102 protein-coding genes and 1 tRNA gene (1 of these 103 running past the window's edge) are annotated in these 115,343 nt (G+C 40.2%); 53 read left to right on the top strand and 50 right to left on the bottom strand.

All coding sequences use genetic code 11. The features are described 5' to 3' along the window. The 13 genes from BN1609_RS08910 to arcA all read right to left on the bottom strand — a co-directional run. Positions 1-1,070: the 5' portion of an adenylosuccinate synthase gene (locus BN1609_RS08910; RefSeq protein WP_088810143.1), read on the bottom strand. It extends 223 nt beyond the left edge of the window; 1,070 of the gene's 1,293 nt are visible here — the first part of the coding sequence; it begins with the start codon at positions 1,068-1,070; the stop codon falls past the left edge of the window. 175 nt (positions 1,071-1,245) lie between these two features. Beyond that, the gene (locus tag BN1609_RS08905; RefSeq protein ID WP_088839039.1) at positions 1,246-1,701 is read right to left on the bottom strand and encodes a universal stress protein; all 456 of its coding nucleotides are present in this window, start codon (positions 1,699-1,701) and stop codon (positions 1,246-1,248) included. Positions 1,702-1,779: 78 nt separating this feature from the next. Then, on the bottom strand, positions 1,780-3,126 hold the full coding sequence (dnaB, locus tag BN1609_RS08900) for a replicative DNA helicase (RefSeq protein ID WP_088810141.1): 1,347 nt from the start codon (positions 3,124-3,126) through the stop codon (positions 1,780-1,782). A 37-nt stretch (positions 3,127-3,163) separates the two neighbouring features. Next, positions 3,164-3,610: a 50S ribosomal protein L9 gene (rplI, locus tag BN1609_RS08895; RefSeq protein WP_088810140.1), complete on the bottom strand. Its 447-nt coding sequence runs from the start codon at positions 3,608-3,610 to the stop codon at positions 3,164-3,166. A 1-nt stretch (position 3,611) separates the two neighbouring features. Next, positions 3,612-5,585 (bottom strand): DHH family phosphoesterase, encoded by a 1,974-nt coding sequence (locus tag BN1609_RS08890; protein ID WP_088810184.1) that lies wholly within the window; start codon positions 5,583-5,585, stop codon positions 3,612-3,614. A gap of 130 nt (positions 5,586-5,715) precedes the next feature. After that, the gene (locus BN1609_RS08885; RefSeq protein ID WP_088810139.1) at positions 5,716-6,444 is read right to left on the bottom strand and encodes a LytTR family DNA-binding domain-containing protein; all 729 of its coding nucleotides are present in this window, start codon (positions 6,442-6,444) and stop codon (positions 5,716-5,718) included. A gap of 15 nt (positions 6,445-6,459) precedes the next feature. Beyond that, positions 6,460-7,752 carry a sensor histidine kinase gene (locus tag BN1609_RS08880; protein ID WP_088825753.1) on the bottom strand — a complete coding sequence of 431 codons (1,293 nt, stop codon included), beginning with the start codon at positions 7,750-7,752 and terminating at the stop codon, positions 6,460-6,462. A 67-nt stretch (positions 7,753-7,819) separates the two neighbouring features. Then, the gene (locus tag BN1609_RS08875; RefSeq protein WP_088825754.1) at positions 7,820-7,975 is read right to left on the bottom strand and encodes an AgrD family cyclic lactone autoinducer peptide; all 156 of its coding nucleotides are present in this window, start codon (positions 7,973-7,975) and stop codon (positions 7,820-7,822) included. Further along, positions 7,959-8,573: an accessory gene regulator B family protein gene (locus tag BN1609_RS08870; RefSeq protein ID WP_088825755.1), complete on the bottom strand. Its 615-nt coding sequence runs from the start codon at positions 8,571-8,573 to the stop codon at positions 7,959-7,961. Before BN1609_RS08870 ends, BN1609_RS08875 begins: the two co-directional genes overlap by 17 nt. A 433-nt stretch (positions 8,574-9,006) precedes the next feature. Continuing rightward, a complete protein-coding gene (rpsR, locus tag BN1609_RS08865; RefSeq protein ID WP_036097540.1) occupies positions 9,007-9,246 on the bottom strand; it encodes a 30S ribosomal protein S18 in 240 nt (79 codons plus the stop codon). 54 nt (positions 9,247-9,300) lie between these two features. Further along, complete coding sequence (gene ssb, locus BN1609_RS08860; protein WP_088840769.1) at positions 9,301-9,825, bottom strand: single-stranded DNA-binding protein; 525 nt, start codon at positions 9,823-9,825, stop codon at positions 9,301-9,303. 53 nt (positions 9,826-9,878) lie between these two features. After that, positions 9,879-10,172: a 30S ribosomal protein S6 gene (gene rpsF / locus BN1609_RS08855; RefSeq protein ID WP_088810134.1), complete on the bottom strand. Its 294-nt coding sequence runs from the start codon at positions 10,170-10,172 to the stop codon at positions 9,879-9,881. Between the two features lie 168 nt (positions 10,173-10,340). Continuing rightward, the gene (arcA, locus tag BN1609_RS08850; protein ID WP_255377352.1) at positions 10,341-11,558 is read right to left on the bottom strand and encodes an arginine deiminase; all 1,218 of its coding nucleotides are present in this window, start codon (positions 11,556-11,558) and stop codon (positions 10,341-10,343) included. A gap of 228 nt (positions 11,559-11,786) precedes the next feature. On the opposite strand from arcA, the gene BN1609_RS08845 reads away from it, so the two are divergent. Further along, positions 11,787-12,302: a hypothetical protein gene (locus BN1609_RS08845; RefSeq protein WP_088810132.1), complete on the top strand. Its 516-nt coding sequence runs from the start codon at positions 11,787-11,789 to the stop codon at positions 12,300-12,302. Positions 12,303-12,363: 61 nt separating this feature from the next. On the opposite strand, the gene BN1609_RS08840 is transcribed toward BN1609_RS08845, so the two are convergent. The 24 genes from BN1609_RS08840 to dnaA form a co-directional block, all read right to left on the bottom strand. Continuing rightward, the gene (locus tag BN1609_RS08840; protein WP_088810183.1) at positions 12,364-13,023 is read right to left on the bottom strand and encodes a DedA family protein; all 660 of its coding nucleotides are present in this window, start codon (positions 13,021-13,023) and stop codon (positions 12,364-12,366) included. A 323-nt stretch (positions 13,024-13,346) separates the two neighbouring features. Continuing rightward, complete coding sequence (locus tag BN1609_RS08835; protein ID WP_088810131.1) at positions 13,347-13,682, bottom strand: DUF4064 domain-containing protein; 336 nt, start codon at positions 13,680-13,682, stop codon at positions 13,347-13,349. A gap of 70 nt (positions 13,683-13,752) precedes the next feature. Continuing rightward, complete coding sequence (locus BN1609_RS08830; RefSeq protein ID WP_088815995.1) at positions 13,753-14,592, bottom strand: LD-carboxypeptidase; 840 nt, start codon at positions 14,590-14,592, stop codon at positions 13,753-13,755. 85 nt (positions 14,593-14,677) lie between these two features. After that, positions 14,678-15,478 carry a histidine phosphatase family protein gene (locus BN1609_RS08825; RefSeq protein ID WP_088810129.1) on the bottom strand — a complete coding sequence of 267 codons (801 nt, stop codon included), beginning with the start codon at positions 15,476-15,478 and terminating at the stop codon, positions 14,678-14,680. 40 nt (positions 15,479-15,518) lie between these two features. After that, positions 15,519-17,426, bottom strand: coding sequence for a beta-glucoside-specific PTS transporter subunit IIABC (locus BN1609_RS08820; RefSeq protein WP_088810128.1), 1,908 nt, complete (start codon positions 17,424-17,426; stop codon positions 15,519-15,521). Positions 17,427-17,662: 236 nt separating this feature from the next. Beyond that, complete coding sequence (locus BN1609_RS08815) at positions 17,663-19,096, bottom strand: 6-phospho-beta-glucosidase (RefSeq protein WP_088815997.1); 1,434 nt, start codon at positions 19,094-19,096, stop codon at positions 17,663-17,665. Between the two features lie 135 nt (positions 19,097-19,231). After that, complete coding sequence (locus BN1609_RS08810) at positions 19,232-19,555, bottom strand: arsenic metallochaperone ArsD family protein (protein WP_088840767.1); 324 nt, start codon at positions 19,553-19,555, stop codon at positions 19,232-19,234. 76 nt (positions 19,556-19,631) lie between these two features. Continuing rightward, complete coding sequence (locus BN1609_RS08805) at positions 19,632-20,531, bottom strand: tyrosine-protein phosphatase (protein WP_088810125.1); 900 nt, start codon at positions 20,529-20,531, stop codon at positions 19,632-19,634. Positions 20,532-20,678: 147 nt separating this feature from the next. Further along, complete coding sequence (gene qoxD, locus BN1609_RS08800; protein WP_088810124.1) at positions 20,679-21,011, bottom strand: cytochrome aa3 quinol oxidase subunit IV; 333 nt, start codon at positions 21,009-21,011, stop codon at positions 20,679-20,681. A gap of 1 nt (position 21,012) precedes the next feature. Then, positions 21,013-21,624, bottom strand: coding sequence for a cytochrome aa3 quinol oxidase subunit III (qoxC, locus tag BN1609_RS08795; protein WP_088810123.1), 612 nt, complete (start codon positions 21,622-21,624; stop codon positions 21,013-21,015). Beyond that, the gene (qoxB, locus tag BN1609_RS08790) at positions 21,612-23,591 is read right to left on the bottom strand and encodes a cytochrome aa3 quinol oxidase subunit I (RefSeq protein WP_088810122.1); all 1,980 of its coding nucleotides are present in this window, start codon (positions 23,589-23,591) and stop codon (positions 21,612-21,614) included. The genes qoxC and qoxB overlap by 13 nt, the downstream gene beginning before the upstream one ends. An 18-nt stretch (positions 23,592-23,609) precedes the next feature. Next, a complete protein-coding gene (gene qoxA / locus BN1609_RS08785; RefSeq protein WP_088810182.1) occupies positions 23,610-24,713 on the bottom strand; it encodes a cytochrome aa3 quinol oxidase subunit II in 1,104 nt (367 codons plus the stop codon). A 270-nt stretch (positions 24,714-24,983) separates the two neighbouring features. After that, positions 24,984-26,057 carry a phosphomevalonate kinase gene (locus BN1609_RS08780; RefSeq protein WP_088815999.1) on the bottom strand — a complete coding sequence of 358 codons (1,074 nt, stop codon included), beginning with the start codon at positions 26,055-26,057 and terminating at the stop codon, positions 24,984-24,986. After that, complete coding sequence (mvaD, locus tag BN1609_RS08775) at positions 26,050-27,018, bottom strand: diphosphomevalonate decarboxylase (RefSeq protein WP_088816000.1); 969 nt, start codon at positions 27,016-27,018, stop codon at positions 26,050-26,052. The genes BN1609_RS08780 and mvaD overlap by 8 nt, the downstream gene beginning before the upstream one ends. After that, positions 26,975-27,943 carry a mevalonate kinase gene (mvk, locus tag BN1609_RS08770; protein ID WP_088840766.1) on the bottom strand — a complete coding sequence of 323 codons (969 nt, stop codon included), beginning with the start codon at positions 27,941-27,943 and terminating at the stop codon, positions 26,975-26,977. The genes mvaD and mvk overlap by 44 nt, the downstream gene beginning before the upstream one ends. 21 nt (positions 27,944-27,964) lie before the next feature. Then, positions 27,965-29,317: a tripartite tricarboxylate transporter permease gene (locus BN1609_RS08765; protein ID WP_088810118.1), complete on the bottom strand. Its 1,353-nt coding sequence runs from the start codon at positions 29,315-29,317 to the stop codon at positions 27,965-27,967. Continuing rightward, positions 29,314-29,568: a hypothetical protein gene (locus tag BN1609_RS08760; protein ID WP_088810117.1), complete on the bottom strand. Its 255-nt coding sequence runs from the start codon at positions 29,566-29,568 to the stop codon at positions 29,314-29,316. Before BN1609_RS08760 ends, BN1609_RS08765 begins: the two co-directional genes overlap by 4 nt. Positions 29,569-29,703: 135 nt before the next feature. Beyond that, on the bottom strand, positions 29,704-32,229 hold the full coding sequence (gene gyrA / locus BN1609_RS08755; RefSeq protein WP_088816001.1) for a DNA gyrase subunit A: 2,526 nt from the start codon (positions 32,227-32,229) through the stop codon (positions 29,704-29,706). 62 nt (positions 32,230-32,291) lie between these two features. After that, positions 32,292-34,229, bottom strand: coding sequence for a DNA topoisomerase (ATP-hydrolyzing) subunit B (gene gyrB / locus BN1609_RS08750; protein ID WP_088810115.1), 1,938 nt, complete (start codon positions 34,227-34,229; stop codon positions 32,292-32,294). A gap of 50 nt (positions 34,230-34,279) precedes the next feature. Continuing rightward, positions 34,280-35,386 (bottom strand): DNA replication/repair protein RecF, encoded by a 1,107-nt coding sequence (gene recF, locus BN1609_RS08745; protein WP_088840765.1) that lies wholly within the window; start codon positions 35,384-35,386, stop codon positions 34,280-34,282. A 12-nt stretch (positions 35,387-35,398) separates the two neighbouring features. After that, the gene (locus tag BN1609_RS08740) at positions 35,399-35,563 is read right to left on the bottom strand and encodes an RNA-binding S4 domain-containing protein (protein ID WP_369821470.1); all 165 of its coding nucleotides are present in this window, start codon (positions 35,561-35,563) and stop codon (positions 35,399-35,401) included. Between the two features lie 234 nt (positions 35,564-35,797). Further along, on the bottom strand, positions 35,798-37,141 hold the full coding sequence (locus tag BN1609_RS08735) for an MATE family efflux transporter (RefSeq protein WP_088840764.1): 1,344 nt from the start codon (positions 37,139-37,141) through the stop codon (positions 35,798-35,800). A 52-nt stretch (positions 37,142-37,193) separates the two neighbouring features. After that, the gene (gene dnaN, locus BN1609_RS08730; RefSeq protein WP_088810111.1) at positions 37,194-38,339 is read right to left on the bottom strand and encodes a DNA polymerase III subunit beta; all 1,146 of its coding nucleotides are present in this window, start codon (positions 38,337-38,339) and stop codon (positions 37,194-37,196) included. A gap of 181 nt (positions 38,340-38,520) precedes the next feature. After that, positions 38,521-39,870 carry a chromosomal replication initiator protein DnaA gene (gene dnaA, locus BN1609_RS08725; RefSeq protein WP_088810110.1) on the bottom strand — a complete coding sequence of 450 codons (1,350 nt, stop codon included), beginning with the start codon at positions 39,868-39,870 and terminating at the stop codon, positions 38,521-38,523. Positions 39,871-40,307: 437 nt separating this feature from the next. Here dnaA and BN1609_RS08720 point away from each other — a divergent pair, with 437 nt between their 5' ends. From BN1609_RS08720 to jag, 5 genes are all read left to right on the top strand, one after another. Further along, entirely contained in the window at positions 40,308-40,775 is a 468-nt protein-coding gene (locus BN1609_RS08720) for a hypothetical protein (RefSeq protein WP_088810109.1), read from the top strand. A gap of 147 nt (positions 40,776-40,922) precedes the next feature. Beyond that, the gene (gene rpmH / locus BN1609_RS08715; RefSeq protein ID WP_007548627.1) at positions 40,923-41,057 is read left to right on the top strand and encodes a 50S ribosomal protein L34; all 135 of its coding nucleotides are present in this window, start codon (positions 40,923-40,925) and stop codon (positions 41,055-41,057) included. An 83-nt stretch (positions 41,058-41,140) separates the two neighbouring features. Further along, on the top strand, positions 41,141-41,503 hold the full coding sequence (rnpA, locus tag BN1609_RS08710; RefSeq protein WP_088810108.1) for a ribonuclease P protein component: 363 nt from the start codon (positions 41,141-41,143) through the stop codon (positions 41,501-41,503). Positions 41,504-41,543: 40 nt separating this feature from the next. Beyond that, positions 41,544-42,407, top strand: coding sequence for a membrane protein insertase YidC (gene yidC, locus BN1609_RS08705; protein ID WP_088810107.1), 864 nt, complete (start codon positions 41,544-41,546; stop codon positions 42,405-42,407). Further along, positions 42,404-43,024, top strand: coding sequence for an RNA-binding cell elongation regulator Jag/EloR (gene jag / locus BN1609_RS08700; RefSeq protein WP_088810106.1), 621 nt, complete (start codon positions 42,404-42,406; stop codon positions 43,022-43,024). Before yidC ends, jag begins: the two co-directional genes overlap by 4 nt. Before the next feature lie 130 nt (positions 43,025-43,154). Here the strand turns inward: jag and BN1609_RS08695 are convergent, their stop codons facing one another. The 6 genes from BN1609_RS08695 to BN1609_RS08670 all read right to left on the bottom strand — a co-directional run bounded on the left by BN1609_RS08695 (position 43,155) and on the right by BN1609_RS08670 (position 47,807). Further along, the gene (locus tag BN1609_RS08695) at positions 43,155-44,321 is read right to left on the bottom strand and encodes a metallophosphoesterase (protein ID WP_088840763.1); all 1,167 of its coding nucleotides are present in this window, start codon (positions 44,319-44,321) and stop codon (positions 43,155-43,157) included. Between the two features lie 100 nt (positions 44,322-44,421). Continuing rightward, positions 44,422-44,494: transfer RNA gene (locus BN1609_RS08690), tRNA-Val, on the bottom strand. A gap of 95 nt (positions 44,495-44,589) precedes the next feature. Further along, positions 44,590-45,681, bottom strand: a complete 1,092-nt coding sequence (locus tag BN1609_RS08685) for a DUF4097 family beta strand repeat-containing protein (protein ID WP_088840762.1) — start codon at positions 45,679-45,681, stop codon at positions 44,590-44,592. 1 nt (position 45,682) lies between these two features. After that, the gene (locus BN1609_RS08680) at positions 45,683-46,270 is read right to left on the bottom strand and encodes an HAAS domain-containing protein (protein ID WP_088810103.1); all 588 of its coding nucleotides are present in this window, start codon (positions 46,268-46,270) and stop codon (positions 45,683-45,685) included. Further along, positions 46,263-46,595, bottom strand: coding sequence for a PadR family transcriptional regulator (locus BN1609_RS08675; RefSeq protein ID WP_088810102.1), 333 nt, complete (start codon positions 46,593-46,595; stop codon positions 46,263-46,265). The genes BN1609_RS08680 and BN1609_RS08675 overlap by 8 nt, the downstream gene beginning before the upstream one ends. A 192-nt stretch (positions 46,596-46,787) precedes the next feature. Continuing rightward, complete coding sequence (locus BN1609_RS08670; protein WP_088810101.1) at positions 46,788-47,807, bottom strand: LacI family DNA-binding transcriptional regulator; 1,020 nt, start codon at positions 47,805-47,807, stop codon at positions 46,788-46,790. Between the two features lie 209 nt (positions 47,808-48,016). On the opposite strand from BN1609_RS08670, the gene BN1609_RS08660 reads away from it, so the two are divergent. The 13 genes from BN1609_RS08660 (at position 48,017) to BN1609_RS08600 (ending at position 68,240) form a co-directional block, all read left to right on the top strand. After that, complete coding sequence (locus BN1609_RS08660) at positions 48,017-49,708, top strand: alpha-amylase family glycosyl hydrolase (RefSeq protein ID WP_088840761.1); 1,692 nt, start codon at positions 48,017-48,019, stop codon at positions 49,706-49,708. After that, positions 49,705-51,009: an ABC transporter substrate-binding protein gene (locus BN1609_RS08655; protein ID WP_088840760.1), complete on the top strand. Its 1,305-nt coding sequence runs from the start codon at positions 49,705-49,707 to the stop codon at positions 51,007-51,009. The genes BN1609_RS08660 and BN1609_RS08655 overlap by 4 nt, the downstream gene beginning before the upstream one ends. A 93-nt stretch (positions 51,010-51,102) precedes the next feature. Continuing rightward, entirely contained in the window at positions 51,103-51,984 is an 882-nt protein-coding gene (locus tag BN1609_RS08650) for a carbohydrate ABC transporter permease (RefSeq protein ID WP_088810098.1), read from the top strand. Further along, positions 51,971-52,822 carry a carbohydrate ABC transporter permease gene (locus tag BN1609_RS08645; RefSeq protein ID WP_088840759.1) on the top strand — a complete coding sequence of 284 codons (852 nt, stop codon included), beginning with the start codon at positions 51,971-51,973 and terminating at the stop codon, positions 52,820-52,822. The genes BN1609_RS08650 and BN1609_RS08645 overlap by 14 nt, the downstream gene beginning before the upstream one ends. 71 nt (positions 52,823-52,893) lie before the next feature. Then, positions 52,894-53,946 carry a zinc-binding alcohol dehydrogenase gene (locus BN1609_RS08640; protein WP_088810096.1) on the top strand — a complete coding sequence of 351 codons (1,053 nt, stop codon included), beginning with the start codon at positions 52,894-52,896 and terminating at the stop codon, positions 53,944-53,946. Positions 53,947-53,958: 12 nt separating this feature from the next. Then, on the top strand, positions 53,959-54,750 hold the full coding sequence (locus BN1609_RS08635) for a sugar phosphate isomerase/epimerase (RefSeq protein WP_088810095.1): 792 nt from the start codon (positions 53,959-53,961) through the stop codon (positions 54,748-54,750). A gap of 15 nt (positions 54,751-54,765) precedes the next feature. Further along, the gene (locus BN1609_RS08630; RefSeq protein ID WP_088840758.1) at positions 54,766-55,794 is read left to right on the top strand and encodes a Gfo/Idh/MocA family protein; all 1,029 of its coding nucleotides are present in this window, start codon (positions 54,766-54,768) and stop codon (positions 55,792-55,794) included. Beyond that, positions 55,791-57,935 carry a glycoside hydrolase family 65 protein gene (locus BN1609_RS08625; protein ID WP_088840757.1) on the top strand — a complete coding sequence of 715 codons (2,145 nt, stop codon included), beginning with the start codon at positions 55,791-55,793 and terminating at the stop codon, positions 57,933-57,935. Before BN1609_RS08630 ends, BN1609_RS08625 begins: the two co-directional genes overlap by 4 nt. An 11-nt stretch (positions 57,936-57,946) precedes the next feature. After that, entirely contained in the window at positions 57,947-59,059 is a 1,113-nt protein-coding gene (locus BN1609_RS08620; RefSeq protein WP_088840756.1) for a glycerate kinase, read from the top strand. Positions 59,060-59,675: 616 nt separating this feature from the next. Further along, positions 59,676-66,626 carry an isopeptide-forming domain-containing fimbrial protein gene (locus tag BN1609_RS08615; RefSeq protein ID WP_088840755.1) on the top strand — a complete coding sequence of 2,317 codons (6,951 nt, stop codon included), beginning with the start codon at positions 59,676-59,678 and terminating at the stop codon, positions 66,624-66,626. A gap of 59 nt (positions 66,627-66,685) precedes the next feature. Next, positions 66,686-66,910, top strand: coding sequence for a hypothetical protein (locus tag BN1609_RS08610; RefSeq protein ID WP_088816008.1), 225 nt, complete (start codon positions 66,686-66,688; stop codon positions 66,908-66,910). Then, on the top strand, positions 66,907-67,419 hold the full coding sequence (locus BN1609_RS08605; RefSeq protein ID WP_088810089.1) for a DUF4352 domain-containing protein: 513 nt from the start codon (positions 66,907-66,909) through the stop codon (positions 67,417-67,419). The genes BN1609_RS08610 and BN1609_RS08605 overlap by 4 nt, the downstream gene beginning before the upstream one ends. Positions 67,420-67,448: 29 nt before the next feature. Continuing rightward, positions 67,449-68,240, top strand: a complete 792-nt coding sequence (locus BN1609_RS08600; protein ID WP_088810088.1) for a class A sortase — start codon at positions 67,449-67,451, stop codon at positions 68,238-68,240. 143 nt (positions 68,241-68,383) lie between these two features. On the opposite strand, the gene BN1609_RS08595 is transcribed toward BN1609_RS08600, so the two are convergent. After that, positions 68,384-68,767, bottom strand: coding sequence for a VOC family protein (locus tag BN1609_RS08595; protein WP_220387119.1), 384 nt, complete (start codon positions 68,765-68,767; stop codon positions 68,384-68,386). Positions 68,768-68,879: 112 nt separating this feature from the next. Here BN1609_RS08595 and BN1609_RS08590 point away from each other — a divergent pair, with 112 nt between their 5' ends. Next, positions 68,880-70,229, top strand: a complete 1,350-nt coding sequence (locus BN1609_RS08590; RefSeq protein ID WP_088839026.1) for a hypothetical protein — start codon at positions 68,880-68,882, stop codon at positions 70,227-70,229. Between the two features lie 65 nt (positions 70,230-70,294). Continuing rightward, a complete protein-coding gene (locus tag BN1609_RS08585) occupies positions 70,295-70,612 on the top strand; it encodes a co-chaperone YbbN (protein WP_088810085.1) in 318 nt (105 codons plus the stop codon). A gap of 38 nt (positions 70,613-70,650) precedes the next feature. Here the strand turns inward: BN1609_RS08585 and BN1609_RS08580 are convergent, their stop codons facing one another. Beyond that, positions 70,651-71,250: a nitroreductase family protein gene (locus BN1609_RS08580; RefSeq protein WP_088825766.1), complete on the bottom strand. Its 600-nt coding sequence runs from the start codon at positions 71,248-71,250 to the stop codon at positions 70,651-70,653. A gap of 203 nt (positions 71,251-71,453) precedes the next feature. Between BN1609_RS08580 and BN1609_RS08575 the strand changes: the two genes are divergently transcribed. The 15 genes from BN1609_RS08575 to ychF all read left to right on the top strand — a co-directional run bounded on the left by BN1609_RS08575 (position 71,454) and on the right by ychF (position 86,915). Beyond that, a complete protein-coding gene (locus BN1609_RS08575) occupies positions 71,454-71,807 on the top strand; it encodes a hypothetical protein (protein ID WP_088810083.1) in 354 nt (117 codons plus the stop codon). A 273-nt stretch (positions 71,808-72,080) separates the two neighbouring features. Further along, positions 72,081-73,175 carry a 3-phosphoserine/phosphohydroxythreonine transaminase gene (gene serC, locus BN1609_RS08570; protein ID WP_088840754.1) on the top strand — a complete coding sequence of 365 codons (1,095 nt, stop codon included), beginning with the start codon at positions 72,081-72,083 and terminating at the stop codon, positions 73,173-73,175. Continuing rightward, positions 73,168-74,352 carry a 3-phosphoglycerate dehydrogenase family protein gene (locus tag BN1609_RS08565; protein ID WP_088810081.1) on the top strand — a complete coding sequence of 395 codons (1,185 nt, stop codon included), beginning with the start codon at positions 73,168-73,170 and terminating at the stop codon, positions 74,350-74,352. The genes serC and BN1609_RS08565 overlap by 8 nt, the downstream gene beginning before the upstream one ends. A 69-nt stretch (positions 74,353-74,421) precedes the next feature. Beyond that, positions 74,422-75,669: a DUF1015 domain-containing protein gene (locus BN1609_RS08560; RefSeq protein WP_088840753.1), complete on the top strand. Its 1,248-nt coding sequence runs from the start codon at positions 74,422-74,424 to the stop codon at positions 75,667-75,669. 191 nt (positions 75,670-75,860) lie between these two features. Then, entirely contained in the window at positions 75,861-77,234 is a 1,374-nt protein-coding gene (gene mnmE / locus BN1609_RS08555; protein WP_088816014.1) for a tRNA uridine-5-carboxymethylaminomethyl(34) synthesis GTPase MnmE, read from the top strand. A gap of 12 nt (positions 77,235-77,246) precedes the next feature. Continuing rightward, the gene (gene mnmG, locus BN1609_RS08550; RefSeq protein WP_088839022.1) at positions 77,247-79,133 is read left to right on the top strand and encodes a tRNA uridine-5-carboxymethylaminomethyl(34) synthesis enzyme MnmG; all 1,887 of its coding nucleotides are present in this window, start codon (positions 77,247-77,249) and stop codon (positions 79,131-79,133) included. 132 nt (positions 79,134-79,265) lie between these two features. After that, positions 79,266-79,982 carry a 16S rRNA (guanine(527)-N(7))-methyltransferase RsmG gene (gene rsmG, locus BN1609_RS08545; RefSeq protein WP_088816016.1) on the top strand — a complete coding sequence of 239 codons (717 nt, stop codon included), beginning with the start codon at positions 79,266-79,268 and terminating at the stop codon, positions 79,980-79,982. Positions 79,983-80,053: 71 nt separating this feature from the next. Then, the gene (gene noc, locus BN1609_RS08540; RefSeq protein WP_088816017.1) at positions 80,054-80,908 is read left to right on the top strand and encodes a nucleoid occlusion protein; all 855 of its coding nucleotides are present in this window, start codon (positions 80,054-80,056) and stop codon (positions 80,906-80,908) included. Positions 80,909-80,921: 13 nt separating this feature from the next. Then, positions 80,922-81,227, top strand: a complete 306-nt coding sequence (locus BN1609_RS08535) for a hypothetical protein (RefSeq protein WP_088810075.1) — start codon at positions 80,922-80,924, stop codon at positions 81,225-81,227. 106 nt (positions 81,228-81,333) lie between these two features. Beyond that, on the top strand, positions 81,334-82,071 hold the full coding sequence (locus tag BN1609_RS08530; RefSeq protein ID WP_088840752.1) for a transcriptional regulator: 738 nt from the start codon (positions 81,334-81,336) through the stop codon (positions 82,069-82,071). Positions 82,072-82,259: 188 nt separating this feature from the next. Next, positions 82,260-83,021, top strand: coding sequence for a ParA family protein (locus tag BN1609_RS08525; protein ID WP_088810073.1), 762 nt, complete (start codon positions 82,260-82,262; stop codon positions 83,019-83,021). Continuing rightward, complete coding sequence (locus BN1609_RS08520; RefSeq protein WP_088810072.1) at positions 83,014-83,859, top strand: ParB/RepB/Spo0J family partition protein; 846 nt, start codon at positions 83,014-83,016, stop codon at positions 83,857-83,859. Before BN1609_RS08525 ends, BN1609_RS08520 begins: the two co-directional genes overlap by 8 nt. 26 nt (positions 83,860-83,885) lie before the next feature. After that, positions 83,886-84,092: a DUF951 domain-containing protein gene (locus BN1609_RS08515; RefSeq protein ID WP_369821892.1), complete on the top strand. Its 207-nt coding sequence runs from the start codon at positions 83,886-83,888 to the stop codon at positions 84,090-84,092. A 107-nt stretch (positions 84,093-84,199) separates the two neighbouring features. Further along, entirely contained in the window at positions 84,200-85,666 is a 1,467-nt protein-coding gene (locus BN1609_RS08510) for a catalase (RefSeq protein WP_088810070.1), read from the top strand. A gap of 148 nt (positions 85,667-85,814) precedes the next feature. Next, entirely contained in the window at positions 85,815-86,915 is a 1,101-nt protein-coding gene (ychF, locus tag BN1609_RS08505; RefSeq protein ID WP_088825770.1) for a redox-regulated ATPase YchF, read from the top strand. A gap of 176 nt (positions 86,916-87,091) precedes the next feature. Here the strand turns inward: ychF and BN1609_RS08500 are convergent, their stop codons facing one another. After that, positions 87,092-87,649: a hypothetical protein gene (locus BN1609_RS08500; protein ID WP_088810068.1), complete on the bottom strand. Its 558-nt coding sequence runs from the start codon at positions 87,647-87,649 to the stop codon at positions 87,092-87,094. Positions 87,650-87,918: 269 nt separating this feature from the next. Next, complete coding sequence (gene gshAB / locus BN1609_RS08495) at positions 87,919-90,252, bottom strand: bifunctional glutamate--cysteine ligase GshA/glutathione synthetase GshB (protein WP_088840750.1); 2,334 nt, start codon at positions 90,250-90,252, stop codon at positions 87,919-87,921. Positions 90,253-90,402: 150 nt separating this feature from the next. Between gshAB and BN1609_RS08490 the strand changes: the two genes are divergently transcribed. From BN1609_RS08490 to BN1609_RS08475, 4 genes are all read left to right on the top strand, one after another. Then, positions 90,403-91,290, top strand: a complete 888-nt coding sequence (locus tag BN1609_RS08490) for an ABC transporter ATP-binding protein (RefSeq protein ID WP_088810066.1) — start codon at positions 90,403-90,405, stop codon at positions 91,288-91,290. A gap of 12 nt (positions 91,291-91,302) precedes the next feature. Then, the gene (locus BN1609_RS08485) at positions 91,303-92,436 is read left to right on the top strand and encodes a hypothetical protein (RefSeq protein ID WP_088810065.1); all 1,134 of its coding nucleotides are present in this window, start codon (positions 91,303-91,305) and stop codon (positions 92,434-92,436) included. Positions 92,437-92,522: 86 nt separating this feature from the next. Next, entirely contained in the window at positions 92,523-93,179 is a 657-nt protein-coding gene (locus BN1609_RS08480) for a DUF1129 family protein (protein ID WP_088816024.1), read from the top strand. Positions 93,180-93,262: 83 nt separating this feature from the next. Further along, on the top strand, positions 93,263-93,991 hold the full coding sequence (locus BN1609_RS08475) for a MurR/RpiR family transcriptional regulator (RefSeq protein ID WP_088810063.1): 729 nt from the start codon (positions 93,263-93,265) through the stop codon (positions 93,989-93,991). A 52-nt stretch (positions 93,992-94,043) separates the two neighbouring features. Here the strand turns inward: BN1609_RS08475 and BN1609_RS08470 are convergent, their stop codons facing one another. From BN1609_RS08470 to BN1609_RS08460, 3 genes are read right to left on the bottom strand one after another with little or no spacing between them, the layout of a single operon-like run. After that, a complete protein-coding gene (locus tag BN1609_RS08470) occupies positions 94,044-95,420 on the bottom strand; it encodes a PTS sugar transporter subunit IIC (protein WP_088816025.1) in 1,377 nt (458 codons plus the stop codon). Between the two features lie 35 nt (positions 95,421-95,455). Then, complete coding sequence (locus BN1609_RS08465; protein WP_088810061.1) at positions 95,456-95,758, bottom strand: PTS sugar transporter subunit IIB; 303 nt, start codon at positions 95,756-95,758, stop codon at positions 95,456-95,458. 52 nt (positions 95,759-95,810) lie between these two features. Then, positions 95,811-97,265 carry a glycoside hydrolase family 1 protein gene (locus tag BN1609_RS08460; protein ID WP_088810060.1) on the bottom strand — a complete coding sequence of 485 codons (1,455 nt, stop codon included), beginning with the start codon at positions 97,263-97,265 and terminating at the stop codon, positions 95,811-95,813. A 453-nt stretch (positions 97,266-97,718) separates the two neighbouring features. On the opposite strand from BN1609_RS08460, the gene abc-f reads away from it, so the two are divergent. From abc-f to BN1609_RS08395, 13 genes are all read left to right on the top strand, one after another. Continuing rightward, positions 97,719-99,332: a ribosomal protection-like ABC-F family protein gene (gene abc-f / locus BN1609_RS08455; protein WP_088840749.1), complete on the top strand. Its 1,614-nt coding sequence runs from the start codon at positions 97,719-97,721 to the stop codon at positions 99,330-99,332. Between the two features lie 137 nt (positions 99,333-99,469). Further along, positions 99,470-100,153 (top strand): Crp/Fnr family transcriptional regulator, encoded by a 684-nt coding sequence (locus BN1609_RS08450; protein ID WP_088840748.1) that lies wholly within the window; start codon positions 99,470-99,472, stop codon positions 100,151-100,153. A 53-nt stretch (positions 100,154-100,206) separates the two neighbouring features. Then, a complete protein-coding gene (locus BN1609_RS08445) occupies positions 100,207-100,743 on the top strand; it encodes an O-acetyl-ADP-ribose deacetylase (RefSeq protein WP_088810057.1) in 537 nt (178 codons plus the stop codon). Positions 100,744-100,987: 244 nt separating this feature from the next. Then, positions 100,988-102,136 carry an ArgE/DapE family deacylase gene (locus BN1609_RS08440; protein WP_088810056.1) on the top strand — a complete coding sequence of 383 codons (1,149 nt, stop codon included), beginning with the start codon at positions 100,988-100,990 and terminating at the stop codon, positions 102,134-102,136. An 802-nt stretch (positions 102,137-102,938) separates the two neighbouring features. Continuing rightward, a complete protein-coding gene (gene recQ, locus BN1609_RS08435; protein WP_088810181.1) occupies positions 102,939-104,723 on the top strand; it encodes a DNA helicase RecQ in 1,785 nt (594 codons plus the stop codon). Beyond that, positions 104,720-106,879 carry a DNA topoisomerase III gene (locus tag BN1609_RS08430; RefSeq protein WP_088810055.1) on the top strand — a complete coding sequence of 720 codons (2,160 nt, stop codon included), beginning with the start codon at positions 104,720-104,722 and terminating at the stop codon, positions 106,877-106,879. The genes recQ and BN1609_RS08430 overlap by 4 nt, the downstream gene beginning before the upstream one ends. Positions 106,880-107,001: 122 nt before the next feature. Next, positions 107,002-107,358, top strand: coding sequence for a hypothetical protein (locus tag BN1609_RS08425; RefSeq protein ID WP_088810054.1), 357 nt, complete (start codon positions 107,002-107,004; stop codon positions 107,356-107,358). A 91-nt stretch (positions 107,359-107,449) separates the two neighbouring features. Next, positions 107,450-108,577 carry a GGDEF domain-containing protein gene (locus tag BN1609_RS08420; protein WP_159458297.1) on the top strand — a complete coding sequence of 376 codons (1,128 nt, stop codon included), beginning with the start codon at positions 107,450-107,452 and terminating at the stop codon, positions 108,575-108,577. 123 nt (positions 108,578-108,700) lie between these two features. Next, positions 108,701-108,970, top strand: coding sequence for a YiaA/YiaB family inner membrane protein (locus BN1609_RS08415; protein WP_088810052.1), 270 nt, complete (start codon positions 108,701-108,703; stop codon positions 108,968-108,970). Between the two features lie 237 nt (positions 108,971-109,207). Further along, a complete protein-coding gene (locus BN1609_RS08410) occupies positions 109,208-111,598 on the top strand; it encodes an immunoglobulin-like domain-containing protein (RefSeq protein ID WP_088840747.1) in 2,391 nt (796 codons plus the stop codon). Between the two features lie 100 nt (positions 111,599-111,698). After that, positions 111,699-113,390, top strand: a complete 1,692-nt coding sequence (locus tag BN1609_RS08405) for a CocE/NonD family hydrolase (RefSeq protein WP_088840746.1) — start codon at positions 111,699-111,701, stop codon at positions 113,388-113,390. A 114-nt stretch (positions 113,391-113,504) separates the two neighbouring features. Next, positions 113,505-114,845, top strand: coding sequence for a D-alanyl-D-alanine carboxypeptidase PBPD1 (gene pbpD1, locus BN1609_RS08400; RefSeq protein ID WP_088816030.1), 1,341 nt, complete (start codon positions 113,505-113,507; stop codon positions 114,843-114,845). A gap of 272 nt (positions 114,846-115,117) precedes the next feature. Beyond that, positions 115,118-115,343: hypothetical protein (locus tag BN1609_RS08395; protein WP_369821891.1), on the top strand; the 226-nt coding region annotated here is incomplete at its 3' end.

Genomic DNA, 115,343 nt, shown 5'->3' with positions numbered 1-115,343 from the left:
GGGAATTCTGTAATTGTTTTGCCGTCAAGTTTATAAGCGACACAGATTTTCAGCGTTTCAATGCCGGTAAGTACATCAAGAAGCGTTAACGAAAGATCTGTTAGCCCGCTGACACGTCTTGCATGACGCACGACAACACTATCAAACCAGCCTACTCGGCGTGGGCGTCCAGTCGTTGTTCCGTATTCTCGGCCAACTTCGCGAATGTTATCGCCAATTTCATCAAACAGCTCTGTTGGGAACGGGCCATCGCCAACGCGCGTCGTATAGGCTTTCGCAACACCGACAACGTGATTGATTTTCGACGGGCCAACACCACTTCCGATAGTTACTCCGCCAGCAATTGGGTTGCTTGATGTGACGAACGGGTATGTCCCCTGATCGATGTCTAGCATGACGCCTTGCGCGCCTTCAAATAGGACGCGTTTTCCTTCGTCCAGTGCATCATTTAAGACGACCGACGTATCGCACACGTATTCCTTGAATTGTTGGCCGTACTCATAATATTCATCTAAAATTTCATCTAAAGTAAACCCTTCTAATTCATAAAAGCGCTCCAAAAGACGATTCTTTTCTTTTAAATTTTGTTCTAGTTTTTCTTTAAATGTTTCTTTGTCTAAGAGGTCTACAATTCGGATGCCGACACGCGCAGCTTTATCCATGTAAGCAGGTCCAATGCCTTTTTTGGTCGTCCCGATTTTATTTGCGCCCTTGCGCTCCTCGTCCGCTTCGTCAATGCGAATATGATACGGTAAAATCACGTGCGCCCGGTTTGAAATACGTAAATTCGCCGTATTTACACCTTTTTCATGTAAGTACGTTAATTCTTCCACTAGCGCTTTTGGATCTACTACCATTCCATTTCCAATAACACTGATTTTCTCTTTGTAAAAAATACCAGATGGAATTAGATGCAATTTATACGTGACGCCGTCAAACTTAATTGTGTGCCCCGCATTGTTACCACCTTGATAACGTGCAATTGCTTCTGCATTCTCCGAAAGAAAATCTGTAATTTTTCCTTTACCCTCATCGCCCCACTGTGTTCCAACAACAACAACTGAAGACATGTAAACACCTCATTTTTTGGTCTTTAGCTAACCATTCGCGTTAGCTATTATTTCCATTATTCATTTTACCGTTTCTCCTATCATTCGTCAACGGATATCACGAACGATTTTTTTAATACTAAAAAAATCGTTCGTTTTTACTTTTAAAAAAATAATAGACCATGAGCAGGTGCGCTCATAGTCTATCTGTCAGGCTTGTTCGCTCCACTAAAACATCGCACGGTGCGTGAAGTGTGACGTATCCAGCTACGCTCCCGAGTAAAATGCGGCTTAGCCTCGACGTGCCGACCGCCCCAACAACGATTAAATCTGCGTGGAACTTTTCATCGGCAATTTCCACGATGGTCGCTTTTGGCGGACCATAATCTAAAATCGTTTCCACGCTTTCTACGCCTAATTCTTTCGCGCGCTTTTCATAATCCGCCAACAACTTTTCTGCATTTTCCGTAAATTGATTGACCGTTTGCCCACCATCAAGCGCCGTCAAATTCGCAAAGTAGAGTGTATCGATAATTGTCGTAATTCCAAGATGCGAGCCGTTGCGCTTTGCCGCTCCTGCCGCTTTTAAAAAGGCCGCTTCCGCAGAGGGTGATCCGTCAATTGCAACTAAAATCCGTTTGTAATTTTCCATGTCAACCACTCCTTTTCACAAAACCTTACCCCTTTTTTTAGCAAAAAAAACAGAGCGATTTATTCGCCCTGCCTAATTTTAAGCCATCTCATCATATCTTACTTCAAGGTTAACAAATTTATTGTACTCCTTCACAAAAGCGAGCTTGACGTCCCCAACAGGACCATTACGCTGCTTCGCAATGAGAATCTCAATCGTTCCATCATTTTCGCCTTCACGGTCATAGTAGTCTTCACGATATAAGAATGCCACAATATCCGCATCTTGCTCAATTGAACCCGATTCCCGAATATCCGACATCATCGGACGCTTATCTTGGCGTTGTTCCACGCTACGCGACAACTGCGACAGCGCAATGACCGGCACCTCAAGTTCACGCGCAAGTGCTTTAAGTGAACGGGAAATTTCCGATACTTCTTGTTGGCGGTTTTCGCCGCCTCGGCCACTCCCTTGAATCAGTTGCAAATAGTCAATGACAATCATACCAAGCCCCGACTCTTGTTTTAAACGTCGACATTTCGAACGAATCTCATTAACGCGAACGCCTGGCGTATCATCAATGAAAATCCCCGAATTGGATAGCGTCCCCATCGCAATCGTAAGCTTCTGCCAATCATCTGACGTCAGCGAACCCGTACGCAAATTTTGCGCATTGATATTGCCTTCCGCACAAAGCATCCGCATAACAAGTTGCTCGGCGCCCATTTCAAGGCTAAATATCGCCACATTTTCATCCGTTTTTGTCGCCACATTTTGTGCAATATTAAGCGCAAATGCTGTTTTACCAACTGATGGACGAGCCGCAACGATAATTAAATCATTGCGCTGAAAACCAGCCGTCATCTTATCGAGCTCTTTAAAGCCCGTAGGAATACCAGTTATATCGCCTTTTCGGTTGTGTAAAATCTCAATGTCATCATATGTTTTAACCAAAACGTCCTTAATGTTTTTAAAAGCACCCACGTTTTTGCGCCCGGAAACTTCTAAAATGCTTTTTTCAGCTTCGTCCATGAGCGCGTCCAGCTCGTCCTCACGCGAATAACTATCCGTCGCAATTTGAGTCGCCGTCCGAATTAAGCGCCTAAGAAGCGCCTTATCTTCAATAATGTGCGCATAATATTCTAAGTTGGCCGCTGTCGGAACCGCACCCGAAAGCTCCGTTAAGTATGGTAAACCACCCGCATCCTCAATCCGACCACCAGCAGCAAGCGCCTCATAAACTGTCAGCACATCTACCGCTTTCCCGTGGTCATTCAAATCAAGCATCGTCTCAAAAATCAGCTGATGCGCCTGCCGGTAAAAATCGTCCGGCATAAGTATTTCAGAAGCCGTAATCAGCGCATTCGGTTCAAGAAATACAGCCCCTAAGACGGCCTGCTCAGCTTCAATATTTTGCGGTGGCGTTCTATCTTGAAAAGTATCCACTGCCCTTAGCTCCTTTTTTTAAAAGTTAGTTTTTCCTTTATTCTTCTGTTACGTGTACTTTCATTGTAGCGTTAACCTCGTGATGTAGCTTAATCGGTACATTCGTGTACCCAAGCGAACGAATCGCATCTGGAAGATCCATTTTCCGCTTATCAATTTTAATCCCAAAATCCTTTTGCAAGGCTTGCGCAATTTGTTTTGTCGTAATCGAACCAAACAAACGCCCACCTTCGCCTGATTTCGCCTTCAGTTCAACCGTCAAGCTCTCCAATTTTTCCTTCAGCGCTTTCGCTTCAGCAAGCTCTTCTTGCGCATCTTTTTCCGCACGTTTTTCTTGCCCGCGCAGCGCGCTCATATTTTTCGCATTCGCTTCCACAGCGTTCCCATTTTTTATCAAAAAGTTTTTCGCGTAACCGTCCGCCACGTCTTTCACTTCACCTTTTTTACCCGAACCTTTTACATCTTTTAGAAAAATGACTTTCATATTATGTTTCTCCCTTCCAATACGCGTCAATCGCGTCTAATAAAGCTTTTTCCGCCTCAGCAATCGTCACACCTTTAAGCTGCGTCGCCGCATTAGACAAATGGCCGCCTCCGCCTAGTTTCTCCATAATAACCTGCACATTAATTTCGCCCAGAGAGCGAGCACTAATCCCAATCATCTTATCAGGACGAAGCGTAACGACAAATGAAGCCTGCACATTTTCCATCGAAAGCATCGTATCCGCCGCCTGAGCCGCAATAACCGTCCCGAAAACTTCATTTTCATGACCTTTTGCAACCGCCAACCCGTCGTGATAAATCTCAAGCGATTCCACAAGTTTACTACGCTGCGTAAAAGTCGCTAAATCTTCTTTAAGAAAATTTTGTACCAAGATGGTGTCCGCCCCAAGCGACCGCAAATAACTTGCTGCGTCAAACGTGCGTGACCCCGTACGTAGCGTAAAGTTCTTCGTATCCACCACAATCCCAGAAAGTAACGCCGTCGCTTCAATTTTGCCCACCTGTTCCAAATCTGGCTGGTATTCAAAAAGCTCCGTCACAAGTTCCGCCGTTGAAGATGCATACGGTTCAATATAAACAAGTACCGGATTTTCCACAAACTCTTCCGAACGACGATGATGGTCAATGACAACCACATGCGAAGCCGATTCCAGCAACTCGCGATTCATCACCATCGAAGGCTTATGCGTATCCACCACCACAAGCAAACTCTTATTGGTAATATTTTCATTAGCCACTTGCGGCGTCACAATATTTTTAATCACATTCGGATACTCTTCAATTTCGGTCATCAGGCGTTCTACGTCCGGACTCATTTTACCCGGTTCAACCACAACATACGCATCACGATCATTCATCTCCGCAATACGCATCACGCCAAGGCTTGAGCCGATAACGTCCATATCTGGATAGCGATGTCCCATAACAAAAACTTGGTCGCTTTGAGTGATCAACTCTTGAAGCGCCTGAGAGATTACCCTGGCACGCACACGCGTCCGCTTTTCCATCGGATTGGTTTTTCCCCCGTAAAAGCGCACTTGACCTTCCGGCTGCTTAATCACAACCTGATCCCCGCCGCGCCCAAGCGCAAGGTCCAGCCCCGACTGCGCAAGATCCGCTAAACTAATCAGATCATCTTCATTGTAGCCAATCCCAATACTTAGGGTTAAAGGAATATTTTGTTTAGACGTACGCTCGCGAATACGATCTAACAACGAAAACTTTTCCTCTTCCAAACGTTCTAACATGGCCTCATTTAGAAATCCCATAAACCGGTCCGAACTAATTCGCTTCAAATAAATTCGGTGCTCACGCGCCCAGTTCGTGAGCATAGACGTCACCAAATTGTTTAACGCGCTCCGGCGTCTATCATCCATGCCCTGCGCCCATTCATCGTAATTATCAAGAAAAATAATCGCAAAAACAGACTTCTCCGCCTTATATTTCTCATTTAGCTCATAATATTCCGTGCGATCATACAGATATAAAATCCGCTCTTCACGTTTAACAATTGTATCAAAACGGTATTCACGCCATTTAATAGACTGTATACCCTCTTGTTCCTCACCTTTAATAACAGCCAGAAATTCTGGCCCGACATCAATTAGCGGCTCTCCAATTAGCTTGTGATTATCAAAATACTTCGCCATGAATGGATTTAACCACTGAATCTTATAATCGTCATCATACAGCATAATTCCCATAGGCATCTCAACAAGTGCATCTTCTTCGCTGCGTTTTATACGATACGTTAAATTAGAAACATATTCTTGCACCTCTTGATTTAAACGATGCTCAAAATAAAACATCGCTGTAATCAGTGCAACGCCTGCAACAAATATAATAACAGCGAGCCACCACTCATAGAAGAAAGTAATGACACACAAAATTATCGTTGCCGCAACTAAGCCATATAATGGATATTTAAGCATTCTTTTCTCAAAAAAGCCTTGCATTTCCATTCAGCTCCTAAACAAAAAATGATAATCCCTGTAAAATGTAGTCGTCCACTCTATATTTTACCTTTTATCGAACAGACTTTCAAATCAAAAAAGGTCAATCCGACTTTTCATACGGATTTGACCTCTATAGTTTCATTCCTCTTATTAACTTACTTGATGCCATACAAATTTCGCCATTAGTCATTGTCAGCTCGCCTGTAGCTTTATCCACTTCATTAATATTATTTTTATTAACTAAAAATGAGCGGTGGCAACGATAAAACGGTTCATCTAATATTTTCTCGACATCTTTCATCTTGGCATAAAACTCGATTTGCCGATTTTTGCCATGCAAAACAATTTTATGGCTTTTCGTAGACGTTTCAAAAAATAAAATATCATCTTGCTTCTCGTGAATTACTTTTTTATCCGTTAATCTAAAAGTAAAATATTTGTCTGGCTCACGCTCATCTAACATCCGCTGTTGCACACTCCGCAAACATTCATGAACACGTTCCTGAACTTCTTTCACATTATCTTTAATGATATAATCTAACGCTTCCACTTTATAAGTAAAAGTTAGATAGGTTAGTTCTGCATGCGTTGTGATAAAAATAATAAACCCACGTGCATCTTTTTCTCTAATTTTCTTTGCTAATTCAAAACCATTTAAATCGGGTTGTTGCAAATCAATATCTAAAAAATAAAGTCCCATCCCTGCAGATTTTTCAATCTCTTCCAAAACTTCATAAGGATTACCAGAAGAAAAAACAATTTCCATATCAAAATGTTCTAGCATAATAAAATCTTCTATATACTTCGTTAGTCGTTCCCGCTGAATTCTATTATCTTCACATATAAAGATTGGTAACATATATATCCCCTTTTCCTATATGATTTCTAACTCTTGAATAAACTCTCTATCCATCAGTTTTGTAGCTAATGTGACGTTTGAATATTTTTGAATTGTTTCTCTTAAACTGGCTAAACCTAATCCTCGAGCATCACCTTTAGTTGAAAAGCCTTCTTCAAATATTTTATACACAGGTGGCATGTTTTCCGGTATGCTATTGGCAAAAACAATTAATACAGAGTCTTCCCGTTTCACAACAGCCAAACGAATGAAAGGATCTTTACTTTCGGCAGCAGCCTCTACGGCATTATCTAGCAAAATCCCAACAATTTTACATAAATCGATACTCGGCATATTAATCTTATCAATTTCTTCTACTACTTCAACAATCGCATCAATTTTAAGTTCTTGCGCTCTTATTAGTTTAATGGCAATAAGCCCTTTTAGCTCCATTACATGAATGTTTTGAAGTAATGATATTTTATGGTTATTTGATTCCATCGTTTGATTGATAGGAATAATATTGTTCTCAAAGAATTTTTTCAAACCAGCCATATCATTTTCTTCCATATAGCCCGCCATACTTGATAAAATATTGACATAGTCATGTCTAAAAACACGCATTTCTTTATGTAAAGATTCAAGCGTCGACGTATATTCCTTCAATTCTTCAAAAAGTTGCTTTTGATTCTTCCCCTCTGTATCTTGAATAGCTGTTTTAATTACTATTGAAAATATAATTAATAATACAACTAAATAAAATGTGAACAAGACTATGTTAAATCTTAGTATAACTTTATCAAAACCAGCAAGTGATGAAAGAAAAATATTTGCATAAAAGATACCTAACGTAAGCACAAAAATAGCAAGAATCAAAATAGCATATTTAGTTTGTTTCACGATAGTATCAAATTTAATTTTCACAAGTGCAATTCGCAGTATGTAAGCTAACGCAAACTCTATAATAATCATTGTGACTAAATAAGAAATCGCAACCGAAGGAATTTTGTAAATCTCTACAAGTTCATAACCAAGAAACTGGACGTAAAGAAGACTACTTAAATAGTCACTTATTATCATTAGCAAAGTTGCAGCTATTGGAATAATGAAAGCATAGTTAATGGGATACTTTCTCCAAATTAGAGCAACAGCAAATATAGTAACATTCAGTAGCGAAACACCATATGAGATAAAAGGAAATAGAAGGGTTGAAGTAACCGCTAAAATTAAGGCTACTGACCCTTCTTTCCAATTTAATATTTTCCCAATAAGAATTTGAATTACAAAAAACAAACTGATTGTTTGAATAATAGTTACTATATCAAGCATGATATTCCTCCAGGTAGTATGTACTTTATAACTATTATTTTAACATATCTCTAATCAATAGAGATAATTATTTATTTTTTTCCATCATTTTCACAAGTGGGCTTTTTGGCTCATAGCTTAGGCCAAAGCAAGATTTTTTCATTGAAGAATCTGCAATTTTTAACGCTTTATCCTCTAGTTTACGTCCAATAAAGTTACCCATTTTTTTACTCATAGTTTTCATAATTGTTGTACCTCCTGTTTAATAGTTTATACATTAATGGATGAATCGAGATGACTTGATAGACTGACCCTAACATGATTAGTGTTTTCATTTCTGCAGATGGTATAAATAATGTTATTAAAAACAACACTATCGTGCATCCCACCGCTTTTCTTTTTAATTTTTGTCTTTCTTTCGTACCAATAAGGGGCAGACTTTCCGTGTCAGACGGAGCGTATTGAAACATATTGAATAGGACAAAAGCAAAAACAAGTATGACAATTAAATTAGTTGATGGCAATAATTGGAATAAAGCTGGGCCTATAACAAACATCGCCACACTTATAATCGTGCAGTTCAAGCTTTTTAATGCATGTAGACCAAAGGAATATCTACGTAACGTTAAATAAGCTAGATGTGTAATTAAGGTTTCCCAAAACACCCCAATCAGTAAAGCAAGTATGTAGACAAAAGAAATTTTAAATACGTTGATTAAAATAACTTCTACGCCGTACTTCACTTTCAAATACGTTTCTTCATCATTTTGAAAACGCTCTTTTGAAATTAGTTTATCTGCTAATTTTTCTGTCAGTGTAATTTGTTCTGTTGCACTACTCAATATTTTCACCTCCGTCTATTATTTTACCTCTAAATTAATAGTCAAAACGAAAAATGCCCTGAAATGTCCGTTTTTAGTCCTAAATAACCAAAATCAAGTTTTTTTCTCCATTTTTTGTGTAATTGACAGAATTTTAAAATGGGCATTATGACATTATTATGGGGTTTTTAGGCTTAATTAATCTGAAAAATATAAGTTTAATCACCTATAAAAAAGCCCCTTTAAAAAGGGGCTCAGACGGATGACAAACAGCAATCTTCGTTGTTAAAGCCTCCGTTCCGCTCCTCACGTACTCAAGTACGCTCTGGTGCGGTACTCGGCTTTGCCTAGAATCTCACCATTTGTCATCCGTCTGAATATAGTGGGATTACGTTTTGTTTTGTGTTTTTCTATAAGCTAAAAGCCCCTTTAAAAAGGGGCTTTTAGTTATAATTTATTTTTCTTCTGCAACAAATGGTAGTAATGCCATTTGACGAGCGCGTTTGATAGCAACAGTTAATTTACGTTGATATTTAGCGCTTGTTCCAGTTACACGACGAGGTAAGATTTTACCACGTTCAGAGATGAATTTTTTTAGTAATTCTACATCTTTATAGTCAATGTGCGTAATGCCGTTAGCCGTAAAATAACATACTTTTTTACGACGACGTCCGCCTCTGCGTCCTCCAGCCATAATTTCTCCTCCTATTCTCTATCCAAGTGTTTTGGTTAAGCAAGCAAATCCGGTTTAGAACGGCAAATCGTCATCCGAAATGTCGATTGGTTTTCCGTCGCTAGCAAAAGGATCATTGTTTGTTTGCTGATAACCTTGAGATTGAGATTGCTGATTCTGATTGTAACCACCGCCAGCAGGTTCCTGATTATAGCTGTTAGCATTGTTATTACCACCACCGTTATTACTTTGGTAGCCATTTCCACCGCCACTATTTGCATTACGTGGCTCTAAGAATTGGACACTTTCAGCAACGACTTCGGTTACATAGACACGTTTTCCATCTTGGCCTTCATAATTACGTGTTTGAACGCGACCGTCAACACCAGCAAGACTTCCTTTTTTCAGGAAATTTGCTACGTTTTCAGCGGGTTTTCTCCAAACAACACAATTGATGAAATCTGCTTCACGTTCCCCTTGTTGGTTTGTAAATGTGCGATTTACAGCAAGTGTAAAAGTCGCAACGGCAACACCAGAAGGAGTGTAGCGAAGTTCAGGATCTTTAGTTAAACGTCCTACTAAAATGACACGGTTCATCATCTAGAAAAAGCCTCCTCTCATTTAATAAATCAAGAAATTTCTTGAATTAGCTTTTATTCTTCTTCTTTAACGATAATATGACGAATGATATCATCAGAAATTTTTACTAAACGATCAAATTCATTGATAGAATCAGCGTTTTCAGCAGAAATTTTGACGATGTGGTAAAATCCATCACGGAAGTCTTGGATTTCATAAGCCAAGCGACGTTTACCCCATTCTTTTGATTCGATGATCTCCGCACCATTGCTTGTTAAGATTCCGTCAAAACGTTCTACTAACGCTTTCTTTTCATCTTCTTCAATGTTCGGACGAATGATGTAGTTAATTTCGTATTTTCTAGCCATCTTTTTACACCTCCTTGTGGTCTTAGCGGCTCTAATAAGACAAATTGTCCTATCTCTAAATAGCAAATGCATTTAGAAACGAGCAAGGAATAATTTATAATTACTCACAATAAAGTATTATACCATAGTGCGAAACTTGCATCAATAAATTTATGCAAAATCGTTTTCCTATGTCCGGTAAAGTGGCATTGTCATACATCTCGGGCCACCGCGACCACGCGAAAGCTCAGAACTGATAATTTCATGAACTTTAATACCGTGGCGCTTCAAAAGTTCATTGGAAACTTGGTTGCGGTTATATGTAACAACTTCCCCCGGTTTTATTGCAAGCGTGTTGGCCCCGTCGTTCCACTGCTCGCGGTCAGAGTTGATGGGATCACTTCCGCCGCAAGGAATCAAGTCAATTTCAGGTTCGTTTAATGCTTCGCTCAAAACGGCTTTTATATTGCTAGATGTTGTAATTTTAATGTCTGCTAGGCGTTTGTCCCATTCCATGATGAACAACTTGAGTTCACTTGAAATGACGCTTGGATGGACGATGAATTGGTTTTTCGCGACCATTGTAAATACGGTGTCTAGATGCATGAAGGCGCGCTCTTTGGGGAGTTCAAACGCGATGACTTGCCGGATGCCTTGATGTTTCTGAAATAAATTTGTCGCGAGCATTTGAATAGCTCGCGGATCTGTTCGCTCGGAAATTCCCACCGCAAGCGCTTTTTCAGACAGCACAATTTCATCGCCGCCCTCAAGTGCATAGCGGTTATCACGGTCAAACCAAATAGGGGCGTTTTTTTTTAAAAAAGCGGGGTGATGTGTGGCGATGAACTTCATAAAATAGGATTCCCGCTTTCTTGCGGGCTGACTCATTTGGTTTATGGAAAGACCATTGCCAATTACAGCTGCCGGATCGCGCGTAAAATAAAGGTTCGGCAGCGGTGCCAAATAAAAAGGATCCCGATGTTCAAGCATTTCGTCAAGCCGCGCTAGGCGCCGTTTTGGAACCTCCGTTTTCCTAAGCCCCGTCATCACTTTTTGAATAAGTTCTGCAGTCTCAAAATCATTCAAAAAGGATTCAAGATGTTGGGCATTTTCGCCAAACTGTCCGGCTTCTTTAACAGTGTCGCGAATAAAAATTGCGCGCGTATCGCTCGCCAAAATCGCTTCCTCTAGCAAATTTTCTAAGTAAAAAACTTCCGCGCCATTTTCCCGCAACACGTTGACAAAAAAGTCATGTTCTTTTTGTATCGCAGGCAAAAAAGGAATATCATCAAACAATAATTCATGTAAAAATTGCGGCGTTAAATTTTCCAGTTCCCGCCCAGGCCGTTTGACCACCACTTGTTTAAGAGTCCCAATTTCCGAATTGATTCCTAGTTTCATCTTTATCACATCCTCCTTCTATTCATACCCTCTTCCCTAAAATGTGAACACTTTATGTCGATTTTATGCATAAAATTTAACTTTTTTATAAGAAAAATGCATGAAATATCAATTTAACAACTGGTACAAAGCGTTTTTCGATATACATTACTTTATTTAATTTTTTAAAAAGAAAGCGTCGTCTTTGTTATTTTATGATAAAATTTAACATAGACCTTTTTAGGAGGCCATATGTTGAAAAATAAGTACTTAATTACTCTTTTATTATGCATCTATGTTTTATGCGCTGTTGTTATTTTAATTCCATCTTCTACGACTAAAAAACAAACCTATTCCATCGAGAAAATCGCACAATTGCTTTCAAAAGATCATATTGATATTCATTCGGCTCAAGCGGAATTCAAACAGTCCGAGTTGAAAATTTGTTTACCGATGTCACTCAGCCCGATTTTAAACAAACAGCTTAAAAATGTTGAGAATTTTAGTTTATCGGTTGCTTTTGAGGACCAATTTCGCGATGTGATGAGCCTGCCGACAAATGTTATTCCGATTGCAAACAATCAAGTGGCTTACACGGATCTGTACTCATTCGAAATTTCATTTACGGTTCCGACGAATGCGCGTACTACTGATATTTCTCGTTTTTTGGAAAATACGCACCCTTCTTTGGAACTCCATTTTAAAAATAAAAATAATGAAACAGTCGCTTCACTTACTGATATTCCACTAACGATCCACTTAAATACTTAAACAAAAAAGCGAAAACAAGAAAAGCCTCTAGACTAAAGGACTTCAATTGTTTTCGCTTTTTTTAATTACTCTTTTTCTTGCCAAATTTCGCTTGAAAAAATGATACGAACATTGGAATGACCGATACGAAAATGATACCTAAAACAACGATAGAGAAATTCTCTTTGACGATTGGGATGTTCCCAAAGAAATAACCGGCAAGTGTACACAGAAGTACCCAAACGGTTGCGCCTAGTAGGTTATAATTTAAGAAATAACGGTAATTCATTCGGCTGGCACCTGCTACAAATGGTGCGAACGTGCGGATAAATGGCATAAAACGAGCAATGAAAATTGTTTTTCCGCCGTGTTTATTAAAAAATGCTTCGGCTTTTTCCATTTTCTCCCGATTAATGATTTTTCCAAACCAACTATCTTCTGGTATACTCGTTCCAATTTTTCTACCAATATGGTAATTGACGGTATCCCCAAGTACTGCTGCGACCCATAAAACTATAATAAGCGGAACAATCTTTAAAATTGATCCGTCTAAAACCGCTAGCGCGCCGCCAGCAAATAAGAGAGAATCTCCCGGTAAGAACGGAAAAATAACCAGTCCAGTTTCAATAAATACGATGAGGAATAAGATTACGTACGTCCAAATTCCAAACGTATTAATAATTTCAACTAAATGTTCATCAATATGTAGAATAAAATCAAATAACCACGAGATAAAATCCACCAAGCATTCACTTCCTTTATAAAAATATCTTATTCATTGTATCACAGATTTAACACTCATTTATCCAACTTACGATTGATTTAACAAAACTTTAACAAAAAAATTCCCACAAAAATGTCATTAAATTCGTCAAATTGTCAAAAAATGGCTACATCTTTCATAAAAGAACTATGTTATGTTATACATGTACCAGCGGAAACTGGTCACTGTAAAAATTTCTCATAATTTAAAATAACGTCTTCAGGCACAAGACGTTATTTTTTCGCATAAAAATAGACTGATGGCAGATGGTGTGATTCTTTACCATTTGCCATCAGTCTATTTCATGCTTCCGCTGAAGCTTCTTCATAATTAATAAGTGCGATTAAACCGCCCAGCGCTAAAAGCATGATAGGCACTAGGAACATCATCGAAACGGACATGGTGCCACCAATTGCTGCTGCAATCATCATAACGCCGCCCATGCGCGGTTTATGCGCCACAACGAATGAACCAACTAAACCGATAGCAGACAATACTAATGCCCCGCTAGTCAGTATATAAAAAGCCACAGATTCTTCTTCAAGCGCTTGTGAAATCCCTGGAATGGTCAAAACCATTAAACTAAAAGCGATACCAAGTGCTGCCCCCAAAAAGCCAAGCAATCCTTCTACTTTCATTATGTCACTCTCCTTTTTATGCTTTTTCTTAATGTTACCACCTTCCTAGGCGGTTCGCAATAAAACGCCTTCATTTTCCAATAAAAATTTCGGCGCCTATCGGAATTGGGACGGCATCACTCGAATGACCAATTTGATTTGTTTTGAAAACGGGGATGCCATATTTTTCGCCCACTTCAATGAATAGGCGGTCAATTTGCGGACGGAAGCCTTGTTCTTCAGCTTCTGTGAACTGCCCTAGCAAAAGACCTTTACACTGAGAAAAAGCGCCCAGTTGCTCGTACTGGGCAATATACGTGGCCATTTTCGCCTCATTGCCGCTAAGTGCTTCAAACAAAATGATTTTTTGCTTAAAATCGGGCATAAATTTGGTGCCAGCAAGCTTCAAAAAACAGCGGATATTGCCGCCAATCAAAGTCCCCGCAAGGTTCGGCGCCCCCGCAATGAAATCCCCAACCAAACCAGACGGCTCACCCTCCATAAAACAACGCTCAAACTGGCTTAAATCATGGTTCAGATGGAATAGCACTCCCGGTTGCCCCGCCACTGCATAAATACCATTTAAAATGGTCGTTAAATCGCTGTAGCCAACAAATGGCTTTGGATTTTCAGACAGCAATTTAAAATCTAAAAAAGGCAGTATTTGATTCGCAACGTCACCGCCTGAAATATCAAAAATCATTTCAATTTCTTTGTTCAAATAAAGTTTATGAAGTTCATTTGCGCGTTCCTCTGCACTTCCACTGTAAATCGAATTCGCGTGAGCGTAAATTGTATCTGCTTGCACCACTTCCAAACCATATTTTCCTGCTAATTTTTTGTACAACTCTTCCCATTCCAGTCGGCTACTAGACAACCGTCCGTTCGAACAGGCAATCACGCCAATTTTACTTCCGCGTTTTAAAATCATCGAAACGCCCCCTATACGAGCTATTTTATCCAAAAAAAAGCAGAAACGCACGTTTTATTTGCACGTTTCCACTTTTAAATTTTAGCTATTTTTTCTTACCGGCCTCAACGTAACTCATATCGCCTATGGAATCGACTGTAAATTTACCTTTATCATACGTGATTTTTGTGACGCTGGCGTTTTCAAGTTCTTTCTCTTTGTAGTTTTCAGTCATATCCGAAATCATCGCACCGATAGCCATTCCGTGGCTTACAACTAGCACGTTTCCACCACCATTTTTTGCATTTTCTTCCGCGATAGTTTTAAGTTCTTGTTGCATGCGCTTTTTCACAACATCATAGCTTTCTGCGCTACCAGTTTTATCTAATTTAACGACTTCTGCTAAACTTTGATCTAAATTTACTTTGCCAGCTGCAAAATCTTGCATCATCGTTTCCTGTGAGGGATAACCTAAATTTTTAGCAATATCTGTCCACATATTTTCATTTAAATCGCCCTCATAGCTACCATAACAAACTTCTCGTAATTTAGGACTTTCCTGCACATTTAGCTTTTTCTGTCCTTTTGTATCAAGAACTATTCTTGCAGTTTCTCTAGCTCTTCCAGAATCACTTGAATAGGCTGCTTTAAAATCAATATCTGATACGCCCGAACCGAGTTGTTCGGCAACTTCAACGCCGGGTTCTGTGAGGGGAGTATCCGACCAACCTTGAACGCGGTGAGCTGTATTAAACATTGTTTTTCCGTGACGGGTTACATAAAGTGTAACTGGGCCATCTGCTTTTTCAGCACTTTCTTTTTTCGAAGTTTCATCTTTTGTGCCACAACCTGCGAGCAACAGTATGCTTAAGCTAACAAACAACAGTTTCCAAATGTGCTTTTTCATTCCACATTACTCCTTTTTGTTTTTGATTAAGTAGCAAGTTCTAGATGACTAATGTGATTAAACGATCGCCAACTTTGACTGTTTTATCATCAACGACAAGGATATCTAAATATTTTTCTGAGTTTGTCACAATGATTGGTGTTGTAATATCATAGCCTGCCGCTACAATTTTAGCAATATCAAATTCTGTTAGAAGTTGTCCTTTTTCAACACGATCGCCTTGTTTCACGTGTGTTGTAAAATGCTCACCATTTAATTGTACGGTGTCCATACCAACATGCATTAATACTTCGCCACCATCATCTGTTGTAATTCCAACTGCATGTCCTGTAGGGAAAATCGTTGTTATAGTTCCACTTGCTGGTGCGTATAATTTACCTTCTGTAGGAACAACTGCTGCACCTTTTCCAAGTGCACCAGATGAAAATGCTTCATCTTTTACTTCTGCAAGAGTGATAACATCGCCTTCAATTGGGCTAACTAGAACTTCACGTTCAATCAATGTTTCTGTTTCACGTGGAACATTTTCAGTTGTTGCTTCTGCATTTGCAGGATCTTTAAAACCAAATACATACGTTAAGATAAAGCCTAAGATGAATGCTACAACGACTGCGATAATTGCCGCAAGCATTGTACTATCAACAGGAGATCCTGGTTTAATAAAGTTCGGGAATCCGAAAATTCCAAGTCCACCCATAATGTATGATTTAACTTCTGAGAAGCCAATGATTGCACCACCGACTGCACCACCGATACAGCTCATGATGAAAGGTTTTTTAAGTGGTAACGTAACCCCATAAATCGCTGGCTCTGTTACACCAAAAATTCCTGAAATAAATGCTGGAACACTTAGTGATTTAAGTTTTTGATTTTTAGTTTTAATCATAACTGCAAGTACGGCACCAATTTGTGCGAAAGATGCACCAAATGACATTGCTAACACTGGGTCATAGTGTAATTGTGTTAAGTTGTTGATTGCGATTGGAATAAGTCCCCAGTGAAGTCCGAAGATAACAAAAACTTGCCAGAATCCACCTAGGATAAGTCCTGCAATTACTGGACTTAAATCGTAAATCCAAATGGTACCTGCACCTAGCAATTTACCTGCCCATGTTGCAATTGGTCCAATGACCATGAATGTAAGTGGGACAACAATTAGTAGTGTGACAAATGGTACGATGAATGTTTTAATAACATCTGGAATAATTTTCTTCGCCACTTTTTCAACTTTAGAAGCGAACCATGTTGCAATAATAATTGGAATAACAGACGAAGCATAGCTCATCAAGATAACTGGGATACCTAAGAATGTTACATGAATTGGGGATTCAAAAATTGTTCCCGCAAATAACACATATTCTGGTTTTCCAGTTAAGATACCTGCTAATGTTGGATAAACAAGGGCAGCCCCGACGGCCATACCGATGAATATATTTCCACCAAATTTCTTACTCGCTGTGTAACCTAGGAAGATTGGGAAGAAGTAGAATAGACAATCTCCAATAGCATATAAAATCTGGTATGTTCCAGAATCTGCTGTCAACCAACCGAAGGCTAAGAATGCAGCGGCGAAACCTTTAATCATACCTGTTGCAGCTAATACGCCTAGTACTGGTGTAAATACACCCGAAATCATATCGATAAAGCGGTTAAAAATGTTACCTCCGCCACCAGAATCTGCTTCACTAGAACCTTCTGGGTTAATACCGCCTACTTCAAGTACTGCTTTATAAACGTCTGGCACATGGTTTCCGATAACCACTTGATATTGTCCGCCACTTTGAATAACGGAAACAACGCCATCTAACGATTTAATTTTTTCAGTATTGGCAATTTTCTCATCTTTCAATTTAAATCTTAGACGTGTAATACAATGAAACACGCTATTAATGTTTTCTGTACCCCCGACATTTTCGAGAATATCTTTGGCTAACTGTTCATATTTCATAGCCGACCCCTTCTTTCTTCAAATAGTTTTGGGCAAAAAGAAAAACCTAAACTCATTTGAGGATTTTGCGCACAAATTGTACGTATCCTTCAAATCAGCTTAGGTTTTGCCCAACGAATTGGTAACAATCCTTTGTGATGAGTTAAATATATCATACATAGAAAGCGTTTGCAATACCTTTTTTAAAATTTTTTGACAGGCCTAAACAAAGCGTGTTTAGACCCGTCAAAACAACGTTAAGCTAAATCAGTTCCGTTCGTTTCAATCACTTTTTTATACCAGTCAAAAGACTTTTTCTTCGAGCGGTTTAAAGTGCCTTTTCCTTCATTGTCGCGATCAACGTAGATGAAGCCGTAGCGTTTTTTCATTTCCCCGGAACCTGCACTGACTAAGTCGATACAGCCCCAAGGTGTGTAGCCTAGAAGTTCTACGCCGTCTTCCATCGCTTCGCCCATTTCGCGAACGTGTTCACGTAAGTAATCGATACGATAATCGTCGTTAATTGAACCGTCTGCTTCCACTTTATCGACAGCACCAAGACCATTTTCTACGATAAATAATGGTTTTTGGTAGCGGTCATAGATGGCATTCATCGTAATGCGTAGACCAAGCGGATCAATTTGCCAGCCCCATTCGCTTGCTTTCAAGTATGGGTTTTTAAGTGTCGCAAACACGTTACCTTCAGTTTCTTTATTCACTTCCGGGTCAGCGCTTGTTAGGCGGGAAGAATAATAGCTAAACGCTACGTAGTCAACTGTATGGTCGCGCATTACTTCCAAATCGCCATCTTCCATTTTCAACTGAATATTCTTTTGTTTAAATAATCGCTTGCTGTAGCTCGGATAATAGCCACGTGCCTGCACGTCAACAAAGAAGTAGCCTTCACGGTCAGCTTCCATCGCTTTCCAAATATCGTTTGGATTTGGCGTGTTCGGGTAAGTTGTACCTGCCGCAAGCATACAGCCTATCATGTTTTCTGGATTGATTTCGTGACCTAATTTTGTCGCCATAGCAGAAGCAACAAGTTGGTGATGAATCGCTTGATATTTCATTTCTTCAGGATTTTCAGCGTTTGTAATGTCCATGCCGCCGCCAAACATTGGAATGTGTAGAATCATATTGATTTCGTTAAATGTCATCCAATATTTCACTTGGTCTTTATAGCGTTTGAAAATCGTTTCACAGAAATTTAAATAGAAATCAATCGTTTTGCGGTTTGCCCAGCCATTATAGTCTTTCATTAGGCCTACTGGCGTATCGAAATGATTAATTGTGACAACTGGTTCAATTCCGTATTTATGACACTCGGCAAAAACTTTATCATAAAATTCGAGTCCTTTTTCATTTGGCGCCGTTTCGTCCCCATTCGGGAAAATTCGCGGCCAGCTAATGGACAGCCGGAAACATTTAAAGCCCATTTCGGCGAATAATTTAATATCTTCTTTGTAGCGGTGATAAAAATCAATTGATTCATGGCTCGGATAATAATTGTACTTTGTAGCGAGTGTTTTTTGCGGGTCAACAAGTGCGTCCCAACGACCTTCTTCAACAGAAGGAAGTAAATCCACAAGCGATAAGCCTTTACCATCTTCTAAGTAAGCGCCTTCACATTGGTTCGCAGCAACTGCCCCGCCCCATAAAAAGTTATCTGGAAATTTAAAATTTGTCATGTTGAAGCTCCTCTCAAAATTCATTTGCATCTTCACTATAAAATATGTAATGCATTACAGAGCAAGCTTTTTTTATAAAAAATTTTTCAAATAAATAAAAAACTACCACGTAATGCTGTGGTAGCCTACATTTTATTATTCCTCGGATTGTATAGATAATCCATTTCCTAGATATTCTGGTAATATTTTTACTAAAGCAAAATGTTCTTTGGCAACAAGCTTATTGTTAACAATTAGTATGGGTAAGCTTTTAATACCATGCAATTTCAATTCTGTATACACTTTCTTATTTTCCACAAAAGGCTCTATAGAGTCTTCCATAGCAAATAGTTTCATATCTACTTTCTTTCCATAAAATTTCAAATACTCTTCTTGAAAATCTGTATTCATGAAACTCTTCATTACTTCAACATTTTCATTTTGTTCATTCATAAGACAAAAATATGTTATTTCAATCATCTACCTAATGTCACGCCTCCTGCACTAATTGAATCATTTTTACCATATATAACTAAATTTGTAAATCATTATTATACTAATTAAGATACATACTTTTCAATTTTGTGATGTCTTCTTTAGTTAGCCCGAGACCATCTTTTAAAAACGCGTCCATTGAGCCGTATGTTTTGTCGATTTCATCAAACGCAGCGTTTAAGTAGCTTTCGCGCACATCCATGACGGCTTTCATTCCGTCTGCGGCTTGCTGGTTTTTTGTTTCTGCAAGGACAGCTTGAACGGCTTTTTCATTTTCGTCCGCGCGATATTTGTTGGATAATAAATAGTCCTCCATCACCGTATCTTTTGGCACACCTAGGGCGGATAAAACGAGGGCGGTTCCAAATCCTGCTCTGTCTTTTCCAGCGGTACAGTGCCATAAAACGGCGCCTTTTTCATTTTCGAGCAAAATATCAAAGAACTCTTTGTACGCTTTTCGTGAATTTTCGTCCGTCACGAAGCTTTTATTTGCCTCGATTAAAAAGCTTTCTGGATTGTCCATTGTGCTTAGGCTCTTAATTAAATCTTCCGTGCTTGTGGATGCACCGTTATCCTTCATGACAGAATCGTGTGTATTTTTCACGTTTTGAATGGGTGGATCTGGCTTTTTCTCCACTTCACTATTTGTTCTAAAATCAACAATTTGTTTTAAGTCGTACGTTTTTTTCAGCTTATCAATATCATTTCCGGTCACGGTATAGAGTTCTGCCGAGCGAATTAAACGGTGTGGTTTTATGGTTTTTCCGTCCTCCGTCTTGTATCCCCCGAGGTCTCGCACATTAATAGCGCCTTCGAGTGCAATTTGCTTGCCGGGTACTATTTTTTTCTCCGAAATAGCGTTTTTACTGTCTGCCTTTGCATTTTCATTCGCCTGACACCCTGCGAGTATCAAACTTGCTGAAACAACTGAAATCCCAGTAACTTTCATCCATTTTTTCATATGTAAAATCCCCTCCTAATGCCTATTATAAAGTGCTTTTTTTAGGCTTCGATAAAGGAGAGGTAAATTTCGTGTGAATAATTATGAATTTTATGTGTTTTCTCAAAAAAAACGTACTTTCCTGAAATAGGAAAGCACGTTTTTACTTTACATTAAATGATTCATGTGCCCAATTTCCATGACCCAATATGAGCCGAGCACAACTACGATTGCGATGAAAGCTGCAAAGAGAATGTTGCCGACTTGAATTTTGCCGTCGCGACCTTCTGTCATGTGCATGAACATGAGCAGTTGCAGTGCCGCTTGGATAAAGGCAAAGATGAAGATGATGACGACTTTTACACTGTAGTCGAGCGTGGAGTAAAGTGCTACCCAAACCGCTACAAGTGTAAGGACGATGGATAAAATAAAGCCAATGATATGCTTCCACGGAACTCCCGTTTCCACATGTGCGCTATTTGTATTTTTATTTTCTGCCATTTTAGTTCACCATCCCTAACAGGTAGACACCCGTGAAGATGAAAATCCAGACAACATCAAGGAAATGCCAATATAGGCTCGAAATGAATACTTTTGATGCTGCACGTGGCGTCAAACCGCGCATTTTTATTTGAATCAAAATAAATGAAATCCAAAACAGACCAATTGTTACGTGAAGTCCGTGAGTCCCAAGTAGAACGAAGAATGCCGACCAGTAAGAACCGACTTTCATCGTCACACCTTCCATCACGTAATGCGCAAACTCATAAATTTCAAAGCCGACAAAACCTGCGCCAAGCAGAAGTGTAATAATCGAATAGACCATTAACATCTTCGTATTGCCTTTACGCATCTCGCCGATTGCAAGACCACACGTGAAACTACTCGTAAGAAGCAAGAACGTCATGATTAAAACGAGGTGTAGCTCAAACATTTCGGACGGTGGATGCCCGGCATTAGAACCAGCTTTAAACATAACGAAATAGGTTGCGAATAGCGTTGCAAACAGTGCTATTTCGGCGCCAAGGAAAATCCAAAAACCTAAAATGTTTAGTCTGCCTTGCTCCGATTGATATTCTAATGGAAGCGAAGAATTCGTTTTTACAGATTCCATGGGTTACCCTCCTTTATGCCCGTTTCACGTTCGCGTGCATTATGTTCTTCCGTTGCAATAATTTCATCTACTTCAACGTGATAGCCATCGTCTTTTTGGAACGAACGATAAACCATACAGCCAAGAACACCTAATCCGCCGAGAATTCCTAGCCAGTACCAGTAAAACACGAGACCAAACGCTGCGATAAAGAAGAACACAGACATGATAAAGCCTAGCATTGTATTACTTGGCATATGAATCGGCTTATAATTTTTATTATCTAAGTAAGATTTTCCTTTTTGTTTCATGTTGTAGAAATCGTCTAAATCATTCCACTCTGGTAGAATCGCGAAATTGTATTTTGGTGGAACTGAAGAGCTTGTCGCCCATTCGAGCGTGCGAGCGTCCCACGGATCACCAGTAACTTCCCGCTTAGAGTGTTTGTAACTGTAAACGATATTCCAGCAAAGAATAAGAAACGCAGCCCCCATCAGGAATGCCCCGATTGTGGAAATAAAGTTTAACGTCGTCCAACCATCACCTTGCACGTATGTGTAAAGGCGGCGCGGCATACCGTCAAGACCTAAGAAATATTGTGGGAAGAAACATACGTTAAATCCTACTACGAAAACCCAGAAGAACCATTTTCCGATTTTCTCGTTTAGTCTGTACCCGACCATTTTTGGATACCAGTAAATCAAACCTGCAAAACAGGAGAATACCGTACCCGCAATTAATACGTAGTGGAAGTGAGAAACTAGGAAATACGTATTGTGATACTGATAATCGGCCGCTGCCATCGCAAGCATAACCCCAGTTACCCCGCCGACAACGAAGTTTGGAATGAACGCAAGCGACCAAAGCATTGGCGTGTCAAAACGTATTTGACCTTTATACATCGTAAAGAGCCAGTTAAATATCTTAATACCCGTTGGAATGGCAATCATCATCGTTGTAATCGAGAAGAACGAGTTAACGAGTGCGCCTGAACCCATTGTAAAGAAGTGATGGACCCAAACGAGGAAACTCAAGACGGATATAACGACAACCGCCGCAACCATCGCTGGATAGCCGAATAGTTTTTTGCGCGAGAATGTCGAAATAACTTCTGAAAATATCCCGAATGCCGGCAAAATTACGATGTAAACTTCCGGATGCCCCCAAACCCAGAACAGGTTCGCCCACATCATTGGAAGTCCGCCGTTTGCCAGCGTGAAAAAGGCTGTGCCGAATAGGCGGTCAAAGGACATTAGTGCTAATGCCACCGTTAAAACTGGGAAAGCAAAGATAATAATCAAACTCGTGATTAAAATTGTCCAAGTGAACATTGGCATTTTCATTAGCGTCATGCCTTTTGTTCGCATTCGCATAATCGTGACGAAGAAGTTAATCCCCGTCATTAGCGTACCGATACCCGCGATTTGTACCCCGAGTAAATAAAAATTAATCCCGTAACCGGCACTAAATTCTTCAGCAAGCGGCGCATAGTTTGTCCAACCGGCGTCTGGTGAGCCACCAATAACGAAAGACAAATTGAACAGCATTGCGCCCATAAAGAACGTCCAAAAACTCAAATTGTTTAGGAACGGGAAGGCCACATCACGCGCCCCGATTTGAAGCGGCACAGCAATGTTCATAAGCCCGATAACGAACGGCATTGCCATGAATAAAATCATAATTGTTCCGTGCGTTGTGAAAACTTCATTGTAGTGCTGTGCATCTAAAAATTCCATACCTGGTAAGGCGAGTTGTGTACGCATCATAAGCGCATCTACGCCGCCCCGGAAAAACATTAATACAGCTGCCAGTAGATACATAATTCCGATTCGTTTATGGTCTACTGATGAAATCCACTCTTTAAAGAGCCATTTCCATTTTTTTGTATACGTAAGTAACACGACAATCCCGATGCTGACGAGTGCAATTGAAACTTGTGCACCTAAAATCAGAGGGTCGCCAGTGATGATAAACTCATTCCATTTCATGTTCAAAAGCCCCCTTTTTTATTCGCCCGCGTCATCCGATTCTTTTTTATTAAATTCATTCGTTTGAATATCGTCTTCCATTTTCTTCATTTCGTCATCATAATGCTTATCTTTATGATAACCTGAACCGTTTTTAATAATCATCGGTTCCATATTGTGCCGTTCAAATTGTGGGTTCGTCACCGTCACCGGACGCGCCGGTAATAATGGTGTATCTGAAACAGTCACTTTTACATTTGGATTATGTGGATTTGTTAGCTCAAAGCCAAAACGTTTATACGCGTAGAAAACGTATTCTGGATCGGCCGCTGGATCAACAAAATCATAATGTGTTCCAGAGAATGTTTTTTCTTTTGAACCGCCTGGAATTAAAAGCTTATCGTAAACATCTTGCGTCAGCTTCGGTGACTGCTGCGCTTTTTTAGTCCAAGCCGCAAAATCCTCATCCGATTGTGCAATCACATTAAAGCGTTGCTCGTGGAAACCTTCACCGTTAAAGTTTGAATTTCTCCCTTTAAACGTTCCTTCTTCATCTGCTTGCAGATAAAGATTCATCGTCATACCTGTCATCGCGTATTTCTGACCACCAAGTTGCGGCACCCAGAAACTCGTCATTGTATCAACAGACGTTAGTTTAAATAAAACGGGACGATCAGTTGGAATATGTACGTAGTTTACCGTTTCGATACTTTCCTCTGGATAACTAAAGAGCCATTTCCAGTCAACGCTTGTCGCATAAATAACAACAGGATCTTTATGAGAAGTAACTTTTGGTGCTTCCTCACCCGCATAAATTGTTTTTACAGTCGGAATAGCTAGCGCAATAACAATGACAACTGGAATTAACGTCCATAAAATCTCCAATTTTCTGCTACCGTGCATATCCGGCTCATAATTTTTTGGGTTTTTACGTTCACGATATTTAAAAAGAATAATCGTAAACAATACAAAAATTGTCAAAACGATAATAAGCATAAAAATAATGGAATACAAAATCAAATCGCTTTGACCTTTTGCTACAGGCCCTTTTGGATCTAGTACTGTTAAATCACCACAACCGCCAAGTACGCCAACAGCAGCAACTAGCGTGGTTAGTAGGAATGATTTTAGTAACTTCGACACCCGAATCCCCTCTTTTCCATTTGATGTGTGTTTTTTGTGTGTATTTTTGCGCAAAAATACAACTTCTAAAAAATTGTTTTCAAATCCCTTTTTAAGTTTCACATTCTAAATATATCACAAACTTTTAAAGTAATTAAAAAACTTTAAATCCATACTCGCTTTACATTATAGCTGATTTTTCTTGTTTGTTCAAAAACTTGGCATATGATTTTTTTCACAAACTACAAAAAAAGAGACTTGCTACTAGGATATTCCCTAAAACAAGTCTACTTATTCCACACTTTTAATCTGAACTTCGCCAACTTGAAATGGCAGAGGCTTTATACCTACTTCCACCCAATTTGCAGTCACTTCTGCTGCTAAATCTTGATTTGGAATGAGCGCAATCCCGCAATCGCCGCCACCTGAACCAGAAGATTTTCCTACACCCGAAAAACTTTCCGCCACATTAGCAAGCTCCGAAAGCAAGCTCGTTTCAATGCTAACACCTGCGCTATTACCAAGTTTCTGCAAAATCTCGCGGTTTTTTCGAAGCGCCGCAAACATTATTTTCACGTCTTGCTCTTTAATACCCAATAAAAACTTTTGAACAGCTTCTTCGGATTGAAATAGGAAATCAGCATATTTTTCGGGTTGCTCTTCTTTGAAAAGTTGGATTTCCGCAACTAAACGGCCGGTGCTGACTGGATTTCCCGTCCAACCTACTAAAAATGGCATTTCAAAATTAGGTAGTCTTTCAATTTTTAATTTCGGCCATGGATTTGCCAAAAACCAAGCGAGTGATTTGTACGGCAAATGCATTTTGACCCACTCCTGATCAAATGTCGTGTACGCAATTAATCCACCGTATAAACACGATGCAATGTCACCACAAGAACCATTTCCTTGAACAACAAGGTGCGACAAGGCAGCCATTTTAAACTTGGTCAACATTTCCGTATCAGGCGCAAATTTTTCCATTAAAGCGGTTATTATCGCCGTTGTAACAGCGGCACTAGAACCTAAGCCAAATTTAACACCATCATCATTCACAAGTTCCGTTTCAATTGTAATTTTAATCGGTGAAAGAGCGATTTTACGGATTTTCAAATAAGCCGTCGCCGTATTAATTGCCAGTGCTGTAAAAGCAAAATGATCACCCTCCGCTTTGAGTTCCCCGCCTAGAGGCCACGAAACCGCATCATTGTAATGTGGAATAATCAGCTGGTTTTTTGCAGCATCTTCAATCGTCAGCGTAATATATTTATCAACAGCCGTTAAAACCGCCGTGTGACCTGATTCCACAACCGCATATTCACCCGCAATATAAAGTTTTCCTGGAACTTTCACTTGAATTTTAGTCAACTCGAATCACCTTTGCTCCCTCTCCAGCGTGACAAATATGAGCGTCTTTAACAAATTTTCGCATACGCTCTGCTACTAAATTTTCATTTTCTCGCAAACAAATTACCTTTACATTGGGCCCAGCATCCATCGTAAAATAAGCGGGTATGCCTTCTGCACGAAGTTTTCGAACTTCCTCCATGACAGAAATTGAAACAGAGCTGAAATATGTGAAAGGTGGCTTTGCGCCTAAAGTTGTCGCATGCATCTTCATTGCATTATGTTCGAGAATTTCGCCAACTTCTACAAAATTTTCGGATAAAAACGCGTTTTTAATGTTGCGTAAATCTTCTTCCGCCGTCTGAATCCATTCACCAAAAAATGGCGAGGTCAAAACGGTGGACTTCATTCCATCGCGGCTTGAAATAGCTTTCTCTTCGTCAGATACAACCGCCACCACAACGGCAATTTTTTCCGTTAAATTGCTATGAAATGGGACTGCGAACGAGTCGCGGCCGTCTGAACGTGTGCCTTTTTGCCAAATCGCAAGGCCGCCAAATAATGAGCGGGTCGCTGAACCCGAACCGCGCCTAGCGAGCCGAGATAAATTTGCCATGTCATCTTTTCGACCAAGCGCTGCTGAACTCGCTACTGCGAGAGCGGCAAATGCAGATGCGGATGAGGCGAGTCCGGCGGCGGTTGGAACGTGATTAACCGAATCAATTTTTGCAAAGTAAGGCACATCAAATTCAGCACGGAGCACATTTAAAAATTGCGCCACTTTCGCGTCTTGTTTCACTTGGCCGTTTAAGCTAAACGAATCGTTTTTTGCGTCCTCTAGCCATTCCACAGTCGTCTCGGTATAAAATTTATCCAAAGTAATCGATAAGCTACTATTCGCGGGTAAAATCAGTTTTTCATCGCGTTTGCCCCAATATTTAATGAGCGCTATATTCGTGTGAGCTATCGCTGTTGCTTTCATGATTACCTTCTCCAATCGTAAAAATCCATTCTTGTGCTGCGCCTGCATTTTTCAGAGCTTGCGCGACTTTTTCCGCCTGTTTTGCGCCCGCAACTAAAGAAATCATGCAACCGCCTCGGCCTCCGCCAGTTAACTTCGCACCTAAAGCTCCGTTTTGTAAAGCGACACGGATTAATTTTTCCAGACTCGAATCACTCACTGTCAGCTGTTCTAGAAGGTTTTGCGCCTTGTTCATCTCCGCCCCAATGATTTTCAAATCAGGATTATTTTCAAGTTGTCCTCTTATTTCCCGGGAAATATTTCCAAGTTCGGCAATAAATGGCCGATATTTTTTTGGATTTTCTTGCAATAAGCGTCCGACATCACTTACGGCAGAGCGCGTTTCACTAGGAATACCAGTATCTGCCACCACTAAATAGATTTTCTTTTCAAAATGAAGTGGCTCGAGCGTCTTGTTTTTTTCAAACCAAATTGGTTTTCCCGTTACAACTGTGACCGCGTCCACGCCACTTGGATTCCCGTGGGCGATTTTTTCTGATTGATTGACCAGTTCGAGCAATTCGCTGTCGGAAATTGTTTGCTCAAAGTAGGCGTACAGTGCGCGAGCGATGCTAGTCGATACGGCCGCGCTTGAGCCGAGTCCTCGGCCGATTGGTACTTCACTTAAAACGCGAATTAAAACAGGGGCCTTGCCTAGTTTGTCCAAAATCGCGACAACCATTTGTTTAATTCCCTCAAGAAAATCGGGCATATTTTTTAAATCACCTGTGTAAAAAGCAGATGAAAATTTCGTTTCTTTTTCAGTTTTTATTACTTCGGTTTGAATGACAGCTTGCGCGAAGGGGATTGAAATTGCTGGTTCCCCGTAAACGACAGCATGTTCACCACATAAAATTAATTTTGCTGTAGCACTTCCAGTCGCCAATCGGCTCCATTCCTTCCTACATTAAAATAACGTTGTAACAATCCACGGCGCTGCGTAAAGCGTCATAAAGAGCACACCAAAATTAATACCAAGTCGGCTTAAAGCTCCTGATACAATTGCTACAAGTAAAACTCCCGCCATATTAATAAAACCGCCGTCCATGTAACTTAACATCATCACGAGTGCAATGAAAAGTCCCAAAATGGCTTCATGAGGAATGTATTTAAATACAAAACGGCAAATTTGTTGGGAATACTTCATGATAACATAATATGTTAGTCCAAGTCCTACTACAGAACCGATAATCGTTGCAACCGTAAATTCCGACATCGATAAAATGTGATACATGTTATGATCGAGCGTAAAGACGGGCGGCGCATTAAACAACGGATTGGCCGGCCCAATTGCAACGGGTGAAAGCGGCACACCGAGCGCAATTAATGGAATTAAAAGACCTGCTAAATAAGTGGAATGCGCCAAACCTTCCATGCTTGCTAACGCAATTTTAGCTTTTTTAATCGGGTCTTTTACACGGCTTACAACACCTTCTCCGAATAAAACGGTCATCCCGACAGGACTCATGAAAAACGTAAAGCACCCAGCGAGCGAAGTCCCAATTGTTGCCCATGATTCTTGCTTTGTTAGAACTTTAAATGGGTTAGGAAAACCTTTTTGCCTCCCGACATTTGCAATCGTAATTTCCCGTTTTGCGTGCTTTGGAAGGGCATCGCGATATTCTTTATTGAGCAGTGAAATGATACTGAAAATCATTGGGCCAATGGTAATTCCAAGGAAAAAGGAAATGGTAACGGTTTTTCCTTCTGGAATGGCGCCAATTCCCCAGTACAAATAACGTAGGCCTTCAATTAGCAAACCGAAGGGTAAGATAGCCAAAATCGAGAGTATTTTATTTTTACTCATAAGCGCTAAGAAAATTGCCCCGACAAAAAAGACGGGCGCGGCATATTTGGTAATAACTTCGGACAGTGGGGCGAGTAGTGTGGCTAGCCCTAAACTAACAGGAACAGCGATAATCGTCCCGATGGCCGCGCCTGAAGCCATTTTTCGAATCCCCACAACCGATTGTCCTGCTTTTTTAAGTGTCAGTCCATATGGAACCATCGGCGAAGCCATGACCCCGCCTGGTGTCCCTGCAACGGCGACAGGAACCGCATCAGTCAAATTGAGTGTTACGACTGCCGAAACAAAAAAAGCGAGCACAACCATCGGCGAAACGCCTAAAAGGACGAGCGCAAGCGTAACAGGCGCCAGAACGGCTGTTTCATCAGTTCCAGGCGCAATGCCGATAATCGTGTAAATACCAGCCGCCAAAACAGACGCTAAAATCATTTCGATGACAAGTTGGACGGTCATTTTTCAACATCCTCCGTTTCATCAATTTCTTTTAGCGTACGCTTCGGTTTAATAATAAAACTCGAAATAATAAAACCTACAATCGCTCCACCTAGGCCGAAAAATAGGGGTAACGGTGCTTCATTAGGCGCGATAAAATAACCGCCCATTGTGAAAACAACACAAATGAATGTCGCTAAAACTAAATCTTTTATGTGAACAAGATCCGCCCAAATTTCAATATTTTGAGCATCATCTTTCTTTTTTGGCATACTTTTTTCCTGCTTTCCAAATGAATTATAAATCAAACCACTATCTGAATATCATAATCATTTATTGATTTTTTTTCAATATCCGCACAGAAAAAGTTCCAAGTAAGTTGAACTCACTTGGAACTTACTGACTTTTTACAAGTCTTCGCTTGGACCGTCTTCAAAGCTCTCATCTGGAACTTCTGTTTTTAACACTTGTGGATCCTCTTCTTCTAAATCTTCTTCCGTTTCATCTTCTTTTGGAACTTTCGCTACTGTGGCTACTTTTTCGTCTTCATCTAAACGAATTAGTTTAACGCCCATAGCGCTCCGTCCTGTTTGAGAAACGGTATCAACTTCAAAACGAATCAATACGCCGCTTACGGTCATAAGCATAATATCTTCTTCGCCAGTTACAGTTTTCATTGCCACTAACCGACCATTTTTCTCTGTAATAGAAACGGTTTTGACACCCATACCACCGCGATTACGTAGTGGATATTGCTCAGCTGCAGTTTGTTTCCCGTAACCATTTTCTGTTACAACAAGCACTTTTTCATCGTCTTCCAAAATTTCCATTCCAATAACTTCATCACCGGAACGAAGACGAATACCACGAACTCCGGCAGCCGTACGTCCCATTACACGAATATTATTTTCTGGGAAATAAATTGATTGACCATCTTTTGTTGCGATAATCATATTCTTTTGGCCATCTGTCATTTGAACAGAAATAAGTTCATCATTTTCACGAAGTTCAACAGCGCGAAGACCACTTTGACGAATTTTAGCAAATTGCGAAAGGGTCGTCCGTTTAACTACACCGTGTTTAGTCGTAAAGAATAGATAGCTATCATCTGTAAACTCGCTTAAATTAATAACCGCATTCACTTGCTCTTGGCTTTCAATTCCAAGTAAGTTAATGATTGGAATCCCTTTTGCCGTACGACCATATTCTGGAATTTCATAACCTTTCGCACGGTAAACTTTTCCTGTATTTGTAAAGAAAAGTAGCGTATCATGTGTGCTCGTCGCCACAAGATGTTCTACAAAATCATCTTCATGCGTAGACATACCTTGGACACCGCGCCCACCGCGCCGCTGACTGCGATACGTAGAAAGTGGCAAACGCTTGATATAGCCGCGTTTTGTTAAGGTCACAGCAACTTCTTCTTCTGGGATTAAATCCTCGTCTTCAATGCTGACAAGGTCACCTGTTAAGATTTCTGTGCGGCGTTTATCAGCATATTTCAATTTAATCTCTTCTAATTCTTCGCGAATAATTTCTAAAATACGTTCTTCATCAGCTAAAATCGCTTTTAATTCATTGATAAGTGCGATTAGATTTTGATATTCTTCTTCAATTTTTTCGCGTTCTAAACCAGTCAGGCGTTGCAAACGCATGTCTAAAATGGCTTGCGCTTGTTTATCAGAAAGACTAAATTGCGTCATTAAACCTTCTTTTGCCGCTTCAGTCGTTTTAGAACTACGAATGAGTTGAATAACTGCATCAATATTATCTAGCGCAATACGTAAACCTTCTAAAATGTGGGCGCGAGCTTCCGCTTTACGGAGTTCAAATTCCGTACGACGGCGAATAACGACCTTTTGATGTTCTAAATAGTAATACAAAATTTCTTTTAAATTTAAAACTTTAGGGTGGTTATCTACGAGCGCTAACATGTTAATGCCGAATGTTGTTTGTAAAGCTGTCATCTTATACAGATTATTAACGATAACACTTGCGCTAATATCGCGACGAACTTCAATAACAATTCGCATACCAGAACGGTCGGACTCGTCATTTAAATCTGTAATTCCGTCAATTTTCTTTTCACGCGCTAATTCCGCAATACGCTCAATCAAGCGGGCTTTATTCACTTGATACGGAAGTTCAGTAATAACAATTGTTTCTTTCCCGTTATTTTTCGTTTCAATATCTACGCGGGCACGAACGGTGATAGAACCGCGACCAGTTTCATAAGCGCGGCGAATACCACTGCGTCCCATAATCATACCAGCAGTAGGGAAGTCTGGTCCTGGAATATGTTCCATTAAATCACGAATTGTAATTTCTGGATCATGACTAAGCGCTAATACGCCGTCAATTACTTCACCAAGATGATGAGTCGGAATATTTGTTGCCATTCCAACCGCAATACCTGAGGAACCATTCACTAATAAGTTTGGGAAACGCGCAGGTAAAATGACTGGTTCTTTTTCAGAGCCATCATAATTATCGACGTAATCAATTGTGTCTTTATTAATATCTCTTAAAAGTTCCATTGAAATTTTGGACATACGTGCTTCTGTATAACGCATTGCCGCAGCCATATCACCATCGACAGATCCAAAGTTCCCGTGACCGTCTACAAGCATGTTACGATAGCTAAAATCTTGTGCCATACGAACCATTGTAAAGTACACAGCTGTATCACCATGCGGGTGATACTTACCAATTACTTCACCGACGATACGTGCCGATTTTTTATACGCTTTATCAGAAGTCATTCCTAAATCGTTCATCGCATATAAAATACGACGATGAACGGGTTTTAACCCGTCTCGAACATCAGGAAGTGCACGTGCCACGATAACACTCATCGCATAGTCGAGAAACGATGTTCGCATTTCTTTATTTAGATTCACTTCAGTTATTCTTTGATTCGGTGTTTCTGCCATTTTAAGCGAAACCTCCCTTTCCGTTTGTCAAGCTTATTCAAAATTATTTCCCGGGAAATAATTTAAATATCTAGATTTTTAACGTATTGTGCATTCTCTTCAATAAACTTACGTCTTGGTTCAACGCGGTCACCCATTAACATTTCAAACGTTTCATCAGCATCAATAGCATCATTAATGCTTACTTGTAGCAACGTCCGATTTTCTGGATTCATCGTTGTTTCCCATAATTGTTCAGGGTTCATTTCCCCAAGACCTTTATAACGCTGAATGCTGTATTTCTCGCCGTCTAAATCTGCCAAGTAGTCTTCTAGTTGTTTATCGGAATAAACATATTCCACTTGCTTCCCGTGCTTTATTTGGAAAAGAGGGGGTTGAGCGATATAAATGTAACCAGCATCAACAAGCGGGCGCATATAGCGGTAGAACAATGTGAGTAGAAGGGTACGAATGTGCGCACCATCTACGTCGGCATCGGTCATAATAATAAGTTTGTGATATCTCGATTTGGATACATCAAAATCACCGCCAAAACCAGTTCCCATCGCTGTAAAAATCGTTCGAATTTCTTCGTTAGCTAAAATTTTATCTAAACGCGCTTTTTCTACGTTTAAAATTTTCCCACGAATCGGTAAAATTGCTTGGAATAAACGATCACGACCTTGTTTTGCAGAACCGCCGGCAGAGTCACCCTCAACGATGTAAAGTTCGCTAATTTCCGGGTTTCTTGATGAGCAGTCGGCCAGTTTACCAGGCAAGCTTGAAATTTCAAGTCCACTCTTCTTACGCGCCACTTCACGAGCACGTTTAGCTGCTAGACGGGCGCGAGCGGCCATTACGCCTTTTTCAACCATTTTTTTACCCACATCAGGGTTTTCCATCATAAATTTGTTAAGTGCTTCTGAAAACAGTTTATCCGTAATCGAACGCGCTTCGGAGTTACCAAGTTTCGTCTTTGTTTGCCCTTCAAATTGTGGATCTGGATGTTTAACGGAAATAATTGCAGTAAGACCTTCGCGGACATCTTCACCAGACAGGTTTTCGTCGCTGTCTTTAAACAGCTTATTTCGTCTCGCATAATCGTTAATAACACGCGTTAATGCGGTTTTAAAGCCGGATTCGTGTGTTCCACCTTCATAGGTGTGAATGTTGTTCGCAAACGAAATAATCGAGCTTGAGAAGCCTGTATTGTACTGCATGGAAACTTCAACCATAATGCCATCACGTTCACCTTCAATGTAAATCGGTTCCTCGTGAATGACTTCTTTTGCGCGGTTTAAATGTTCCACGTAGGATTTAATTCCGCCTTCATAATGATATTCATTTTTCGTTTCATGTTCTGCACGTTTATCTTCAATGGAGATTTTTAAACCGCGATTTAAAAACGCTAATTCGCGCGTACGCGTACGAAGTGTTTCATAATCAAATTCAACAGTTTCAGTGAAAATTTCTGGGTCTGGTGTGAAGTGAACAATTGTTCCACGGTAATCGGTTTTCCCTTGATTTTCCATATCCATCACAACATTCCCACGTTCAAAACGCTGATAGAATTTTTCACCGTCACGATGAACGGAAACTTCTAAACTTGTCGAAAGGGCGTTGACGACTGATGCACCAACACCGTGCAAACCGCCGGAAACTTTATATCCGCCACCGCCGAATTTACCCCCAGCGTGAAGAACAGTGAAAATAACTTCTACCGTAGGACGGCCAACTTTTTCATTAATACCAGTTGGAATACCACGACCATTATCTTTTACTGTAATACTATTGTCGCTTTCAATCGTGATTTCAATTTCTGTACAAAATCCAGCGAGTGCCTCATCAATTGCGTTATCGACAATCTCCCAAACAAGGTGATGCAAACCGCGTTGACTTGTTGAACCGATATACATACCCGGACGCTTTCTAACCGCCTCTAAGCCTTCTAATACTTGAATTTGATCATCACTATAATCAGATGCATTTTCTTGTACATTTGAAATATTTTCTTCTGACATTTAAGTTCCACCGCACTTTCTTTATTTCTAAAATTATATCAACCTAGTAATCAGGATTTTTTAATGTGGCCATTTTCAACCATATACGTTGTAGCTTTCGTAAGTGTTTCATGATTAATTCCGCTGACACTCGTTGTCGTAACAAAAGTTTGAACTTTACCCGCAATCGCATTTAATAAGTGAGATTGCCTAAAATCATCAAGTTCACTTAAAACATCATCCAGCAGGAGTAAAGGGTATTCGTTTGTTTCTTCATGAATCAAATCAATTTCAGCGAGTTTAATCGATAGCGCCGTTGTTCTTTGCTGCCCTTGAGAGCCAAAAACCTGAACATTTTGCCCATTAACATAAAATAGAGAATCATCCCGATGTGGTCCAATAAGCGTTACACCTCGGTCGATTTCTCTCTGCCGAATCGTCTTCATTTTTTCGAGTAAAGCTGAGATGGAATCTCCTTCTTCAACTAGCGATACTGAAGGTTCATAACTAATTTTAAGCGTTTCAAGCCCCCGTGAAATATCATGATGAATGGGTGCCGCATAACTTTCGAGTTTTCGAATAAATGCATTACGCCGTTCAGTTAGGCGAACGGCCACTTCCGCAAATTGCTCTGTTAAAATATCCAACATGACCGCATCGTATTTTTTCTTCATTTGGGCGAGCTTTAAAAATTGATTGCGTTGCTGTAAAATCCGCTGATACACACTTAAATCGTGCAAATAAACGGGTTGCATCTGACCAATTTCCATATTTAAAAATCGACGTCTAACGCCTGGTGCACCTTTTACAAGTGATAAATCTTCTGGTGCAAACATGACCACGTTTAGGTTTCCTACATATTGGCTCAATTTTTTTTGTTCCAAATGATTAACCTTTGCTTTTTTACCTTTTTGGGAAATAGTGAGTTCGAGAGGGACGCTTTGACCGTGCTTCATGATGCGACCTTCAACTTTTGCTGCGTCAGAATCCCATTTAATAAAATCTTTATCGTTCGTTGTTCGATGTGATTTTGCTAACGCTAGAATTAAAATCGCTTCAAGCAAATTCGTTTTTCCTTGCGCATTTTCGCCAAGAAAAACATTAACAGATGGATCAAATTCGAGCATTAACTCTTCATAATTTCGAAAATTTCGTAAGACTATATTTTCTAAATGCATCTTTCTACACCATTACAGCGCCTGTTCAATTTTTACTTTTCCAGTTCCCGGAATAAGTACAACATCGCCATTTCTCAGCTTTCTCCCGCGTCTGTTATCCTGCTCACCATTGATATATATCGGATGTTCGCTTAAAAAAGCTTTTGCCATACCGCCTGTACTTACAACATCAAGCATTTGTAGCAGTTGCCCGAGTGTCACAAATTCACGATCGATTGTTATTACATTAGCCAAATTTTCACACCCAATCTTTTTTATCTCTACCTTTCTATTTTACTAAACTTTAGCCATAATTACAAAGTTTATTTTCATATAACTCAATTATGGCTTTTTTTACTATTTCTAGTGGGGGGATATTATTTTCTTAAAAACTAAAAAAAACGCCTTTCTGTGACGTTTTTTTAATTTTTCCTATTTTTTTCGAATAACAGCCTTTTTTTGCCAAGCACCTGACTTATAGCGCCAAAGTCCAAGCATTGTTGCCGTAACCCAAGCAACTGGAGTCGCCCACCATAATCCTTCATAGCCCATAACTTTAGAAAGTGCAAAACCAATAATAAGCCGTGAAACAAGTTCAAAAATCCCCATCATTAGAGGCACAAGTGCATCGCCAGTACCACGAAGCGTTTCACGTACAACAAACAAAATCCCCACAACAACATAAAACAAAGACACAATAAGCAAATAACTCACACCAATCTCAATCACTTCTTTTTCTTTTCCGTCTACAAAAAGAAGTAAAAACTGTTTCGCGAAAAGCTGCACAATGAGTGTGATAACTAAACTTGTTATGGTGACAACTTTAATACCCGACCAAAAACCTTTCTTTACGCGGTCCAGTTTGCCAGCTCCAACATTTTGTGCGGCAAATGTGGAAGAGGCAGCGCCGAAAGCAATGCCTGGTTGGTAGGTGAGGGAATCAATTCGGCTGGCAGCAGTATAGGCCGCAACAACTGTCGCTCCGAAGCCATTGATTAAACTTTGAATGGCCATATTCCCGATGGAGATGAAAGCCCCTTGAAGCCCTGAAGGCAAACCTATACGAATCATTTCCTGCAAAAGAGGTTTATGTATTTTAAAACGATCTCGCTGAATGCGCATGTAGGGAACATGTTTATAAGCGTAGTAAATGCAAAGTATCGCGGCAATAACTTGTGATAAAACAGTCGCCCAAGCTGCGCCTTGCACACCATAATCCATCCAAACAACAAAAACAAAATCGAGGAAGATGTTCATAAGTGACGAAAAAATAAGAAAGAGGAGTGGGGTAATTGAATTTCCAAGTGCACGTAAAATCGCCGAAACTCCGTTATATAAACTCATTGGCAAGATGCCGATGAACAAGGTAGTTAGAAAAGTATTAGCGTCATTCAATATATTTTCTGGCGTGCGCAGTAGAAGTAGTAATGGTTTCGCGAGTAGCACCCCCACAATGGTGAAGAAAACCCCCGCAACAACGACTGCGATAGAAGCCGTTGCAATGACATCTTTCAATTTATTGTAATCTTGAAACCCAAAATATTGCGCCACAACAACAGCAATTCCACTCATTAAACCGATGATGAGGGAAATCATAAAAAAATTGATAGCGCCGGTTGCACCAACTGCTGCGAGGGCGTCGACGCTAACAAATTTCCCTACAATTACCGCATCAATCATAATGTAGAGTTGCTGAACTAGATTGCCGAGTAGCATTGGCATGGCAAAATAAAAAATTAATTTTGTTGGATTTCCTTTAGTCATATCTTTCATCAAAACGTAAGCACCTCTTCAAAAAGAAAACCCACCAAATCAGGCGGGCTTTTAATTAATACGTACGAACAGGTGTAATAAGTTGTAAAATTTCATTTGGATTTTCTGCATCGCGAGGACGAAGGACGAATGGGCGCATTGTCCCAGCGAAGGAAATTTGAATATCATCACCTTCAAAAGCACGAAGCGCATCCATCATATATTTCCCATTAAACGAAATTTTTAATTCTTCACCTGTAAAACTGTGGCTAAATAGTTTTTCGGAAACATTTCCGACCTCTGGAGAGTTAGAAGAAATTTCAACTTGTCCATTTTCAAGTGTCGTCAATTTAATAACATTATTTCGATTTTCACGCGCCAGTAGGGAAGCACGATCAATTGCTTGTAAGAAAGCTTTCGCATTAATGACTAGCTCTGATTTTGTATCAGTTGGAATTAAGCGCGATGTATCTGGATAGCTTCCTTCCAAAAGACGAGAATAGAAAAGTAAGTCTTTTAATTTAAATAGAATTTGATTGTTTGCGAGAACCATTTCGATGGATTCCGTCGCATCATCTAAAATTTTATTTAATTCAGCTAAACTTTTTCCTGGTATAACAATGTTGTACTCCTCATTAATTTCGGCTTCAAGTGGAATTTCGCGTAACGCAAGTCGGTGGCTATCTGTTGCAACAGCCGTTAGCGTATTGTTTTTAATAATCCAATTGACACCAGTAAGTACAGGTCGCACTTCAATTGCGGAAACCGCAAAAACAGTTTGACGAATAATATTTTTAAGTACGTTGATTGGAATCCGAATTTTTTTACCATCTGAAACTTCTGGTAGTTTCGGATATTCGTAAACATCTAAGCCATTTAAAGTGAAAAAAGCTTGTCCAGAACGAATTGTCGTCTGATTATTTGTTGTGACTTCTATTTCAACATTTTCATCAGGTAAGCGTCGCACAATATCTCCAAAATATTTAGATTGTAAAACGATGCCTCCGAATGATTCTACTTCAACAACGACTTCATCATTTTCAATTAAGGGGATAAATGCCTCGATTGAAATGTCAGAATCGCTACCTGTTAAAGTAACACCTTCATCATTCACCATCATTTTTATCCCTGTTAAAATTGGAATTGTTGTCCGGGAAGAGATAGCACGTGTGACTTCATTTACAGCAAGAACTAGGCGGTCACGTTGAATAACAAATTTCATAAAAATCCCCCATCATCATTTTTTGTAAAACCTTTTAATTAATTAATAAAAAATCGTAGTAATAGTAATAGGCACTGTGGATTTGTGGATAAGTAAGAAAATGACTTCGTATAAAAAGTTTTCCACATGTTAATAAGTTGTGTATAAGTAAGTTCAAGTTTTCCACATGTCCACAATTCAATTAAACATTCTTACGTAAGTTTTTTTCAATTTCAGCGATATCATTTTTTAAAGCTGTATCACTTTTCAAGAGTTGTGTAATTTTTTCGTGAGCATGAATAACCGTTGTATGGTCACGCCCGCCGAATTCATCACCAATTTTTGGAAGTGAAGCGTCTGTAAGTTCACGGGATAGATACATCGCAATTTGTCTAGGAAAAGCAATACTTTTCGTTCGTTTTTTTGCTTTAAAATCTTCTAATTTAACATGGAAATATTCGCCAACTGCTTCTTGAATACTGCTAATCGTTATAACGGTCGATTTTGAGTTCGGAATAATGTCTTTCAAAGCTTCCGCAGCAAGGCCAGCAGTAATATCTTTATTGACTAAAGAGGAGTACGCGACTACACGAATGAGTGCACCTTCAAGTTCCCGAATATTGGAATCAATTTGGTTGGCAATATAAAGCATGACTTCATTTGGAATGTCAAGGCCATCTGCTTTTGCCTTTTTCCGTAAAATAGCAATCCGTGTTTCAAGATCCGGTGGAGTAATGTCTGTAATGAGTCCCCATTCAAAGCGAGAACGAAGTCGGTCCTCTAATGTTGGAATCTCTTTCGGCGGCCGATCACTGGAAATAATAATTTGTTTTTGTTCGTCATAAAGTGTATTGAAAGTATGAAAGAACTCTTCTTGTGTTCCTTCTTTACCAGCTAAAAATTGAATATCATCGATTAATAAAACGTCGACATTCCGATATTTTGTTCGAAATTCTTCGGTCTTATTATCCCTAATAGAACTAATAAATTCATTTGTAAATTTTTCGCTCGATAAATACATAACTTTGGCATTTTCTTTATGTTGCTGTACGTAATGACCTACGGCGTGCATTAAATGGGTTTTTCCAAGTCCTACGCCCCCGTAAATAAATAATGGATTATAGGCTTTTGCAGGCGCTTCGGCAACAGCAAGTGAAGCCGCATGAGCAAATCGATTTCCTGAGCCAATAACAAATGTATCAAAAACGTATCTAGGATTTAACATATGTTTGGCATTGTCTGGATCATTTTCATCCAACATAATTTGGTTAGGTGGGATGGGCTTATAATCAAAGTTTTCATCTTGTTCACCATCAATAAAACGAACTTCAAACAATGTTCCGGTTACTTCTTGCAAAATATTTGCGATAAATTGCGTATAACTTTTTTCTAGCCAATCCCGTACGAAATTATTAGGAGCTGAGATAATAAATGTATTATCTTCTAATGAATGTGCAGTCGTTGATTTCATCCATGTGTCGTAACTTGGTTTACTCATATTTTTTTGGACGATTTGTAGCACATCAGACCAAACATCTTCAATTGGTTGCAAAAAACTCCCCCCTCTTCTTTTTTTATTATTTATCCACAAGCTAGAAAAACAGTGGATAAAGATATCCCGGTACTGTTTAAAAAATATCCACAATGTAAAACGATACTGTGGATAAGTTTAGTTTTCCCCAATTATTTTACTCTTCAACACCTGATATATTATCAAAAAAATGCTTGAATAGCAAGGACTTTCAAAATTGCTCCCCAAACTTATCCACCTGTGAAAAAAAGTTGTCCACAGTATGTGTTATTGTGTATAACTTGTGAGTAGCCATCTGAATAAAATTTAAAATCAATTCAAATTATCCACAATAAAAATCGCAATATGTGGATAATTTTAAAAGAACGTTTAAGTTTATCCACATACTAAACAAAAAATATAAAGCTATGGTAGAATGAAAGTACAGTGTAAATTTGACAAAAAGGTTGTGTTCAAGCATGCATTTTCAGAGATTAATCAATAGTAAAGATTTAGAATTTTACCGAGTTGCTGAACAAAGTAATAGAGAAAAAGCGTTTGGTTATTTAGTCATTTATGATAAAAGGGAACCAGCTGTATTAAAAGATTTTACTGTTTTTTATAAAAGTAGCATTGAACCAAAAATATTTGAAGAAAGCCTTAAAAAAAATCATATTTATGTTCTTTTCTTCCATTTCACAGATATAGAAGACGTCGATGAGATGCCAAAATTTTCGAAAGTTATTCATTTTATAGAAGATTTATTGAAATTTAATGAGTCAAGCTATTATATGGATAATTATTTGATTCAAAAAAATTTATATTTTGAATGCCCACTAGAGTATGAAAAAATTGGTGAGTTTCTTCAATATTTAGAGGAAGTCTCCAAACGAAAAATTCCCTATTTTAAAACAGAGAGAAAAAAATATCTGAATTTATCGCAGTAAAGGGGTTTTTTTGATGTTTAAAATATGGTATGATTATGTGCGGAGTTTATCTAGCTCTATTGACAAATAAAGTTAATTTACGTACAATATTTAAGACTGTCTAATAGATTTAATTCGATTGGACCCATTTATGGGAGGTGTAACAAAGTGAAAAGAACATATCAACCAAGTAAACGTAAAAGAAAAAAAGTACATGGTTTCCGTACACGTATGAGTTCTAAAAACGGCCGTAGAGTTTTAGCAGCACGTCGTCGTAAAGGAAGAAAAGTATTATCTGCGTAGACCACTGAAAAGGCTCAGTGGTTTTTTTATTGGAAGGTTTAAAGTATTTTCTTATTTAGGTAGGACATTCCAAAGGAGTCTGTATGAAAAAAGAGTATCGGATCAAAAAAAATGATGATTTTCAGCTTGTTTTTAAGAAAGGGAAGTCATTTGCTAACCGGCAATTTGTCGTGTATAAATTAAAGAGAGAAGATTTACAACATTTTCGAATTGGTTTATCCGTTAGTAAAAAAATTGGAAACGCTGTCTGTCGAAATCGTATTAAACGTTACATACGACAAGCTTTTCATGAATTTGAGAACGAAATTGATTCGCAAAATGATTATATTATTATCGCCAGAAAACCGGCGGCCAACATGGATTTTCACGAAGTAAAGAGTAGTTTAGAGCACGTTTTAAAAATTGCTAAGGCGATGAAACGTTCTAAAAAGAGCTATTCAAAATGAGTGGGAATTTTAAAAAAGGCGGAATGGGAGGTAATACTTTTTGAAAAAGAAAAAGAACCTGAAGAAAAAACTGTTTATTACAAGTTTAGTCGTTTTACTTATGACAGTTCTTTCGGGGTGTGGGTATTCAACTGACCCAATTACAAAAGACTCTACAGGATTTTGGAGTCATTACATCGTTTATCCTCTATCTTGGGTGATTACTTGGTTTGCAGATTTATTCGGTGGCAATTACGCGATGGGAATTATTGTTGTTACAATCTTAATTCGTTTGCTCATTATGCCACTTATGATTAAACAAATTAAGAGTCAAAAAGAAATGATGAATGTTCAGCCAAAATTAAAAGAACTTCAAGCAAAATATGCATCAAAAGACAATGAAACGAAACAAAAACTGCAACAAGAAACAATGCGTTTATACCAAGAGCATAACATCAATCCAATGATGGGTTGTTTGCCACTCTTGATTCAAATGCCTATTCTAATCGGCTTTTATCAAGCAATTAGCCGAACTGCTGAAATTAAAACAGATACATTCTTATGGATGACGCTCGGAAGTCCAGATCCTTATTACATTTTACCAATTGTAGCAGCCCTAACAACATTTGCCTCATCTAAAATTTCAATGATGGGACAAACACAACAAAATAAATCAATGGCGATGATTATTTATATCATGCCAGTTATGATTTTATTCATGGGGATTACGCTACCATCAGCACTGGCTCTTTACTGGATTATCGGTAACGTATTCACCGTATTCCAAACACTTTTAATAAACAATCCTTTTAAAAATAAACGCGAACTAGAAGCGCGTGAAGCGGCAGAAGCAGAGGAAGCAAGACTTCAAAAGAAAGCTGCAAACATGAAAGCTTCGAAAAAAGGAGGTAAGAAAAGAAAGTGAGAGATATAACTGCGCAAGGACAAACTGTAGAAGAAGCTGTTCAAAATGCACTTAAAGAACTAAAACTTGAAAAAAATCAAGTTGATGTCGAGGTTATGGACGAAGGGAAAAAGGGTATTTTCGGATTAGGTTCACGTCTGGCTATGGTTAAAGTAATTGAAAAAGAAAACGGCACGCAAATCGCGACCGACTATATTTTGGATATTGCTGAAAAAATGGGTGCAAAAATCTCAATTGACGTGGAAGAAGAGGGAAAAGACATCAAAATCCAAATTTCTGGAGAAAACCTAGGCGTTTTAATTGGAAAACATGGTCAAACTTTAAACTCGCTTCAATATTTAACACAACTAATTGCTAACAAACAAACCGAACAATTTAAAAACATTATCATTAATGTTGGCGATTATCGTGAAAGACGTTATGAAACACTTTCTGGACTCGCTAAAAAAATGGGTGATAAAGCAATTAAAACACGGCGTGCAGTACATTTGGAACCAATGCCATCATTTGAACGCAAAATCATTCATGCTATTTTAAGCGAAAATACCAAAGTTGAAACACATTCGGAAGGGCGCGACCCGTACCGTTATATTGTAATTAAACCAGCAAAATCATGAAAAAGACTGATGACAAACAGCAATCTTCGTCGTTAAAGCCTCCGTTCCGCTCCTCACGTACTCAAGTACGCTCCGGTGCGGTACTCGGCTTTGCCTAGAATCTCACCATTTGTCATCAGTCTTTTGACGTTTAGAATAAATGTGGTAGTTTTTTAGTTAAAGTCGTGTGATGATGTGAGGGGATGGAGTGAATTTGCACGGTAGTGCCGTCAGTGATTGCGGCTGTAAGCAAATTTGCGTGAACACAGCCAGTATCGAGATGCACTTTGTTGTGGATTCGAAATGCATTCGCGCAGGCGACATGACCGAAAAAATGGAATGGAAGTTCTTCAGAAGCTTCTTTTTTCAAAAATAGCAGCTGATCCTGAATGGGCATATCGCGATTTAAATGGAAATTTCGCATTTTACGTAGCGATTTCTCGTCCATTTTGCCTAAATACTTATTTTTACAAGGCGCATGTGTGGCGATAAAACGCCCTTTTAATTCGTAAAAAGGCTTTGCATTTTTTACAAGCGCGTTAAATTTCGCAAGTAATTCTGCATCGGCCTTCAAAACGGGGATTGAGTCGAAATAGGTGTCGACAATTGTTTGATTGGCCCCTTTAATTTCCCCGCGAATATATTTGTAGACGAAACTTTCGTGGTTTCCGAGAACAAAATAAAAATACTTTTGATTTTCAAAGAGAAATTCGACCATCTGCCGCGTTTGTTTGCCCTTATCAATAAAATCCCCTAAAAAAATAAACGCCTGGTCATCAGGCGGGCAAGCCGCAACCCGGTCAGATTCATCAAATTGGAATCCAAAGTCTTCCAGCATGGTTTTTAGCTCCGCTACACATTCATGCGTATCTCCAATAATGTGATACGTTTTATTTTCTGGCAGCAAACAGGTCGCGTACGCCTCGTAATTGCTTGAAATCGTCAAATTCTCACGATAATCCACACGGTGAACCTTGGCGTCACTGAAATGGTGGAACGCCGATTTCGAATCCCCAAAGTCAAAAATTTCAATCGAATATCGATTCTTCAGCGCATGTCGCTTCAAATAATCCAAAAACTCATCCGCCAAGTGCGGCACGCTAACAAAAACATACTCCGTATTTGCCGGATACTGAATCGCTTCCAACAACTTTTGGTCAAAATCACCCGCGTTTTGTTCCAAATGCACAAATTTGGGTGGTACCTCGCAATCCAAAATCAACTGTGGCAAAATGATTTTCTCTAAAAACACTTCTTTCCCTAAGCGATTTAAACCTACTAAAAGAAAAAAAGTATGAATTGACGTTTTAATTTCCATAACAACCCGTCCTTAATGTTTCACGTGAAACAATCATTAATTTTAGTATAGCATAAATATAAAAACCCATTTTCTAACGAGTAGAAAACAGGCTTCAAAATGGTCCCGACTGGTCTCGAACCAGCGACCCCCACCATGTCAAGGTGATACTCTCCCAACTGAGCTACAGGACCGTATAAACCAATGATACGAATTTTAACAGCAGAAGTCAATAACAAAAAAGCCAACACCTTTATTTTGGTTAAAACAAAGTGTTGGCTTGCTAAATTTAATCGCTTATTTTAATGTCACCAGAAGAGGTGACCGCGTTTATTTCGCTAGATGCATTTTTCGAGTTGTTTGGCATTTTAATGTCACCAGAATCTGAGCGCACATTGTAAATGGCTTTAATTCCCTCTGGCAACGTTACATTTACCTCGCCCGAATTGGAATCTACAGTGACCGTTTTTGGTTCCTGATTGAAGGCTAGTTCAATATCGCCGGAGCTCGTTTTGGCCGAAGCGCTTGCCCCGAGTCCATCTAATTCAATTGAGCCAGAAGAACTGGTTGAGTGAACTTTTCCGTCTAACTGGCTGCCTTCAATATCACCTGAATTTGTTTCAAGCGAAATTTGTTTCGCACTGAAGTTATCAGCAGAAATGCTACCCGAATTGCTCACCAATTTGATGGCGCTGCCTGTTACATTTTCGGCATCAATATCGCCTGAGGTCGTTTCAGTCGTTAAATCGCCATCAATTCGCGCGGCTTCGATTTCCCCGGAAGAAGCTTTCACATTTGTGTCACCAGTGAGGTCAACTAAGCGGGTGTCGCCAGAGTCATTGTTTACGCTGATTTGGTCAGCATTTGTGCGTTCAAGCTGAATTTCACCAGAAGAAGCGCTCACTTTAAGCGTCTGCAAGCTGCCGTCAGAAACCATCATATCCGACGAATTTCCTTCTACAACAAGTTCTTTAAGAGCTTGTTCTTTGTTTAAATAAATCGTAATTTCTTGTTTGCCATATATATTTATCTTCATAAAGTCAACAAACGGTTCTTTGTTTTTAACTTCAAGGTTAAGCGTGGTGCCGTCATTTTGCACCTCTGTCGTTTTAATTTGTTCGATTTCACTTTTTGTGTAGTGACCAGATACTTCTACATAATTTTTGCCATTTTGACTTTCCTTAAAAATAATATTACTGTCGTGTTCCATATTTAATGTAATATTTTCAACCTTGTCATCTGTCAGTGTAAATGTTTTGTTATAAGCTTCGCCTTTTTCAATCACGTTGCCATTAAATGTGAAAGCAAAGCCAATTCCGCCGATGATAAGTAAAGCTAAGCCGGCAAAGAAGACGCGCCAAGTCCATTTTGTATTTCTCATTTTAACGTCCTCCTTTCAGCGTGTAAGTATGCCAAGAAATGACTAGAACACTTAGTTTTTTAACAAGGTTTGTAAACCAAAGAATAACTGGTAATAGCATTAAGCCTAGGCCGGTCATGGCAATGCTTGCAAAGCCTTGATACATTTCGAGTGTTTGTCCAAACATGAGGGAAACGAGTAGTAACACTGGTGATAAAACGAGCGTACCGACTAAAATCCAAAGTGAAATGACAAAACTCCAAATTGAAATGCCGATGGGAATTAAAAGAATTAAATCTAGGAAGATAAGACCGATGAGCAAAATGACTCTTAAGCCTGGTGTGCGTTCTTTTGTGGTCGGCTTTCTTGGAACGTAGTATGTTTCTGGCGGAGTCATAGGGTCTTGAAGTAGTTCTTCGCGTTGTGTGAAGATGTCTTCGGCGATTGATTTTGGCGTGCCGAGGCTTAGGACGATTTCTTCTTCGCTTTTGCCTTCTGCTTCGCCACTTCTAAAGTGTTCGCGGTAATCTTCGAGTAACTCTTCGCGATCAGCTGGATTTAGTGAGGCTAGTCGTTCTTCTAATTCGGTTAAAAATAGTTCTTTATTCATCTCGCACTCCCTCCTTTTCCATTAATTTTGTGACGCTGTTTGTAAAGTTACTCCATTCAAAAATTAATTCATTCAAGTAAATTTCACCCTTTAATGTTAATTGATAATATTTTCGTGAGGGTCCTTCGGTGGACTCTTTCAAATAAGTGGTACAATATTCATCTTTTACAAGTCGTCGTAATACCGGATAAATGGCACCTTCTGCGACTTCAATGTATATGGAAACTTGTTGCGCGAGTTCATAACCGTAGCGGTCCTTGGAACGAATCAAATACAAACAACATAATTCTAGGACGCCTTTCTTAAACTGCGGATTGACTTCCATAAAAAGCCCTCCATTCTTTGCTATATTTATTTTCTCAGTACTGATTATTATTCACTACCCGAATATAGTATACCACTAACTACTGTTCAATGCAAGGTACTAAAATGGAATTGATAGTTTTACTTGGAATTCTAGACATACTTCCTTAAAATAAATCAGACCGAACAAAGTAACTACTTTGTTCGGTCTGATTTAAATCTCTTTAATGGATTCTCTTATAATCATATTGGTGGAGATGATGGTCTCTTTTGGAATGTTTTGTTCTCCTTTTAATATTTGAAAGAGAAGTTTTGTAGCACTTTGTCCCAGACGATTGATGGGAATGTCAATGGATGTTAGTGGGGGGGACAAAAAGGTTGATGCAACTTTGTCGTTGTAGCCGATGACGGATAAATCTTCTGGAATTTTGTATCCGTGATCAGCCGCCATTTTGTAAATGCTCATGACTTTGATATCATCGGTTGCGAAAACGGCGGTTGGTTTATCGTCGCTTGACATTAATTGTACAGCGGCTTTGTAGCTATCTTCAATTTGATAACCGCTATCAATAATCCAGCTTGCACGAATATCTAGTTGATGGTCGAATAGACAGTTTCTGAAGCCGGCTAGGCGGTCAACGGAAACGTGGTAGTCGAGTGGGGCATGGATACAGGCGATTTTTTTATGACCGTTTTGGATAAGAAACTTGGTTAGGGCGTAGCTGTCGCCAAAATTGTCGGTATCGACGGAGTAAATATTTCGGTAAGCGCCTTCAACTTTCCCCGTAACAACGATAGGAATATTATACGCGTCAATTTTATCAAAAAAGGTTTCGTCTGCGGGTGAACTAAGCATGATAATGCCTTTTATCATCTTTTCTTGGATTTTTGTAAGGCATTTCTGGAGCTCATCTTTACTATTTTTGGCTGTTTGCAAAATTAAATCAAAATTTTCCCGTTCTGCTTCTACTGAAATCGAATGAATGATTTCTGAAAAATATGGATTTCCTGATGTTGTTTTCGTGGAGCGATTTGAAATGACCATGATGGCATCAAAACCTGAGGAAGTTAGTGCGCGTGCTAGTTTACTAGGCTGATAATCTAATTCTTTAATGGCGCGGAGCACTTTTTCGCGTGCTTCTTCGGAAATATTCGTTTGTTTGTTGAGTACACGTGAGACCGTTGATTTCGATACACCGGCATGTTTCGCAATATCGTATATCGTGGCAGCCAATTCCATCTTCCTTTCTATTTATGGTATCGGTTTTATGAAAAAAGATTCTAAATGTATCTTACTCAATTTTAATGGAATTGTCCAACACGGCAGAATAGAATACGATATACCAAAGCTTTTCGTAAAAAAATTTAAAAATAAATTGACAGAAAGCGCTTTCTATTTTATAATTCATTTTATGGGAGCGGTACCACGAAAAGGAGGTTATCATGGCAAAATTACAAGAAATTTTGGCGCGCATTTATGATGCAGATGTTGTCCCGAAGCTTGCGGATAGAATTGAAGCGCGTATTTTAGAAACAAAAAAGAAAGCGCTTTATAGTAAAGCGGAGTGGGACGAAAAGGATATTGTTTTAATTACATACGGGGATCAAATTTTCAAGGAGGACGAGGCGAAGCTGGCAACATTTAAGACGTTTTTTGATAAATATTTGAAAAATTCGTTTGAACTGGTGCACATATTGCCGTTTTATCCTTATTCTTCAGATGATGGCTTTTCGGTTATTGATTATAAAAAAGTGAATCCGGAGCTTGGCGATTGGCAGGAAATTCAGGCGCTCGCGGACGAAACGCGACTGATGTTCGACTTCGTGTGCAATCATATTTCAAAGGAAAGCAATTGGTTTAAGGGATATTTGGCGGGAAATCCGGAGTATGAGGCGTTTTTCATTGATTTGCCAGCGGATACAGATTTAAGTCAGGTGACTAGACCGAGAGCGACACCACTTTTAACTCCTTTTTTGAAAAAAGATGGGTCTAAAGTGAATATTTGGACCACTTTTAGCGACGATCAAATTGATTTGAACTTTGAAAATCCAGAAGTGCTTTACAAAATGGTGGACGTCTTGCTGTCTTACTTGGAAGAAGGGGCATCTTATGTGCGGCTTGATGCGGTAGGATTTATGTGGAAGGAGCCGGGGACGACTTCAATTCATTTACCGAAAACGCATGAAATCATTAAATTGTTCCGTTTAATTGCGGATACGGCAAAACCAGGTACGGTTTTAATTACGGAAACAAATGTGCCACACCGCGATAATATTAGTTATTTTGGAAATAACGATGAAGCCCAAATGGTTTATCAATTTCCGTTGCCGCCACTGGTGCTCCATGCGGTTAAAAGCGGGCAGGCGTCAGTGCTTTCGGCATGGGCAAGCGAGATTGAAACGCCGTTTAAACAAACAACGTACTTTAACTTTCTTGCTTCACATGATGGCATTGGTTTAAATCCGATTCGCGGTATTGTACCAGAGGAAGAGATTTTGGCGCTTGTGAAATTGCTTGAAGATGAGGGGGCGCTTGTTTCTTATAAAGAAAATCCGGACGGGTCGAAAAGTCCTTATGAGGTGAACGTGACGTATATGGATGCGCTTAATCATATAAATGATGCGGACGATTTGCGTTTGAAGCGCTTTTTGGTGGCGCACAGCATCTTACTTGCGATTCCAGGCGTGCCGGCGATTTATGTGCAAAGTGTGCTTGGTAGTCGTAATGATTATGATGGCGTAGAGAAAACGAAACATAACCGTTCGATTAATCGTAAAAAATATCATTATGATGAAATTACGTCTGAACTGGCGGATTCGGAAAGTTTACGCCATAAAACGTATGATGCGCTAACAAAACTCGTGACGCTACGCAAAAATGAGCCTTTATTCCACCCAGACGTTACGATGGAAGTTTTAGATGGCGGCGAAGAATTGTTTGCTTTAAAACGTGTGAATGCAACGGGTGAAATGATAGTCATTCATAATTTAGCTAATAAAACGGTACATTTTGATTTAGAGGAAGGGAATTACACCGATATTATTTCGGGTAAATCGTATCGTGGGAGGGGTACCTTAGAATTAGAACCATATGCATTTTACTGGTTAAAACCAAATGAGGAGGAAAAATCATGAAAAGAAAAAGCTTAGTTTTACTTGTTGTTGTGCTTGTTTTGGGCGCGTTACTGACGGCTTGCGGAGGTGGGTCTAAAGCGAGTGATGAGAAGGTTACAATTGAATTTATGCACTCTTCGGTGGAAAAAGATCGCCTAGATGTCATCAACAAATTGATTGCCGATTTTGAAAAAGAACATAAAAACATTAAAGTGAAGCAAATTCCGGTTGAGGAAGATGCGTATAACACAAAAGTGGTGACGCTCGCGCGTTCTGGCAAGCTTCCGGCTGTCATGGAAGTAAGTCAAGATTTCGCGAAAGTTATGGATAAGGATAAATTGATTGACCAAGATGCGGTTAAAAATGTGATGGAAACAGTTGGGGAAGATAGCTACTACGAGGGAGCTCGCAACTTAGTTCGTTCTGAGGACGGCAAAAGCTATATTGCGGCACCAATTAGTGGCTGGGTACAAGGCATTTGGTACGACAAAAAGGCTCTTTCAGACGCTGGTTTTTCGGAACCAAAAAGCTGGGACGATGTTTTGAAAATTGCAGAACACTTTACGGATGCGAAAAATAAAAAGTATGGGATTGCAATGCCAACAGCAGAAAGTACAATGAGTGAGCAAGCCTTCTCTCAGTTTGCTCTTTCTAACAAAGCGAATGTTTTAAATGCTGACGGCGATATTACAATCGATACGAAGCCGATGAATGAGGCGCTCTCTTACTATAAAGAGCTTTCGCAGTACACGATGCCAGGCTCGAACGATGTTACGGAAATTAAAGATGCTTTTATGAATAAAACGACGCCAATGGCGATTTACTCAACTTATATTCTGCCCGCTGTGTTTGAAGACGGCGACGCGAGCAACATCGGTTTTGCGATTCCAGAACAAAAAGAAAAAGCTGTTTATGGTACGGTTTCAGGTTTAACGATTTCGGCAGGGCTTGATGAGGCGCAAAAAGAAGCGGCAAGTACGTTTGTTGAATTCTTATCGGAACCGAAAAATATGGCGTCTTGGGTACTGATGTCACCAGGCGGTGCGCAACCGGTTAATAAGGACGTTTTAAAAGAAGACGCGTACAAAAATAATGAAGTCGTTCAAGCATTTGGCGACCTTTCGAATGAAATTGCAGCTTCGTTTGACGAAATCCAAGTTTTCGGACTTGTTGACGGTAAAAACTTCACGAAGATGGGGGATATTACGAGCTCGGGCATCATCGCTCAAATGGTTAACAATGTAACCGTTGGCGGCGGCAGTCCTTCGAAGGATTTAAAAGAGGCGCAAGCTAAAGCTGAATCAAATGCATCAGGGAAATAAAAAAGGATGGCACTCTTTTGGTCGAAATTTTAGAAAAGAGTGCCGTTCCGCTTCAAGAATAGGCGTAAACCGTTTATTCGGTAGGAGGGAATTATGAAAACAAAAGTTTATAAACGATCCGATTTTAAGCTCGCGATGATTTTGCTGGCTCCAAGTTTTGTTTTGCTTGCGGCGCTCGTACTTTATCCGATGCTATCGAACATTCATATTAGTTTTCTAGATATGCCGCTCAATCCAAATTTGAAATCGACATTTATTGGGTTGACGAATTATTTGGACATTTTAAAGGATCCAGAATTTTATAAGTCGCTTGGCCTGACAGTGGGCTACACGGTTTTAGTTGTGGCGGGCAGTACGGTGCTTGGGCTCGCTGTTGCGATTTTCTTTAACCGTGAATTTAAATTTAGAAAAACGGCGCGGTCGCTCATCATTTTGTCATATGTGACACCGTCGATTTCACTAATTTTTGCTTGGAAATATATGTTTAATAATGGATATGGTATTGTCAACTATTTTACGGTCGATTTACTGCACATTTTTGATTCTGCGCCACTTTGGTTTGATAATCCTGTTTCGAGTTTCTTTTTAGTCGTGCTTTTCGCGATTTGGCGCTATTTCCCGTACGCTTTCATTTCGTTTCTTGCCATTTTACAAACGATTGATAATTCGCTTTACGAAGCGGCGGATATGGACGGCGCGAACTTTTGGCAGAAATTTAAAATTGTTACTTTGCCGGCGATTATGCCTGTTTTAGCAACGGTTGTGACACTTCGGGCGATTTGGATGTTCTATATGTTCACCGATGTGTACTTACTTACGAATAAAGTCAACATTTTAGGGGTCTACTTGTATAAAACGGCGTTTGCCTTTAATGATTTAGGGAAAGCGGCGGCCATTTCAGTTATCCTCTTTGTCATTATTTTCGTGGTTATTATTTTTACAAGAAAGCGGGTGGATTTAAATGGCGGTAAGTAGCAAAAAAGCAAAACGCACGAAAAAAATCGTGTTTTATATTACCATGGTTGCCTTTTTGATAGTTTCCCTTTTCCCATTTTTCATTATGCTTATGACATCGTTCAAAGGGACGAAAGAAGCCATTTCAACGAGCCCAACAATTTTCCCGCGGGATTTTACGTGGCAACATTATATCGATATTTTTAATCCTGATATTTTCCCGTTTTTAACCTACTTTAAAAACAGTTTAATTGTGTCACTCGTTGCGGCTGGGGTCGCTGTGGCTCTTGGGATATTAGGCGCGTATGCATTGTCCAAACTGCGGTTTAAAGGACGCATCACTATAAACGCAAGCTTTTATACCGTGTACATGTTTTCAGGAATTTTGTTAATCGTTCCTTTGTTTAAAATTATTTCAAGTTTAGGCTTGTATGACACAGAAACGTCGCTAATCATTACAATGGTGGTGCAAACCTTGCCGACAGCTGTCTTCATGTTGAAAAGCTATTTTGACACCATACCGGACGATATTGAGGAAGCCGCGATGATGGACGGCCTAAACCGCTTCCAAATTATCTTGCGGATTATTATTCCGCTTGCCGTTTCTGGCATCATTTCCGTGTTCGTGTACTGTTTCATGGTTGCTTGGAACGACTATTTATTCGCCTCGATTTTCCTATCGAGTTCCGAGAAATTCACCCTCCCAATTGGGCTGAACACGCTATTTAGCACGCCTGATTACATTTGGGGTCGAATGATGGCAGCCTCGCTTATTACGGCGCTTCCAGTTGTGATTATGTACGCGTTGTCAGAGCGCTTTATTAAAGGGAATTTAACTGACGGCGGCGTCAAAGGCTAGCAGGCTGAACGGTATTTTTTGCCAAAAAGCGAGGACTTAGTAAAACATTGAATTGAAAGGAAGTTTGTTAGATGAAAAAATTAGTTGCGACAGAGCCGCGTGTGGCGGCGCTTGTGGAATATGAAGAAGTAGCTATTCAGAAAGATGAAGTGAAAATAAAGGTTGAATTTGCTTCGCCAAAACATGGGACGGAAGTGGTTGATTTTAGAGGGATTAGTCCTTTTATTGATGAAGAATTTTCGGCAGAATGGAATATGTTTGTGAAGCGCGACGAGGGGGCGAAACGCGGCATTGAATTCGGCGACTTGCCGCTTGGTAACATGATTTGTGGTGAAATTACGGAGGTTGGGGAAACTGTGACCGAATATGCGGTCGGAGATAAAGTACTCACTTACGGACAAATTCGAGAAACCGTCATTGCAAAAGGCGTGAACAATTATAAGTTGCGTAAAATCCCAGCCGGCGGTAGTTACAAAAATGCTGTTTGCTATGATCCTGCCCAATTTGCTATGAGCGGCGTTCGCGACGCACATGTTCGCGCAGGGGATTTTGTCGTCGTTGTAGGTCTAGGCGCTATCGGACAAATTGCTATCCAGCTTGCCAAAAAAGCGGGTGCAAGTATTGTTATCGGTGTGGACCCAATTGCGCATCGCCTAGAAATTGCTAAAAAACATGGCGCCGATTTCACTTTTGACCCTACAAAAGTCGATGTCGGCCTCGAAATCAAAAAAGTGACGAATAAACTGGGCGCCGATTCGATTATTGAAACAAGCGGCAACTCGGCGGCGCTACAAAGCGCACTGCGCGGCATTGCATACGGTGGGATTATTTCCTACGTGGCTTTCGCCAAACCGTTTCCAGATGGCTTCAATTTAGGACGCGAAGCTCATTTTAATAACGCGAAAATTGTCTTTTCCCGTGCGGCAAGCGAACCAAATCCAGATTATCCACGCTGGGACAGAAAACGCATTGAAGACACGTGTTTTGAGCTTTTGATGAACGGCTATTTGGACTGTGAGGATATCATTGACCCGGTCATTCCATTTTCTGAAAGCGCGGCTGGCTTCATGAAATACGTGGATCAGCACCCAGATGAAAGCATTAAAATGGGCATTAACTTTTAAGGAGAGATTAGGATGAAAATCGGAACGCAAAACCAAGCATTTTTTCCAGAAAATATTCAAGAAAAATTTCAGTATGTGAAAGATTTAGGCTTCGATGGTTTTGAAATCGACGGCAAGCAACTTGTTCAAAATCTAGAAGAAATAAAAGCGGCGATCAAGACGACCGGACTGCCAGTTTCAACCGCGTGTGGCGGCTATGATGGCTGGATTGGCGATTTCATCGAAGAAAGACGTTTGCGAGGTTTGGAAGAGATTAAAGCCATTTTACGCGCTTTAAAGGAGGTTAACGGCAAAGGCATTGTTGTGCCGGCGGCCTGGGGCATGTTCACGTATCGCCTCCCGCCAATGACGTCTCCGCGCTCTACTGAAGGCGATTTTGCAGCGGTCAGCGCTTCGCTAATTGAGCTTGACAAGGTAGCGGGCGAAACGGGTACAACGATTTTTCTTGAGCCGCTCAACCGCTATCAGGACCATATGATTAATACGCTTCAAGATGCCCAAGATTATATTGATAAAAATGAGCTGTCGAATGTGAAAATTATCGCCGATTTTTACCATATGAATATTGAAGAGGACGGTATTTCAGAGGCACTGACGGCGCATCAAAAAGATGTGAAACACATTCACCTTGCCGATAATCATCGGTATCAGCCGGGCAGCGGGGCGCTTGATTTTAAAAAGCATTTCGATACGCTAAAAGAGCTTGGTTACGATGGTTATATGACGTTTGAATGCCGTATTCGCAGTGAGAATGAAGAGCAGGCTTATAAAGAGGCGCTTGCACATATTAAAAGTTGTTTGTAGTTAGGGGTTAATGGGATGAAAAAGAGAGTGGCGATAATTGGGGCAGGGCAAGTGGCAGAAACGGTTCATGCTGAGTATTATAAGACGCGACCGGAGCTTATTCTTGCGGCTGTTTGTGATCCGAATTTAAAGCGTGCGGAGGAATTTGCGGAACAAAACGGCTTTTTAGCAGCATATTCGGATGCTAAATCGCTGTTTTTAAATGAAAAAGTGGATATGGTGAGCATTTGTACGCCGAATCGTTTCCACTTTGAAAATGTGATGTTGGCGCTTCAAAACGGTGCGCACGTCATGTGCGAGAAGCCACCTGCGATGACGCCTGAAGAGGCGCTCGCGATGGCTGAGGAAGCCGCATCAAGAGGGCTCGTACTCGCGTATGATTTTCACCACCGTTTTTCAGATGAAGCGCGGTTTTTAAAACAAGAGAAAAAGCTTTTTGGCGACATTTATATTGCCCGTGCTAGAGCGCTTCGGCGTTCTGGCGTGCCGGGTTGGGGGACGTTTACGAACAAGGAAATTCAAGGCGGAGGGCCGCTGATTGATATTGGCATTCACATGCTCGATACGGCGATGTACGTGCTTGATTTCCCGGAAGTTAAGCGCGTTATGGCAAAAAGTTTCCAAAAAATTGGTACGAAAAAACGGACGGGCTCGTTTGGCAGCTGGGATCCGGAAAAATTCACGGTGGAAGATGCGCTTCTCGGCTGGATTGAGTTTGCGGACGGGAGTGTGCTGGAACTCGAAACGTCTTTTGCTTTGCATATGAAGGAAGAACGGATTTTTGATGTTGCGTTTTTCGGGGATCGGGCGGGCGGAACGCTCTACCCAGCGGAAATTTATACGGATACGGACGGCGAGCTAGAAATGCTCTGGGAACCTCGTTTTAATCAAAAAGATAGTCATCCAGAAAGCATGGCGGCTTTTGTTGAAAAAGTTCTTTCAGGGACGGGTGAAGTCGCTTCCGGCGAGCAAGGGTATGTCATCCAGCGTCTTGTTGCCGCACTTTATGAGTCCGCCGAGAAGGAAGAGTGTGTCTATTTATGAGATGGTCAGAACGCGAATTTAAAATGGAATGTTTAAATAAATATGGCACTCTTTTTACGGTTGGAAATGGAAATCTAGGCGTGCGCGGCGCGTTTGAAGAGGACTACTCCGAGCAGGTGCGCGGCATGTATGTAGCGGGACTTTACAATAAGCCTGCTGGCGGCGTCAGCGCCGAACTCGTCAACTTGCCTGATGTGATGCGGTTTAAAATTACACTGGACGGTGAAATGTTCTCCATGCAGCTAGGAAAGCTCGCTCAATTTGAACTATCCTTAGATTTGGCGACAGGAGAACTCGTCCGCCAAATCGAGTGGCGCAGTCCGAAAAACAAGTCCTATCAATTGGAGTTTCGCCGTTTTGCGTCCAAACAAACGAAGTCGCTTATTGCGAGCCATGTGTCGATTACACCGCTTTCTGGCGATGCTCTAATTACAATTGAAACGGGTATTGATGGGCAGCAAACCAATTTTGGCACACAGCAATTAATTGAGCGGGAACTGCGCGTTTTGGGGGAAACTCGCATGTATGCTTCGTATGAAACAACAGAAAGCCAAGCGAACATGACGATTATTTCAACACTTTCTGAAAAAGCTGTTTTTTTTGCGAAAAATCGCCAATTAACGGGTAAAGTAACGTATCAAGCAGTGAAAAATAAAATGATAACGCTTCAAAAAATGACGCATATTTTCACAGATGCTGAAATCGATATAGCTGCTATTCCAGCAGAAAATTATGATGCTTGTTTGGCAGAATCAGCATCAAAATGGCAGGAATTTTGGCAAGTTGCGGGTATTCAAATTCAAGCGGACGATGCGCATGACCAATTGCTCGTTTCATTTGCGCTGTACCATCTTGAAATTATGACGCCAAATGGGGAGGTGCCTCTTAGTGTCGGCGCGAAAGGGCTGACCGGAGAGGGCTACAAGGGGCACGTTTTTTGGGACACGGAAATCTTTATTTTACCTTTTGTGCTACATAAAAAGCCAAGTGAAGCCAAAAGCCTGCTGCTCTACCGCTATCACCGCCTTGAAAAAGCGCGTGAAAAAGCGCGTAAGAACGGCTACAAAGGAGCTTTATTCCCGTGGGAAAGTGCTTTTAGTGGCGATGAGGAGACGCCTCTTTTTGCGGCGATTAATATTCAAACTGGGAAGCGGCAGAAAATTGCGTCGGCACTTGCGGAGCACCACATTGTGGCGGATATTGCGTTTGCGGTGGTGGCTTATTACGCGGCGACGAAAGACGATGCTTTTATGCGCGCTTGCGGGGCCGAATTGCTCCTCGAAACGGCGAAATTTTGGCTAAGTCGCGCGGAAAAAGCGGGAGACAAGCTCGTTATTCGGGACGTCATTGGGCCTGATGAATACACGGAACACGTTGATAATAACGCCTACACGAACTATATGGCGCACTTTAACGTGCAGGAAGCCGCCAAATGGAACCCAGCGTTTAAACCGCAGGCGGAAAAATTTTTGCAAGGACTTCATTTGCCAAAACCGAACGCGGAGGGTATCATTCCACAAGACGATACTTTTTTACAGAAGCCCGTTATTTCTTTGGAAAAATATAAGAAAAAACAAGGTAGCCAAAGCATTTTGCTAGACTACGCGCGTTCAGAAGTCAACGAAATGCAAATTTTAAAACAGGCCGATGTGGTTATGCTGCTCTATTTATTCCCGGCGCTGTTTCCAAAAAGTGTTATGGCAAAAAATCTAGCGTTTTATGAGGCGCGAACGATTCATGATTCATCGCTTAGTAAAGCCATTCATGCCATTATAGCTCAGTGGTGTGGCAACCGCGAACTTAGTTACCGCTTTTTCAAAGAGGCTTGTCGCATTGATTTTGGCGATAATCCGCACTCGTCAGATGACGGAATTCACGCGGCCTCACTTGGCGCCATTTGGCTCATGGTGATTCACGGTTTTTCTGGCATTCAAATTCGCGACGGCGTCCTATCGGTTAATCCGGATTTACCGGATAGCTGGCATGAATTGCGTTTTCAGTTCTGCTATTTAGGAGAACAATTGGCTTTTGCGCTCACAAAAAGCGCGCTTCGTATCGAAAAACAAACGGATGTGCCGATGCAGCTTTCCGTTTTAGGCAAAAAATATGTGTTAGAACAAACATTAACAATAAAATTTTAGGAGGTAGCGCCATGAAAGTAGTGATTGCGCCCGATTCATTTAAAGAGAGTTTGTCCGCGAAAGAAGTGGCTGCAAGCATTCGCGCAGGTTTTGCGCAGGTTTTCCCACACGCAGAATACGTTTTGCTTCCAGTAGCTGATGGCGGCGAAGGGACGCTCGCGGTGCTTTCTGACGCGTACGAGGCGGAAGTTCAGGAGCTCGAAGTAACTGGCCCTTTGGGAGGAAAGCGGAATGTGTCATACGCTTTTAAAGAGCACACTGCTTTCATTGAAATGGCCGAAGTTTGCGGGCTCGACTTAATCCCGCGTGAAATGCGCAACCCTCTAAAAGTGAGCACATTTGGCGTCGGGGAACTCATTCGCCATGCGATAAATTTGGGCGCCACAGAAATTCTAGTCGGCGTTGGCGGTAGCGCCTCAAATGATGGTGGAATTGGAATGGCAGCAGGTATGGGTTACCGCTTCCTAGACGCTGCGGAAAATGAAGTGGCACCAATTGGTGAAAACCTAACGCGCATCACGCAAATTGATGGCACAGGTGTTCCAAAGGCGCTTGAAAACGTCAAAATTCGCGTCATAAGCGATGTGGCGAGTCCGCTTTGTGGGGATAACGGCGCGACAGCCATTTTTGGACCTCAAAAAGGGTTGCCGCAAGCTGAAATTGCCCGCGTTGACGCCATGCTCGCCGATTTTTATACCCGCCATTTTGGCCGCATTCCAACTGAACCAGGTAGCGGAGCGGGAGGTGGAATGGGTGCCGGACTTGCCGAATTCCTTTCTGCGGAACTGAACGCTGGAATTGAATTCGTCTTAGCTCGCTTAAAGATGCAAAAAGTCTGCCAAGATGCTGATTTTATCATTGTGGGCGAAGGGCGCATGGACGGTCAAACCGCGCAAGGAAAAGCGCCGCTTGGTGTAGCAGAATGTGCCCCCAAAAACGTGCCCGTCATCGCCATCTGTGGTAGTGTGACAGAAGACGTTTCGGAGCTTTATTCAAAAGGTATTACGGCTGTTTTCCCTTCAATAGGTCGTGTAGCTCCGCTTGCTGAAACGCTCTATGACGCGGCTGAAAATATTGAACGGACAGCTCGCAATGTCGCAGCGCTAGTGACAAGAGGCTTCTAAAAGCTGATTTTTTGAGTTCGTTTCAAGATAAATAGATTTAAAAGCATAAATCTAGTAATAAAGCCATTTTGAGGATGGTAGTTACTAGGTTTATGCTTATTTTTGTTTATCATAATGCTGAAGTAGGATATAAGGTAGAACTTTAAAGAATTGCCACAAACAAGATTTGAAATGTGTAAACTACACAAGCGTTTCAAAGTTATCAATTATAATATGATAGGGTGTGATTGAAACAAAAGTTTAAGTTTTTTTATTGCGTTTAAAATTTTATAACATTTTTCTTTTCAGCGATATAAAATAAAGCCAAATATTTTCTGTAATTTTTACGTTGTCCGTGGTTTTATTTTAATCATGGAAAAGTTATTTAGTTAATCATGTGGTGACAATAAAGAACGTTTATTAAAGAGTTGTTTTAGGATAGTGAAAGCAATGGTTTAATAGAGATTGACTAATGTTTTAAAAATAGTCACAAAAATTTTTTTAAATGTGTAAATTACGCATAGGTTTTGAAGTTAGTAATGCTAAAATCTAATGGCATACGGTATTATATGCAACCACATTTCGTAAGAGAAAGGATGTTTATCAAATTAATAGATTACAAAGGAAGGGAAGAAAGATGCCAAATTTCAAAAAAGGATTTGCTGGCATTGCAATTTTGCTATTGATCATTCAAACGCTTGTATCTCCCATTGTTAGTTTAGCTGCAACAAACACTAACTCAGGTACAGAAGATCAAGTGCTTAAATTATCAACGGAAAATCAGAACGTTAAAACGGGCTCTAATTTTGATGTTCATATTTCCCAAACAAGTGGTGATACAGCAACAATTGCAATCCCAAATGATATTTCCTTTGATAAAGTTGCCGACAACAACTTAAAAGCAAACATTAAAACTGCAACTTTTAACCAAGATAAATCAGAAATCACGATTACTTGGAATGAGGATAAAAAAGATAACGCCGCTGATTTAACATTGAAGGCTGAAAAAGCGGGTAATTATGGTCTTATCGGTAAAACAACTATAGATGGTGTGGATCACACATCAAACACATTGCTAATTACGGCAGAAAGCTCGTTAGGAACGCCTTCACTTAAATCTGGGACTGTCAATGCTGATATTGATATTGCTCCAGTGAACGCTTCTGTTCAAGCAGGGCAAGATACTGTTTTTGCTTTGAACTTTAAAGTAACAGGAAGTCAAATAACATATCAAAATGCAAATATTACTATTGATCTTCCAGCGAATGGTTCATTTACGCAGGATTTAAATGAGTTGGCCATTTTCAATGTTGTTCCAAGCTATGATGCTAATGCACATCGTTTAACGTATCATTTTGATACATTAAGTGCTGGGCAAGCAGAGCAAGTAATTATTAAGGTACACACTGAAAATGGTGTCACAACGGATGGAACACAGTTCGTTGCAAAGGCTAGTTTCACAGCTGATAATTTTACTGGAAATGCAACAGATGATGCAACTGTTACAGCAAAAGCTTCATCAAGTGTTTCGGTTTCAAAAGCATATGTAGAAACATTGAAAAATGGTACTGCAAGTAGTGATCCAGCAGTAGAAGGCGATACTGGTGTATGGTCTATCAAAGTTAATGCAGATGCAAAAGACACAGGCTTACTTTACTTTAAAGAAGGAAGTAAAATTAAAGTAGTAGATACGATTCCCGCGGGATTAACTTATGTTAGTGATGATTCTGGCGGAGTGTATGATAGCGCAGCACGAACTGTAACATGGGAATTTGATGCACCTACGATTGATGCACAAAAAGCAGTAGCAAGCGGAGAGTCCTTATTTAATAAAACGATTGAAGTCCGTACGACTTATGATGCGGGCATAACGGAGATAACATCCTATACGAATACCGCTACGGTTTCAGCTGTAGATTACAGTGATCAAGCGATTTCTAAGGATGCAACCGCTAAGACGTATGCGGGTCCATTTGGTGGAGATGTTCCAGCACCATCTGGAACGCTTATTACTCCAGTGCATTATGGTCCTAAGGATGCAGAAGGCGGTGTTGGCGGAGATAGTACTAATCCAAATCCAAGTGTATATGATAGTGCTCGTTTAGGGTTTTCTATCGCGTTAACAAACTACACAACAAATAGTCGTACGATGGATTATGATAAATACGAAGTTAATTATAATATTGATGACGCACTAAATTTAAGTGAGTTTGTGATTAATTCTAGTAACTATAACCCGGATGCTGCTCCCCCTGATGCGGTTTCTGTTGACCCTTCAAAAGAATCGAAAGTGGATATCTATGTCACGATTAATGGGCAAGAACAATTACTAGCACAAGGTGTTGGACCAGGAACATATAAATTACATGATTATGGAATTGCTGATGGGACGCATGTTAGTAAGATTCGATACTCCTATCAATATCGACCAGCAGGATATAACAATTGGATTTATATGTACTATAGTGTGGAGTCTGGATATACAGGTACAATTTCTAATACGGTTTCCTATGATGTTACAGGTTATGATGTAGCAGGAAATCAAGTTTCTTGGAATAATGATGCTGATATAAATGATAGTTCGAAGCTGACAGGTGCAAGAACAGCAACCATTGTGCCAAAACCAGCAGGTTCTATTCCAATTCTTAGTAGCTCTATCAAAATAGTAAATCAAGAAAACGGGATTGTTCAACCAGGAAGAAATTTTGTTCAAGGTCAATTAGCTAATGACACTTCTTCTGTAGAAAAAGCAGGAAGTCCATTAGAAGAGATGTTGTTGCTTCCAAAAGGGGTTACCGTGGATGAAGCGAATCCTATGTATCAAATGGCTGATCAGCTTACGTGGGGATCAGCTACCACTGATGGAAATAACAAAGAGGGAACTATTAAAATAGTTGATTCCAACTACAATGGAACGGGGCAACAACTAATTCACGTTAAATGGAATGAAGATAGTTTATATCCTGGAAAATCCATTTCTTATTTCTTCGCTGTTAATATTGCCGAAGATGCACCATCTACTTTAACACCAATGGTCTATGGTTCGGTTGGAGACGCTAATTTTGACGTTCCAACACAAACCGGGGATGTTATTACTAATTCTGTTAAAGTACAAGATACAAATGATATTAATGGCAATGGTAATGTAGATGAAAACTTAGTAGTTTCAGGTAATAAATACTATATTCTTCGCGAAGATAAGATTACGACTTCTAAACTTGTTAAAGGCGACCAAGATACGGAGTTTTCTAAATTTGGTCATACTTCATTAGGTGGAACAATTGATTATCAACTTAATCTTACAAATGACGGAGAAACCCAAGTTAATCAAATGGTATTAATGGACGTACTTCCTTCTGTTGGCGATTTAGGTATTACAGATAATACACAACGGGGAAGCCAATTTACACCAATTATGACGGGTCCGATTACAGTTCCGGCTGAATGGGCTGGAAAAGTAGCCATCACTTATAGTACGGCTACTAATCCGACTAGAGATGATTTAACAGAAAACGTTCTTTATCCAGAAACAACAACTCCAATTACAAATCCAATAGATGCGCAACAACCAAATTGGATGGACGCAACATCTGTAATGGATTGGAGTCAAATTCACAGCTTTAAGATTACTTTACTTGATAATGCAAGCTTTAATACTGGTGATAACATCGCGTTAAACTTCTCTATGCAAGCACCAACAGTGTTAGATGCAAGTTTAACAAACCCAACAATCGATGAACAAACTCGTGCAGCATGGAATTCATTTGCTTATGCTTCTAACAATCTACAAGCTGTTGAACCTGAACGTGTTGGTGTCGTTGTTAATGATGTACCGGAAGAACCAGTCATTCATAAAGATGTTGAGAACACACAACATGTAGACTTAACAAATCGTGATGATAGCTTTGACTGGCATGTAAATGCAATTTTTGGAAACACAACATCAACATGGACAGAAGCAAGTATCACCGATACCATTAACGACTCACTAGATATTCAAAATGTTACTGTAGTTGATGAAAACGGAACAGATGTAACAAGCAATGGTCAAGTAAACATTGATGGTAATAACATTTCGTTTGACTTAGCGATGCAAGATGGTAGTTTTAATTATTTAGCAGGTCATACGTACACGATGACGATTACGACAAAAATCAAAGATAGTGCAACAGATGAAGAATTAGCACCATATATTGCTTCAGGAGGAATTCCAAACCAAGCGGATCTACACTTTGGTGATGCCGGAGAAGTGATTCACTCTGAAATTCCAACTGTTACTCCACCGCCAGAGGAACCAGTCATTCATAAAGATGTTGAGAATACACAACATGTAGACTTAACAAATCGTGATGATAGCTTTGACTGGCATGTAAATGCAACTTTTGGAAACACAACAACATCATGGGCAGAAGCAAGTATCACCGATACCATTAACGACTTACTAGATATTCAAAATGTTACTGTAGTTGATGAAAATGGAACAGACGTAACAAGTAATGGTCAAGTAAACATTGATGGTAATAACATTTCGTTTGACTTAGCAACGCAAAATGGCGATTTCGCATATTTAGCAGGTCATACGTACACGATGACGATTACGACAAAAATCAAAGATAGTGCAACAGATGAAGAATTAGCACCATATATTGCTTCAGGAGGAATTCCAAACCAAGCGGATCTACACTTTGGTGATGCCGGAGAAGTGATTCACTCTGAAATTCCAACTGTTACTCCACCGCCAGAGGAACCAGTCATTCATAAAGATGTTGAGAATACACAACATGTAGACTTAACAAATCGTGATGATAGCTTTGACTGGCATGTAAATACAAGCTTTGGAAACACAACAACAACATGGACAGAAGCAAGTATCACCGATACCATTAACGACTTACTAGACATTCAAAATGTTACTGTAGTTGATGAAAATGGAACAGACGTAACAAGTAATGGTCAAGTAAACATTGATGGTAATAACATTTCGTTTGACTTAGCAACGCAAAATGGCGATTTCACATATTTAGCAGGTCATACGTACACGATGACGATTACGACAAAAATCAAAGATAGTGCAACAGATGAAGAATTAGCACCATATATCGCATCAGGAGGAATTCCAAACCAAGCAGATTTACACTTTGGTAATGCTGGAGAAGTGATTCACTCTGAAATTCCAACTGTGACGCCTCCGCCGGAGGAACCAGTGATTCATAAAGATGTGGAAAACACACAACATGTAGATTTAACAAACCGTGATGACAGCTTTGACTGGCATGTGAACGCAGAGTTTGGAAACACAACAACATCATGGACAGAAGCAAGTATTACGGATACAATCAATGACTTACTAGAAATTCAAAATGTTACTGTAGTTGATGAAAACGGAACAGATGTAACAGCCAATGGTCAAGTAAACATTGACGGCAACAACATTTCATTTGATTTAGCAATGAAAAATGGTGATTTCACGTATTTAGCAGGTCATACGTACACGATGACAATTACAACCAAAATCAAAGCTAGTGCGACAGACGAAGAATTAGCACCATATATCGCATCAGGAGGAATTCCAAACCAAGCAGATCTACACTTTGGTAATGCCGGAGAAGTGATTCATTCTGAAATTCCAACTGTTACTCCACCGCCAGAGGAACCAGTGATTCATAAAGATGTGGAAAACGTGCAACACCTAGACTTAACAAACCGCGATGACAGCTTTGACTGGCATGTAAATGCAACTTTTGGAAACACAACAACATCATGGGCAGAAGCAAGTATCACCGATACTATTAACGACTTACTAGACATTCAAAATGTTACTGTAGTTGATGAAAATGGAACAGACGTAACAAGCAATGGTCAAGTAAACATTGACGGTAACAACATTTCGTTTGACTTAGCAATGAAAAATGGCGATTTCACATATTTAGCAGGTCATACGTACACGATGACAATCACAACGAAAATCAAAGATAGTGCAACAGACGAAGAATTAGCACCATATATTGCTTCAGGAGGAATTCCAAACCAAGCGGATCTACACTTTGGTAATGCCGGAGAAGTGATTCACTCTGAAATTCCAACTGTTACTCCACCGCCAGAGGAACCAGTGATTCATAAAGATGTCGAGGACACGCAAGCTCTAGAGTTAACAAATCGTGACGACAGCTTTGACTGGCATGTAAAAACAAGCTTTGGAAATACAACAACATCATGGGCAGAAGCAAGTATCACCGATACTATTAACGACTTACTAGACATTCAAAATGTTACTGTAGTTGACGAAAACGGAACAGATGTAACAGGCAATGGTCAAGTAAACATTGATGGTAACAACATTTCGTTTGACTTAGCAATGAAAGATGGCGATTTCACGTATTTAGCAGGTCATACGTATACAATGACGATTACAACAAAAATCAAAGATAGTGCAACAGACGAAGAATTAGCACCGTATATTGCTTCAGGAGGAATTCCAAACCAAGCGGATCTACACTTTGGTGATGCCGGAGAAGTGATTCACTCTGAAATTCCAACTGTTACTCCACCGCCAGAGGAACCAGTGATTCATAAAGATGTTGAAAACGTGCAACACCTAGACTTAACAAACCGCGATGACAGCTTTGACTGGCATGTAAAAACAAGCTTTGGAAACACAACAACAACATGGGCAGAAGCAAGTATCACCGATACTATTAACGACTTACTAGACATTCAAAATGTTACTGTAGTTGATGAAAACGGAACAGATGTAACAGGCAATGGTCAAGTAAACATTGACGGTAACAACATTTCGTTTGACTTAGCAATGAAAGACGGCGATTTCACGTATTTAGCAGGTCATACGTACACGATGACAGTTACGACAAAAATCAAAGATAGTGCAACAGACGAAGAGTTAGCACCATATATTGCTTCAGGAGGAATTCCAAACCAAGCGGATCTACACTTTGGTAATGCTGGAGAAGTGATTCACTCTGAAATTCCAACTGTTACTCCTCCAACAGAGGAGCCAGTGATTCATAAAGATGTCGAGAACACACAACACCTAGACTTGGCAAACCGCGATGACAGCTTTGACTGGCATGTAAAAACAAGCTTTGGAAACACAACATCATCATGGGCACAAGCTAACATCAGCGATGCAGTTAATGACCTACTAGACATTCAAAATGTTACTGTAGTTGATGAAAACGGAACAGATGTAACAGGCAATGGTCAAGTAAACATTGATGGAAACAACGTTTCGTTTGACTTAGCGAAGAAAGATGGCGACTTCTCGTATCTAGCAGGTCATACGTATACAATGACGATTACGACAAAAATCAAAGATAGTGCGACAAACGAAGAATTAGCGCCATTTGTTAAAAATGGGGGTATTCCAAATAGTGCGAGCCTAACATTTGGTGAAACATCTAAAACAATCTATTCGGAAAAACCAACAGTAACACCACCACTTGATTATCCTGCTGGTAATCTACCTCATACAGGTGATACCGACAACATGATTTGGATACTTGCTGGTGCACTTGTACTACTAGGCACGCTTACGCTTGTAGCGCGCAGAAAACGTAACAATAACGCTTAACACAACAATAGCTAGGCAAGAGTGTCTTGCCTAGCTATTTTTTGAAAGGAAATAAAAAATTGAAAAATAATGAGCCCGAAACATATCCAAGGATTCAAAAGAAGTCGCTAAAGGAACAAGAAGCGATTATTCAAGCCTATTTAAAAAATAAAGAGGTAAGTTTTCATTGTAAGAAGTGTGGTTATCATTTTACAATTCAACAAAAAATGCAAAATGTAAGCTGTCCAAAATGTCGAACAACTTTTCATCGCAATTTTAAAAAGAAAGTAGAGATTCAAAAATGAAGAAACGTAATAAATGGTATTTGTTCATTATCGTTGTCAGTGTAGTTTTGATTGGATTTGGAGGCTACTGGGCGTTTAATTTTAAAGAAGAAGCTACTAGTGCAGTTGTAGACAACATGAAAGTACAAGTATTAAGTCAAGAAACGACAGATCAAGTCGGGACTTCTGAGTGGAAAAAGAAAGCAACAGGAACATTTCTCATCTTAGATGCTGAAATGACCAATCAAGCTAATAAAGAGCAACCGGCTAGCCTATTGACATTTAAAATAAAAGATACAAAAACAAAAAAAGAATATCCATTATCTGAAAGCGCAACAATTTCAAACGCTTTAAATAAAGACGGGAAAATGAAAGATGTCTTTTTCTTGAGTACTTTAGCAAAGGGAGAAAGTAAAGAAGGACAACTCGTTTTTGAAATGCCTGCAAAAGCAGCAAAAGCAGATAGTCTGGAACTTGTTATTTCAAGCACAAAAACAGCTCAACAAAAATCGATAAAAATACAGAATTAATCTGTTTTAAATAAGGGAGTCACTAAGTTATGAAATTCCGAATTACTTGCTATTTGCTAATCTGGATTGGTGTTCTTCTTTTTAGTATACCTTTTCTGAAAAATGAATACCTAACTTACCAGACGACTAAATATGATGTAACGCAGTATACAAGTCAAGAACTTGCAGCAAATGAAGATAAGGCGGGCACAGAAGCTCCTAAGAGCAATACGCCTGCAGATATACAGCCACCATCCGTAAAAGGCATATCGAAATCAGCGACGCACAACTATTCGGAGGATGTTGTTGGCGGAATTAGCATACCGGAGCTCCATATCCAGCTACCGATATTACAAAAAATGACAAACGAAAATTTATATGTAGGTGCAGCTCCGGTGGTTAGTGACCGGAAAATGGGAGAGGGTAACTATGTTTTAGCCGCCCATCATATTCACCGAGAGAATGCTTTCTTTGGTCCTCTTATGAATGCAAAAAAGGGAGAAAAGGTTTATCTCCAAGACGACACATTTCAATACAGCTACCAAATTTCAAACGTAAAAGTAGTTCCAGAAACGAATACAAATGTGTTGAAACAAACGGAAAAGCCTACACTTACGCTTATTACTTGTGACAAACCAACAGCAACAACAAATCGCCTCATTGTAACGGCAGACTTAGTACAGAAACTCTCATTAACTCAAGTAAGTAAGAGCGAAATGGTTTTTCAAACGAAAACAATGCCAACCTTTAACTTTTGGACAATCATTATCGGAATAAGTGTTATTTTTATAGTTGGCCTCTTAATTGTGATTATGTGGAGAAAGCCTAAAAAGAATAAATAACCTAGGCCTCAATTAGTTTAGAATAAAATGAAAAGGAGTCTCGCGTATTGGAGTCTCCTTTTTGCTTGCCGAAAAATGGGTGAAAACAAAATTATCATCGCAAACCTATTGTGAGAGATTTAAAAATTGTTTCACGTGAAACATTATGGTAGATTTAGTTGCCATGAAATGCCGAAGCGGTCTGATACCCATGCGAATTTTTGGCTAAATCCGTAGTTATCTAGAGGCATTAAAACTTTGCCATCTGCGGAAAGTAGGGCAAGATAGGATTCGAGTTCTTCTAAATCCTCACAGTTAATGAAAAAAGAAGTAGATGGGGTGAAATCAAAATCGTGTTTAACGCTGCTATCGCTTATGAAAATTTCTAAATTATGGATTTTGATTTTCCCAAGCATGATGCCATCAGCTTCATTTGGCTGTTTATTTATGAAGAGTATCTCCGCATCACGAAAAGTTTCTAAATAGAGCTGTATCGCCTGTTCAGCCGCTTTATTTTGGAACATTAGAAAAGAATTGATTTCTTTCAACTGAATTCCTCCTTCTAAAAACGTCTTTTTTTGCATTATAACATGGCTAATAATGTGTGAAAAGTCGCTAGAAAAAGTGTATGATTGAAAAGGAATAGGGAGGTTGAATTGGATGAGCCCTAGAGGGAAGTTTTATATGTATGCGGTTGTGAATGCAGCGCCATTTTTGCCATATCTACTATTTATTTTAGTCGGAAATGAGTACGAAGGCTGGCTAAACGGCTATGCCGCACTTATTATTTTTTACGTGTTTAATTACACAGGAACATTTTTATTTAACGCATTCGGTAGAAGAATGAACGCCAAACAGCATTTATTGCTACTTTTATGCATGGGCATATTCGGTTCGCTAATTGCCACGCTTGCCCCGTTCGCAACATTTTGGATTGAAATCGGTGCCGTTTTTATCGGAATTTCAAGCAGTATGATTCTGCCACTTTACATTACTTTGCAATATCACGAGCGATTTTTTTATGGGAGAAAAATGAGCAATAAAAATTACTTAGCTGCGCTTTCTGTTCTCCTTGTCGCAATTTGTGCCGCAATCTTCCTCGTGAAGTTTACTTTTCCATGGGTGGCGTTCTTATTTTATGCGCTACTTTTAGTTGTGACTTTCTATTTTGTTTACAAATTGCCAAATTATGAAGTGGGGAGAATTGAAAAAACCGGCTTTTTAATGCGCCCATTTATTATTTTTCTTGTGTTTTCAGTCATCATTTTCGTTATAAAGGGTGTCCGAACAACTGATTTGGCAAGCCTAGTAACCCTTGCAGTTCTAGCCTGCCTAGTAGGGATTATCATCTTAACCGTGACGCTTATTCGCTTCCGTCCTGTTTTAAAACTATCCGTGCTAGTTCACTATTTTTCACTTGGTCAAGGAATGGCCGTTAGTTTTGCCCTCTTATATGGGACGTTTTACTCTTTAGCAGAGCAAAATTTCAATTACATGATGTTTAGAATTTATTTAGTGTATTTTTTCGGCATTATATTTTCACTGCTATTTGAACCGTTGTTTAAGAAATTTTGGAAAAAGCGCCCGATTTTGGAGCTATACGCGATAGGAATAGCTATTGGGGTAGTCTGTATGGTTTTCCCATGGACGATTTCAATTGGCGTTTTCATTATAGGCATGTTTTCTTCAATGACGGGCCGGTTTTTAAATCGGCAGGCGTATAGTCATTCGTCGGACGCGATGAAAGACGCGAGTTTGTTGCTCCGAAGTCGTTGGAATAAATTAGGCAGTATTGCACATCAAATTACATTGGTGTTCTTGCTTTTCCTAGGGAGCCTTTTTTCTGAAAAGTTGACGATCACAAATGTTGTCTACGCGCTCGGCGGTAAAGGAAATTTTGAGCATGCTTTTCTCCCAGATTTGCTTTTTGCTGCTGGTGTAATTGCACTTGCGATTATGAGTTACTGGTTTATCGGGATAAAAAAATATGTAAAAAGTGTTAAAAAGTAAACACCTAAGCTCGTTTGCTTGACGCATAATGGACTTTGGCATAATCTGAACGAGAGGTGAGGGAAATGGCGATTATACATGCGAAAGAAGAGGAACTTGACGAATTAATTTCCAATCATCCGAGAATATTATTGAATTTTTGGGCGGAATGGTGCGCACCGTGCCGATGTTTTTGGCCAACGCTAGACCGATTTTCTGAGATGGAAGGCGAATTTATTCAAGTTGTGAAGGTAAATATAGATAAAGAAAGACCACTTGCGGAGCGTTTTCAAGTGAAAGGGATTCCGAATTCCATCGTAATTGTGGATGGTGAAATAAAAGGGAGTATTGCGGGAATTGTAAGTTGCGAGGAGCTTCGTAGTCGCGTAAAAAGTTTCATTTAAAAAGCCACATGTCATTCAGCGACATGTGGCTTCTTTTTTTATTTAAACGTACGGAAACGTTTTTCGTCATCGATAAATTCTTTTTCACCTGGTTCAGCGACAATGTTACCAAATGGCATTTGTGCGCGTAAGTTCCAGTTTGCTGGAAGGTTAAACTCAGCTTGTACAGCATCATCAATTAAGGGGTTGTAATGTTGCAAGGACGCGCCAATTCCAGCGTTTGCAAGTGCCACCCATACAGAATGTTGCGCGATACCAGTTGATTGTTCAGACCAGATTGGGAAGTTGTCTGCGTATAAAGCGAAGTTTTCTTGTAAGCCTTCGATAACTTCTGTATCTTCAAAGAATAAAACGGTGCCGTAGCCAGCACGGAATGAAGCGATTTTTTCTTCAGTGGACGCAAAGCTTTCAGCAGGAACGATGCTGCGAAGCGTTTCCTCCGTCATATTCCAAAGCTTGTCATGGCTTTCTCCAAAAAGAATAACGGCACGAGAACTTTGGGAATTAAAAGAAGATGGGCTTAATTTAACGGCTTCCTTGATGATGTCCTCGATTTCGTTTTGTGATAAAGAGACGTTTTTGTCTAAAGCATAGATGGAACGGCGAACTTTAATTGAATCTAAAAATGTATTTGTCATTGATTAAAACTCCTTTTTAAATGTTATCTACTTACATAAGTATAGCAACTATATTTTTAATTTCAACTATAAAATTTCGAGAAAAGTTGATGTAAACGCTATCTATGTTGTGGTTCTAAATGAAAAAAATTTAAAAGTAAGAATAAAAAGCTTGCAAAAAAGAACGTTTGTTCGTATAATGAAATTAGGAAGAGGTGATGATAATGGTTTATGCTTTGCCGCTAAAAGAAATTGAATTTGATACCAGTCTAGCGTCTTTAAAAGTGCGTCCAGTGCGCGATGTTGTGGAACAAGAAAGTTTTCTTATTACACTTCAAGATGCCATAAAACGAGAATGGCTGGTGCGTTTGCAATATTTTGAGGAGGCCGACGTAGCCCATTTAAACTTGGCTCCATTTGAAGATCCGGAAGCTTTTCACGGGTTAGGCTGGGTACGCACGTTAGAGCTTGTGCCTCTCGAATTAGATGAAGTAACGCAGGAGATTTTACTGCAAGATGTACTTGGAATTATCTATGCCGTTCAATTTAGCGATATAGTGAATATTGAATTAATGTAGGGAAATAGCAAGCGACTATCATGGTCGTTTGCTATTTTTTTGTTTAAATTCAAAAGAGCTTCTGCTATAATATACAAAAGTATAAAAAGACAGTTTTTTTAAGCAATTTAAAAAATTGTGGCTAACTTCACAATTTCGAAAGTAGGTGTCTTGTCGAAAAAAACAAAAAAGGCTCATGTCTCACCGGTTGGCGCAAATGATTGGTAACCTTTTGAGAAGAAATACTGGTGATTCGTTTTTTAGTAAAATGACTGTGAACAGGAGAGATGATGAGTGGAGCGTGTCTATAATTTTTCAGCGGGACCGGCAACTTTGCCAGTTCCAGTACTAAAGCAAGTCCAAGAAGAACTATTATCGTATAAAGGATCAGGGATGTCAGTCATGGAGCTAAGCCATAGGTCTGCACTTTTTCAAGAAATTATTGATTCGGCCGAGCAGCAGCTTCGCGAGTTAATGGATATTCCAGATAATTACAAAGTGCTTTTTTTACAGGGCGGTGCAAGTTTACAATTTGCGATGGTGCCTTTAAATTTAGCGCAAGGCAAAAAAATAGAATTTGTGAATACAGGAAGTTGGTCGAAAAAGGCAATTTCAGAGGCTAAAAAGCTGCCGAATGTTACGACTTCCGTCATTGCGTCATCTGAAGATAGAAATTTCAGCTATATTCCAAATATCCCTGCACCGTCTGAAGATGCAGCTTATTTGCATATTACAGCAAACAATACGATTGAAGGAACAGCGATATTTAACGTGCCTAAGACGGGTGATGTGCCGTTAGTTGCGGATATGTCATCGAATATTTTAGCGAGCCACTACGATGTGCGTGATTTTGGACTTATTTATGCGGGTGCGCAAAAAAATATCGGCCCAGCTGGACTTACGATTGTCATTGTTCGCGAGGATTTAATTGGGGGGGCGGAGAACTTGTCTTCTATGCTTGATTATCAGGTGATGGCAGATGATGGGTCGATGCACAATACGCCGCCTACGTTTGCGATATATGTGGCGAAACTAGTATTCGAATGGATTAAGGCGCAAGGTGGTGTGAGCGGCATGGAGGCTTTGAATCGCCGAAAAGCAGGTCTGCTTTATTCGTATATCGATGAATCGAATCTATTTAGCTCACCTGTTGAGCCGTCTGTTCGTTCGCTGACAAATATTCCTTTTACGACCGGTGACGCAGAACTAGATCAAGCGTTTATAAAAGAGGCTCTAAAAAAAGGTTTTGTGAATTTAAAAGGGCATCGTTCGGTTGGCGGAATGCGGGCGAGCGTGTACAATGCGTTTCCAATTGAAGGCGTTGAGGCGCTTGTTGCTTTTATGAAGGATTTTGCACGTAGCCATGAAGGGGGAAAGGTTCATGTTTAATATTGAAACGTTAAATGCGATTGCCGATGAGGGGTTAAGAACTTTTGATTTGGAAAAATATGTGCTTGATGCGAATGCGTCCCCTGATGGTATTTTACTTAGAAGTTATGGTCTGCACGATTATGATTTCCCAGAATCATTAAAGGCGATTGCGCGCGCTGGTGCGGGTGTGAATAATATTCCGCTTGAAGTCTGCTCGGAGCGCGGTATTGTCGTATTTAATACGCCTGGAGCCAATGCAAATGCGGTGAAGGAGTTAGTGCTTGCGAGTTTATTTATGGCGGCTCGGCCGATTATCGAGGGCAACATTTGGGTGCAAGGAATCGATGACGAGGATGTTGAAACGAAAGTAGAAGCGGGCAAAAAGGCTTTTTCTGGAACGGAGCTTTATGGGAAAAAATTAGGTATTATTGGACTTGGCGCGATTGGTGCACTGGTTGCCAATGATGCGGTGGCGCTCGGTATGGATGTCGTTGGCTTTGACCCGTATGTTTCGGTGGACACGGCATGGAAGATTTCAAAAGACGTCAAACGTGCTATCACACTTGAAGAAGTTTTAGCGACATGCGACTATATTACGGTTCATGTTCCGCTGCGCGACAATACGCGCGAAATGTTCAATGCGGAAACCTTGCTTTTATTAAAGCAAAACGCCGTGTTGCTTAACTTCTCCCGCGGGGAACTTGTGAATCAAGACGCAATTTGTGAGGCGCTAGAAGCCAATCAATTGCGCATGTATATTACTGACTTTGCAACCAAGCAGCTGCTTCAAACGGAAAAAGTTCGCGTCCTACCTCACCTTGGTGCTTCAACGGAAGAAGCGGAAACCAATTGTGCGCTGATGGCGTCCCGCGAATTACAATATTTCTTAGAAACAGGTAGCATCAAAAATTCGGTGAACTATCCAGCGGTTGATATGCCCTATAACGGGCATCCGCGAATTGGTGTGTGCCACCGCAATATCCCGAACATGGTTGGACAAGTGACGACGATTGTCGCGAATCATGCGATGAACATTATGGATTTAACGAACCGTAGCCGCGGCGATTATGCATATACGCTAGTCGATATGGACCGAAATGATTCCAATAGTTTAGAAGCAATCAAGCTTGAATTAGAAGCTGTTGGTGGCATTTTGCGTGTGCGAATTATCGAGCCTTTAGGCGTTACGGTATAAATTATTTCCCGGGAAATAATGGAGCCTTGAGAAATTTCTTGAGGCTTTTCAAATTTAGGAGGAAAACTAATGGTGAATGTACGACCGTTTCAGGCAGTAAGACCGAATGAAAATGTAGCGAATAAAATGGCGTCCTTGCCATACGATGTTTTAAGTAGTGCAGAAGCAAGGGTGCTAGGCGATGCGAATGAATATTCATTTTTACATATTGATAAAGCGGAAATTGATCTTGAGAAATCATTATCGCCGTATGATGACTTGGTTTACTTAAAAGCGAAAGAAAATTTACGGGCGTTTTTACAAAAAGAATGGTTGAAAAAAGATGTTCGTGCGGGTTTTTACATTTATGAACTGGAGATGAATGGGCGCACGCAGACGGGGATTGCAGCAACGACGGCGATTGACGACTATATTTCTGGGAAGATTAAAAAGCATGAGTTCACGCGGGAGGAAAAGGAGCTCGACCGGATTCGTCATGTTGACACTTGTGATGCGAATACGAGTCCGATTTTTTTGACGTACCGTGGAAAAGCAGAAATCAATGCTGTGATTCAGCAATTTAAGGCTGAAAACGACCCTATTTATGATTTTACAAGCTTTCACGATGTGGCACACAAGGTTTGGCATATTGATGATGCGGACATTGTCGCAAGCATTTCGGCGGCATTCGCGTCCATTCCGGCGCTTTACATTGCGGACGGTCACCATCGCACGGAATCGGCTGTTAAGGTAGGATTAAAACGGAGGGAGGCGCACCCGAATGAAGGGCCAGACGCGGAATTCAATTTCTTTTTAGCTGTCTTATTCCCGGCTGAAGAACTCGAAATCCTCGACTACAATCGCGTTTTAAATGTACCTATCCCGACCGATTTCTTCGACCAACTAAAAGCGCGTTTTGACATCACAGAAAAACAATCTGCGCCGTTTAAACCAAGCGCGCCAAAACAAATTGGACTTTACACAGGCGGCAATTGGTACGGCTTAACCGCCAAAAAAAGTCGCATACCGAATGATGTCATCGGCAGCCTTGATGTTTCGATTCTCCAAAATGAAGTGCTCACACCGATTTTCGACATCCGCGATATTAGGCGTGACGACCGCATCGATTTTGTTGGCGGCATTCGCGGCCTTTCCGAACTAGAAAAACGCGTAGATAGTGGCGAATTTTCTATTGCCTTCGCCATGTACCCGCCAACAATGAATGACCTACTAAGCGTGGCAGACGCCAATGAAATTATGCCACCAAAATCCACATGGTTTGAACCTAAACTATTAAGCGGTCTTTTTGTCCACGAACTAGAAAGTAAATTAGACTGATGATAATCTTCATCAGTCTAATTTTAAAAAAACGGTTGTTATTCACATGTGGATAAGTTAAAATAGTAGATATTAAATTTTATAACTTGTGAATAGCAAGCTTTGGTGAAAGCAGAGCGAACTGTTGAGTGCAAATGAAAATTTATTCAAACTAAATTTATCCGTTTTGTTGCGGAGAAAGGTGGGGTAGAATGGATTTTGATACTATTGCTGCGATCTCAACACCGCCAGGCGAGGGTGCCATTGCAATTATTCGATTAAGCGGTGATGAGGCGATTCCAGTAGCGGATCGTATTTTTTATGCCAAAAAACGGCTTAGTGACGCAGAAAGTCATACCATTCATTATGGTCATATAAAAGAAGAAGGCGAAACAATTGAAGAGGTGATGGTCTCGGTTATGCGTGCGCCACGGACGTTTACACGTGAAGATGTTGTGGAGATCAATTGCCATGGTGGCATCGTATCGGTGAATCAGGTGTTGCAGCTCCTACTAAGAAGTGGCGCTCGCCTAGCTGAACCAGGAGAGTTCACAAAACGCGCCTTTTTAAACGGAAGAATTGATTTATCACAAGCGGAAGCCGTGATGGACTTAATTCGAGCGAAAACGGACAGAGCGATGGGTATTGCGCTCAAGCAAATGGACGGCAATTTGTCGCGCTTAATACGGAGCCTTAGACAGGAAATTTTAGACGCGCTAGCGCAAGTCGAGGTGAACATCGACTACCCAGAATACGACGACGTGGAAGAAATGACCGTGAAAATGCTACTCGAGAAAACGCACCTCGTGAAAGCGTCGGTGAACCAGTTGCTTCAAACCGCAAGTCAGGGGAAAATTCTACGAGAAGGTCTTGCGACGGCCATTATCGGCCGACCAAATGTGGGGAAATCATCGCTTTTGAATCAGCTCATTCAGGAAGATAAAGCGATTGTCACGGACATCGCAGGAACGACGCGTGACATCATTGAAGAGTACGTGAATGTGCGCGGCGTGCCGCTTCGCTTGATTGATACGGCGGGCATTCGCGAAACCGAGGATATTGTAGAAAAAATCGGGGTAGAACGATCACGAAAAGCTCTCGCAGAAGCCGATTTTCTGTTGCTCGTTTTGAACCAAAATGAACCGCTAACGAAAGAGGACGAGGCGCTTTTTGAAGCCGCACGCGGAACCCGTTTTGTTGTCGTGTTAAACAAAACCGATTTAGAACGCAAAATAGATATCGCTAGCGTCACGCGTTTAGCAGGCGGGCAACCAGTCGTAGAAACATCCATGTTAACGGACGGCGGCATTGTGGAGCTTGAGGAAGCAATTAAAACGCTCTTCTTCACTGGCGAAATTGATGCTGGAGATGCGACGTATGTTTCAAACGTGCGCCACATCGCCTTGCTTCATCAGGCGTCAGACGCGCTAGACGCTGTCATTTTAGGTGTTGAAACAGGCATGCCAGTTGATATCGTGCAAATTGATATGACCCGCGCCTGGGACTTGCTAGGCGAAATTACAGGCGACTCGGTACAGGACGAATTATTAGATCAATTATTTAATCAGTTTTGCCTTGGAAAATAAGGAGTGAAATAGATGCAAATTTATGATGCAGGACAATATGATGTTATTGTCGTTGGAGCTGGCCACGCAGGCGTTGAAGCAGGCTTAGCTAGCGGGCGTATGGGCGCAAAAACGCTCATGCTCACAATTAATTTGGATATGGTGGCATTCATGCCGTGTAATCCGTCTGTCGGCGGTCCCGCAAAAGGCGTTGTCGTACGCGAAATCGATGCGCTCGGCGGCGAAATGGGACGTAACACGGATAAAACGTATGTGCAAATGCGCATGCTAAACACCGGAAAAGGCCCAGCAGTGCGCGCGCTCCGTGCACAGTCGGACAAATGGGATTATCAGCACGAAATGAAGCACACCATCGAAAAAGAGCCTAATATTACGCTAAAGCAAGGTCTCGTTGATCGCCTAGTCATCGAAGACGGAGTTTGCAAAGGTGTCATTACAAATGGCGGTGCAAAATACACGGCGGATGCTGTCATTTTAACGACGGGTACTTTTTCGCGCGGTGAAATTATTGTCGGCGAACTAAGATATTCCAGTGGTCCAAACAATCAGCAACCGTCCGTCAAGCTGTCCGAACACTTGGAGGAATTAGGCTTCATTTTAAGACGTTTTAAAACGGGCACCCCTCCGCGTGTCAAATCAAGTTCGATTGATTATTCGCAAGCAGAAATTCAACCGGGAGACGAAAACCCGCGTTCATTTAGCTTTGAAACAACTAGCATGGTGCTTGACCAATTGCCGTGTTGGCTCACTTACACAAATGAAGGCACACATACCATTATTAATGAAAATTTAAGTCGCTCGCCAATGTTTACAGCCACGAAAAAAGGAACGGGCGCGCGTTATTGCCCGTCCATTGAAGACAAAATCGTGCGTTTTAGTGATAAGCCGCGCCATCAAATCTTCCTTGAACCGGAAGGTCGCAACACTGAAGAAGTTTATGTCCAAGGGCTTTCAACGAGCTTGCCAGAAGACGTTCAAGAAAAAATGCTTCGGACGATTCCGGGGCTTGAAAATGTTGAAATGATGCGTGTGGGCTACGCGATTGAATATGATGCGGTGATGCCTGACCAGCTCTGGCCATCGCTTGAAACGAAACTTATTCCGGGCTTGTTTACAGCCGGACAACTGAACGGCACGAGTGGTTATGAGGAAGCGGCCGGTCAAGGCCTGATGGCGGGAATTAACGCTTGCCGCAAGGTGCAAGGCAAGGACGCAATTATTCTAGGCCGCGACGAGGCGTATATTGGTGTTTTAATTGATGATTTGGTTACAAAGGGGACGGAGGAACCGTACCGTCTATTGACCTCTCGCGCAGAATACCGTTTACTGCTACGCCATGATAATGCGGATTTGCGCTTAACGGAAATTGGACATGAAATTGGTTTGATTTCGGATGCTCGCTACGCTCGCTTCCTAGAAAAGAAAGCCGAAATTGAAGCAGAAATCAGACGCCTCCAAAAGACGCGAATTAAGCCGACTGAGGAAGTCCAAGCGATGCTACGCAGTTTAGGTAGCGCCGAACTTAAAGATGGTATTTTAGCCGCAGATTTCTTGCGCCGTCCAGAATTGACATACGAAAAAATCATCCAAATTGTTCCACGTGAAACAATTGCTTCACCGGATGTTGCAGAACAAGTGGAAATTCAAATCAAATATGAAGGCTACATCGAAAAGTCCTATCAGCAAGTTGAAAAAATGAAGCGCATGGAAGATAAGAAAATCCCTGAAAATATTGATTATGACGCGATTTTCGGACTTGCGACAGAGGCGGTTGAAAAGCTCAAAAAAATTCGACCACTTTCCATCGCACAAGCCAGCCGAATTAGCGGCGTTAACCCAGCAGATATTTCCATTTTGCTCGTTTATATTGAACAAGGAAAAATTGCGAAAGTGAAATAAGCTTAAGAAGCATTTAAACAGGTTTTAGCTTGGCTGATTCCGATTTAAATGCTTTTTTTGTTGGTATAGTCTAACAAGAATGCCCGAGTTATGATAAAATAAAATGGAAAATGATTGGAAAAGGGGAAGAAAATGAATCCAGAACAATTTAAGGCTGCTCTTGCTGAAAAAGGCATTCTTTTAAATGAAGATCAAATGAATCAATTTGATTGTTACTATAAAACGCTGGTCGAATGGAATGAAAAGATGAATTTAACCGCAATCACTGAAAAACAAGACGTGTATTTGAAACATTTCTATGATTCGATTTCGGCTGCTTTTTTTGTAGATTTTACAAATGTTAAATCTGTCTGTGATGTTGGGGCGGGCGCTGGTTTTCCAAGCATTCCACTTAAAATTTGCTTCCCACACCTTGAAGTTAGCATTGTCGATTCCCTCGCGAAACGAATTACATTTTTGAATCATTTGGCGGAACAAATGCAACTTGGAAATGTGAATTTCTATCATGACCGTGCGGAAACATTCGGCCAAAACAAGGCACACCGGGCGCAGTTTGACCTCGTAACAGCTCGTGCCGTTGCGCGAATGAGTGTGTTGTCGGAGCTATGCTTACCGCTTGTGAAAAAAGGCGGAGTTTTCCTTGCGATGAAGGCACAGCAGGCGGAGCAGGAGCTCGAAGTGGCTGCAAAGGCAATTTCTCTTTTTGGGGGAAAAGTGACGAATCATTTTGCGTTTGAACTTCCAGTTGAGCGAAGCGAACGAAATATATATGTCATTGAAAAAACAAAGGAAACACCGAATAAGTATCCGCGTAAGGCGGGAACGCCGAATAAACAACCGATTGAGTAATGTTTTTCATTCTGCTAAAATAGAGGTAGGACTTAAAATGAGCGAACGAAGCTTGGAAAGGACGAAACTGCATGGCTTTTTCACTATTTGGAAAAAAGGATAAAAATGAGAATAACGAAGCCGAAGAAATGAGTTTGCAAAAACATGTTGAAGAGCTGTCAATTGATTCCATTATACCTAACCAATTTCAACCGCGAACGGTTTTTAATCAAGATAAAATTGAAGAATTGGCTGAAACCATCCAAATTCACGGTTTAATTCAGCCCATCGTAGTGCGCGAAATAAAAGATGGCGGCTATGAAATTATTGCTGGAGAAAGAAGGTATCGTGCGGCACGCCATTTAAATTTAGAAAAAATCCCTGCGATTATTCAGAATTTTAATGATGATGATACGGCTGCGATTGCATTAATTGAAAATTTGCAGCGCGAACAGTTGACGCCAATTGAGGAAGCGAAAGCGTATGATGCGCTTCTTGATATGCAAAGTGTGACGCAAGGCGATTTAGCGAAACAAGTTGGGAAGAGCCAATCGGCTATTGCGAATAAACTACGGCTTTTGAAGTTGCCTAAAGAGGTTCAGGACGCGGTTTTGGTGAAAGATATTTCTGAGAGGCATGCGCGTGCGCTTCTCGCTCTTGAAACAGAGGCGCAGCAAACATTGGTTTTAAACGAAATTATCAAGCAAAATTTTAATGTGAAACAAACCGACCAACTTATTCAAGAAATTTTAACAAAAAAAGAAGAAGCTCCTAAGCCTAAAAAGCCACAAATTCGGGCTGTCAGTAAGGATGTTCGCATTGCGCTTAACACGATTAAAGAATCTGTTCAGCTGGTTCAAAAAAGTGGGTTAGACTTAGAAGTTAAAGAGCAGGAATCCGAGGAATTTTTTGAGATTACGATTCAGATTCCAAAAAATAAATCATAGGGAGGAATCTGTTATGAAAATCGTGAAAATTATTTGGCATATTATCGGAATTAGTTGCGCGGCAATGATTTTACCATCATTCGTATCTTCTATTACAACGGCTATCTTGAGCTTGCAACCGCAACGCATGGTTATTTTCTTTATGTACCCGATGTTGACGAGTCGTGCGGCGTCTGAAGTGAGCACGGCAAGAGCATTTTTAAATATGGGATTAGGTTATTTAATGTACATTGTTGCTTTCGTATATATTATCCTACTCGTACGTGATATTTATGGCTGGTATAAAAAAGCGAAAAAGTACGATGCAGCAAACAACTAGAGGCAATCTTGCAAGGGATTGTTTTTCTTTTTTTAGGGTATAGAAAAAGGAAAATGTAAAAAACAGATAAGAGATAAAGGAGGGAGCGGGTTAACCGCGCAGGTGTATGACTAAAATTGTTTTTGTAAAAGACGAACAAGGTGAATTTCAAGCGTATGACTTTGTACGCAACTTAATTCTTGAAGAACCTTTGATGGCAACGTTACTTCTTCAAGGGCTGTTACAATTGGAACAAGCGGAAACAAGAAAAATGAGTACTGGCAAGCAAATTTTACCAGATATTCATCTTACGATAGGGAAGAGCCAAGCGTATTCCCTGCAAAGCACGCGTATTGAAACGTCCATCGACCAACCTATTCAAGAAATGAAAATTCATTTTAAAGATAAAAACTGCCGCCTTATTTATTTTACTGCTTTCTCAGAATCTGAAACATACTACTGTTTTGCTAAAGGATATTTCAAAGATAAGAACCCATTTACAGATAACATGGGAGCTTATCGTGAGGAAGCAAAACGAATTTTCCTAAGTCGTGTAAAGGCCGAGCTAAGCATTGGTATGAGCGACTATGATTTTAACACTTTAAAAGAACTTGCGTATGAAAACGAAGGTATCGTTCACTATTTAGATAGTTTTTCTGCGAGACTAGGTCAATTTGTTTTTGCCAAGCGAATTGCTAAGAAGTGGTCTCAACTTGATATGGCGCTAAAATCAGACTTATCGCCAACAATTATCGAGCGTATTGAAGCAGGAGATCCAGATTTGACTTTGCGTATGTATCAAAAGGCTTGGCAGGCACTGGAAGTTAAGGCAACATTTAATTTAAATGAAATCTCAGCGAAATAATATGCTATAAATCCTTTAAGGGCGCCCTTTGCGGCGTCTTTTTATGTGTTGTAAAACAATGGAATCCAGTTGAAATGTTTCACGTGAAACATTTTTTTGAAGAAATATAAGACGAAATCAAAAAGTTTTGGTAAAATAGAAAAGAAGATATATATTTCAGCAAGTAGATAAGGGTTGGTGAGAAAAAAGTGACCAAAGTTATTGCATTAGCAAATCAAAAGGGTGGTGTAGGAAAGACTACATCTTCAGTTAATTTGAGTTCAAGCCTGGCTTTCTTAGGAAAGAAGGTTTTGCTTGTGGACATTGATCCACAAGGGAATGCTTCGAGTGGAGTGGGCATTAATAAAGGCGAGATTACAAATTGTGTTTATAATGTTCTCGTTGATGATGTTCCAATTCAAGAAGTTAGACAGAAGACAGAATTAGATAATCTGGATGTCGTTCCGGCTACTATTCAGCTTGCTGGGGCAGAAGTGGAATTGGTACCAGCTATCTCTAGAGAAATCCGGCTTAAAAAAGCAATTGATACGCTGAAAGAAGAGTACGATTACATTATAATTGATTGTCCACCATCATTAGGACTATTAACTTTAAATGCGCTCACTGCATCAGATTCTGTGCTTATTCCAGTTCAATGCGAATATTATGCGCTAGAAGGGCTTAGCCAGTTGTTAAATACAATCCGAATTGTACAGAAGCATTTAAATGCAGATTTGCAAATTGAGGGAGTACTTCTAACCATGCTAGATGCGCGAACGAATTTAGGTCTTCAAGTCATTGAAGAAGTTAAAAAATATTTCCAAAATAAAGTGTTTGATATAATCATTCCGAGAAATATTCGACTTAGTGAAGCGCCTAGCCACGGGAAACCGATTCTTCTATACGACGCAAAATCAAAAGGGGCAGAAGTTTATTTAGAACTAGCGAAGGAAGTGATTTCGCATGGCTAAAGGCCTTGGTAAAGGTATAAATGCACTTTTTAATACAGTGGATACGAATGAAGAAGCAGTTGTTTTTGTTGCAACTCAGAAAATCGAAGCAAATCCATTTCAGCCAAGAAAGAATTTTGATAAGAAGGCCATCAATGAATTGCGGGATTCAATTAAGACGCACGGTGTTTTACAGCCCATTATTTTACGCCAAATTGATGACAAGTATCAAATTGTAGTAGGTGAACGACGTTTCAGAGCTTCCAAAGCGGCGAATTTAGAAGAAATACCAGCTGTTGTACGCCAACTTAGCGATGTTGAATTAATGGAGCTTTCCGTTATAGAAAACTTACAACGTGAAGACTTGTCTCCGCTAGAAGAGGCCGAATCATACGCATTTTTAATGGAGAATTTAAAATTAACACAAGCCAGATTAGCGGAACGAGTTGGGAAAAGTCGTCCGTATATTGCTAATTTTATCAGGTTGTTAACTTTACCAGATGAAGTTCAAGATATGCTGCGAGATGGCTCGTTATCAGTTGGACATAGTCGGGCGTTGCTAGGTTTAAAAGCAAAGAAAAACATTTTACCGCTTGCGAAAAAAACGGTGAAAGATGGCTTGACTGTTAGACAGTTAGAGAAACTAGTTACGGAAACAAATGAGAATGTTTCACGTGAAACATTAAAGCCTAAGAAGATACCAGCTTATATTCGCGAAAGTGAAGATCAATTGCGGAGTAAATTTGGAACAGCAGTTAATATTAAACGCCGAGATAAAAAAGGAAAGATTGAAATCGAATTTTTGTCGGACGACGATTTGAACAGGATTTTAGATATTTTAGATATCGATTTGGATTAAAGGAGTTCTTGGAAGGGTGAGTGAGTTTGGATAAATTAGATTTTGGTTTAAACGATATTGTTGAAATGAAAAAACCTCACCCTTGTGGGGAAAATAAATTTCAAATTATTCGGATGGGAATGGATATTCGGATAAAGTGTGTTGGTTGTGGGCATAGCGTGATGCTGCCAAGAAGAGAGTTTGAGCGTAAAGTGAAGAAAATAGTTGCAAAATTTGAAGAATCTGGATCTTAGAATCTAGATTCTTTTTTTAAGTTGAAATAGTTGAATAATTAAATGGCCTACCTTACACTATAATTAGTATCATTTAATAATTATTTTAAACAGATGGAGGGGTTAACATGAATGATAAAAAAGATTTGACAACAAATCAAGGTGTCCCGATTGGTGATAATCAAAACTCGATGACTGCGGGACTCAAAGGACCTACTTTGCTAGAGGATTATGTATTAATTGAAAAACTAGCCCATTTTGATAGAGAACGTGTTCCAGAGCGTGTTGTGCATGCGAGAGGAGCAGGCGCACACGGGAAATTTGTTGTTAAGAATAGTATGAAAAAATATACTATGGCGCACTTTCTTCAAGAAGAAGGACAGGAGACCGAAGTGTTTGCTCGTTTTTCAACAGTTATTCACGGATTGCATTCTCCTGAAACGCTTCGAGACCCGCGCGGATTTTCAGTTAAGTTTTATACAGAAGAAGGGAACTATGATTTTGTAGGTAATAATTTACCAGTTTTCTTTATTCGTGATGCTATTAAATTTCCAGATGTAATCCACTCGCTTAAGCCAGATCCGCGAACAAATATTCAAGACCCAAACCGTTATTGGGACTTCATCAGTTTGACGCCAGAAGCGATTACGATGATTACATACTTATTCAGTGACGAAGGAACACCTGCTTCTTATAGGGAAATTAGGGGTTCAAGTGTACACGCGTTTAAATGGATAAACGAAGAAGGAAAAACGGTATACGTAAAATTGCGTTGGCAACCAAAAGCGGGGATTGTGAATCTATCAACCGAACAAGCCTCTCAAATTCAGGCGAAAGAATTCAACCATGCGTCACGTGACCTATATGAAGCCATTGAAGCAGGTAATTATCCGGAGTGGGATTTATATGTGCAAGTATTAGATCCAGCTGACCTTGATAAATTTGATTTCAATCCACTAGATGCTACGAAAGACTGGTTTGAAGATGTTTTCCCATATGAATTAGTCGGAACGCTCCAATTAAATCGTAACCCTGAAAATATTTTCGCGGAAACGGAATCGGTTGGATTTAATCCGGGAGTACTTGTAAGAGGTATGCTACCGTCGGAGGATCGCTTATTGCAAGGTCGTTTATTTTCGTATTCAGATACGCAGCGGCACCGTGTGGGACCAAATTATTTGCAATTGCCGATAAATAGCCCGAAAACACCTGTGCAAAATAATCAACGTGATGGGGCAATGCCATTTAAACAACAGACGAGTGGTATTAATTTTGAACCAAATAGTTATGAGACGGAGCCAAAAGAAAATCCAACTTATATTGAGCCAGAGCAAGAAATACGAGGTCATGTTGCTGGCCGCCTTGAAGCGGAGAAGAAAAATAATTTTGGACATGCGAAAGAAGTGTGGCATCGTTATACGGAAGCGGAGCGTGACGCGCTTGTTAAAAATATTGTTGATGACTGGGAAACTGTCCGTGAAGATATTAAAGTGCGCAACTTGCGCAACTTCTATCAAGCTGAACCCGAGTTTGCAGCTCGAGTTGCAGCCGGAACAGGTATTGATTTAGAAAAACATATTACAGATTTAAAATGAAAGTAAACTGACGAGCCGGTTTTAACTGGCTTGTTTTTTTATGGGAGGGTGGTATTTTAGGGGAAAAACCTTTATAATGTTACTTAGTGAAAATAAACGAGACTAACTCGTTTTGTATGTTAATAACTAACAAAGGAGCAATTTAAACATGGCATTAACAGCTGGTATTGTGGGGCTTCCCAATGTAGGGAAATCTACACTTTTCAATGCAATTACGAAAGCTGGGGCGGAAGCAGCCAATTATCCTTTCGCAACAATTGATCCAAATGTAGGAATTGTAGAAGTTCCTGATGAACGTTTAAATAAATTAACTGAACTTGTAGAACCTAAAAAGACGGTACCAACTACGTTTGAATTCACCGATATTGCTGGGATTGTAAAAGGAGCAAGTAAAGGTGAGGGGCTTGGTAATAAATTTTTATCTCACATTCGCCAAGTGGACGCAATTTGTCATGTGACACGTTGTTTTGAAGATGAAAATATTACACACGTTGAAGGCCGAGTTGATCCGCTAGACGATATTTCAACAATCAATTTAGAGCTGATTTTAGCAGACCTTGAAACGGTTGATAAGCGAATTGGTCGTGTGGAGAAACTTGCAAAGCAGAAAGACAAGGACGCTGTCGCTGAATTTAACGTGCTTTCTAAGCTAAAAGATGCTTTTGAGAACGATAAACCAGCACGTGCAGTGGAATTTAATGAAGAGGAAGACAAAATCGTCAAGAACCTTTTCCTTTTAACTAAAAAGCCTGTTCTTTATGTTGCGAATGTGAGTGAAGAAGACGTGGCTGACCCGTCTAGCAATCCTTATGTGCAAAAAGTGCAGGAATTCGCGGCTAGCGAAGGCTCAGAAGTTATTGCAGTATGCGCGCGCGCTGAGGAAGAAATTGCGGAACTTGAAGACGAAGATAAGCGTGAATTTTTAGAGGCACTTGGCATTGAAGAATCTGGCTTGGATAAATTAATTCGTTCTGCATATTCATTACTGGGATTAGCAACGTATTTCACTGCTGGCGTGCAAGAAGTACGTGCATGGACTTTCCGTAAGGGTATGAAGGCGCCGCAATGTGCGGGAATTATCCATACAGACTTTGAGCGCGGCTTTATTCGTGCCGAAGTGGTTGCATATGATGCACTCGTTGAATACGGCTCAGAGCAAGCGGCTAAAGAGGCTGGGAAAGTTCGTCTGGAGGGAAAAGAATACCCCATGCAAGATGGGGACGTTGTCCACTTCCGATTTAACGTATAAAGTGTTTCACGTGAAACAAAAGCTTACTATTTTAGTTAAAACTCGACTGGATTTAGCCGGTCGGGTTTTTCTTTATAGACAATCTTAAACCATATGTAATTTAAATTTAAAACAATAAAAAGACCTCTAAAAAGTTAGAGTTTTTAATCTAAACTTTTAGAGGAATAGGCTCTGCTTTAATTACTTGGAGCTGTGTAGTAAAGTGGAGCAGTTTTTACAGACCTATTTCCAGCTCTATCGACAGCCTGTAAGTTATAGCGATATGTTTCTCCTGGTGTAAGGTTTCGGTCAACAAAAGATAAGCCATCAGTTGTGAAAATTACTATATCATCACGATAGACAACATAATATTCAACATCGGAAGAAGAAGCTCTCCAAGTTATTTTACACGTTAAATCATTTGTTCCAGCTGTTGTGTAGGTTCTAGGGTAACTACAATATATTTGGACATGTCCATTTTTATAAGTAGCGTCGATTCTATATTTATATGTAGTTCCATGTGCAAGACCCATATCATAGAAGCCAGTTCCAGAAGTGGTTCCGATTTTCAGCCCATCTCTATAAATTGTGTAGTAATCAATCTCGCCAGTTGGGGCTTGCCAAGTAAGAAGATAAGTTAAATTATTTTCTGGAACTGCTGCCTCAGCATCTTGTGAAGGTACTACCCAAACAATTGCTGCAACCATTGCTAAAAATAGAAGTGCTGGGAAAAAAGTTTTTTTAATAGTGTTCATGTAAATCCTCCTCTTTTTTTGTGTTGTTTTCTTTTATATATTATCATACGAAAAAATGAAAATCAATAAAATTATATACAAAAATAAAAACGGCATTAAAAAGAGGGGAAAGCCCTAGTCCCAGTCTGTATTCCAACTTTTAGAGTTTTAAGTGAAATAAAAAAGTCTGGTCAAAATAAAAAGCATGCAACCAGTAGGGCCCATTTTCAAAATGGCGTGATTACCGGTTTCATGCTTTTTATTTTTAAAATCTAATTATCTCCAAAAGGTTATTTAAAAAGATAATCGATAATTTTATCACCTGTCGCAACACGTTCACCTTTGTAAGGAAACGCATGCATATGAGTAGCAGGATTGAAATTTAGCTCAATAATCGCTGCATTTAAATAGTCAGTTGGATTAGGTGGCACAATAATATCGACACCACAAATCTTTGCATGGGCAACTTTTGCCGCACGAACAGCCAAATCTTTATAGTAAGAATCCATTTCATCAGTGACGTTAATACTATCACCGCCAGTGCTAATATTTGAGTTTTCCCGGAGATAAACCGTTTGATTTAAATTCGGTATATCCTCCCACATCAACTGCTGCTGCGAAAGCATCAAGGTTTCTTCAGGCCCTTGTTGGATTTTTTCGAGCGGCTTTAAATGATCTGTCCCGCGTAGTGGATCCGAATTTTTCTCCTCCACAAGTTCGCGAATCGAGTGAATTCCGTCACCAACAACGTTAGCCGGAATTCGTTTTAGCACCGCCACCACTTCATCACCCATTACAAGAAAACGATATTCATCGCCAGGAATGAATTCTTCAATCATAATCGCAGAGTCATGGCTAAACGCAATTTTGATAGCTTCTTCAAAAGCTTCTTTTGTGAAAAAGTTTTTAAAAATGCTGATGCCTACACCGTAGTTCGTTGATTTAGGCTTAATCACAATTTGTTTTCCTGCGAAATTTGAATAGCTCAAAAGAGCATCCTCTAGCTCAGTATGATTTTCCCCAAACGGAACGCGAATGTCATTTTCAGCCAAAATGCGTTTTGTCACCACTTTATTTTCCATTACAAGTACCGTCACATAATTATCCTTAGACGTCTTGGTTGCTTGCTTCACAATTTCGCTTTTATCACCAAGTGACAGACGTAAAAAGTTTTCCGACCGGTCTAAAACGTCGACTTTTAAACCTTTCTTCCAGGCAGATTTCCATAAAATTTGCGTAGAAAGTTCCATGTCTTCCGCGCCGATAAAACGGTATGCTTCGGCATCTGCTTCTTCTAGTGATTCCTTAGCGACATTTAAATGAAAGTTTAAATAGCCGAGCTCTTTAATTTTTGTCGCAATTTGGGCGGCAATCGTTTCTGCAGGGTTAGCCAGACGTTCTTTTTGAAGTGAAATGACGTCTTGCAGCTCCTTATCGTCTGGGACAAGCTCTGAAAGGAACGTCGACATTTTGTTTAATTCTAGTAAACCAGCCTCTAAAAATGGAGTTTCCACATGGTCACAACCCATAATAGGTGGTTGTGCAAGGCCGAAAAGTGCAATTTTCTCCTCATTATCATCAGATATCTGCTGATTATCAGGGCAAAGTCGATTATTTTCAGAAAGCAAACCAGTAATTAAGAACAGATGAATAAAATGCAAAGTTTCCTTGGAAATCCCATTTTTCTCAAGTGGATTTAAATCGATTGCGCGAATTTCAATATATTCAACGCCTTGTTCAGCTAGGCTTTCAAGCGTTTGGTCGGTATGGCTATTTTTTAACCGAATAGGATTGTAAAATTCACGCATGCTATTAATTCGACCATTTTCAATGTGGCGAGCAATTGAGGAAATGTAACCATCAAAAGAATCGTAATCAATATGCAAGGAATCCTTGTTTTTATAGCCCGCAGAGCTGTTTCGTAAGGAAATGCCGTCCTTTATAATCCGCGCATTATCCGCAGTTTTCACAGCATCAGGAACGGTCGTAAAGCCGTCCATATAGGCAGGGCCGCCGCCCGTTAAGTAAATCAATAACCAGCGATTTTTCATAAAATATTTGGCCACTTTTAAGTAAATCTGATTTTTAAAAGCCTGAAACGTCTCATTTTCCTTGCGAAACGCTTGAAAAAGCTCTTTCAAAAAATCATCAGAAAAAGAGAAATTGTAATGAATGCCAGATAAAAGCTGGATTTTCTTACCGTACTCCACCGCTAAATGTTCGCGGTAAAGGCGATTTGGATGATCCTTTGTCTGGTATTCGGCAATCGGAATGTCCTCCTCGGCCGGAATAAGGGTAGGGTTGCTGTTTGGCCAAAGCTGCTCATTTTCAGGAAGCGCTAGCGAAACAATATTATGCAAATTTGTAATCGCATTATAAACATCCTCCACAGAATCGCAGACAGGCGTAATCATTTCAACTTGGCTTTCCGAAAAATCGGTTTTAATATATGGATTTTCTTCTTTTGGTCCAAAAATAGAGGGATGCTTGGTTAGCGCTAGATGCCCACTAGGCGTCACGCGTAAGTTTTCCTTTTCCAATCCGAAATGTCCCGAAAAAAGTTGTTTAGCTAAAAGAGGGTTTTTTTTAATAAAAGAAATGTACTGTGAATCTAAGTTAATCATGTTTTCACCTCAGGCGCGTTTATTTTCATACTCAATATTACAACAAAGCGAGTGAATAGTATAACAATTGGTTTGTGAAATACTTTAATAGTTACACTGCTTTCATGTATAATAAATGGGTGAGTATATTTTTGGAAGGAATGGGATATTATGCGCGTAGAAAACATCAAAAAAGTTATTGATAACAACATTGTGTTACAAAATATTTCTTTTGAGTTAAAGCCGGGTGAAATTACAGCGCTTATCGGACGAAATGGTGTCGGAAAAACAACTTTATTCAGCACGATAATAGGGATTTTTTTGCCAGATGAAGGAAAAGTCACAATTGATGGCGAGAATATTTTAAATAAGCCAGCTTTAAAGCGAGAAATCTTCTTTTTAGAAGATAGTATGAATTATTTTAACTCTCATAATGTCAAGACGATTGTAAAACTATACCGCTCAATTTATACGGATTTCGATGAATTTTATTTTCAAGAGCTAATGGAACGTTTTGACATGAAGATGGACACCAAAATCATTTCTTTTTCAAAAGGTAGGAAAGCGTTATTCTTTATGATTTTAGCTTTTTCCTTAAATGTGAAATATTTACTTTTAGATGAGCCGATGGAAGGGCTTGACGTCATGATTAAACGTGACATTTTGAATTTTATTTTAGAGCAGGCGAAGGAGAAACATACAAGCGTTATAGTCGCCTCGCATCGCCTAGACGAGCTTGACGAAATTGCTGACCGTGTTTTACTTCTAAAAGGCGCATCGCTTGAACTGGATTTGTATTTGGAAGAATTTAGGCAGCAGACAATGAAAATTCAAGTCGCTTTTAAAACAAAAGGTGTGCCGGATTTTGTTAAGCAGGAAGCGAAACTGCTTTACCGGAATGGACGAATCTTTACGATTTACGTATCACAAGATAAAGAGGAATTTTTAGAGCGCTTAAAACGAGAACAAGTCCTTCTCTTGGAGGAAATGACCATGACGATGGAGGACATTTTCACCTTTTATTTAGCAGAAGAAAAGATTTCGTACTTAGAGTTATAAGGAGGAAAAAATATGTTTTCAAAAGGATTGTGGTACAAGGAGTGGCAAAGCGCTAGATGGATTTTAGTTCTTCTTGTTATCATGTTTTTTATCGGGATTTTTGGCGGGCTGATGACGGATGCGAATACGTGGGCAGATACGCGCGACTATTATCATTCTGAAAGTTTCCAAAAAGAACAGGAAAGTGACCCCGATTTGCAGCTTTCCAAAGAAGAGATTAAAACGAATTTAACGATTGTTTATTTGAATCCACTATTTCCAGAGTTGGTAAACCCAAAATATGAGGATATAAGTCCTTATTACATATCATTTACAGGATCGATTTTCTTTGACATCATTAAGATTGCTGTCTTTGCTCTTGGATTATTTATCGTTGCCTTTGAGCGGTTCACACGCAAAAATCGCTTTACCGCCATGTTGCCATACAAAAGACGCCACGTTATATCGGTCAAAATGTTGCTAGGCATCAGCGCAATTACAGTCGGTCTCCTCAGTTCTTTAGGGGCGGGAATGCTTTACTTTCAGGCTAAAATACCAGCCGAATATCTTGACTGGGAAAAAACGAAATTGCTTCACGACATTTTAGGAGCCTACCTAAGTTTTATTTTAATTTTCTTAGTAGCCGTCATTATCGGCTTATGTATTGCTTCGCCAGTTGCGAGCGTTTTAATAGGTGTTGGTGCGCTTCTCTTCCCAGTGTTGCTTATCGCCAGCCTAGACAAAATGTATATGATTTTAAATCGCAATAAGGGTGAATTAGATATGTCATCGCTCATTTTACGTGAGGACTATTTGAAAGTCTTCTCGCCGTTTGATATGCAGTTAAAATCAGTCGGCCCGCTTTGGTTTTTCTTTGCACTAATGATTGCATGTGTTATTTTCGCCATTTGGCTATTTAATAACCAAAAATTGGAACGCAATGGCCAATTGTTCGCGTTTGGCTGGGTGAAATGGATTGTGTATTTCTTTTTCGCGCTCAGTTCAGGTTTATTTGTTGCCAATGCTACGGATGGCAATGTAGAAAGTGGTATTTCCTTGTCCCTTTATCTCAGTATTGCGATAGTCGTCCTTTTCATTGCCTTTTTCGCAGCAATATGGATTGTTCGGCGCTATAATGCGTATTTCCAAATGGCAAAATCAAGTTGAAATAATATCGCGTTTTAGAAAAAGTTTAGGTATAATAGAGTTTGTAGGAAAAGAATTCAGCTTGAAAATTAGGAGGAATTAATTTAGTGACTACTGAAACGACAAACATTTCTTTAGCCGAGCAAAAAGAAAAGCTCACAAAAAAGAACTTGCAATATGTACAAGAAGTTGAAAAACATTTACGTCAGACGGGTTACCCAGAAGTACAGCAAGAAAGTATTCTTATTGAAATGACAGAAAAAATCTTGGCGGAACAAAAACAAGGCGTAACGGCCCGCAAATTGTTTGACTTAACACCGACAGAATATGTCACTTCTTTAACGGTTAAAGCAGCACGTGCTGAAGCGGCACCAAATACAAGCAAATGGTGGCTTGGTTTAGACGGAGGCTTACTCGTTCTGGGCGCAATGATGCTTATTTCAGGATTGAGTGCTTATTTCCAAGGACAAACTTTAGGATTAGCTGTTCTCCTTATAACGGGTATTATAGGTGGTTTCGCCATGATTATTTTACGCCGTTATGCAACAGAAATGCGTGCAGGAAGAAAAGGTGGAACACTTCGCTACATATTAATGGCCGTCCTAGTTATCGCACTGTGGATGTTCATTATGACGATTGTTCAAATTACAGTTCCACCAGCAATTAACGTTGCGTTAGATCCGACGGTCATGGTCATTGCCGGAGCTGCCATTCTAGCACTTAGATGGTACATTAAAAGAAAGAAAAACATTCCATCATTATAAAATAAGAAGGAAGCAGGTTGAAATCAACCTGCTTCCTATGATTATTTCCCGGGAAATAATCATAACAAATCGGGGGGAATATGATGTTTTCCTATGAAATTATTAAGCAATTTACGGAAACAGAACAACATTTATACCGTTTTATTATGGAAAATCGGGATAAAGTTATGTTTATGCGAGTGAGAGAACTTTCAGAAGCGACACATGTTTCGCCAGCTTCAATTGTTCGTTTTACACGAAAACTCGGATTTGATGGCTTTTCAGAATTTAAAGTTCAATTAAAACAAGAAGCTAAATCAAATAGTAAGAGGAAAACAGCGGATACAGTTGAGGTTTTGGAAGAGTTTTTTGAGCGGACGTTAAATCGTGACTATGACAAGCAATTGGATGCTGCAGTTAGCATGATTCAGCAAGCAAGCCTGGTTGTGTTTTTCGGGATAGGGACATCAGGGATTCTAGCAGAATATGGCTCCCGTTATTTCTCCAACTTGAAAAAAAGAACCTTTTATATTAAAGACCCCTTTTACCCCAATCCTGGAGAGCAGTTTGAGAATGCTGTTATGATTATTTTATCGGTATCTGGTGAAACAGATCAAGTCATTTTGCAGGCGCAGAACATGCGCGAGTATGGCAGTAAAATTATTAGCATTACGAACACAACAAAGAACACGCTTGCAGGGCTTTCAGATGTAAATATTCCGTACTTTGTGACGCCAGAAATGGTTGACCGGACAAATATTACGACTCAAATTCCTGTGTTGTTTTTGCTAGAATCGATGGCAAAACGTACATATAATCAAGAACATGCCTAAAAAAGAAAGTTCTCCTTCTTGAGAACTTTCTTTTTTGGTGCGCGCGATTTAATTATTCATTTACAACTTCGGGCTTTGTTTTCTCAGCCGATTCGGTTGCTTTAGCGTCCATTGCAGCATCAGACGCGGCTACTTTATTCGAAATAATAACAAATGGTAAATAAATGACAGTTGCGATGGCCAGGCAGAGTAGCCCAACCAGTAGAGCTAGCCAGTTTCCACCTGTTCCGAGGAAAGGAATCAGCGGGCCTGGAGTTGTCCAAGGCACTTGATAAGCAATCGGTGGAATGATTTTCGTTGCTACAAAGAAATACCCAACTAGTGTAGTGACTGCCGGTACGACGATAAAAGGAATAAACATAATCGGGTTTAATACAATTGGTAGCCCGAAAATGACAGGCTCGTTAATATTGAAAAGCCCGGGCGCAATAGAAAGCTTGGCAATATCACGATGATCAGCGCGGCGAGAGGCAATGAAGATGGCGATTAAAAGACCAAGCGTCATTCCAGAGCCGCCGTAGTTAGAAAAAGCATCATTTAAGCCAGCCCAAGTTGCCGGGTATGGTGCGCCCCAAGCCGATCCATGTTCCGAAACGTAAGATAAGTTTGCTAAGTTTGGTTCAGTGAAAATGGTATCACGAATCGCAGCAACTGTATTTGGACCATGAATACCAAGAATCCAAAGCAAGTTCGAAATAAAGCCAAGAATTAAGACGGAGTAAACATTTGTCCCCATATCTTTAAGTGGTGATTGAATGACTTTATACACCAAATCGTGAAGTCCCGCTGGAGCAATCAGCGAAATAAGGTAATTTAAAACAGAGAAGAGAATCATGACAATAATAACCGGTACAAGCACTCTAAACGAGCGTGAAACCGCTGGCGGCACTTGGGGCGGCATTTTAATTGCTAACCGCTCGTTACGTGCTAACCGACTGAAAACTTCCCCAGTAATAAGACCAACAATTAGAGCGACGAAAAGCCCTTGGGCACCTAAGAATTTGATAGTTAAGTAAGCTTGTTCCTCAACCATCGTGTACGGCGTATAGATTATGAAGAATGCCCCAATAGCTGTAAGACCACATAAGAGCTCATCTTGTTTAAAAAAGATTGCCAAGTTTCGTGCCACTAAAAAAACAATCAAAATGGCCATTATGTTGGTGGAGCCCTGTAAAATAGGAGCAAAGACGGCTTGTGCTTCCGCTAAATTGGGAAAAATCTTACCAAGAAATAAAATTTTAGCGATAAATCCGTCTGGAGATAGGACTGCAAAGTTAAGTAAAATAATGATTGAACCAGCCATAATTAAAGGGAAAACTAAAATGAATGCATCACGAATGGCTGCAATGTGGCGTTGTGAATTTAGCTTGTTTGCCACGGGAACTAAAAAGCGCTCCATACCATGCTCAAATTTGGTCATCATACTCATTTAAAAAACCTCCCATTTTAAAAATCATTTAATTTTTAGTGAATTGCAGCAAGCGCCTTCGTTAAGACTGCAGCACCGTTCATTTTACCATAATCAATCATATCAATAACGGTTACAGGTATTCGGCCAGCAGCCATTTCCTTAATCTGCTTCTCCTGATAGCGAACTTGTGGGCCAAGCATGACGATATCGACATCATTTATTTTATTGCTTGCTTCAGAAATCGAGAGCGCTTCAATCGCAACATCCTCCCCAATCTCTTTTGCGTGCGCTTTCATTTTTTCAACTAGCAAACTGGTGGACATTCCTGCTGCACAAACAAGTAAAATTTGTTTCATAGTAAACCTCCTGTTTTTTCTCCGCCCTGCGAAAAGGGCGGAGGAGTAGCACTCATTTTTTCATTTCTCGTTCAATATTGCGCCCATTTTCTTCAATCGTATCTTTATACCAAAAATAACTATCTTTTTTGTAACGTGCAAGCTCTTTTTCGTCGGTTTCATCGCGGTCTACATAAACAAAACCATAGCGTTTCTGGTAGCCGTTTAACCAGCTAAGTAAATCTGTGAAGCTCCACGTACAATAACCAATCATTTCGACGCCATCTGTGATTGCTTCTTGAATTGCATATAGATGGTTACGAATGTAATCAATACGGTATTCATCGTGAATCTCCTTGTTTTCTGTTAGCGAATCGTATTCACCAAGCCCATTTTCGGTAATCATAATCGGCAAGCGATAACGACTCGTGATACGTCTAAGCCCAATTCGAAGCCCGGTCGGATCAATGTCCCAGTCCCAATTCGTTTTCTCTAAATGTGGATTGTTCACGTGCTTCGAAACTCCCGGGATCCCGCTTTCCTCCGTAGTGCCTTTCTTGCCCGTCGTGTTCATTTTCCCAGCCCCAACACCATCTCTTGGGTTGAAAGCATTGGTCATAGTGCGGTAGTAGTTGACACCCATAAAGTCTGGGCGACCACGTTTTAAGAGCTCCATATCCCCTGGCTGTATCGTAGGTGCAAGATCATTTTCTACCAGCCAGTTCCAAGCGGCAATAGGATATTCGCCAAACGTATAAACATCCATCCAAAAATAGGCACTTAGTTCTTCATTATCAAGGGCAGCTAAAACGTTTTTTGGATTTGCATCAATCGAGTAGCTTGGTCCATAAGCAAAACTAGGTCCAATTTTCCCATCCAGGCCAAGTTCGCGATATTTATTAATCGCGGAAGCATTCGCTAAATTGGCGATATGATTTGCTTCATACATGCGTTTTAAGTCCGAAATCCCAGGAGGGTGATACTCCAATTGATACCCGTGCGTGATGAATACATTTTGCTCGTTTAGGGTCACCCAGTGTTTCACACGGTCGCCGAAGCGTTTAAATAGCACCTCCGCGTAATCCGTAAAGTCTTGAATAATACGCCGAGATTCAAAGCCGCCGTATTCGTCTTGAATACCTTGTGGGATATCCCAATGATAGAGCGTTACAATTGGTTCTATCCCACAAGAAATCAGTTCATCAATGAGATTTTCATAAAATTGCAAGCCAGCTTCATTAACCGCCCCGTTGCCATGCGGAATTACACGGCTCCAAGAAACGGAGAAACGATAGGCGCGCAATCCTTGTTCAGCCATCAATTTAACGTCTTCTTTGTAGCGATGGTAGTGGTCAACAGCGACATCTCCATTTGTTCCTTTATATGTTTTTCCGGGTATTCTTACAAAATTATCCCATACTGATGGGCCTTTTCCGTCTGTATTCCAAGCTCCTTCAACTTGATAGGCTGCAGATGCAGAACCCCATAAGAAATCTTCTGGAAAGGGCTTTAGATTTTTATGTTCCATTTTGACACCTCCGTCATTAAACTTGTTATTCTCAATGTAAGCGATTTATTTCTAAACGTAAATAGTTTCATGCCTTTCTGGTCATTGTTTCATGTGATTGGTAAAAGTTTCAAAACTGAAACAACATGTTTCATTGACAAAATGCCAAAATCAAGTTATTCTGTAAGAAATAAATCAAAAGTGAGGTGAGATCGATGTTTCTTTCAAAGGCACAAGCAAGTTTAGTTGAATTCTTATATATTGTTCGTGCGCTTTTTTCCATTTTCGCATTTACAGGGGACAAGTATGCCCAGTTTTCAGTAAATGCATAGATGGAATTTGAAGAGAAGCATGGATCTCATTTTGAATAAATGGGAAGGCACCAGGCGCTTGTCTGGTGCTTTTTTTTGCGTACAAAAAATGTTTCACGTGAAACATTCATGCCTCTTTTCAGCGTGTGAAGGAGGAAGAAAGATGAAAATTATAGATTTAAATCAAGTAAGTAAAAGCTTTGCGGGTGATAACATTTTAAACAATATTTCCATGCAAATCATGGAAGGTGAACGAGTTGGTCTCATTGGACGAAATGGTGAAGGTAAAAGTACGATATTAAAAATTATTGCAGAATTGGAAAGCATTAATAGTGGAAATGTGACTCGAAAAAAAGGTCTGCGAATCGGTATGTTGAATCAATTCCAAGAAAAAACAGCTGATGTGACAGTCTATGATGTTTTAAAAAGCAGTTTTTCTAATCTGCTTGAAATGGCTTCGCAAATGGAGAACTTGGAAAAACAAATGGAGATGGATGCCTCGACTAAAATTATGGATCGATATGGCGATTTACTTGCATCATTTGCGGAACAAGGCGGTTATGAAATGGATTCGGAAATTGCGAAAGTAATGAATGGCCTGGGTATCAGTTCTTTACAAGCGGAAAAATTTAAAGATTTAAGTGGTGGTGAGAAGACGAAAACAGCTTTAGGAGCACTTTTATTGCAAAAAAACGATTTGATTTTACTTGATGAACCGACGAATCATTTGGATTTAAAAGCAGTGACATGGTTGACGCAATTTTTACAGCGCTATAAAGGTGCCATCTTAGTTGTGTCACATGATCGATATTTCTTGGATGAAATTGTTTCAAAAATGATTGAATTGGAAAACCAGGAACTCATCACGTACCATACTAATTTTTCTGGCTATTTAAAAGAGCGTGAAGAACGGATTTTAAGAGAATTTCAAGCATATAAAGACCAACAGAAAAAAATTAAAAAGATGAAGCAAGCAATTAAGCAACTTAGAGAATGGGCAATACAAGCCAACCCACCAAATGATAACTTCTTTAGGCGAGCCAAGAGTATGGAACGAGCGCTTGAGCGAATGGAAAAAGTAAAACGTCCTGCTTTAAGTCAAAAGGAAATGCAGTTGCAGTTTGGAGAGGCGAAACGAAGCGGGGAAGATGTTGTCTTGTTTGATGAAGTGACGAAATCATTTCATGACCGGGTTTTGTTTGAAGATGTTAATTTGCATATTCGTGAGGGGGAGCGTGTTGCGATTATTGGCGATAACGGTGCCGGTAAGTCAACGCTTCTGCGGATGATTTTAGGAGAGGAGGCACCGAGCAAAGGGCGTGTGAAGGTTGGGAGTAATGTGAAAATCGCTTATTTATCGCAACAAATGGACGAAATGTCGGGCAAGGAAACCGTGCTTGAAGCATTTCGTAAGGAGGTTCACGTGCCAGAAGGAGAAGCACGAAACATGTTGGCGAGTTTTATGTTCTATCAGGAAATGGTCTTTCAAAAAGTAGAGCAACTAAGCGGGGGAGAGCGTATGCGACTTAGATTAGCCAAGTTCATCAATCAGCCAGTCAACACGCTTATTTTAGATGAGCCAACGAATCATTTGGATATTGCATCGCGCGAAGTGCTTGAGGAAGCAATTCGTCAATTTAAAGGAACATTAATTGTGATATCACATGATCGATATTTTATTGACGAAACTTGTTCACGGACACTTTATTTGCATAATAAAATATTAAACAATTTTGATGGAAATTTTTCCTGGTTTTCTGAAAAAGTTATATTTTAACAAAAATAAGATATTTTTTGTGACTTTTTTGTGAAACTTGTTAATTTATATATTAATTTTACAAAAAAAGGTTTAACAAAATTAGTAGAAGTGGATTATGATTTTAGTTGAGAGAAACGACAAAGAGGAGTTTTTTTATGATGTATAATAGAGAGAATCAAGCCACTCAGATTTCGGAAGATGAAATATTAACCCTTTGTAAACGTGAGAAAGACTTTAATAAGCATGCTAAAATGATTCTTTTTAAAAAGGGTCAAACCATTTTTACTGAATCAAATCCAGATGGAAAAGTATATTTTCTAGTTGCCGGAACAATGATGTTAAACCTTAGTTTTGAAGAGATGGAACAACAAGAATTAACATTGAAATTTTTAACTGAAAGTGCTTTTTTTGCCCCAGATGCACTTATGCAATTCGACTCAACAACTCAAGTAAATATCAAGTCTTTGACAAGTGGGGCATGTTGGGAAATTAATCATTCTCTCTTAACTCGCATTTTAGCACGTGCTGGAATTGATTCGCGCTTTTTTTTAAATCAGAAGGAGCGACTTTTGCAGATGGCGATGGAGCATTTAGTCAAAAATACTTTGTCTAAAGAAGAAAGAATTCGTGCTTGTATTGCTCAAATTGGACTAGAACTTGGCAGAGAAGATGAACAAGGTCAAATTATTTTGCCTTCAGAGATTACTCAACCCATTTTAGCAAAGTATTCGACTGCAACACGTGAGTTTGTTGCGCTAACACTTGGCCGACTTGTGCAAGATGATATTTTACACGTTCGACCGAAGCCATGGATTATAAAAGATATTAATCGTCTTTAAAAAATGCACTTTCTCTTTCTATGCTTTAAAATAGAGGGAGGAGGTGCTTTTCTATGAAAATACGTTTAGTACAAGGTGACATTACAGAACAGACGACCGATGCAATTGTAAATGCCGCAAACAACACACTCCTTGGCGGTGGCGGCGTAGATGGTGCCATACATCAAGCAGCAGGCCCCGAATTGCTTTCGGCTTGTAAGAAGATTGCGCAAAAAATTGGAAGCTGTACAACGGGTGAGGCAGTCATTACCGAAGGATTCCAATTGCCGGCAAAATACGTTATTCATACAGTTGGACCTATTTGGCAGGGTGGAGATAAACGCGAGCCGAATTTATTAGCTTCTTGCTACTGGAAATCGCTTGATATCGCGGCATATAAAGAGCTAAAAAGTATTGCGTTTCCCAATATCTCAACGGGTATTTATCAATTCCCGAAAGAACTGGCTGCTGAAGTTGCAATAGATACAGTTTCCGAATGGCTATCTGCAGAACCTGAAACGTCCTTAGAGGAAATTTGTTTTGTATGTTTTGATGTAGAAAATTATCAATTATATGATATTAAGTTACGAGAAAAAGGTTTATTAAAATAAAAAAATGGAATTCTTAGGGAACTTTCATATTATTCACAGCAGAATTTAGGGAAATCTGGATAATATATAGTCATAAGCTAACAACAAACAAAACATTTTCATTTCCCCAAAATGAAAATCCCAAAACTCCCTTTTTTGACCAACGTGGTTTCCTCCCTTTTTCCACGTTGGTTTTTTTGTGCGTAAAAGTAATGAATTTAGGGAATAGAAGGAAGAGTAAATCTAGGTGAAAGAAGGATGGGACATGGAGCGACAAGAAAAAATACAAATCTTGAAAGACATTGTAAGCATTGATTCTACGAATGGAAACGAAGAGGCTGTGGCAGACTATTTAGCTGCGGTTTTGAGTCGCCATGGGATTCAATCTCAAAAAGTGATGTTTGCTGAAAAGCGAGCGAATTTAATAAGTCGTATTGGGAATCCAAATGGTCGCGTATTAGGTTTCTCGGGTCACATGGATGTGGTTGATGCGGGGAACTTGGCGGATTGGGACACGCCCCCTTTTGAAGGAACTGAACGAAATGATCAGCTATACGGTCGCGGGGCAACGGATATGAAATCTGGGCTGGCGGCGCTTATTATTGCGATGATTGAACTTGCCGAAGAGAAGATTTCGTTAGACGGAGAAATCAAATTGCTTGCGACTGTTGGTGAGGAAGTAGGGGAGCTAGGCGCTAAGCAGCTTACTGACGAAGGGTATGCTGATAATTTAGATGGTTTAATTATCGGTGAGCCGAGCGGGCATAATATTGTCTATGCGCACAAAGGATCGATGAATTATAAAATTGTTTCTTTTGGAAAAAATGCGCATAGTTCGACACCTGAATTTGGAATTAACGCAATTGACAATTTGATGCTTTGTTATCGTGCAATAGAAAGTTATGTTCACTCTATACAGAAGGAAAATGCAATTTTAGGAAAATTTATCCATAATGTCACCATTATTGAAGGCGGTAATCAAGTGAATAGCATTCCTGAGCAAGCATACATGCAAGGAAATATCCGAACTATTCCAGAAGTTAGCAATGAGGAAGTGAAGCAAAAATTTGCTGAAATTGTAGAACAGTTAAATGGACAAGAGCAAGTTCAGTTGGAATTAAAGTGGGATTATGATAAGCAACCCGTGTTTAGTGAAGCCGACTCCGAACTCGTTCAAGTCGCGCAAGATGTGGCGCAAGAGCTTATCGGAAAGAAAATGCCGCTTCTTGGGATTTCAGGAACGACGGATGCTGCGGAATTCACAAAATCAAAAAAAGAATTTGCAACAATTATTTTTGGACCAGGGAACGAAACGCCGCATCAAGTGAATGAATATGTCAGCATCGCGAATTATTTGGAAATGATTGATGTGTATAAACAAATTGCGATTCGCTTCCTGAATGAAAAGAAATAAATCATTTTCTTAGTGAATTTTCATTTTTTTCACAGTGGATTTTAGGGATTTCTCGGTAATATATAGTCATAAGCTAACAACAAACATTTTCATTTTCCCCTTTTAAATGAAAATCCCAAAACTCCCTTTTTTGACCAGTGTGGTTCCTCCCTTTTCCACACTGGTTTTTTTATGGATTGAAAAAGTATATTTACAAGAAAGAATCAGTCTGCAATAATGAGTTTGGAAAAACCACTTGATTTAGCCACCAAGAGATGACAAAATATAACAGCTTTACCGGGAAACGTGTTTTTCTTAACAAACTTTCATTTTTTTCACAGTAGATTTTAGTAGAGTGCAGTTAAAATATAACCATAAGCTAACAACAAATGATTTTCATTTCCCCCAAATGAAAATTCCAAAACTCCCTTTTTAACCAACGTGGTTCCCTCCCTTTTCCACGTTGGTTTTTTTATGTCGACTTTGAAAACTTGAATTTCATGTGAATATGGAAGGGCGTGTTCTGGCTAAAGGCTCTGTTTATGATGTGCAGTTTCAGTTAATTTGGGGAATTCGTTCTAGCATGGCTACTGTTGTGTCAATCTTCGCGAAAGCCACCCACAACGATATGCAAATTACAAAAAGAAGCACCTAATTACAGCGTATAATGTACAGAAACACTCAAATTACCCTATTTGGGTGTTTTTTTCATGCCTAAATTGCAGGTCAAAATGGAATTTTGCGTTTGGTGAGCGATTATTCATTTTGCGCGTTTTGTGGTACACTTTTAAATAGACTAAATTCGGAAAAGGAGGCGTATATGGTGCTCAAACAGGCAGAAGAGATTTTACAAAAGAGCTTTGGTTATGCGTCATTTCGTTCGGGGCAAAAAGAAGCGATTCGGCAGCTTTTAAATCGGCAAGACACGCTTGCGATTATGCCGACGGGCGGCGGGAAATCGCTATGTTATCAAATTCCGGCACTTGTTTTTGAGGGGCTTACAATTGTGGTGTCGCCACTTATTTCGCTCATGAAAGATCAGGTCGATGCGCTTCATGCAGCGGGAATTTCGGCGACGTTTATTAATAGCACATTATCCATTCGAGAAGTGAATGAAAGACTTAATTTGGCGCGGACAGGGAACCTCAAAATGCTGTATATTGCACCCGAACGACTAGACACGCCACAATTTCAAAGCCTTTTAGATGAAACGGAAATTTCGCTTTTTGCAATTGATGAGGCGCACTGTATTTCACAGTGGGGACACGATTTTCGGCCAAGCTATTTGAAGCTGTGCGATTATTTGAATGATATGGCTGTAAGGCCGCTGATTGTCGCTTTGACGGCTACAGCAACGCCAGACGTTTCAAAGGATATTTGCAAATTGCTCGGCATTCAAAATGAGCATGTTATCAAAACGGGATTTTCTAGAGATAATTTAGCTTTTCAAGTCGTAAAAGGGCAAGACAAGGATAAGTATTTGCTCGATTATTTGGCACAAAATAATACCGAATCGGGCATTGTATATGCGGCTACGCGTAAGGAAGTCGAACGGATTGCGGAGTTTTTGAATAAAAACGGGGTTTCGTCCGGAAAATATCACGGGGGCATGAATGATACGGAGCGCGACGAAACACAAACTGCTTTCCTTTTTGACGAAAAAAGAGTGATTGTAGCAACAAATGCATTCGGCATGGGCATCAATAAATCGAATGTGCGCTTTGTTTTGCATTACAACATTCCGCGCAACATGGAGGCGTACTATCAGGAAGCAGGACGTGCGGGACGTGACGGTGTGCCGAGTGACTGTATTTTACTGTTTTCGCCGCAGGATACGCATATTCAGCAGTTTTTGATTGAGCAATCGGAGCTCCCGGATGAACGGAAAGAGAACGAATACCGCAAGCTGCGACAAATGTCGGGTTACGGATACACAGAGATTTGTTTGCAAAAATATATCGTTCAGTATTTCGGTGAGGACGAGGAAAACTGCGGGAAATGTAGTAATTGTTTAGATACACGTGAGGAAAAAGATATTACGATTCAAGCACAGCAAGTATTTTCTTGTGTGAAACGTATGGGCGAGCGATTCGGAAAGGTGCTTGTGGCCAAAGTTTTAACCGGATCGAATGACCAAAAAGTGAAGCAATGGCGTTTTGATCAGCTTAGTACGCACGGTTTAATGAAAGGCATGTCACAAAAAGACGTTTTGCAACTCATCGACTATTTGACAGCGGAAAAATATTTACAACCGGCAGACGGACAATTTCCTTCGCTTTATTTGACGGAAAAAGCCGTTCAAGTGCTGAAATCGGAACTAATTGTGATGCGAAAAGAAGCGAAACAGGCGACGCGTGTTGTTCTTGATGTGGACCAAACGCTATTCGAATTGTTACGTGAGAAACGACGAGAGCTTTCCGTACGCGACAAGGTCCCACCATACATTATCTTTTCGGATGAAACGCTGCGTGAAATGTGTCAATTTATGCCGCAAAATGAAGCGGATATGCTGAAAATTAAAGGTGTTGGAGCGGTGAAGATGGAAAAATATGGCTTTGAATTTTTAACGCTTTTACAAAATGAACAAACTGGAGTGAATGTAGAATGACAAAAACAGTAGTGCTAGCTGAAAAGCCTTCAGTTGGTAAAGATATTGGTCGCGTTTTAAATGCGCGCGGAAATGGCAAGAACGGCTTTTTAGAAGGCGACAAATATATTGTGACGTGGGCTCTTGGGCACCTCATTACGCTGGCGGATCCTGAGATGTACGACGCGAAATTTAAGAGTTGGGATATGGCAGATCTCCCAATTTTACCCGAAAAAATGAAGTTAGTACCAATTAAAGAAACACGCCGTCAATACGAAACGGTGAAGAAACTTTTGCTTAGAAAGGATGTTTCGGAGGTTGTCATTGCGACGGATGCGGGACGCGAAGGCGAACTAGTTGCGCGCTGGGTGCTTGATTATGCGAAAGTGCGCAAACCTGTTAAGCGCCTGTGGATTTCGTCTGTGACGGACAAGGCAATTCGGGAAGGCTTCAAAAATTTAAAGCCCGGAAAGAACTATGAAAACCTATATCATTCGGCAGTTGCCCGTTCGGTTGCGGACTGGGTTGTTGGGATTAATGCAACACGCGCATTGACGACGAAATTTAACGCGCAGCTGTCTTGTGGTCGGGTTCAAACGCCTACGCTCGCAATGATTGCCGCTCGTGAGGAAGAAATTCAAAAATTTAAGCCAAGAGAACACTATACGCTCGAAGCCGTTACAGAAAATGGGACTTTTACTTGGAAAGAGGGGCAAGTTTTTGATAAGGAGCGAATTGAAACGCTTCTGAAAAAATTGCGTGGTGCTGATTTGCATGTGACGAGTGTCGATGTGAAAGAGAAAAAGAGTTTTTCGCCGGGGCTGTATGATTTAACAGAACTGCAACGTGATGCGAACCAGCGCTATGATTTCTCTGCGAAAGAAACATTAAACTTAATGCAAAATTTATATGAGCGTCATAAAGTGCTGACTTATCCACGTACAGATTCGCGCTATCTTTCTGATGATATCGTACCTACTTTGAAAGAGCGTCTTGAAGGTTGCGGTGTCGGCGAATATGCGAAATTTGCGCGCAGCATTATCCAAAAAGGAATAAAAGCGAATAAATCTTTTGTTGATAACCGCAAAGTTAGTGACCACCATGCGATTATTCCGACTGAAGAAACTGTGTCACTTGGCGATTTATCGGACAAAGAACGGAAAATTTATGACCTAGTTGTAACGCGCTTTCTAGCCGTACTTTCCGAGCCTTATGTGTACGAGGAAACGAGCGTAGAAGCTAAGATGGAAGATGTCGCCTTTTCTTTAAAAGGAAAAGTAGTTAAATCACTTGGCTGGAAGGCGATAGCTGGGCGGAACGATGAAGCTGATACGGTAACCAAAATGAAAGTCGGCGATAAAATTCCTGTCAGACAGGTTCAAATTCGTTCTGGAAAAACCAAACCGCCAGCAAGATTCAATGAAGCCACACTGCTTTCGGCAATGGAAAATCCAAGCAAGTATATGGCGACTTCCGATAAGAGTTTAGCAAAAACGCTTGGTGAAACGGGGGGGCTTGGCACAGTAGCAACACGCGCAGACATCATTGAAAAACTTTTCAACAGCTTTTCTTTGGAAAAACACGGGAAAGAAATTCAAATTACATCAAAAGGACGCCAATTGCTGGACTTAGTTCCGTCTGATTTGAAATCCCCAGAATTAACGGCTGTTTGGGAGCAAAAGCTATCGCAAATTGCATCTGGAAAACTGAACGAACAAAAATTCACGAGCGAAATGCGCGACTATGCTAAAAAAGCCGTTTTAGAAATCAAGCAAAACGATCGCAAATTTAAGCATGATAATGTCACCTCGCAAAAATGCCCAGACTGCGGTAAGTTAATGCTGAAGGTCAAAGGTAAGCGCGGCACAATGCTAGTTTGCCAAGACCGAGAATGCGGGCACCGCGAATCCCTATCGCGTGCAACCAATGCGCGCTGCCCCAATTGCCATAAAAAACTAGAGCTAAAAGGGCAAGGAGATAAACAAATTTTTGTTTGTGGTACGTGTGGCTATCGTGAAAAACTGAGTGCCTTTAATGATCGTCGTGGCAAAGAAAAAAATAAAAATGTTTCTAAAAAAGATGTTGCGAAATATATGAAACAGCAGAATAAACAAGAAGATGAGCCATTTAACAATCCTATGGCAGAGGCTTTAGCTAAATTGAAGTTAGATAAGTAGTTGAAGGAATCGAATGTTTCACGTGGAACATTCGATTTTGCTAGTTATAATAAAGAGGTTGTCTGATAATCAAACGCAATTTCTTGAGGATTTAATTAAGAGGTATAAAGGAGCTGAAGCAGATGAAACAATTTTATGATGAGAGCCACTCTTCAGGTGAGGAATGCAGTCGTACGCTTTGGTACGGGCACTTTTCAAGCATAGAGGAAGAGGGACTAGAAGAAACAATTTGTAGACTCATTGCAGAAGACTTAAAGAAGAAAACGGAGCCAATCCCAACAGCCACACACTGGGTATTTTATCGTGAAGACATTCAAAAAGATGCTTTGGAGGAACAAATACGTTCTTCGATTATGATTTGCTTACGTGATAATCAATATATAGTTCATTATAATATGTCTGATTTTGAGTTTGTCTTGTTTTATGACGCCATTACAAATTGGGTTAAAGAGTTGGAAGTTAGGTTAAATAAGATTTGAATGGCAAAACCGCCTTTTTGTGATTAATTTTACATTCTTTGCTTAAATTGTTAAAATAAAGTAGACGAATTTATCATGGAAAGGAATGTATATGTTAATAGAAGTTATTATGGCGTCTCTGACCAACGTTTTCATTGTGATTACTGGTTGCTACATCATCAATAAGATAATTCCAAATGAAAAAAAGTTGAGTCTTACTTGGAAAACACGTTGTTATATTGTTATGGCGGCTTCTGTGACGAACTTTGCTTTGATGTTTTTCGCGATTAAGTTACCAAGTGGTATTCAAGTTGATTTACGTTTTATTGTTTTTATGCTATTAGCGTATTATATTGGCGCTTCCCCTGCGCTCCTTGCCGCCCTGGTTGCTTGTGGCATTCGTATTTTTATTGGTGGAGGACTAAACGAATCTACGCTATTTGGGGTGTTTTGCACGTTAACCGTGGCACTCCCGCTTATTTTTATTGCGGTGAAGCTTAGGAAAAGCAAATTGCACCAAATCCAGTCCTTTCTCCTTTTAAACACAATAGGGGTGACGATTTATACGGCTACGTTGTTTCTTTATTACGGATATCAGCCATTTGTGTTTTTTATTGGCGGGAGTATCTTCGTAGTTTCATTCGTAGCGCTATTTAGCATTAATTTTATTATCAATGATATGCTCACGACGCGACGCTTACTCCGCGAAGAGGTTGAGTACGCGTATGTGGACTTTTTAACGGGGCTGTACAATGTGAGAGCTTTCAGCAGCCGTACAAAAGAGCTTGCGAAGAACCCGAAAATTCAGGAGCTCGCCATTTTTATTATGGACATTGATTTTTTTAAGAAAGTTAACGATACGTATGGGCACGCATCTGGTGACCGCGTACTCCAATCAATTGCTCAAACGATGAAAACGAAAGTGGAGATGCCTGAAAATCTCTTCCGAGTCGGCGGGGAAGAATTTTGCTACCTACTGCCAAACGCGCCTAGTGAAAAAGCCCATGAAATAGGTGAAGAAATTCGATTAGCTATTCAAGAGCATCCTATTATACTTAGCTCAAGCGAAACAATTCGAACAACGATTTCAATCGGTATCGCATCGGGTGGAAAAAGTAGAAAGCAACTTAATAAGCTTTATCAATATGCAGATAAAGCGCTCTATGAGGCTAAACATACGGGGAGAAACAAAGTAGTTTTATGTAATAGTGAAGACATGCAAGACGCGGTTGCTGGATAAGTAACTGGAATCGGGAAAATTCTTATGTTTAAAAGAATAAGTGTCGAAAAATTGTCACAAATAATCATACAATGGTATGATATAGTGAATAAGTAAACAGATTTATAAAAAAGGAGACTATCTATGAAGAGAAAAGCTTATCGAAATTCACCAGCTTTTGTATTGTTGGCTTGGGGATCATTTGTTACATTTTTAGCATTGATGGTAATTGGGTTAATTACGTTAAAAGAACCGTTAATGGTAAAAGGATATTACTTGATGGGAGCTGTTGGTTTAATTTCATCTGCCTTCACAGTTGCAAAAGTAGTACGGGATAATCAAGAAGACGAAGAGCGTTACAATCAGATGTTCCGTGCAATTGATCAAAGTGCTGAACGAGAAAGTCAAAATTAGTTTACGTTGAAACAAACCAGAAGGAGAATTTCTGGTTTGTTTTTTTTGTATGATAGGTCCAAAATGTAGTTATTTGTCTTTGAAAATTGACAAAAAAGTGAAAATAGGTTTTTTGATTCGATTTATATAAAGATAAAGGTTGTCACTTATTTTTAAATATGTGTATATTGTAAATACAAATTTATCGTTAGATAATTTGTAAAATTTAAAAAATTCAACAAAAAGGGGTTTGATTGAATGAAAAATAAAAAAATCGGCAAGAAAAAGATGAGAATCATTGCTGTTTTGACTCTTGTGACAGGCTTAATCATTTCGCCTATTATCAAAGGAAAGCTAGATATGCAAGTAGATGCGGATACGGCAGTAAGTCATTCAAACGTTCAAAATGATGCAGCAGTTAATACGCTTCAAAATGGTGATTTTGAGAATCCATCTTTTAACAGTGCGGAAAACTGGAACTGGTTTGACGCATCGCTTGTACCAGGGTGGCAAACAACAGCTAGCGACAATCAAATTGAGTTATTGAAGACAGGCTTTATTGATACGATTATTCAGCGAACTTTTCATGCACAAAGTGGCACGCAATGGGCCGAACTAAATGCACATGAGAATTCAGCGCTTTATCAAGATATTTCAACAACACCAGGGACAAAAATTCGTTGGCAAGTCTATCACATGGGTAGACAAAAGGCAGATATTGCTATTGCTGAATTTGGTGCGCCTGGTGGGGCACTAATTGAACAAGTAAGAATGACTGATGGGAATAGTGGCTGGGGAGAATATAAAGGTAGCTATACAATTCCTGAGGGCCAAACAACAACGCGCTTTCAATTTCGTGCGGTCAGTAATACGGGTGAGTTTACGAGTAGAGGAAACTATTTAGATAACGTCCAATTTACAACGCCGTCTGAACTTCAAGTGAAGGGTCAATTTTCTTTGGATAGCATAAAAATTGGTCAGAGTGCGGATTATCAATTGGAAGCTAAAAATATAGGCGGGATGACAGCTGTTAACAATCAATTTTCTGTTCGGATTCCGAATGAGTTATCCTACACAACTGGAAGATTAACGTCCGCGAATACGAGGGTTAGTCAGGAAAGTTATAATGAAGCGACGCGCACGCTTACTTTTAAAACAGAAAGTATTGCAAAAAATGCTACTGTGAATGTAACCATTCCGTTAACTGGGAGCAGTGAAACATCTGCTGCGAGCCCTGATACAGCAGCAACCTATAGTGATGAAAACTTTGAGGAAGAAAGTTACAATGCAGACGCAGTTGATGATGCGATTGCGGTGAGAACCGATGAACGACCTGTCCTCACGGGGGAAGCGGAAACGGTTATACAACTGAATGCTCTGTTTAACCCAATGAGTACAATTCGTGCGACGGATAAAGAGGACGGGGATATTACAGCTCATGTTCGTGTAACGAGCAATTCGGTTGATACGAGCCAATCAGGCAGATACGCAGCAAGCTATGAAGTTACAGACAGTGACGGGAATAAAGCGACTTTTAACCGCACGATTATTGTAAAAGATATTCCAGCGATAACGGGTGAGCGCGAAACACGCTTAAACCCGAATGTGGAATTTGATCCGATGAGCACGATTCGAGCGGCTGACAAAGAGGACGGAGATATAACGAGTCGTGTTGTCGTAACGAACAACCCTGTTGATACGAGTAAATCTTATACATATGAAGTAAGCTACGAGGTCGCGGATAGTGATGGAAATAAAGCGACTTTCATTCGTACCGTTATTGTGACAGCAGCCCCAGTAATAACAGGGGAGATGGAAACGCGCTTAAATCCGAATGCGGAATTTGATCCAATGAGTACAATCGGGGCATCGGATAAAGAAGACGGGGAAGTGACGAGTCAAGTTGAGATTACAAGTAATAATGTTGATACGAGCAAACCAGACACGTATCAAGTGAGCTACGAGGTGACGGATAGTGACGGGAATAAAGCTGTATTTACCCGCACGGTTTTGGTTACAGAAATGCCGCTAATAACTGGGGAAGCTAAAACGCGGTTAAATCCAAATGCGAAATTTGATCCAATGAGTACGATAAACGCGACGGATGAAGAAGATGGAGACATTACAAGCCAAGTTGAGATTACAAGCAACAACGTCGATACGAGTAAATCAGATACGTATGAAGTAAGCTACGAAGTGACGGATAGCGATGGAAATAAAGCGTTCTTTATACGTACAGTAATTGTCACTGAGGCGCCGGTTATAACGGGGCAGGAGACGATAACTTTAAAACAAGGTGAGTTGTTTGACCCGTTTGTCTATCTAACAGCGCAAGATAAAGAGGACGGCAACTTGACAGCTAAGATTGAAATTATTTCGAGTAACGTAAATACAAATTACCCAGATACGTACCAAGTTTTTTATAAAGTAACGGATTCGGACGGGAATGTGGCGGAATTTACTCGCGAAGTCATTGTACAAGCGGAACTTTTGAAATTATCTGAGCCAACTAAAACACTTCCGAAATCGGGAGATACTGCATCGACCAAAACGGTAGTGCTAGGGTTTATCTTATTGACACTCGGAATGCTTCTTCTATGGCGAAAAAAGAAGAAGGAAAATAAGGAAAGCGTTAAAGTATCTAAATAGAAGTAAATCATTACAATGGGGGTTTCCTGCAAATTAGGAAGCCTCTTTTTTGACTTCTCTTCCAATTTACGAAAAAATAAGGTGGAGAGGTGGTTTTAAAATGGAATCGAGACGGATTGTTTTAGAACGAAATGTAGCTATGGAAACACGTGACGGGGTTACACTTATGGCGGATATTTATCGCCCAGAAAAAGGCACTTACCCGGTTTTACTAACGCGGCTACCTTATAGCAAGGAGTACGGTTTGAACTTTATGCGGGCGGAAATTTTGGCGGAGGCGGGCTACGTGGTTATTGTGCAAGATGTGCGTGGTCGTTATTCTTCTTCTGGAAAATTTGTGCCATATGTGGCGGAGGAAAGTGACGGGTTTGACACGATTAAATGGGCTGCTAACCTGCCATATGCAAACGGCGTGGTAGGCATGTTTGGCCTGTCTTACTACGGTTATACGCAAATGCTTGCTGCGATTAGCGGAGCACCTGAACTAAAAGCGATTGCACCTGTGATGGCGCAAAATAGTATGACAGACGTGTTTAATGACCATAACGGTGCGCTCGAACTCGGCATGTGGGAAACATGGAATTTGGAGTCGATGCTTCCAAATATGATTGCACGGGAAGAGTCATCAAAACGGAGTGAGCGTCTGCAAGATGTATTGCGTGACTTAGACAACATTGATTCTTGGTATGACTTTAAGCCGTATGTGGAGTGGCCACCAATTGTGCGAACGGGTGCGATGAATTATTTTTCGGAATTGCTCTCACTTCGGCCAGATGATGCGCACTGGCGCGGGATTACGGTGCGGGATCATTATGCGCGTGTGAATGTGCCGGGGCTACATATTGCGGGCTGGTACGACTGCTTTTTGGATAAAACGATTGCGAATTTTAAAAATGGGCATGAACGTGGTTTGGGGGATAAACTGATTATTGGGCCGTGGACGCATGCGAATTTCACACAGTACATTGGAAATCGGGATTTTGGGTCGGCGGCGAATAAATTTAGCGGGCCGAGTATGCATAAATTGCATCTTGCGTGGTTTGATCATCATTTGAAGGGCAGAGATGAGGCGCCGCGTCCAGCGGTTGAATATTTTGCGATGGGGGCGAATGAATGGCGGTCGGCGAAAAATTGGCCGCTTGAGAATACGCACTTCACGCCGTTTTATTTGGCAAGCGAAGGGTCGGCGAACACGCGAAATGGCGACGGCAGGCTGCACACAAAGCTTCCGGAGGGGAATCAAACGCAAGATTTTTACACGTATAATCCTGAAAATCCGGTGCCATCGAATGGCGGTGGTACGCTCCACAAGGGGCTTCAAGTTGATGGACCGAAAGATCAGGCGGCGCTTGAACTTCGCGAAGATGTTTTGTGCTACACGTCCGCTTCGGTGGAGGAGCCACTTGAAGTGACAGGGCCGATTGTTGTGGAATTGTATGCGAAAACGGATGCGGTGAACACCGATTTTACGGCCAAACTGGTGGACGTTGCGCCAGACGGAACGGCATTCAATTTGACCGATGGAATCATTCGTGCGTCCAGTGTGCATCAAAATGACGTTGCAAACCACATTTTAAAATATACGATTGATCTGTGGGCAGTTAGTAATGTGTTTCTTCCAGGGCATCAGATTCGCGTGGAAATTTCCTCAAGCAACTTCCCGCGTTTTGATCCGAATCCAAACACTGGTGGAAGCTTTATTGACACGGCGACGAGCATCCCCGCAAACCAAGTTATTTTTCATGATGCGGAACATCCGTCCTGTGTCATTTTGCCGATAATAAAAAAATAGATAAGTCTATAGTTGGTGTACGGTATTCCGTATTCATGGTAAAATAAAATGGTTATGTTTTTAATTTTAGAGAAAACTGGCGCGTGCCAGTGGTTTTATAAAGGAGAAGGTAGAGTGAAGAAATTTACAAAAAAAATCGGCGCTGTTTTAATGGCTGGAACGATTGCAATTAGTGGACTATTTATGAGCCCGAGTTTAGCGCAGGCGGCAGATGCACCAAACGTGAATGCGAGTGCAGCCATTGCGATTGAGGAAAGTACTGGAAAAATCTTATATTCGAAAGATGCCGATAAATTATTAGGTATTGCGTCCATGACGAAAATGATGGACGAATACATTCTCCTTGAGCAAATTCATGATGGAAAAATAAAATGGGACGATAAAGTCACGATTTCAGAGTACGCTCACAAAATTTCACAAGACACGTCATTATCAAACGTGCCACTCCGCCTCGGCGAAGAATACACCGTCCAAGAGTTATATGAGGCGATAGCCATTTATTCCGCAAACGGTGCGGCTATTGCACTCTCGGAAAAAATCGCCGGTTCCGAAGGTAAGTTTGTTGAAATGATGAATAAGAAAGCGAATGAGCTAAAACTTGGCGACCACAAGTTCGTCAATTCTACTGGGTTAAACAATGAAGATCTAAAAGGTATGGAACAAGTTGGGACGAATAAAGATGAAAACCAGATGACCGCGCGTGGCATGGCAAAACTAGCGAAACATCTCGTCGATGACTATCCAGAAGTTCTGAAAACGGCGAGCATTACGAAGAAGGATTTCCGACCGGGAACGTCCGACCGTATCGCAATGACAAACTGGAACTGGCTTCTGCCAGGCCTGATTTACGGCCGCACAGGCGTTGATGGTCTTAAAACGGGTACGACTGATTATGCGGGAATGTGCTTAACTGCAACGGCTGAACAAAATGGTATGCGCGTCATCACAGTCATTCTCCATGCAAATGGCGGAACTGGCGCAGGTCAGCACAACAGTGCGCGCTTTGACGAAACAAACAAAATGCTCGATTATGCTTTCAATAATTTTAAAGTTCAAGAAGTAGCAAAAGCAGGAACTGCAGTGAAAGACCCTAAAACGATTGATGTCGTGAAAGGGAAAGAAGATACAGTTGGCCTTGTAACTGGAGAAAATGCCAATCTCGTTGTTCCCATTTCAACTGGTGATGCCAAATTAGACAACAAAGTAACATTAAAAGAAAAGTCAATTGATGCGCCAGTCAAAAAAGGTACCAACGTAGGAACGATGTCCATTACTCTTAAAGATGGTGATAAGCTAGGCTATGTTGACGGCACAGACGTGTTAACCGTTCCAGTTATCACAAATGCAAATGTCGAAGAAGCAGGCTGGTTCACGCAAAGCATGCATGCAGTCGGCGGTTTCTTCCAAGGTGTAGGAACATACGTATCTGACGGAGTTAAAGGTTGGTTTAACTAAAAAAATTTTAGACCCTAGGCAAAGGCTTTGTCTAGGGTTTGCTTTGCAATGAATGTATTTGTTTTAGTTGTAAAATTAGCGATTTCGTGCACAATTCCCTCTTATATTCCTTTGTGTTATACTGAACCATGTAATTATTAGACAACAAAGAGGTGAATGGATATGATTAAAATCCGAATTAGCAAAAACCAATTGCGTAGATTTATAAGCGAGTTAAGGGAGGCAAGGAGTAAGCACCATAGACAAGTCCAGTTTCGAAGGGCGTTGTCCTCATGAGCCGGATTAGTATTGCCGAAGTACGTGCCTTTCAAGAAGCCTTACAAAAGGCCAATGCCACCATGCGTGCCCGTATTCAAGCGGTACAAGCAAGCGCCTTTCGTTATTCGGCGGATTATTTCTTAGACGGGCAAGCGATTCAAGCTTCCCAGTATTATTTTCGCGAAACCTATCAGACGGTAGGCGGGAGTTTGCTTGAAATTTTAGATACGAGTGAAGCAC

The sequence above is a fragment of the Listeria sp. ILCC797 genome (genome assembly GCF_900186185.1).
Classification (GTDB): Bacteria; Bacillota; Bacilli; order Lactobacillales; family Listeriaceae; genus Listeria; species Listeria goaensis.
This window is presented reverse-complemented; position numbering and strand designations above follow the sequence as displayed.

Bases quoted from the DNA above. Each gene is read 5' to 3' on its own strand.
- BN1609_RS08905 (WP_088839039.1), bottom strand. From the start codon at position 1,701: ATGGAAAATTACAAACGGATTTTAGTTGCAATTGACGGATCACCCTCT.
- rplI (WP_088810140.1), bottom strand. From the start codon at position 3,610: ATGAAAGTCATTTTTCTAAAAGATGTAAAAGGTTCGGGTAAAAAAGGT.
- BN1609_RS08890 (WP_088810184.1), bottom strand. From the start codon at position 5,585: ATGCAAGGCTTTTTTGAGAAAAGAATGCTTAAATATCCATTATATGGC.
- BN1609_RS08885 (WP_088810139.1), bottom strand. From the start codon at position 6,444: ATGTTACCAATCTTTATATGTGAAGATAATAGAATTCAGCGGGAACGA.
- BN1609_RS08880 (WP_088825753.1), bottom strand. From the start codon at position 7,752: ATGCTTGATATAGTAACTATTATTCAAACAATCAGTTTGTTTTTTGTA.
- BN1609_RS08875 (WP_088825754.1), bottom strand. From the start codon at position 7,975: ATGAAAACTATGAGTAAAAAAATGGGTAACTTTATTGGACGTAAACTA.
- rpsR (WP_036097540.1), bottom strand. From the start codon at position 9,246: ATGGCTGGAGGACGCAGAGGCGGACGTCGTCGTAAAAAAGTATGTTAT.
- ssb (WP_088840769.1), bottom strand. From the start codon at position 9,825: ATGATGAACCGTGTCATTTTAGTAGGACGTTTAACTAAAGATCCTGAA.
- rpsF (WP_088810134.1), bottom strand. From the start codon at position 10,172: ATGGCTAGAAAATACGAAATTAACTACATCATTCGTCCGAACATTGAA.
- BN1609_RS08835 (WP_088810131.1), bottom strand. From the start codon at position 13,682: ATGAAAGTAGAAGGATTGCTTGGCTTTTTGGGGGCAGCACTTGGTATC.
- BN1609_RS08830 (WP_088815995.1), bottom strand. From the start codon at position 14,592: ATGATTTTAAAACGCGGAAGTAAAATTGGCGTGATTGCCTGTTCGAAC.
- BN1609_RS08825 (WP_088810129.1), bottom strand. From the start codon at position 15,478: ATGAAAAAGCACATTTGGAAACTGTTGTTTGTTAGCTTAAGCATACTG.
- BN1609_RS08820 (WP_088810128.1), bottom strand. From the start codon at position 17,426: ATGAAATATGAACAGTTAGCCAAAGATATTCTCGAAAATGTCGGGGGT.
- BN1609_RS08815 (WP_088815997.1), bottom strand. From the start codon at position 19,096: ATGACAAATTTTAAATTTCCAGATAACTTTTTATGGGGCGGGGCAGTT.
- BN1609_RS08810 (WP_088840767.1), bottom strand. From the start codon at position 19,555: ATGATTGAAATAACATATTTTTGTCTTATGAATGAACAAAATGAAAAT.
- BN1609_RS08805 (WP_088810125.1), bottom strand. From the start codon at position 20,531: ATGAAAAAATGGATGAAAGTTACTGGGATTTCAGTTGTTTCAGCAAGT.
- qoxD (WP_088810124.1), bottom strand. From the start codon at position 21,011: ATGGCAGAAAATAAAAATACAAATAGCGCACATGTGGAAACGGGAGTT.
- qoxC (WP_088810123.1), bottom strand. From the start codon at position 21,624: ATGGAATCTGTAAAAACGAATTCTTCGCTTCCATTAGAATATCAATCG.
- qoxB (WP_088810122.1), bottom strand. From the start codon at position 23,591: ATGAAATGGAATGAGTTTATCATCACTGGCGACCCTCTGATTTTAGGT.
- mvaD (WP_088816000.1), bottom strand. From the start codon at position 27,018: ATGAAAGCAACAGCGATAGCTCACACGAATATAGCGCTCATTAAATAT.
- BN1609_RS08765 (WP_088810118.1), bottom strand. From the start codon at position 29,317: ATGACCGTCCAACTTGTCATCGAAATGATTTTAGCGTCTGTTTTGGCG.
- BN1609_RS08760 (WP_088810117.1), bottom strand. From the start codon at position 29,568: ATGCCAAAAAAGAAAGATGATGCTCAAAATATTGAAATTTGGGCGGAT.
- gyrA (WP_088816001.1), bottom strand. From the start codon at position 32,229: ATGGCAGAAACACCGAATCAAAGAATAACTGAAGTGAATCTAAATAAA.
- gyrB (WP_088810115.1), bottom strand. From the start codon at position 34,229: ATGTCAGAAGAAAATATTTCAAATGTACAAGAAAATGCATCTGATTAT.
- recF (WP_088840765.1), bottom strand. From the start codon at position 35,386: ATGCATTTAGAAAATATAGTCTTACGAAATTTTCGAAATTATGAAGAG.
- BN1609_RS08740 (WP_369821470.1), bottom strand. From the start codon at position 35,563: ATGCTTGATGTTGTAAGTACAGGCGGTATGGCAAAAGCTTTTTTAAGC.
- dnaN (WP_088810111.1), bottom strand. From the start codon at position 38,339: ATGAAATTTGTTATTCAACGTGACCGCCTAGTTCTTGCTGTAAATGAA.
- BN1609_RS08720 (WP_088810109.1), top strand. From the start codon at position 40,308: ATGCATTTTCAGAGATTAATCAATAGTAAAGATTTAGAATTTTACCGA.
- rnpA (WP_088810108.1), top strand. From the start codon at position 41,141: ATGAAAAAAGAGTATCGGATCAAAAAAAATGATGATTTTCAGCTTGTT.
- BN1609_RS08695 (WP_088840763.1), bottom strand. From the start codon at position 44,321: ATGGAAATTAAAACGTCAATTCATACTTTTTTTCTTTTAGTAGGTTTA.
- BN1609_RS08685 (WP_088840762.1), bottom strand. From the start codon at position 45,681: ATGAGAAATACAAAATGGACTTGGCGCGTCTTCTTTGCCGGCTTAGCT.
- BN1609_RS08680 (WP_088810103.1), bottom strand. From the start codon at position 46,270: ATGAATAAAGAACTATTTTTAACCGAATTAGAAGAACGACTAGCCTCA.
- BN1609_RS08675 (WP_088810102.1), bottom strand. From the start codon at position 46,595: ATGGAAGTCAATCCGCAGTTTAAGAAAGGCGTCCTAGAATTATGTTGT.
- BN1609_RS08660 (WP_088840761.1), top strand. From the start codon at position 48,017: ATGGCAAAATTACAAGAAATTTTGGCGCGCATTTATGATGCAGATGTT.
- BN1609_RS08655 (WP_088840760.1), top strand. From the start codon at position 49,705: ATGAAAAGAAAAAGCTTAGTTTTACTTGTTGTTGTGCTTGTTTTGGGC.
- BN1609_RS08650 (WP_088810098.1), top strand. From the start codon at position 51,103: ATGAAAACAAAAGTTTATAAACGATCCGATTTTAAGCTCGCGATGATT.
- BN1609_RS08645 (WP_088840759.1), top strand. From the start codon at position 51,971: ATGGCGGTAAGTAGCAAAAAAGCAAAACGCACGAAAAAAATCGTGTTT.
- BN1609_RS08640 (WP_088810096.1), top strand. From the start codon at position 52,894: ATGAAAAAATTAGTTGCGACAGAGCCGCGTGTGGCGGCGCTTGTGGAA.
- BN1609_RS08635 (WP_088810095.1), top strand. From the start codon at position 53,959: ATGAAAATCGGAACGCAAAACCAAGCATTTTTTCCAGAAAATATTCAA.
- BN1609_RS08630 (WP_088840758.1), top strand. From the start codon at position 54,766: ATGAAAAAGAGAGTGGCGATAATTGGGGCAGGGCAAGTGGCAGAAACG.
- BN1609_RS08625 (WP_088840757.1), top strand. From the start codon at position 55,791: ATGAGATGGTCAGAACGCGAATTTAAAATGGAATGTTTAAATAAATAT.
- BN1609_RS08620 (WP_088840756.1), top strand. From the start codon at position 57,947: ATGAAAGTAGTGATTGCGCCCGATTCATTTAAAGAGAGTTTGTCCGCG.
- BN1609_RS08615 (WP_088840755.1), top strand. From the start codon at position 59,676: ATGCCAAATTTCAAAAAAGGATTTGCTGGCATTGCAATTTTGCTATTG.
- BN1609_RS08605 (WP_088810089.1), top strand. From the start codon at position 66,907: ATGAAGAAACGTAATAAATGGTATTTGTTCATTATCGTTGTCAGTGTA.
- BN1609_RS08600 (WP_088810088.1), top strand. From the start codon at position 67,449: ATGAAATTCCGAATTACTTGCTATTTGCTAATCTGGATTGGTGTTCTT.
- BN1609_RS08590 (WP_088839026.1), top strand. From the start codon at position 68,880: ATGAGCCCTAGAGGGAAGTTTTATATGTATGCGGTTGTGAATGCAGCG.
- BN1609_RS08585 (WP_088810085.1), top strand. From the start codon at position 70,295: ATGGCGATTATACATGCGAAAGAAGAGGAACTTGACGAATTAATTTCC.
- BN1609_RS08580 (WP_088825766.1), bottom strand. From the start codon at position 71,250: ATGACAAATACATTTTTAGATTCAATTAAAGTTCGCCGTTCCATCTAT.
- BN1609_RS08575 (WP_088810083.1), top strand. From the start codon at position 71,454: ATGGTTTATGCTTTGCCGCTAAAAGAAATTGAATTTGATACCAGTCTA.
- BN1609_RS08565 (WP_088810081.1), top strand. From the start codon at position 73,168: ATGTTTAATATTGAAACGTTAAATGCGATTGCCGATGAGGGGTTAAGA.
- BN1609_RS08560 (WP_088840753.1), top strand. From the start codon at position 74,422: ATGGTGAATGTACGACCGTTTCAGGCAGTAAGACCGAATGAAAATGTA.
- mnmE (WP_088816014.1), top strand. From the start codon at position 75,861: ATGGATTTTGATACTATTGCTGCGATCTCAACACCGCCAGGCGAGGGT.
- mnmG (WP_088839022.1), top strand. From the start codon at position 77,247: ATGCAAATTTATGATGCAGGACAATATGATGTTATTGTCGTTGGAGCT.
- rsmG (WP_088816016.1), top strand. From the start codon at position 79,266: ATGAATCCAGAACAATTTAAGGCTGCTCTTGCTGAAAAAGGCATTCTT.
- noc (WP_088816017.1), top strand. From the start codon at position 80,054: ATGGCTTTTTCACTATTTGGAAAAAAGGATAAAAATGAGAATAACGAA.
- BN1609_RS08535 (WP_088810075.1), top strand. From the start codon at position 80,922: ATGAAAATCGTGAAAATTATTTGGCATATTATCGGAATTAGTTGCGCG.
- BN1609_RS08530 (WP_088840752.1), top strand. From the start codon at position 81,334: ATGACTAAAATTGTTTTTGTAAAAGACGAACAAGGTGAATTTCAAGCG.
- BN1609_RS08520 (WP_088810072.1), top strand. From the start codon at position 83,014: ATGGCTAAAGGCCTTGGTAAAGGTATAAATGCACTTTTTAATACAGTG.
- BN1609_RS08510 (WP_088810070.1), top strand. From the start codon at position 84,200: ATGAATGATAAAAAAGATTTGACAACAAATCAAGGTGTCCCGATTGGT.
- ychF (WP_088825770.1), top strand. From the start codon at position 85,815: ATGGCATTAACAGCTGGTATTGTGGGGCTTCCCAATGTAGGGAAATCT.
- BN1609_RS08500 (WP_088810068.1), bottom strand. From the start codon at position 87,649: ATGAACACTATTAAAAAAACTTTTTTCCCAGCACTTCTATTTTTAGCA.
- gshAB (WP_088840750.1), bottom strand. From the start codon at position 90,252: ATGATTAACTTAGATTCACAGTACATTTCTTTTATTAAAAAAAACCCT.
- BN1609_RS08490 (WP_088810066.1), top strand. From the start codon at position 90,403: ATGCGCGTAGAAAACATCAAAAAAGTTATTGATAACAACATTGTGTTA.
- BN1609_RS08485 (WP_088810065.1), top strand. From the start codon at position 91,303: ATGTTTTCAAAAGGATTGTGGTACAAGGAGTGGCAAAGCGCTAGATGG.
- BN1609_RS08475 (WP_088810063.1), top strand. From the start codon at position 93,263: ATGTTTTCCTATGAAATTATTAAGCAATTTACGGAAACAGAACAACAT.
- BN1609_RS08470 (WP_088816025.1), bottom strand. From the start codon at position 95,420: ATGAGTATGATGACCAAATTTGAGCATGGTATGGAGCGCTTTTTAGTT.
- BN1609_RS08465 (WP_088810061.1), bottom strand. From the start codon at position 95,758: ATGAAACAAATTTTACTTGTTTGTGCAGCAGGAATGTCCACCAGTTTG.
- BN1609_RS08460 (WP_088810060.1), bottom strand. From the start codon at position 97,265: ATGGAACATAAAAATCTAAAGCCCTTTCCAGAAGATTTCTTATGGGGT.
- abc-f (WP_088840749.1), top strand. From the start codon at position 97,719: ATGAAAATTATAGATTTAAATCAAGTAAGTAAAAGCTTTGCGGGTGAT.
- BN1609_RS08450 (WP_088840748.1), top strand. From the start codon at position 99,470: ATGATGTATAATAGAGAGAATCAAGCCACTCAGATTTCGGAAGATGAA.
- BN1609_RS08445 (WP_088810057.1), top strand. From the start codon at position 100,207: ATGAAAATACGTTTAGTACAAGGTGACATTACAGAACAGACGACCGAT.
- BN1609_RS08440 (WP_088810056.1), top strand. From the start codon at position 100,988: ATGGAGCGACAAGAAAAAATACAAATCTTGAAAGACATTGTAAGCATT.
- BN1609_RS08430 (WP_088810055.1), top strand. From the start codon at position 104,720: ATGACAAAAACAGTAGTGCTAGCTGAAAAGCCTTCAGTTGGTAAAGAT.
- BN1609_RS08425 (WP_088810054.1), top strand. From the start codon at position 107,002: ATGAAACAATTTTATGATGAGAGCCACTCTTCAGGTGAGGAATGCAGT.
- BN1609_RS08420 (WP_159458297.1), top strand. From the start codon at position 107,450: ATGTTAATAGAAGTTATTATGGCGTCTCTGACCAACGTTTTCATTGTG.
- BN1609_RS08415 (WP_088810052.1), top strand. From the start codon at position 108,701: ATGAAGAGAAAAGCTTATCGAAATTCACCAGCTTTTGTATTGTTGGCT.
- BN1609_RS08410 (WP_088840747.1), top strand. From the start codon at position 109,208: ATGAAAAATAAAAAAATCGGCAAGAAAAAGATGAGAATCATTGCTGTT.
- BN1609_RS08405 (WP_088840746.1), top strand. From the start codon at position 111,699: ATGGAATCGAGACGGATTGTTTTAGAACGAAATGTAGCTATGGAAACA.